Consider the following 96630-nt stretch of genomic DNA (forward strand, 5'->3'; position numbering starts at 1 on the left):
GCCACTTCGCGTACGTCGTCGAGTACGCGGTCGGTGGCGGCCTGCGCGGACTCGGCCGCCGTACGCGCGGTGTGCGCGAGGGTCAGCCGCTCGCGGGCCGTACTGCGGGCCACGGCCGCCCAGGTCAGGACGGCGTCGGCGAGGCCGGGCTCACCGGGCGCGAGATCGGGCGGCGACACCTCGACGATGTCCCCGGCGGCCTGCTGCATGCGATGCGCGTCAGCGAGCAACGCGGCGTCGCCCTCGCGTACTTCGGCCTCCGTGGCCCGGCGCCGCTCGGCGAGCCGCTTCTCGACCTCGGCGAAGCGGTGGGTGTCGAAGAGCCGGCCGAGCAGCTTGCCGCGGGCCTCGGCGTCGGCCCGCAGGAAGCGGGCGAAGTCGCCCTGGGGCAGCAGCACGACCTGGCAGAACTGCTCACGGCTCATGCCGAGCAGTTGGGTGATCTCCTCGCCGATCTCCTGATGGGAGCGGCTGAGATCCTTCCAGGTGGCCGCGGACGCTTCGTACTCGCGCAGCCAGCTCTGCGCCTTTTCGGTGGTCGTGCCCGTGCCGCGCTTCTTGGGGCGGGCCCAGGGCGGCTGCCGGGTGACCTCCAGCCGGCGCCCCGCGACGGTGAGTTCGAGGGTGATCTCGGTGCGCGTCGCGGGTGCCGCGTGGTCGCTGCGCAGGGTCAGGCCCTGGCCGCTCTGGCGGGCGCCCGGGACGGCCCCGTACAGCGCGTAGCAGACGGCGTCGAGGACGGACGTCTTGCCCGCGCCCGTCGGGCCGTGCAGCAGGAAGAGCCCCGCGGTCGACAGCTCGTCGAAGTCGACGCTCTGGGTGCCGCCGAACGGCCCGAAGGCCGTGATGTCCAGGCGGTGCAGCCTCATCGGGCCTCCTTCGGGTCCAGCGGGTCCTGTGCGTCTCGCGGCGCGTCTCGTGTGTCGTACGTACGTGGGGTCACCGGGCGACCTCCCGGGCGACCTCGTCGGCACGGACGCCGTCGAACGCGTCCCTCAGTACGGCCTGTTCGTCGGCGTCGGGGCCCGCGCCGCGCACATGGGCCACGAAGTCCTCCGCGATCTCCTGCTCGCTGCGGCCCGCGAGCCGCCGGGCGTAGGAGACGTCCGGGTCCTCGGGGGCCCGCTCCGGTTCGAAGACGAGGCTGAGCGTGTGCGGGAAGCGCTCGGTCAGCCGGGCCATGGGCTCGGCGGGGCGGACCGGGTCGGTGAGGGTCGCCTCGACCCACGCCTCCTCGTGGCGCGCCAGCCGCGGATCGGCGAGCAGGTCTTCCAGGTGCCCGCGGAGACGGGCGAGCTTCCGGGGAACGGGACAGTCGACCCGCTCCGCGCCCACGAATCCCTCCGGTCCCAGGTCCACCAGCCACATGCTCTTGCGGTGGTCGACCTCCGAGAAGGAGTACGGCAACGGGGAGCCGGAGTAGCGCACGCGCTCGGTGATGGTCTGGCTGCCGTGCAGATGTCCCAGTGCGGTGTAGTCGACGCCGTCGAAGACCCCGGCGGGTACGGCGGCCACCCCGCCGACGGTGATGTCCCGCTCGCTGTCGCTGGCCGCCCCGCCGGTGACGAAGGCGTGGGCGAGGACCACGGAACGGGTGCCCGGCGCGCGCGTGGCGAGGTCGGCGCGGACCCGGTCCATGGCGGCGGCGAGGACGGCCTCGTGCCCCGCCTTCTCGACACCGAACTCGGTCTTGACCAGGGCCGGTTCGAGATAGGGCAGTCCGTAGAAGGCCACGTCGCCGTGGTCGTCGGCGAGCAGCACCGGCGTGCCGCACGCGGAGGGCTCGGTCCGCAGATGGATGCCCGCGCGGCCGATGAGCCCGGCGCCGACACCGAGCCGGCGCGCCGAGTCGTGGTTCCCGGAGATCATCACCGTGGGCACCGCGAGGTCGGCGAGCCGGTGCAGCGCGTCGTCGAAGAGCTCGACGGCGGCCAGCGGCGGCACCGCCCGGTCGTACACGTCCCCGGACACGACCACCGCGTCGACGTCGTGCTCACGCACGGTCGCGACGAGGTGACCGATGAACCCGGCCTGGGCATCGAGCATGTTCACCCGGTGGAAGGCCCGGCCGAGATGCCAGTCGGACGTGTGCAAAATCCTCATGATCCCCGAGACTAACGGGCGGGTCGGACATCACGGGCGGCTACTCCCGTATCGGTCCGCGCTGCTCGCCTATGCGTCCCCGTACGCCTCTCCACCCAGTTCGAACCCGGCCGTCCCGGCCGTCGCATCGGCGAGCCACGCGCGGAAGGGCTCGACGTCGGTGTCCGGCAACCCGATCTCGATCGTGACGGCCTCGCCGTACCGGACGTCACGGACCTCGCGCCCGGTGGACCGTAGGTCGTTCTGTATCTTGCCGGCGCGCTGGTGGTCGACCGTGACCGTGGCCAGCCGGAAGCGTTTGCGCGTGAGTGTGCCGAGGGAGTCCAGTGCCTCGCCGACCGAGCCTCCGTACGCCCTGATCAGTCCGCCCGCGCCGAGCTTGACCCCGCCGTAGTAACGGGTGACGACGGCGACGACGTACCGCATGTCGCGGCGCAGCAGCATCTGGAGCATGGGCACGCCCGCGGTGCCGCCGGGTTCGCCGTCGTCGCTCGCCTTCTGGACGGCGGCGTCGGCTCCGATGACGTACGCGTAGCAGTTGTGCGTGGCGTCGGCGTGCTCCTTGCAGACGCCCGCAATGAACTCCTGGGCCTCCTGCTCGGTGGCCGCCGGGGCGAGGGCGCACAGGAAGCGGGAGCGGTTGACCTCGGTCTCGTGCACGCCCGCGTGGGCCACTGTGCGGTACTCGTCCTGCATCACGCCAGCGTATGCGCTCCCCGCGCGCCTACGGCACGACGGCCCCGGAGCGCGCCGCACGCTCCGGCGACCCCGGCGGCGCGACGACCCCGGCGACGCGGCGACCCCGGCGGCGCGGCGAGAGGGCGCGGACCGTCCGCACGACGGTCACGGCACGTCCGCCCGCACGGCCCGGCACGGCGCGGCACGGCACGGCGCGGCGCGGTGCGGTGCGGGCCGTCCCGGTGCGGGCCGTCCCGGTGCGGGCGACCTCGGCACTGCCCAGCCCTGCACAATCCGTCCCAGCGTGGGCGGCCTCGGCACAGCCCATCCCGACGCAGCCCCTCCCTGCACAGCCCGTCCCGGCGCGGCACAGCGCGGCCCGGCATACCCGGCATGGCCGACATGGCCCGGCGCAGGCAGCCTCGGCGCAGCCCACCCCGGCGCAGCCCGGCCCGGCATGGCCCGGCGCAGGCAGCCTCGGCGCAGCCCCTCCCGGCGCGGGCGACCTCGGCGCAGCCCGGCCCGTCGCGGCCGGCCTCGACACAGCCCCTCCCTGCACAACCCGTCCCGGCACAGCCCCTCCCGGCGCGGGCGGCCTCCGCGGTCGCGCGCCCGGCGGGCCCGAGATCGCCCGATAGGCGCCCCCGGCAGCGACGGGCCGACCTCACGGCCACCGGCTTCGCCACGCATCGCGCCCGACCGCGGCGGCGTGTCCGCCGATGGTCGCCTCCGGCGAGGGGGCGGCACCACCTCCCGGGTGTCCAAGGACCCCCGTGGAGGTGACCCCGAGCACCGCGCCATCGCCCCCGGCGACAGCACGGCGGCCCCGGGCGCCTCGCGGCCAACCCGCGTCACCTCGCGGCCAATCCGCGTCGCCCCGCAGCCGACCCCTGTCGCCGCCCCGTCTCGGTGGGGTCCTCCGGACGTTCGGACCCGGCTCAGGGGCGCGGGGTGAGGTGGTGGATACTCGCTCCTCGTTGCCCGAAGCCGGATCGCCGGCCCGACCGATCGCAGGGAGATCGCAGCATGACCGGCACCCAGGTGGACAGTTCGGACTCCGCCGAGCCCCTCGAACGGGAGCCCTCCGCAGCCGCGCCGCGCTGGCGGGCGTGGCTTCTGGAGGGACTCAGCGAGCAGTCGGCCAAGCACCCCGGCCCGCACGCCACCCCGGACGCCGAGCACCAGGGCCACAAGTGGTGGCGGGTGATGTGCCTCACCGGCGTCGACTACTTCTCCACGCTCGGCTACCAGCCGGGTATCGCGGCCCTCGCCGCCGGACTGCTCTCCCCGCTCGCGACCCTCGTCCTGATCGCGCTCACCCTGCTCGGCGCGCTCCCGGTCTACCGTCGCGTCGCCAAGGAGAGCCCGCACGGCGAGGGTTCGATCGCGATGCTGGAGCGGCTGCTGCCCTGGTGGGCCGGGAAGATCTTCGTCCTGGTGCTGCTCGGTTTCGCGGCCACCGACTTCCTGATCACGATCACCCTGTCCGGAGCGGACGCCTCCGCACACGTCGTGGAGAATCCTTTCGCTCCGCACTGGATGCACGGCGGGAACACCTGGATCACCCTCCTTCTCATAGCCGCGCTGGGCGCGGTCTTCCTGAAGGGCTTCAAGGAGGCCATCGGCATCGCGGTGGCGCTCGTGGCGACCTATCTCACCCTCAATGTCGTCGTGCTGGCCGTCTCCGCCTGGCAGGTGCTCAGCCACCCGGTCAAGATCGGCGACTGGACCGACGCGATGACGGCCGAACACTCCTCTCCGCTCGCCATGGTCGGCGTGGCGCTCCTCGTCTTCCCGAAGCTGGCGCTCGGCATGTCCGGCTTCGAGACGGGCGTGGCGGTGATGCCGCAGGTCGAGGGCGACCCGACGGACACGTACGAGAAGCCGACGGGCCGGATCCGCGAGACCCGCAGGCTGCTCACCACGGCCGCCGTCATCATGAGCGGCTTTCTGCTGCTGTCCAGCCTGGCGACGACGATCCTGATCCCGCAGGACGAGTTCAAGAGCGGCGGCTCGGCGAACGGCCGTGCCCTCGCCTACCTGGCCCACCAGCACCTGGGCGAGGCGTTCGGCACGGTCTACGACCTCTCGACCATCGCGATCCTCTGGTTCGCGGGTGCCTCCGCGCTCGCCGGTCTCCTCAACCTCGTCCCGCGCTATCTGCCGCGCTACGGCATGGCTCCCGAGTGGACGCGCGCCGTCCGCCCCCTCGTGCTCGTCTTCATGGCGGCCGCGGTCCTCATCACGCTGTGGTTCAACGCGAACGTCGACGACCAGAGCGGCGCGTACGCGACCGGTGTGCTGGTTCTGATGCTCTCCGCGTCCTTCGCCTCCGCGGTCGCCGTGCACCAGCGGGGCCACCGCGCCGCCGCGATCGGCTTCGGCGCGATCACCGCGGTCTTCGGCTACACCCTGGTCACCAACGTCATCGAACGCCCCGACGGCATCAAGATCGCGATGATCTTCATCCTGGCGATCCTGATCACCTCGTTCGCCTCGCGGGTGCGCCGCGCCTTCGAACTGCGCGCCGCCGAGGTCACGTTCGACGAGGCCGCCGCCCGTTTCGTCGACGAGGCCGCGGCGAGCGGACCGCTGCGGCTGATCGCGAACGAGCCGCACGAGCACAGCACCCGGGAGTACCGCGCCAAGGAGTACAGCCAGCGCGAGCAGACACACATCCCGGACGGCCGTCCCGTGCTGTTCCTGGAGGTGTTCGTGACCGACTCCTCGGACTTCACCGCCGACCTGACCGTGCACGGCGACGAGAAGCACGGGGTGCGCAGGCTGCGCGTCGAGGGCGCGACCGTGCCCAACACCATCGCCGCCGTCATGATGCGGCTGCGCGACCGCACCGGCCAGGTCCCGCACGCCTACTTCAACTGGACCGAGGGCAACCCCCTCAGCCACCTGGTCCGCTTCCTCGTCTTCGGCGACGGCGAGGTCGCCCCGGTCACCCGCGAAGTACTCCGGCGCGCCGAGCCGGATCCCGAGCGCAGGCCCCGGATCCACGTGGGCTAGCCCTTCCTCCGGCCCGTCGGTCCTTCTTCCTTCCCTCCCACCCCGTCAGTCCTTCTGCTTGCCCTTCTTGCCCCGCGGCACGGTCACGCCCGTCAGCAGCGCCGTGCCCGGGGCGAGCGCGTCCCAGGAGTCCCCGTGCCAGGCGAGGACCGCCGTCGCGGAGGTCGGGAACTTCGTCCGTACGTCGTCCAGCGCGTCGTCGAGACTGTCCCCTGCCAGTTCGAGCACGAGTTCCTCCAACCCGGGGTTGTGCCCGATCAGCAGCAACGTCCTGATCCGGTCGGGGACTTCGTGCAGGACCGCCAGCAACTCCGGTACCTCGGCGCCGTACAGCCGCCTCTCGAACCGTACGGGCGGCGGGGTGCCCCACTGCCGCGCCGCCAACTCCCAGGTCTGGCGGGCGCGTACGGCCGTGGAGCACAGGGCGAGGTCCGGCAGACAGTCCGACTCCGCGAGGGCGCGTCCGGCGGCCGGGGCGTCGCGACGGCCGCGCGGGGCGAGAGGCCGCTCGTGGTCGGCGACTCCCGTGGGCCATGCCGACTTGGCGTGCCGCAGGACGACGAGTCTGCGCAGCGGGCCCGCTCCGGCGCGCGCGATCACCACTGCGCCCCGATGTCACGGGTGAGTTCGAGCCCGAGGAGACGGTCCGCGTAGGCGTACGTCTCGAAGCGGGCGCCGTGCGGCACGTCGTCCGCGTGCTCGACGCGCCGCAGCACCTCCAGTACGGCGGGTACGTCGAGGTCGTCCTCCCACGCGGCGCGCAGTTCCTGGCGTACGCGCTCGGGGACGGGCTTGGACGGGCGGGTGGCCCAGGTGGCGACGGACTTGCGCCAGCGCGCGAGCGTCTCGCGGGCGCCGTCGAGGTCGGCGGCGGCGAGGTCGACGGGCTGTCGGCGCGGGGCCGCGAGCAGGACCATCCGCAGCAGCGCCGGGTCGGCCGTGCCGTGCACCGGGGCGACCTCGATGCGGATGCCCTCCACGGTGGTGGCGTCGGGCGCGAGTACATGCAGGGCCGGGCCCGCACCGCTCCGGTCGCCCTCGGCCCGGCGGATGCCGAGCGCGTCGGCGCGTGCCCGGAGCTCTGGGGGCGGGTCGGCCACCGTGACGACGGGGGTCCCACCGAGTTCCAGGGTCCTGGCGAGCACGTCAGCGACCAGGAGCACCCGTAGTGCGGACAGATCGTCCCGCTCCACGTGCGCCTCGACGCGGGTCAGGCTCCGGCGGGCAGGGACGGCGTCGATGGGCTCGCCCGTTCGGGCGTCGGTGATACGCAGCACGGAGCGAGCGTAGGCGGGCGGGAGCCCGGGCGCAGGGAGGTCGGACCCATTCCGGACACGCGGGCCTCCCCTGCCGTCCCGCGTACGAGAGGTGGGTGGCTCCACCCCGGGGTGCGGCCCACTGCACCAGGGGTTCGGGAGATCGCTCTCTCGTGGGCGCGGCCGGGGGACGGAAGGGGTGATCCCGACGGACACCAGCCCGTCGACCTCGGAGATACCCCCTCCTGGCCACAGCGCCCCACCGTGAGCGAGAATGCCGTATGCCAGAATGGGAGAATGTGACTTATGTCACTCACTAGGGGGCGCTACTCGTGGACCTGGACTTCACGGACGACCAGACGGCGCTTCGCGACACGTTGCGCACGTTCTTCGGGAAGGAGTCGTCCACCGCGGCCGTACGGGCGGCGGAGCCGCTCGGGTTCGACGCGGCGCTGTGGCGGAAGGTCGTCGACCTGGGGCTCGCCGCGATCGCCGTACCCGAGCACCTCGGTGGCGGCGGTGCCGGTTTCGTGGAACTGGCCATCGCGGCGGAGTGCCTCGGGCAGTCCCTCGCTCCGGTGCCCCTGATCGAGGCGGCGGTGGCGAACGACCTCCTCGCATCGCTGTCCGACGCGGGCTCGTCGTCCTCCGGCGCACGCGATGCCCGCCTGGAGTCCCTCACCGCGCGCGCCGTCGCGGGCGAGCTCCTGGCGACCCTGGCCCTGCGCCCGGCGACGGGCGACCTCGCGCGGCTGGTGCCGGCGGGCGCGGTGGCCGATCTCGTGGCCGTCCTGCGGGGTGACGAACTCCTCCTGCTCCGGCAACCGGACCGCGGCCCCGCCACGCCGGGCGGGGCCGTCCACAATCTCGGGGCACTTCCGCTCGCCGACTGCCCCGTCGACACGGAACACGCCCTGGTGCTGGCGCGCGGACCGGCCGCCGTCCGCGCCTATCGCCGCGCCTTGAGCCGGTGGGAACTGCTGACCGGCGCGGCGCTTTTCGGCCTCGGCTCGAAGGCCCTCGGCATCGGCGTCGACTACGTGATGCAACGCAAGGCGTTCGGTGTGCTCATCGGCACGTTCCAGACCATCCAGCACCGCCTGGCCGACAACGCGATCGCCCTCGACGGCGCCCGCCTGCTGGCCTACGAGGCGGCCTGGGCGCAGGACGAGAACCTGCCCACGGCCGACACCTCGGCGACCATGGCCTTCCTGTTCGCCGCGGAGACCGCCTTCAAGACGGCGTCGGAGGTCCTGCACTTCCACGGCGGATACGGCTACACGCTGGAGTACGACATCCAGCTCTACTTCCGGCGGGCGAAGGCCTGGTCACTCGTCGCGGGCGACTCCCGCGCGGCGTACGCGCGACTCGCGCACCACGTCTTCGGCACGGCACAGGCACAGGCACCAGCACCGGCACCGGCACCGGCTGAGAGGGCGGGCTGACGATGGACTTCCGCGAATTCGACGAACTGGCCTCGCACCGCGAGGCGGCCTGCGCCTGGGTCGAGGCCCATGTGCGACCGGAGTGGGTGGAGGAACAGCGCCGCTCCGGCACGCATCAGACGGCCGAGCTGCACACCCTGCTCGCGCGCGACGGGATCCTCGCGGCCGACTGGGCGCCCGAGTACGGCGGGAGCGGGGTCGACCCCGGCTTCGCCCGGGCCGTGTTCGACGAACTCGGCCGCAGGGGACTCGCCTGCGACGGCTGGTCCACGACCTCCATGGTGCTGCGCACCATCGAGCACGTGGGAACCGAGGAGCAGAAGCGCGAGTACCTCCCGGCCGCGCTCCGCGGCGACAGGCTGATCGCCCTGGGCTACAGCGAGCCGGACTCCGGCTCGGACGTCGCCGCGGCGAAGACCACCGCGGTCCGGGACGGCGACGAGTGGGTCATCAACGGCCAGAAGATGTTCACCAGCACCGCCCAGCTGTGCAGCCATGTCTTCGTGCTGGCCCGCACCGATCCGAACGTGCCCAAGCACAAGGGGCTGTCGATGTTCCTCGTGCCGACCGACAGCGCCGGGTACGACATCCAGCCGATCCACACGCTCGGCGGGCAGCGCACCAACGCCACGTTCTACGCCGACGTACGGGTCCCGGATTCCGCGCGCCTCGGCGGGGTCGACGGCGGGTGGGGCGTCATGCACGTGGCGCTGGTCCACGAACGCTCCGCGTCCAGCCCCGGCTCGGACGGCGGTTCCCTGGTCAGGGATCTGGCCGCCTGGGCACGCACCGCGCGACGCCCCGACGGGACGACGGTCCTCGACGACCCCCTGGCCGCCGAGCGGATCGGCAGGATGGCGGTCGACGAGGAGGTCACCCGCCTGCTCGCCCTGCGCAACCGGTGGCGCGCCCAGAAGGGCGACCTCCCCGGTGTCGAGGGGTCGATGTGGAAGCTGTTCGCCACGGAGGCCGCGCAGCGCCACTCCAGCAACATCCTCGACATCCTGGGCCCCGAGGGCGTACTGGCCCCGGACGCGGCCGGCGCCCCCGCGGGCGGCAGGTTCGAGGAGGGCTTCCGGGCGGCGGTGGTCGGCACCATCTACGGCGGGACCAGCGAGATCCTCCGGGAGATCATCGCGGAGCGCCACCTCGGACTGCCCAGGAACCGCTGACGGTACGGGGTCCTGCGGGGCGGCGGGAACCGTCGTACGGCAGGCACCCCTGACCGGCGGCGCCGAGGCTCGACCGGGCCTCGGCGTCGACGAGTCGGACTCCGGTGCGCCCGCACGGCCCCGGCCCCGGCGTCAGGCCTCGCGAGGGGCCTCGGGCGTCAGGTCGATCTCGTCCTCGGCGTGTGCGAAGAAGTCGTCGACCAGCCGATGGCACAGCGTGGCGAGCTGCTCCAGGTCGCCCGGCGACCAGTCCGCCAACGCCACCGACATGCCGCGGCAGCTCGCCTCCCGCACGCGGTCGACCGCGTCCCGGCCGGCGGGCGTGAGCTCGATGCGCTGGGCCCGGCGGTCGTTCGGGTCCGGGACGCGCGTCAGATAGCCGGTCTTCTCCAGCTGCTGCACCTGCCGGGTCACGTGGGACGCCTCGACGGACAGCAGGTTCGCCAGCTCACTGGGCCGCAGCGAGCCGGAGTCGGCGACCTGTCGCAGCAGCGCCACGGCGGCCCGGTCCAGCGGCAGCCCGGCCAGCGCCATGAGCCGCTCATGCTGACGAACCCTGCTGGTCAGATACGAGATACGGGTGAGCGCATGCTCGATCTCGGCCACGTCCGTCAACGCGGGATCGGCTGCTGTGGGCGGTGGTGTCGACATGGAACGACCCTAACGTCTACTTGCATAAGTCAAGCAATACCGATGGGGGCCGAGGGTCCTCAGGGCCACTCGGGCCCCGCTCCTCAGGAGTCGAGGTCGTCGGCGAAGTGCCGGTAGCCGTGCCGGTCCTGATGGATGTTCCAGATGGTCTCCGCGAGCGCGGCGGGGTCCTTCCTGGGGTGTCCGGGGCTGATCGCGCCGGGGATGACGAGTTGCGCGACGTGGATGCCCTCGTCGGCGAGCACGCCGTGCAACAGGTGTCCGTAGGCGCTCTCGGCGGCGAAGGCGAGGGAGGTGCCGGCCCGGTCGGGGTGGGGTACCGCGGCGGTGCCGCCGTTGACGAAGAGGATGGTGCCGCGGCCGAGGGCGCGCATGCCGGGCAGCACCTGGTGCACGGCGACGACGGGGCCGTACACCGAGAACTCGATCGGTCCCACGAGGTCGGCGGGGGTGGTCTCCAGGACCGGCCGCATGAACTCCCGCTGCGGGACCGGGCTGTACTGCATGACCTCGATGGGCCCCAGGGTCGCGGTCGCCGCGTCCAGCGCCGCTTCGAGGGCCTTCGGGTCGCGTACGTCGGCCGCGAAACCGCGCGCCGTCAGGCCCTCGCCCGCCAGATCGGCGGAGAGGGTGCGCGCCCGGTCCGTGGTGCGGGTGATGAGAGCGACGTCGAACCCCGCGCGGCCGAACCGCCGTGCTACGGCGACTCCGAGGCCGGGTCCGGCTCCGATGATGGCGATGGTGGTCATGGTCTTCCTTGGGGCCTCGGGGGTGGGGCAATCCACGAGGGGCAGCATGCCCCCGGTGGGCCCCCGCCGCTCGGCGATCTCGCGGACCTTGCCGACGACGGCGAGGTCGGCGCACAGCCCGTCCTGCTGGACCTCGGGTCCCTTGCTGCCCAGTGTCATGGTGCGCAGGGCGTACGTCCCCTCGGTCGCCACAGGGAATCACCGTGTGCCTCATGCTGTTGACCCGCTGAGCACGCATGGCAGGCCACGCGGGCCCAGGACAGTCCTCGACACCAGACCCAGGAGGCCGACCGTGTACGGCGACCCGGCAACGATCCGCAAGATCCTCACCGAACTCGGCGACACCTGGGCGATCGTGGGCCTCTCGTCCAACGAGCGGCGCGCGGCGTACGGAGTCGCCGACGTTCTCCAGCGTTACGGCAAGCGGATCGTCCCCGTGCACCCGAAGGCGGAGGCCGTTCACGGCGAGAAGGGCTACCCGTCGCTGGACGCGATCCCGTTCGACGTCGATGTCGTCGACGTCTTCGTCAACAGCGACCTCGCGGGGCCCGTGGCCGACGAAGCCGCCGCCGTCGGTGCCAAGGCCGTCTGGTTCCAGCTCGGAGTCATCGACGAGGACGCGTACGGCCGTACCCGCGCCGCCGGACTCGACATGGTCATGGACCGCTGCCCCGCCATCGAGATCCCGCGCCTCGGCTGAGCGCGTCCGCATGGCAAGCCGGTTCGGGGCAAACCCGGTTGACGGCCGGTGGTGGGCATCGGTTTGCTGCTCCGGTGTCCACACTCACCTTTCAGCAGTCGGACGACGAGGCCGGTCTCAAGGACTGGCAGTACGTCCACAATGTCATCGTGCCACCCGCCGCCATGTCGCTCGACGAGGTCCGTGAGCGGGCCGGGCGCAACCACCTGGAGGTCGCCTACCTCGGCGACGTCCTGGTGGGCTGCTCGACCGTGCGTCCGCCCAAGGACGGCGGCTCGACGGCCACGGTGATCGCCCGGGTCCTGCCCGGACACCGTCGGCAGGGGTTCGGTGAGGAGCTCTACGAGCGAGGGCTGAAGCAGGCGCGGGCGCTGGGCGCGGACGTGATCGAGACGGTCGTACTGGCGTCCAACGAGGACGGGCTGCGGTTCGCCGTGCAGCGCGGGTTCGTCGAGATCGAGCGGTATGTGCTGCCGGGCGAAACAGCCGAGTGGGTAGACCTGCGGCTGGCCTGAGCCCGGCCGGCCTCGGTCACCCCGCCCGGTCACCGCGCCCGGTCGAGGAACGCCGTCACCGTTTCGGTGAAGCGCCGGGGGTCGTCGAGCCACGGATGGTGGCCGGCCCCCGGCTGGACGATCAGCTCCCCCTCGGGGAACAGCTCCGCCACGGTGGCGGCCACGCGCGGCAGCGGGCCACTGTCGAGTTCGCCCGCGAGCAGCAGGACCGGGGCGTCCAGCGCGGCGACGGCGGCGCGGGCCACGGCAGGTTCGAACGCGCCGGCGGACGCGTACAGGTCCGCGGCCTCCTCGTTGGTCTGCTCGACCTCGGTCGCGGCGTGCGCCTGCGCGGTCGCGTCCCAGTGGCCGTAGAAGAACGGGGCGACGGCGTCCCAGTCGGCATCGGCCGTCGAGCCCGCCCAGATCCGTTCGTAGGCGTCGTACGCCGCCGCGAACCACGGCTCGGCCCTGCGCCGCGCGGCCGCCTCCCGGCGGTGCTCCTCGGTGAAGTCGACACCGAGGGCCCGGGCGCGCCCGGTGACCGAGGTGAGGGTGCGGACGCGGTCCGGATACCGGGCCGCGTACAGCAGCGCGAGGTCGCCGGCCGCCGAGTGGGCGAGGAGATCCACCCGCTCCAACCCGAGGTGCGCCCGGAAGGCCTCGACGTCGTCCACCTGCCGGTCGCAGCGGTACGTCGCCGGGTCGGCCGGGACGGCGGAGTCACCGGTCCCCCGCAGATCCAGCAGGAACAGCCGGCGGTGCCGCGACAGCCCGCCGAGATCGCCGAGACAGGCGGAGGCGCGCATGGGCCCACCGGGCAGACACAGCAGCGGCTCGCCCTGGCCCGTGACGTGGTAGGCCAGTTCGGTCCCGTCGGGGGCGGAGAAGATCGGCATTCCGTCATCCTCACGACGACGGGACGCTCGGAGCAAGCGTTTTACGCACGCCGAGGACGGTCCCCCGGACCAGAAGACGTCCAGGCCGGCCCGTACGGACCGGCCTGGACGTCCTGACCGGGTCGATCAGACGAGGTCGAACCGGTCGAGGTTCATGACCTTGTCCCACGCCGAGACGAAGTCCCTCACGAACTTCGCCTTGGCGTCATCGCCCGCGTAGACCTCGGCGAGCGCGCGCAGCTCGGAGTTCGAGCCGAAGACGAGGTCGGCTCGGGTGCCGGTCCACTTGACCTCGCCGGTGGCGTCGTCGCGGGCCTCGAAGGTGGTCGCGTCCTCGGAGGTCGGCGTCCACGTCGTGCCCAGGTCGAGCAGGTTGACGAAGAAGTCGTTGGTCAGCGTTCCGGGGGTCGCGGTGAGGACACCGTGCGCCGACTGCTGGTGGTTGGCGCCCAGGACGCGCAAGCCACCGACGAGGACCGTCAGCTCGGGAGCGCTCAGGGTCAGCAGGTTCGCGCGGTCCAGCAGCAGGTACTCGGCCGGGAGGCGGTTGCCCTTGCCGAGGTAGTTGCGGAACCCGTCGGCGATCGGCTCCAGCGCGGCGAAGGACTCCGCGTCGGTGTGCTCATCCGTCGCGTCGACGCGGCCCGGGGTGAAGGGCACCTCGACGTCGTGACCGGCGTCCTTGGCGGCCTTCTCGACGGCGGCGCTGCCGCCGAGCACGATCAGGTCGGCCAGGGAGACCTTCTTGGCACCGGTGTTGAACTCCCGCTGGATGCCCTCCAGTGTGCGCAGGACCGCCGCGAGCTGGTCGGGGTCGTTGGCCTGCCAGCCGCGCTGCGGCTCGAGGCGGATGCGCGCGCCGTTGGCGCCGCCGCGCTTGTCGCTGCCGCGGAACGTCGAGGCCGACGCCCAGGCGGTGGAGACCAGCTGCGGGACGGTCAGACCCGAGTCGAGGATCTTCGCCTTGAGGGCGGTGACGTCGTCGGCGCCGATGGCCTCGCCCTCCGCCTCCGGCAGCGGGTCCTGCCACAGCAGGGTCTCCGCCGGGACCTCCGGGCCGAGGTAGAGCGACTTCGGGCCCATGTCACGGTGGGTCAGCTTGTACCAGGCACGGGCGAAGGCGTCCGCGAACTCCGCGGGGTTCTCGTGGAAGCGGCGGGAGATCGGCTCGTAGATCGGGTCGACGCGCAGCGAGAGGTCGGTGGTGAGCATCGTGGGCAGACGCTTCTTCGACGGGTCATGCGCGTCGGGGACGGTCGCCTCGGCGTCCTTCGCCACCCACTGGTTGGCGCCCGCGGGGCTCTGGGTCAGCTCCCACTCGTAGCCGAAGAGGTTGTCGAAGAAGCCGTTGCTCCACTGGGTGGGCGTGGTGGTCCAGGTGACCTCCAGGCCGGAGGTGATGGCGTCCGCGCCCTTGCCGGTGCCGTAGGTGCTCTTCCAGCCCAGGCCCTGTGCCTCGATCGGGGCGGCCTCGGGGTCGGCGCCGACGCTCTCCGCCGGGCCCGCGCCGTGGGTCTTGCCGAAGGTGTGACCGCCCGCGATGAGGGCGACCGTCTCCTCGTCGTTCATCGCCATGCGGCGGAACGTCTCACGGATGTCGCGGGCCGCGGCGATCGGGTCCGGGTTGCCGTTGGGGCCCTCGGGGTTGACGTAGATGAGGCCCATCTGGACCGCGCCGAGCGGGTTCTCCAGCTCGCGGTCGCCGGTGTAGCGCTGGTCGTCGAGCCAGGTGGTCTCGGGGCCCCAGTACACGTCCTCCTCGGACTCCCAGACGTCCGCGCGGCCGCCGGCGAAGCCGAAGGTCTCGAAGCCCATCTGCTCCAGGGCGACGTTGCCGGTGAGGATCATGAGGTCGGCCCAGGAGAGGCTCTGGCCGTACTTCTTCTTGACCGGCCACAGCAGGCGGCGGGCCTTGTCGAGGTTGCCGTTGTCCGGCCAGCTGTTGAGGGGGGCGAAGCGCTGCTGGCCGGCGCCGGCGCCGCCGCGGCCGTCGCTGATGCGGTAGGTGCCCGCGCTGTGCCAGGCCATCCGGATCATGAACGGGCCGTAGTTGCCGAAGTCGGCCGGCCACCAGTCCTGCGAGGTGGTCAGCACCTCGGCGATGTCCTGTTTCACGGCCGCGAGGTCGAGGGTCTTGAACGCCTCGGCGTAGTCGAAGTCCTCGCCGAGGGGGTTCGCCACGGCGGGGTTCTTGGCGAGGATCTTCAGGTTGAGCCGCTCCGGCCACCACTGGCGGTTTCCGCCGCCCTGGGTCGGATGCGCGGCGCGACCGTGCGCGACGGGGCAGCCGCCTGCGCCCTCCGACTTCGCATCGGTGACGATTGCATCATGGTTCTCGGACATGGGAATCCTTCCGGACGGGGCGGATCACTGTGCTCAGGAACTGCGGGCGGTGGAACAGTCGGTCGAAACAGTCGAAACAGCCGGGGCACAGGCCCCTGGGGACGTCGTCGACGACACCGTACGACCGGCGCATGACGTAGTGGTGGCAGTCGCCGACGCGTCGCTCGAACCGGGTCGGGCTGCCGGGCTCCGGGATGCGCTCGCGACCGAAGTGGGCGAGCTCCACCCGTCTTCTGAACGTCACGTGCCTTTCCCTGCTGTTGTCCGGTCTCTTGGCTGTCGCCGGAACCGATCCTACGATGGACCCAGTCCAAGTCAATACGAGAACCAGACCCGTACGGATTCATTCGTCGGACAAGGCATGATGAGGCTGGTGAGCATGAGTGACCTGCTCGAACGACTTCGCGGACGCGGCTGGCGGATGACCGCCCAGCGCCGGGTGGTCGCCGAGGTACTCGACGGCGAGCACGTGCACCTCACCGCGGACGAGGTGCTCGCACGCGCCACCGCCCGGTTGCCGGAGATCTCCCGCGCGACCGTGTACAACACCCTCGGCGAGCTCGTTTCGCTCGGCGAGGTGATCGAGGTGGCCACCGACGGCCGCGCCAAGCGCTACGACCCGAACGCCCACCGTCCCCACCAGCACCTGGTGTGTTCGGGCTGCGGCGCCGTCCGGGACGTCCACCCCAGCGGCGATCCCCTGTCCGACCTGCCCGCCTCCGAGCGGTTCGGCTTCACCGTCTCCGGTGTCGAGGTGACCTACCGGGGCCTGTGCCCCGACTGCGGCCGCGCATAGGACGGGACCGGGCGGAGGACGGGTACCGCACACAGGGCGAGTTTCAGCCACCGCACACCGACCGGTCCCTGAGCGAACCGCGTCGAGGCCCGCCCCCCGTACCGTCACCTTCACTCCGGCTCACACCGCCTTCGCCTCCGGTTCGCCCGGCGTACGCCTGCCCTCGCTTCCATGAGGGGATGGACCACATCACGTTCCTCGTGGCGGTCGTCATCGTCACGGCGTTGGCCTTCGATTTCACGAACGGATTCCACGACACGGCGAACGCGATGGCCACGTCCATCGCCACCGGGGCACTCAAGCCGAGAACAGCGGTCCTCATCAGCGGCGTCCTGAACATCGGCGGAGCGTTCCTGTCCACCGAGGTCGCGAAGACCATCTCGGGCGGCATCGTGGACGACACCCTGGTCACCCCAGGAATGATCTTCGCCGGCCTGGTCGGGGCGATTCTCTGGAATCTGCTGACCTGGCTGCTCGGACTGCCCTCCAGTTCCTCGCACGCCCTGTTCGGCGGACTGATCGGGGCGGTGTGGGTCGGCGCGGGCGAACACGGCGTGCACGTCGACAAGGTGGTCGAGAAGGTACTGATCCCGGCCGTGGCCTCGCCGATCGTGGCGGGCGTGGCCGCGCTGCTGGCCACCTACCTCGCGTACAAGATCACCGCACGGGCCCGCCAGGACTCGGTGACCAAGGGCTTCCGGCTCGGCCAGATCGCCTCGGCCTCGCTCGTCTCCCTGGCGCACGGCACGAACGACGCCCAGAAGACGATGGGCGTCATCACGCTGACGCTGATCTCGGCGGGGGCGCTGGGCCACGACGCCGGTCCCCCGGTGTGGGTGATCGCGTCCGCCGGTCTCGCCATCGGACTGGGCACCTACCTCGGCGGCTGGCGGATCATCCGCACGATGGGCAAGGGCCTCACCGACATCCAGTCGCCCCAGGGCTTCGCGGCCGAGGCCGCCGCCACCACCGTGATCCTCACCTCCGCCCACCTGGGCTTCGCGCTCTCCACCACACAGGTCTGCTCCGGCGGCATCCTCGGCGCCGGCCTGGGCAGGCGACTGGCCGAGGTCCGCTGGGGCACCGCGGGCCGCATGGTGATCGCCTGGCTGGTCACGCTGCCCGCCGCCGCGCTGGTCGGCGGGGTCTCGGCGAGTGTGGTGAAACACGGCGGCACCTTCGGCACCGTGGTGATCGCCCTGTGCGCCGCCGCGGTCGCCGCGTTCATCGTGCTCGCCTCGCGCCGCAACCCGGTGCGTGCGGACAATGTGAACGACGCCCACGAGGTCACCGTCCGTGCCGCTGCGCCGACGACCGTCGGCACCGTCGCCTGAGCCAAGGGGAAGTCGTACGATGCATGTGGACTGGACCGCACTCGGTGAGGTCACCGCGGTGAGCATCGCCGTCACTGTCGGAGTGGTGGTCGTCTTCGCGCTCGGCGTGCTGGGCGTCTCCCAGGTCGAGGCGGCACGCGAGAAGGACGCCGGCGGCACCCACACCCTCGGCTTCGCACAGGCCGGACTGTGTTTCCTGGCCTGCGCGGCGATCGTCGCGCACGGAATTTACCTGATCGTGCCGCAGTTCCACTGAATTGAAGCCGGGGAGGCCGCGATGACGCCATTGCTGGCGGGTTTGACCGTCGATTACAGCGACCACGACGACCCGGTACTGATCCGGTCGGACGGCAGTCCGGTGGAGACCTGGCGTGAGAACTACCCGTACCACGAGCGCATGGAGCGCAAGGAGTACGAGTGGCACAAACGCCTGCAGCAGATAGAACTGCTGAAGCTGCAGAGTTGGACCAAGGCGACCGGCCGCCGTCTGGTCATCGTCTTCGAGGGGCGTGACGCGGCCGGCAAGGGCGGCACGATCAAGCGGTTCACCGAGCATCTCAATCCGCGCGGTGCCCGGGTGGTGGCGCTGGAGAAGCCGACCGAGCGCGAGCGCGGCCAGTGGTACTTCCAGCGGTACGCGGAGCATCTGCCGACCGCGGGCGAGATCGTCATGTTCGACCGGTCCTGGTACAACCGGGCCGGCGTCGAGCGGGTGATGGGCTTCTGCACGGACGACGAGTACCGCCGCTTCATGCGGCAGGCGCCCGCCTTCGAACGGATGCTCGTCGACGACGGGGTGGACCTGATCAAGTTCTGGTTCTCCGTGTCGCAGGGCGAACAGCGCACCCGTTTCACGATCCGCCAGGTCGATCCCGTACGACAGTGGAAGCTCAGCCCCATGGACCTGGCCTCCTTGGACCGCTGGGACGACTACACCGCCGCCAAGGTCGCCATGTTCCGCGAGACGGACACCGAGCAGGCCCCCTGGACCGTGGTGAAGAGCAACGACAAGAAGCGGGCGCGCGTCGAGGCGATGCGCAGCGTCCTGGCCCGCTTCTCCTACACGGACAAGGACGAGGAGGTCGTCGGCAGCCCGGACCCGAGCATCGTGGGCGCGGCGGCGAACCTGCTGGAGGCGGGCGAGGACGACACCGGCCACTGAACGCGGCGGGAATTGCCTCAGTCGTGCGGCGGGCGGTGGGTGAGGCGGTGGTCGGCCAGGTTCAGCGCCTCGTCGACCACCCTGCGCAGATGGCCGTCACCGAGTGAGTAGATGACCCGGCGGCCCTCCTTCCTGGTGTTCACCAGACCGGCGAGACGCAGCCGGGCCAGATGCTGGCTGACGGCCGGGCGCGCGGCGCCGCAGGCCTCGGTGAGCGTCGTGACATCGGCCTCTTGGCCGGTCAGCGCGTGCAGGAGGGCGAGCCGGGTGCGGTCGCCCAGGAGGGCGAGGAGTTCGGCGGCGAGCGCGAACTGTTCCTCGCCGGGGGTACGCGGATGCGCATCATGCGCAGGTGATAGGTGCATGCGTGCGCTCATACGCACATAATGGTCCCATGGGCGCCGACACGTCCACTCCCGCGCACCGGAAGGGGACCCCCGTGAGCGACCGACACGACGAGCACGGCCACGACCACACCAGCGACGGTCGCGGCCACTCCCCCGATCACGGCACGCCCCACGGCCGTGACCACGGCCACGGCCACGGTCACGGCCGTTCGGGGCACGACCGCCCGCAGCCCCATCCGCACCCGCACCCGCACCCGCACGCCCACACCCACGGCACCCCTTCCGGGCTCCTCCCCCGTCTCCGTCACCTCCTCACCCCCCACTCCCACGAGACCGGCGACAAGCTCGACTCCGCGCTGGAGTCCTCGGCGCGCGGTATGCGAGCTCTGTGGGTGTCCCTCGTCGTCCTCGGTACCACCGCCGTGGCGCAGGCGGTCGTGGTCGTGGTCTCCGGATCGGTCGCGCTGCTCGGCGACACGGTGCACAACGCCGCCGACGCGCTCACGGCCGTCCCCCTCGGCATCGCGTTCGTCCTGGGCCGGCGCGCGGCGACGCGCCGCTTCACCTACGGCTACGGCCGGGCGGAGGACCTCGCGGGCATCGTGATCGTGCTGACGATCGCCGCGTCCGGTGCCTTCGCGGCCTGGACCGCGGTCGAGCGGCTGATCGACCCGCGCCCCGTGCACCACATCCCGGTCGTCGCGGCGGCCGCGCTGATCGGCTTCCTCGGCAACGAGTGGGTCGCCCGGCACCGCATCCGGGTCGGGCGTGAGATCGGCTCGGCCGCCCTCGTCGCGGACGGCCTCCATGCCCGTACGGACGGATTCACGTCACTGGCGGTGCTGGTGGGGGCGGGCGGCGCGGCACTGGGGTGGCAACTCGCCGACCCGCTGGTGGGCCTGGCGATCACGGCCGGGATCCTGCTGGTGCTGCGCGACGCCGCCCGCGAGGTGTTCCGGCGCGTGATGGACGCCGTGGACCCGGAGTTGGTCGACTCGGCCGAACGGGCCCTGCGGGAGGTCCCCGGCGTACACGGGGTGGGCGAGCTGCGGCTGCGCTGGATCGGGCACCGGCTGCGCGCCGAGGTGGCGGTCGTGGTGGACGGCGAGGCGAGTGTGCGACAGGCGCACCGGATCGCCGTCGAGGCCGAACACGCCCTGCTGCACGCCGTACCGAAGCTCACCGCGGCCCTCGTACACGCCGATCCGGCCCCCGCGCCGGGCGAGACGGACCCGCACCTGGCGCTGGCGCATCACATGGTCGCCTGACCGGTCAGGCGATGCCCAGCCCCTCCAGCACCACCGCGTTCGGCAGTTCAGCGAACGCCTTGCCCGGTACCAGCAGCTTCCCGCGCCGCCGGCCACTGCCCACCAGGACGTACGGCAGCTCGACGACCGCCGAGTCCACCAGCACCGGCCAGTCGCCCGGCAGTCCGATCGGGGTGATGCCGCCGTACTCCATGCCGCTCTCGCCGGTGGCGGTGTCCATCGGGGCGAACGAGGCCTTGCGGGCGCCGAGTTGGCGGCGGACGACACCGTTGACGTCGACGCGGGTGGCGGAGAGGACCACGCAGGCGGCGAGCGTGGTCTCGCCGCCGCGCTTGCCCGCGACGACCACGCAGTTGGCGGACTGGTCCAGCAGTTCCTTGCCGTAGTGCTCGACGAAGGTCGCGGTGTCGGCCCACTCGGGGTCTGTGTCGACGTACACGATCTGGTCGGCGGGGACTGTGCCGCGCCAGTGGCGTACGCCGTCCGCGACCGGGCGGGTGAGCCCGTCGAGGCAGTCGGGGGCGGCCGTGGCGTGGTCGAAGTGTCCGATGGGAGCGCGCATGAGCGCACGCTAACAGCCGCTCCGGTCCGCCCGGCGGGGTGTCTCAGTGCACGAGCGGGACCGATACCGCCATGACCATCTCCACCGGCACGTCGCCCTTGTTGGCATACGTATGGGGGGTGTTGGCCTCGAAGGACACGCTCGCGCCCTCGGGGACGCGGTAGTCGGTCCCGTCGACACTGAGGGTGAGTTCGCCCGCCATGACGTGGACGAGTTCGACCGTCCCCGTGGGGTGCGGGTCCGAGGGGCTGCCGTCGCCCGGCATGAGCCGCCAGTCCCACATCTCCAGCGGTCCGGGCGCCTCGGTACCGGCGAGGAGGCGGTTGTAGCTGCCCGCGTCCGTGTGCCACAGCCGTACGGCCTGTTCGGCCGGGACGATCCGGACCTTGGGGCCCTGCTCGTAGTCGAGGAGGGTCGTGATGCTGACGCCGAGCGCGTCACCGATCTTCACGACGGTACCGATGCTGGGGTTGGTCCTGGCCTGCTCGATCTGGATGAGCATGCCGCGGCTGACTCCGGCACGGCCGGCGAGCACGTCCAGAGTGAAGCCGCGCTCGGTGCGCCAGCGCTTGACGTTGCGCGCCAGCGACTGGGTCAGCAGGTCGAGATCCGACACATTCCGTCCATGAGACTGAGTCCAATATTTTATATTACAGAGTTCAATAGAATGAACTATGCTGTGGTGCACCTGATCGTTCACTGAACTGTACTGCGAGGGGCCCGATGACGGCACAGACAGCGCTCTTCGCCCTGGCCACCAGCCTCCTGTGGGGCCTGGCCGACTTCGGCGGAGGGCTGCTGACCCGGCGTACGCCCGCGCTCACCGTGGTCGTCGTCTCGCAGTCGATCGCGGCGGCGGTGCTGGGTGCGATCGTGGTCGCGACCGGCGGCTGGAGCGCGGCGGGACCGCAGCTGTGGTTCGCGTTCGCCGCGGGACTCGTGGGACCGGTCGCGCTGCTCTCCTTCTACAAGGCGCTCGCCCTGGGCCCGATGGGCGTCGTCTCCCCACTCGGTTCCCTGGCCGTGGCCGTCCCCATCGCCGTGGGACTCTTCCTCGGGGAGCGCCCCGGGCTGACGCAGGTGGCGGGCATCGCGGTCGCCGTCGTGGGCGTCGTGCTCACCGGCGGGCCCCAGTTGAGAGGCGCCCCCGTGCAGCGGCAGGCGGTCCTGCTCACACTGATCGCCGCGCTCGGTTTCGGCACGGTGTTCGTGCTGATCGCGGAGGCGTCCTCGTCGGTGACCGGGCTGTTCCTCGCCCTGTTCGTGCAGCGCCTGACCAACGTCGCCACCGGTGGCACGGCGCTCCTCGTCTCCGTGCGGCGCGGCGCCGCCGCCCTTCCCGAGGGTGGCTTCCCCTGGCACTCCCTGCCCGCGCTCGCCTTCGTCGGCCTCGCGGACGTCGCGGCGAACGGCACGTACTCCGTAGCCGCCCAGCACGGCCCGGTCACGGTGGCAGCCGTTCTCGCCTCGCTCTATCCGGTGGTCACGGCCCTCGCCGCACGGGGCTTCCTCAGCGAACGGCTGCGCGGAATCCAGGCGGCGGGCGCGGGCCTGGCGCTGGTCGGCACGGTACTTCTGGCCACCGGCTGATCGGTACCCGATCGGCTTCAGGACGACTCGGCGTCCAGCTCCGCCAGCCGCTCCACGGTCTCCTCGTCCAGCTCCGACAGCGCGAGCAGTTGCTCCGGGGTCACCCCGTCGGGAATCGGGACCGGCGCGGGCGTCCGCAGCGGCGGCTGCCAGCCGTCGACCGCGTCCCAGCGCCGTACGACCCGGGCGGGGGCCCCCGCCACGACCGAGTGGTCCGGCACCGCGCCGCGCACCACCGCGCCGGCCGCCACCACGACGTTCCGCCCGATCCGCGCCCCCGGCAGGATCACCGCCCCGGTGCCGATCCAGCAGCCGGATCCGATCTCCACCGGCTCCATCCGGGGCCACTGCTTGCCGATGGGCACGTGCGGATCGTCGTACGAGTGGTTCGTGGACGTCACGTACACATACGGCCCGAAGTAGCAGTCGCTGCCGATCGTGACCGTCGTGTCGGCGATGACGTGGCTGCCGCGGCCGAGCACGACACCGTCGCCGACGCGCAGGATCGGGTCGGCGCCGAGGTCGAGATCGGGCATCAGACCGGCGGTGAGGGTGACCTGTTCGCCGACGATGCAGTGGGCGCCGAGGTGGATCCACGGTTCACCGAAGACGGTGCCCAGCGGGAAGGCGAGTCTGGTACCCGTTCCCATCGCGCCGAAGCGCAGCCGCCCCGGGTGCTCGGCCGTCACCGAACCCGTGCGCTGCACCCAGGCCCAGCACGCGTGGACGGCGCGCTGCGCGAGGCGGCGCCGCCATGATGAGAACACGTTCCTGTTGCTGGGCACCCGCTCACCGTACTCAGGGGGGCCTGGGCCCAGCAGAGATCACCGCTGTGATCTTCGCCCCACCGGGGCCGGGAGCGATGACATACGGTGCCGCTGTACCGCCGCCGCCGACGACAACGAGGAGACGCTGATGACGCAGCAGGCGCTGATCATGGGGATCGGCGGCAAGGAGCCGCAGGTGGACCCGGAGGCGTTCACGGCACCGACGTCCGTGGTGATCGGGGACGTCACCCTGCACGCGGGCGCGAGCGTCTGGTACGGCGCGGTCCTGCGCGCCGACTTCGGTCCGATCGTCATCGGCGCCGACAGCAACATCCAGGACAACTGCACCCTCCACGTCGACCCCGGCTTCCCGATCACGGTCGGCGAGCGCGTCTCGGTCGGCCACAACGCCGTGCTGCACGGGGCGACGGTCGAGGACGACTGCCTGATAGGCATGGGCGCCACGGTCCTCAACGGCGCGGTGATCGGCGCCGGTTCCCTGGTGGCGGCCCAGGCCCTGGTCACCCAGGGGATGCAGGTCCCGCCGGGCTCCCTGGTGGCCGGGGTCCCCGCCAAGGTCAAGCGCCCCCTGACGGAGGAGGAACGCCAGGGACTCACCCTGAACGGCACCTTCTACGTGGACCTGGCAAAGACGCACAAGGAAGCACACGGGAGCTGAAGCGCCCCTTCACGTGCGCGGGGCTGTGCTGTGCGCGTGGTTGTGCTGTGCGCGTGGTTGTGCTGTGCGCGTGGCTGTGCTCACTGTGCGGCTCCGCCGCGTGGGTGCGCCCAGCCACATACAGCCCGCACGCACCCGACAACAAAAGCTACTCGGCAGCCGCCACCGGCTCCCGCTCCCCCGTCTCGATCTCCGCCGCCGCCTTCTTCGCTTTGCGTTTCACGATCAGCATCGAGGCGAGCCCGATGAGCACGGCCACCACGAGCCCGACCCACGAGAACCGCTTCAGCCAGGACTCGGCGACGACACCCACGTAGTAGATGACCGCGGTGGTACCCCCGGCCCAGATGATCCCGCCCAGCACATTGGCGATCAGGAACTTCCAGTACGGCATCTTCAGCACACCCGCGAGCGGCCCCGCGAAGATCCGCAGCAGTGCGATGAACCGGCCGAAGAAGACGGCCCACATGCCCCACTTCTGGAAGGACCGCTCGGCGGTCGCGACGTGCCCCTCGCTGAAGTGCCTGGGGAACTTCGCTCCCAGCCAGGCCAGCAGGGGGCGCCCGCCCTTGCGGCCGATGGCGTAGCCGATGGAGTCGCCGACGATCGCGCCGATGCTGGCGCACGCCCCGAGGACGACGGGGTTGATACCCGAGTGCTGCGAGGACAGCAGCGCCGCCGAGACCAGGATGATCTCACCGGGCAACGGGATGCCCAGGCTCTCCAGGCCGATGACCAGGGCCACCAGCGCATAGATGCTGACCGCGGGCACCGTCTCGAGCCAATGCTGGACGTCCAACGCCGGTTCCTCCCGAATCGCACACTTCCCGGCGTGCGCCCGCGACGACGGGCGCACGCCGGGAAGCCTACCGCTCAGCCTCGCGCGGCGGCGTCCCACAGGTCGCACCGATGCTCCCGGTGGACGGTCGTGGTCACGCTGTTCCCGCCCCGGGAGGCGGTCCGCAGCAAGAACACCGGACCGGCTCCGCCGGGCATCTCGGGCTGCCCCTCGGCACGCGGCACCCCGCCCCTGACGAAGGACCCCCAGTACTGGATCATCTGCCGTGACAGCACCCGCTGCTCCGCGTTCAGCGGGGTGGTGAGCCCGAAGTGCTTGAAGAGGTACTGCACCTCGTTCACATGGGTCGCACCGAAGTCGAAGCTCGTGTGGAGATCGCGCAGCGAGGCGAACGGCGGCGAGGTACGGTCGGCGAACTCGTACGCGTACACGGGTCCGCGTCCGGCGAGCACCGCGTCGAGCCGCAGCGCCGGACACGCCATGAGGTAGTCGCCGAAGGCGGTGGCGTAGGCGAGGGTCGGCGACGCGTAGCCGTCGAGCGGATAGCGCTCGAGCACCCGTTCGCCCAGTTCGGTGCCCCAGGCGTCCTTCACGACCGCCGGGTACCGCTCGGCGGTGAGCGGGGTGCCGGCATGGTCGAACCGGGCGAAGGCGAACAGCCGCCCTTCGTCCTCGTTCGCCCCGTTGAGCACGGGGACCCGGGCCGCGGCCCCCTTCGCGTACGCCTCGAAGGGCTGTACCGGCAAGAAGGCGCCGCCCACGACGGGCCCCCAGTCGAATCCGCCTTGCGCGTCGAGGATCTCCGCGGACGACTTGCCGCGCAGACACGCCGCCGACAGATCGGCGCAGCCCACCTTCCGCGCGAAGGCCGCGCCGGCGGCCACGGCCGCCTCGTGGGTGCGCGCCGCGCAGTTCCCGTACGCGCCGCTCTCGACGATCCCCGCCCGGTACAGGCCCTTCGAGGTCGGCGAGGCCAGCTGGGTGCAGACCGAGCGGCCGCCCGCCGACTCGCCCGCGACGGTGACGCGGCCGGGATCACCGCCGAAACGGCCGATGTTCGCGCGCACCCAGCGCAGTGCGGCCTGTTGGTCGAGCATGCCGAAGTTGCCCGAGACCCCGTCGCGTGCCTCGCCGTCGAGTCCGGCCGTGGCGAGGAATCCCATGGCGCCGAGGCGGTAGTTGACGGTCACGACGACCGTGCCGGTCCGGCGGGCGAAGGTGTCGGGCACGATGTCCTCGCCGGCGCCCGCGGTGAGCCCGCCGCCGTGCAGCCAGACCATCACCGGCCGCCTTCCGGAGCCTTCGGGGACGTACACGTTGAGGTCGAGGCAGTCCTCGGTGTGGCTGGGCCGCTCGTAGCCGGGGTCCCAACTGGAGGTCTGCACACACCGGTTGCCGAAGCCCCGTGCGGTGCGCACTCCGCGCCAGGGTGCGACCGGCTCCGGGTCTTTCCAGCGGAGAGCGCCGACGGGCGGCTGTGCGTACGGGATGCCGAGGAACTGGCGTCCCTCGGCGGTGGCTTCGCCCCGGACCAGGCCGGCGGCGGTGCGCACGACGGTCGGGTCCTGCGCGGCGTGCGCCGGGGCCGGGGCGGCGTCGGCCGGAGTCGGGGCGGCGAGCGTGGCGGCGAGGACCGTCGCCCCCACCACCAGCGTGCGCAGACGGCCGGATCGGACGGTCCGCCCCCTGGTCACGCGCCCACCTCCACGCTGCCGCGCAGCCGCAGGTCCCGCGACGACGATCCCGCCCACACCGCGCGCCGCCCGGTGCCGAGGACCCAGTCGTGCCGCCCCGCGTCCCAGGACGACAGCGTGCGCGGGTCGAGGCGCACCGTCACCCGTCGCCGCTCCCCCGCCCGCAGCGTCAGCCGCCGGTACCCGGCCAGCACCCGTACGGCCTGGTCGAGCCGGAGATCGGGCGACGGCCCCAGGTAGACCTGCGCCACCTCGACACCGTCGCGCCGCCCGGTGTTGCGCACGGTGAAGGCGACCTCTCTTCCCCGGACCCGCAGATCCTCGTACGCGAACGAGGTGTACGAGAGTCCGTGCCCGAAGGGGAACAGCGGACGCACTCCCTGCGCGTCGTACCAGCGGTAGCCGACGTGGATCCCCTCCGAGTACTCCTCGGTGCCGTTCACGCCGGGATAGCGCTGCGGGTCGCCCGCGACCGGGTGGTGGGCGTCGTCGACCGCGAAGGACTGGGTGAGCCGGCCGCCGGGATCGCAGTCGCCGAACAGGACGGCGGCGGTGGCGGCCGCGCCCTCCTGGCCCGGGTAGTACATCTGGAGCACGGCGGCCGTGCCGTCCAGCCAGGGCATCGAGGTCGAGGACGAGGTGTTGAGGACGACGGCCGTCCGGGGGTTGGCCGCGGCGACGGCCTTGATCAGCCGCTCCTGGTTGCCGGGCAGCGCGAGTGTGCCGCGGTCCAGGCCCTCGGTGGCGTCCTCGTAGGCGAACAGGACGACGCTGTGGGCGGCGCGCGCGGCGTCCACCGCCTCGGCGACGTCCTGCGCTCGGGTCGCGCCGGTGATGCGCCGCAGCCGGAACAGCTGTCCCGTGTCGGCGCCCTGGGCGGTGATGGAGACCTGGTGCGCGCCCCGGGAGAGGTTCAGGGCCTTGCGGCGTACGGCGAGTCCGTCGGGCGCCGCGGAGACCAGACCGCCGCTGAAGTACTCGCCGTAGCCGGGCAGCGGCGGGAAGAGCTCGACGCCGTCGACGAACACCGTGGGCCGGATGCCGGAGTAGTGGATGACGAAGGTCCACTCGTCGGCGTCCGCGACGGTGAGCGTCCCCGTGTACGTCCAGGCCCCTCCGGCGGCGACGCGCTGGCCCTCGGTGTCGATGCCCGCGGTCAGCGCCCCGTCGGGGATCGCCTTGCCGAAGAGGTCCTCACCGAGCGCGTACGACACCCGGGCGCCGCCTCCCGCGCGGGAGCGGATGGCGTCGAGCGGGCTGTCGGCGTGGTCCGGGACGACGTGCGCGCTGCCGCCACCGCTGATGAACGGCAGGGAGCCGGTGGGGCCGACGACGGCGATGCTGCGGGCGGCGGCGCCGGTCAGGGGCAGTGCGTGTCGCCTGTTGCGCAGGAGCGTCGCGCCCGCCTGGGCGACTTCCCGGGCGACGGCCGCGCCCGCCTTCGGGTCGCGGGCGGGACGGGGCGGGACGCTGCCGTCGAGCAGCCCGAAGCGGTCCATCACGGCGAGGACGCGGCGTACGGCCCGGTCGACGTAGGACTCGGCCACGGCGCCGCTCTGCACGGCCGTCTTCAGGGCGGCCCCGAAGTACGTCCCGTCCGGCATCTCCATGTCGAGGCCCGCGGTGAGGGCGGTGACGGTGCTGTGGGCCGCGAACCAGTCGGTCATCACCCAGCCGCCGAAGCCCCACCGCTCGCGCAGGATGTCGGTGAGGAGCGTCTTGTTCTCACAGGCGAAGGTGCCGTTGACCTTGTTGTACGCGCCCATGACCGCTCCGGTGCGGGCGGCGACCGCCGCCTCGAAGCCACGCAGTTCGACCTCGTGCATGGTCTGCTCGTCGACCCGCACGTCGATGGAATTGCGGTCCTGCTCCTGGTTGTTCAGCGCGAAGTGCTTGACGGTCGCGATGAGGCCCTCGCCCTGGATGCCGCGGATCTCGGCCGCGACCAGGTCGCCGGCGAGCAGCGGGTCCTCGCTGAAGGTCTCGAAGTTGCGGCCCGCGTACGGGGTGCGGATGAGGTTGACCATCGGGGACAGCAGCACGTCCTGGCCGAGAGCACGGCCCTCACGCCCGATGACCTGCCCGTAGCGGCGGCCCAGGCCGGGGTCGAAGGCGGAGGCGAGAAGCACCGGGGCGGGCAGGGCGGTGGCGTGCCGGGTGACACGGACTCCGGCGGGGCCGTCGGCGAGGCGGAGCGGGGGGATGCCGAGGCGGGGTACTCCGGGTACGTACCCGGCCTGGCCGAGCGAGGCGGGGTCGGTGGCGCCGTGCAGCAGGGAGATCTTCTCGTCAAGAGTGAGTTTGACCATCAAGCCCTCTACGCGAGGGCCGGCGCCGGATCTGGACTCCGCCCGGGCGAGCGGAACGGGGCCGGCGGCGGTGGTGGCCGCCGCGGCGACCGCGATGGCGCCGCCCAGCAGACGCAGGGTCGAACGCCGGGAAAAGGTGTGGGACATGAGCCGTCACTCCTTCGGTGCGCGGGCACGTCGTCGTGAACCGCGGGTACGCGCGCCGACGACGGCGGCCGCGTTCGGCCCTTGAACACACCAGGCACGAGTCCGGACGTGACACGCCGTCACACGGCACGGGTACGGCGCGAAAACTATGACCGCAGGTGACTCGTGTCAATGAAATGAACAAGAACCGCCGACACCCCGACAACAACCGAAGGGACCGCGGCAGGGACCGAAACACGGACCACGACGGAGACCATGGCAGAGACCGCGGCTGGAACCACGGCAGGGACCGCGGCGAGGGCGGGTCATGCCGTCGCCGGGCCTCCCGCCACCACCAGTTCCGCGTTGCGGTCCCCGGCACCGCCCGCCCAGCCCTCCTGGACGCCACCCTTCATGCTCTCGGCAAGGCCGGGAGCGTTGTAGGCCACTTCCCGGTACAGGGAGGCGAGTCCCACCGCCGACAGGTCGTCGAAGTCCCGGGCGGTATGGTGCGGCGCGGCGGACTCGACCAGGGTGGTGAACAGGGACACCGTCCCGTCCCCGTTGTCGGTCAGCTCGATCAGCCGGGCGTGGTGCGGATAGTCCACGTGGGAGGCGGTGTTGACCTCCCAGAAGGAACGGGCGGGCGTCACGTGCGCGTGCGGCGTGATCCGGTTGACGTGGCTGTGCCCGTTGATCCAGGCCACCACGTTCGGGAACCGGCCGAGCAGGGCGATGACCTCCGCTCCGTCGTGGCGCGGCTCGTCCGTGCGGGCGGCGTCGGGACGGCGGGTCATGCTGGGGCTGTGGTGGTGGCTGAAGACCAGGATGTGGGCGTCGTCGGCCCCGGTGTTGCGGACGAGCCGGCCGTCCGCGTCGTAGGACCGGGAGCTGTGCGCGGCCAGGGTCCTTTCCAGCCAGCGGAGTTGGTCGCCGCCGAGTGAACCCTCGTAGTGGCCGCTGCGGTACGTCGTGTCGATGCTGATGCCGAGGACGTTCTCGGCCACCTTGAAGGAGTAGTACATCCGCTCGCCGTCCAGGTTGTCCTGGGTGTAGCCGTGGCCGACCGGACCGGCACCGGCGTGCGCGGGGTCGAGATGCGCGGCCAGATAGTCGTGCGGGGTGCACAGCCGGCGCCGCTCGTCGGCGGTCACGGTCCGCGCCGAGGCCGCGTTCCTGGTCAGGATCGCCTTGAGCACCTCGCTCTTCGGATCGTCGCCCGACCCCAGCGCCTTGGCGTAGGCGGCCGCGTCCGCGGCGGACACCGACAGCAGTTTGCGGGAGCCGACGGCGAAGTCGTTCAGCGCGGGCGACAGACAACCGCCGGGCAGATCGTCGTGGTTGCCGACCGTGGAGTACCAGGGGATGCGCAGCCCCGGGCTGGTGATCGGGCGGGTGGCCGCCTCGAGGAAGCCGGGGATCAGGGGCAGCCCGCGCCGCTTGTCCAGGTCGCGCAGGTGGGGGTCCCCGGGGTGCCAGTACAGGGGGAGACCGGAGTTCTGGGCGCCTTCGTACGCCCGCGGGTCACCGGTGTTCGGCGTGATCCGGCCACCGCTCATCACGGTCAGGAACCACTCCAGCTCGATCGCGGAGTTGTTGTCGACGTTGTCGCCGGTGGTCATCACGAAGGCGGGGCGCAGCCTGGTGTTCGGCCCTCCGCCGAGCGCGTTCACCTGCTCGACGAGCGCGACCGCCCCGGCCACCGTCAGCGCCTCCTGCGCCCGCCACGACGAGGCTCCGCGCGAGCGCAGGAACTCGGTGCGCAGCGGGTTCTGTACGTCGGCGAGATGAAGGTCGGTGAACTGTACGAAGCACGCGAGCGGGGTACGCCGGTCCTGGCGCCCGGCACCGGGCGTGGCGAGCTCCTTGCGGACGACCAGGGGCCAGCCGGGGCCCGAGACCATCCGTCGGTAGGTGCCGGTGTGGGCGCTGCCGCCGAGGCGGGCCGTCGTCTCCAGGGTGGTCAGGGCGTACGGCGCCGCCCGCGGGGCGCTGCGGGGCGGCCGCTGGGCGACGGTCCGTGCGGCGGGCTCGACGGCGGGCTGTTGGCGCTGGCGCGGCAGGAACGCCCCCGCACTGGTTCCGGCGACGCCGGCCGCTGCCGTGGCGCCCGAGGCGAGCAGAAATCGACGACGGTTGACGGCGGCGGATACAGCTTCGGTTCCGGCCATGGGGCGACCCTCCGGTGCCTCCGAGCGATTCACTTGCTGGAACCACTCAGCCAGGCCGCGGGGACACGGGCGTGGCCTCGCCGTGAACGCCTCCGGAACAGGCGGAACGCCACTTGGCCCCGGTGTTTCCGAGGGCGTCGCCCGGCCCGCGGGAGGTCCGGCGCGACGCGGACCAGGGCCTTCCGGGGCCGTTCCGCCATCGGCCCCAAAGTCCCTTGACGCGCGCCATGTTACCGATAACATCACTGAGCCTGGGAACGCTCCCAAGCCCCAAGCCTCCCCAGGCTCGAGAGCGGGACGGGGACCGGGGACGAGTGACGGCACCCCACCGCGCCCGCCCTGCACTCGCACCCCGCCCCATCGCGCCGCACCCGCATCCACACCCACACCCCGCCGTAATCGACGCCCGCCCCCGACCCGGACCGGAGAAGTCCCGATGCCGCATCTCCTGCGCGTCCCCGCGCCCCCCGCACCGCCCCTGACCGGCCACCTCCCCTTCGCCGACGCCCCGGGGGCGCCCGACCCCATCGAGGTGACCAGCCGCTACCTCACGCGCGGCGGCCGCCCCTGGTTCCCGGTCTCCGGCGAGTTCCACTACGCGCGCTACCCGGCCCGGGACTGGGAGGAGGAGCTGCTGAAGATGAAGGCGGGCGGGGTCACCGTCGTCGCCAGTTACGTCATCTGGATCCACCACGAGGAGATCGAGGGCCGCGTCCGCTTCGACGGCGACCGCGATCTGCGGCGCTTCGCCGAGTTGTGCGCCCGGCACGGTCTGGACTTCATCCCGCGCATCGGTCCCTGGTGCCACGCGGAGGTCCGCAACGGCGGCTTCCCGGACTGGCTGCTCGCCCGCACCCGCGCGCCCCGCACCGACGACCCCGCCTATCTGGAGCCCGTACGCGGCTGGTTCACGGCGATCGCGCAACAGCTGCGCGGACTGGACCGGGCGCACGGCGGTCCGATCGTCGCGATCCAGATCGAGAACGAGCTCTACGACCAGCCCGGCCACCTCCTCACCCTGAAGCGGATGGCCCAGGCGGCGGGTCTGAGCGCGCCGCTGTGGACGTCCACGGCGTGGGGCGGGGTCCGACTGCCGTCCGACGAACTGCTCCCGCTGTACGGCGGCTACACCGAGACGTTCTGGACGGAGGCGGACGGCGGCTGGCCGGACACCTGCCGCAAGCACTTCTTCTTCACCCATCAGCGCGACGACGAGGGCATCGGCGCCGACCTGCGCCCGACGACCGTACGCGGCGGCGACCCCACGCCCACGGACCGCTTTCCCTGGGCCACCTGCGAGCTCGGCGGCGGCATGGCCGTCGCCTACCACCGCAGGCCGCGCGTCGAGCCCGACGACATCGGCGCGCTCGGCCTCACCAAGATCGGCTGCGGTTCGGTCTGGCAGGGCTACTACATGTTCCACGGCGGCACGAACCCGGCGGGTGAACTCACCACGCTCCAGGAGTCCCACGCCACCGGCTACCCCAACGACCTGCCCGTCCTCACCTACGACTTCCAGGCGCCACTGGGCGAGTACGGCCAGGTCCGGCCCTCGTACCACGCACTGCGCCTCCAGCACCTGCTGCTGGCCGACTTCGGCGACCTGATCGCCCCCATGGAGTCCGTCCTGCCCGAGCGGCAGCCCGCCTCCCAGTCCGACCGGGACACCCTGCGCTGGGCCGTGCGCGGCGACGGCACCTCCGGCTTCCTCTTCGTCAACAACCACCAGCCGCACGAACCGCTGCCGGCCCACCCGGGCACGACCTTCACGGTCGACTTCCCCGACGCTCCCGCCCTGACGTTGCCGAGCGCCCCGGTCACCGTCCCGACCGGCGCGTACTTCTGCTGGCCGCTGCGTCTGGACATCGCGGGTCTGCGGCTCGACTGGGCCACCGCCCAGCCGGTGTGCCGGGTCCAGGACGACGGTCGTACGGTCCTGGTGCTGGCCGCCACCGACGGCGTTCCGGTCGAACTCGCCCTGGACGCGGGCACGGTCGCGTCCGTCGACACGCCTTCCGGGGCGGTCGACAAGGCCGACGGCCGTGTTCTGATCACCGGTCTGCGTCCCGGCACCGACGCCCTCGTCCAGGTGAGGACCGCGGACGGGAACGACGTGGGCCTGCTCGTCCTCGACGCCACCACCGCACGCACCGCCTACCGGGGCACGGCGTGGGGCGCCGAACGGCTGGTCCTCTCCCCGGACAGTGTCGTTTTCGACCAGGACGAACTCCGCGTGCACAGTTCCGCGTCGCGCCCCTCCTTCGCCGTACTGCCCACGCCCGCACGGCCGTTGACGGTGGCCGGGGCACCCCTGTCGGCGACGGCCGACGGCGTGCTCACCCGCTGGACGACCGAGGATTGGGCCGACGAGGACAGCGCGCCCGCCGCCACCCTCGTGCGCCCCGCGGGCCCGCCGCCCACGACCGCGACCGGTCCCCTGGGCCGGGCGAGCGCCCCGGCGGACGAACACTTCGCCGCCTGCGCGGCCGAGTACCACGTCAAGCTGCCGGACGACCTCCCGCACCGGCCGTCCGGCACCGTCCTGCGCGTCCACTGGACCGGCGACGTGGCCCGCGCGTACGTCGGAGACACCCTCGTCGCCGACCAGTTCTTCTCCGGACGCGTCTGGGACATCGGCCTGGACCGGCTCCCCGCGGCGGCCCCGCGCAACCGTGGGCTGCGGCTGCTGTTACTGCCCCTGGCCGCCGACGCTCCGGTGCATCTGCCCGAGCGGGCGGGCGACGTCACGGGCCGGGCGGCGGTGTGGCGCGTCGAGTGGGGGACCAGCCGCGCCTGGGCGGTCCGGGCGGGCTGACGAAGGGGAGGCGGGCCCGGCGGGCCTATCCTGTGGGCCTGCCGGGCGGATCGGGACAGACCGCCGCCGAGACGTCGGAGGATGCGCCCCCATGACCCGAGGTGCCACGGACGGCGCCGTCCCCCAGGGAACCGAGGGCCCCAAGGGACGCAGCCGGCGCAGCTTCGCGGGGGCGCGCCCGGTGATGGACGACGTCGCCCGTCTGGCCGGTGTCTCGAAACAGACGGTCTCCCGGGTGCTCAACGACAGTCCCGCGGTGCGGCCCGAGACCCGGGAGGCGGTGGTGGCCGCCATGCGCACGCTCGGCTACCGGCCGAGCCGCAGCGCGCGTTCCCTGGCCAGTGGCAGGACACGGATGCTCGGGGTGATCTCGTTCGACGCGGCGCGCTACGGGCCCGCCTCCATCCTGACCGCGATCAACTCCGCCGCCCAGGAAGCCGGTTACCTGGTCAGTTCCATCGCGCTCGACACGGCCGACCGGGACACCCTGGTACGCGCCGTGCAGACGCTCTCGGCCGAGGGGGCTGACGGCCTGCTCGCCATCGCACCGCAGCGCTGGGTGGGCAAGGCGTTGGCGGAGGCGGCGCTCGACGTACCCCTGATGGTCCTGGAGAACGACCTCGGGGACGATGCGTCCTACGTCACCGCGGACTCCCGCGACGGGGCACGCCAGGCCACCGAGCACCTGCTGAAGCTCGGCCACGGCACGGTTCACCACATCGCGGGCCCCACGGGCTGGCTGTCCGCCGAGCGCCGCCTGGAAGCCTGGCGGGACACCCTTCGGGCGGCGGGGGCCGAGGTCCCCGAACCGCTCATCGGCGACTGGAGCGCGGACTCCGGGTACGCGCTGGGCCGCCGCCTGGCCGGGCGCCCCGACGTCACGGCGGTGTTCGCCTCCAACGACCAGATGGCGCTCGGCGTGCTGCGCGCCCTGCACGAGGCCGGGCGGCACGTTCCGGACGACGTCAGCGTCGTCGGCTACGACGACATCCCCGAGGCCGCCCACATGCTGCCCCCGCTGACGACCGTGCGTACCGACTTCGCCGCGACCGGCCGACGTTCGCTTCAGCTGCTGCTGTCGCGCATCGACGGTTCGACGAAGCCCCGGATCGATCACATCGAGCCGGTCCGGCTCGTCGTACGCCGCAGCACGGGCCCCGCGCCGCGACGGCGGTGACGCAACGGGAGGCGCCGGGCGGGCCCGCCCGGCGCCGGCGGGTGTCGTTCGGATCACCCCGGGTCCGAGGCGATCCGAACGACGCCCCCTGGGCCGAGGGGACCCGCCGCCGTTCCGTCCGCCCGGCTCAGCCGTTCGGCCGCAGGGTCCAGACAACCGTCATCTCGCCGGTGACCGCGCCGTCCGCGCGCTGGATGGCGATGGCCACGGGGAACTCGGGGCGCTGACCCGCGTCGAGCTCGGCGACGACCTCCGCGGCCGGGCGGCCGAGGGTCGCGGTGGCCGTCACGGGGCCCATCGCGAGCTTCTTGTACGCGATCTCGGCGCTGACCGCGAGCGGCACGGCGCGCGACAGCTGCTCCCCGAACGCGGCGAGGACGATCGCCCCGCTCGCCGACTCGCCGAGGGTGAACATCGCCCCGGCGTGCGGCCCGCCGACGTGATTGTGGTAGTCGCTCTGGTCCGGCAGGGCCACCACGGCCTTGTCCGGCGTGGTCTCCACGAACTCGAGGTTCAGTGTCCGGGCCATCGGCACCGTGGCGGCGAGCATCTCGCCGATCGTCATCTGGTCTGCGCTCATACCCGCATGTTACCCACGAGTAGATAATCTTGACAGGCACCTACCCGGTCGATCTCCGTCGTCGCGTGTGAAGAAATCGAAAAAGTGCGCCCCGATTCCTGACCGGTACATGGCTGACGAGCTCCGGTGACCGAAACGTGTCACAGGCGCCACTAGGGTTGTGGCCCATGTGGCCAGGAGAGCAGCCGCCCGGGGGCGAGCAGAACCCGCAGGACCAGAACCCGTACCAGCAGCCGGGTTACCAGCAGCCGAATCCGTATCAGCAGCCCGGATACCAGCAGACCGGGTACCCGCAGCCGGGGCAGCAGCCGGCCCCCTACGGACCCCAGCCGGGGCAGCCCCAGTGGGGAACGCCGGCCCCCTCGGGCGCGCCCCAGCCACCGAGCGGTGGCGGAAACAGGACCAAGGTCATCGCCATCACGGCGGCCACCGCCGTGGTCGTGGCCGCCGGTGTGACGGGCTTCCTCGTCCTGGGCGGCAACAAGAAGGACGACAACGCGGGCAAGGACACGTCCACATCGCCCAGCGCGTCCGCCACCACGTCCCCCAGCGCGAGCGGAAGCGGTGACAACCCGCGCGGCACCGACGAGGAGAAGCCGACGATCGCGGGCTGGAAGGTCGTCATCAACCCCAAATGGGGCACCGCCTTCGACGTCCCCCCGGACTGGAACGTCCGCACGCCGGGCACGTTCATCGGCTTCGACGACGAGCAGAAGAACGACGGCTCCGCATACATCGGCATGTCCGCGCCCGCCTTCCTCAAGGAGCAGTGGTGCACGTCCGACGACGACAAGGACGGCCGCACGGACGACACGGCGCTGGCCGCGGCCGGCACCAAGGGGGAGAGCGGCGCCAAGGACACCGACACCATCGCCCGCGGCGACTCGGCCGCCTGGGCCTTCGGCGGCTACACGGACCAGTCGAAGGCCTCGGAGAAGCTGCTGAAGATCGGCAAGCCCCAGCCGTTCACGACTGCTTCGGGCATCAAGGGCAGCGTCGCGACGTCGTACACGGCCGGTGTCCCCAAGAAGGGCAAGTGCGACTCCGACGGCACGGCGACCTCGTTCGGCTTCAAGAACTCGGCGGGCGACTTCGTTTCCTGGTCGTTCTACGGCGCGAAGGGTGTCAGTGACGAGGTCCCGGACGCGACCGTGCGGAAGATCCTCAGCACGCTACGGCTGCACGGTACCCCGACGGGTTCCTGAGCCCACGCCATACGGGGACGGGCCGCCGGAGGCTGCCCGCTCCTCGCGCGGACGGTTTGGCAAGCGGGGACCGCGGCAGCGATAGTCGGCCGGTGATCTCCGCCGCCGACGCCTCCCGCCGCTCCCGCCGCCCCTCCTGGGCGGGCCGTAACTACACCCTGCTGACCGCCGCCGCGGTCGTCACCAACCTGGGCAGCCAGGGCGCGCTGATCGCCTCGGCGTTCGCGGTGCTCGAGACGGGCGGCGACGGAGGTGACGTGGGGCTGGTGGCGGCGGCTCGGACGCTGCCGCTGGTGCTCTTCCTGCTGATCGGCGGAGCGGTCGCGGACCGGCTGCCGCGCCATCGGGTGATGGTCGCGGCCAACGCCCTGAACTGCGTCTCGCAGGCGGTGTTCGCGGTCCTCGTCCTCGCCGGTGAGGCGCGGCTGTGGCACATGATGCTGCTGTCCGCGCTCGGCGGCACCGGGCAGGCGTTCTTCGGCCCGGCGGCCGAGGGCATGCTGATGTCCTCGGTGAGCGGGGAGCAGGCGAGCCGCGCCTTCGCCATGTTCCGGATGGCGATGCAGGGCGCCGGCCTGGGCGGCGCGGCGCTGGGCGGGGCGATGGTGGCCGTGGTCGGGCCCGGCTGGGTGCTCGCCGTGGACGCGGTGGCGTTCGCGGTCGCCGGGGCGCTGCGGTCGTTCCTCGACGTGAGTCACATACCGCCGCGCGAGCCCGGCGGCGGGCTGCTCTCCGATCTGCGCGAGGGCTGGCGGGAGTTCGTCGGACGGCCGTGGCTGTGGACGGTCGTCGCCCAGTTCTCCGTGGTGGTCGCGGTCGTCGGCGCCGCCGACGCGGTCTACGGTCCGCTGGTCGCCCGGGACAGCCTCGGCGGGCCGGGACCATGGGGGCTCGCGCTCGGCGCGTTCGGTGCCGGAACCGTCGGCGGCGCACTGCTGATGACCCGCTGGAAGCCGCGCCGCCTCCTGCTCGCGGGCACCTTCTGCGTCTTCCCGCTCGCCGCCCCGGCCGCAGCACTCGCCGTGCCGGTCCCGGTGGGTCCGCTGTGCGCCGTGATGTTCGTCAGCGGTGCGGCGATCGAGGTCTTCGGGGTGTCGTGGATGACCGCGCTGCACCAGGAGATCCCCGAGGACAAGCTCTCCCGCGTCTCGGCGTACGACTGGTTCGGCTCGATCGCGATGGTCCCGCTGGCCACCGCCCTGGCGGGCCCGGCGGAACAGGCCCTCGGACGTACGGCCGCCCTGTGGGGCTGTTCGGCGCTGGTCGTCGTGGTCACGGCAGCGGTGCTGTGCGTGCCGGACGTACGGAATCTGACCCGGCGGACCAAGGCGGTGGCCCACGGGTCGCCGGTGGCGCAGTCCGAGCTCCGGTCAGCCGATGCTGAAGGCACCGCCGGGCGGCTCGGGTGAGGGGACCGCGTCCTCGTCACGCACGGGTGCGGCGGAGCCGATGAACTCCCGCAGCGCAGCTCCGCTTTCGACGCGCGCCGGGAAGGCGTCGGCGGCCGTGCGGCGGGCGAGGACGGCCGTGTCGAGCGGGCGGTGGGAGGCCACGAGTACCGCGTTGCCGAAGCGCCGGCCCCGCAGCACACCGGGTTCGGCGATCAGGGACAGCTCCTCGAACACGGTCGCGAACGTGGCGAGTTGAGAGCGCAGGAAGGCGAAGGGCGCGGCGTCGGCGAGGTTGGCCAGATAGACGCCGTCCTCGCGCAGTACGCGCGCGGCGGCGCGCGCGTACGCCGTGGATGTCAGGTGCGCCGGGACGCGCGCGCCGCCGAAGACGTCCGCGATCACGATGTCGGCGGAGGCGGGCGCGGCGGATTCGAGCCAGCCCCGCGCGTCCGCGCCGTGCAGCGTGATGCCGGCGTCCTCGGGCAGGGGCAGGTGCTCGCGGACCAGGTCCAGCAGACCCAGGTCGGCCTCCACCACGTCCTGCCGTGAGCCGGGGCGGGTCGCCGCCACATAGCGGGGCATCGTCAGGGCTCCGCCGCCGAGGTGGAGCACGTCCAGGGGCCGTCCCGGCGCGACGACCGTGTCCAGGACGTGCCCGAGCCGTCGGGCGTACTCGAACTCCAGATGGGTCGGCTCGTCCAGATCGACGTACGACTGCGGTGCGGCGTCGACCGTGAGCAGCCAGGCCCGCTTCCTGTCCACGTCCGGCATCAGCTTGGCGGTTCCGTGGTCCACGGTCCGTGTCACGGGTATCGGCTCGTCCACGGGTCCATTGTGCCGCCCTCTGAGGAGCGGGGTCGTCGCCGCCGGACCGCGCGCGGGCCGCGGTCTCTCCGACGGCGACCGGTACGAGGCGGTGCCCGCTCCCCCCGTAGCGGGAGCGGGCACCCTCGTCCTGCCCCTCGGCCGTCAGCCCACCGAGGTCACCGTCCCCGCGCCGACCGTCCGGCCGCCCTCGCGGATCGCGAAGCCGAGCCCCGGCTCCAGCGGCACCTCGCGCCCGAGCTCGACCGTCATGGTGACGGTGTCGCCGGGCCGGGCGACCGCCCGCTCGCCGAGGTCGACGTCGCCGACCACGTCCGCGGTGCGGATGTAGAACTGCGGCCGGTACCCGGTGGAGACCGCTGTCGTACGGCCGCCCTCGCGCGTCGACAGGACGTACACCTGCGCCGTGAAACGACTACTGGGGACGACGCTGCCGGGCGCGGCGACGATGTGCCCGCGGCGGACCGCGTCGCGGGGCACCCCGCGCAGCAGCAGCGCCACGTTGTCCCCGGCCTGCGCCTCGTCCATGGGCTTGCCGAAGGTCTCCAGGCCGGTCACCACCGTGTCGACGGCCGCGCCGAGCACCTCGACGCGGTCGCCGACCCGGATCGTGCCGCGCTCGACCGCGCCGGTGACGACCGTCCCGCGCCCGGTGATCGTGAGCACGTTCTCGACCGGCAACAGGAACGGCGCGTCGAGATACCGCTCGGGCATGGGCACATAGGTGTCCACCGCGTCGAGCAGCGCGTCGATCGCCGCCGTCCAACGGGGGTCCCCCTCAAGGGCCTTGAGGCCGGACACCCGTACGACGGGCACGGACTCGCCCCCGTAGCCGTGCGCGGAGAGCAGCTCGCGGACCTCCAGCTCCACGAGGTCGGTGAGCTCCTCGTCGCCCGCGTCGGCCTTGTTCAGGGCGACGACGATGTGGTCGACGCCCACCTGCCGGGCGAGCAGCACGTGCTCGGCGGTCTGCGGCATGATCCCGTCGAGCGCGGAGACGACGAGGATCGCCCCGTCGAGCTGCGCGGCGCCGGTGACCATGTTCTTGACGTAGTCGGCGTGCCCCGGCATGTCCACGTGCGCGTAGTGGCGGGTGTCGGTCTCGTACTCGACGTGCGCGATGTTGATGGTGATGCCGCGCGCGGCCTCCTCCGGCGCCCGGTCGATCCGGTCGAACGGCACGAACGTGCCGGAGCCGCGCTCGGCGAGGACCTTGGTGATGGCGGCGGTCAGGGTGGTCTTGCCGTGGTCGACATGACCCATCGTGCCGATGTTCAGGTGCGGTTTGGTGCGGACGTATGCCGTCTTGGGCATGGCGGTACCTCGAAGCCTCTTGAGTGTCAGCGGAGCTGAGTGATGGCCCCGGCGCTCAGCGGCGCCGGGACGGGGACCCCAAGGACTTGCCGACCCTCCCCCTGCGGGGTCCGCCGGACGATCCGGGAAGGGTCAGCTTCGGGCGCCGTCGACGGCGGCCACGATGATCGGGACGGCAGCCTTCGGCGCATCCGCGACTGCGGATGCTGCGAGGAGGAAGGCGTGCCTGAACATGAGGCGATCATCGCCGACGTATCCGGCCACGTCGAATGGTTTTTCTCGCCACGGAGGCGGGAGGGGCGGGTGTTTCTGCCGGTGCGTCAGGGGCCGAAGTGTCTGTGGTCGGTGCGTCAGGGGCCGATGTTCTTGAGCGCCTCACGTACGGAGAGGGGAGCGAGCCGCCCCCGCTCCCGGGCGACGAAGGCCCGTACCGCCTCCGGATCCGTCTTCGCGTACTCGCGCAGACACCAGCCGATCGCCTTGCGGATGAAGAAGTCGGGATGCCCGGACTGCCGTACGCAGTAGGCGAAGAGCCGCTCGGTGTCGGTCGTCTCCTTGTAACGGAGCTGGTGGAGCAGGGCCGTACGGGCGACCCACAGGTCGTCGTCCTCGATCCACGCGTCCATGTCGCTCTTCAGCTTCGGATCGGCGGCCACGAGGCCTCCCACCACGTGGGAGGCGAGTGCGTCGACGGTGTCCCACCAGGAGACCGTCACGACGAGATGGCGCGTCACCGGGAGGAAACCGGAAGAGAGTTGCCTCACATGGCGGCGCAGGTAGTCGACGGCGAAATAGTGGTACTCGCGCTCCGGCAACGCCCAGCAGCGCAGGGCCACAGCGGTGCAATCGGCCTCCACAGGGGCCGCTGTTGCGAGCAGGACCGTGCGGGACAGCGCGCGGCGATCGGGCGTGGTCAGACCGAGGAAGGGGGCGACGTCCTTCATGTACGCGCGCATGGACACGGCCCGTTCCGGATCGGCCGCCGCGCCGTAGGTGGCGGTGAGCCGTTCCAGCACGATGTCCGCGAGGGAACTGTTCGGCACCTCGAACCGCGCACCCGACGTTCCGGAAGCTGTGACGCCCATGAGACGAACCATACGGCGATCACACACACGGGTCGGTTAGTGTCGCCGAATGCTCGATGCCACCACCCGCTCTGGGGGCACCGCCACAGCCGTTCCCCCGGCTCCCGTCGCTGAGCTCTCCCTCGCCGCGGAGTTCGCCGTCTCCACACCCACGGGCCTCGCCGCCCGTTGCACGAGAGTCCTGCTCTCGCCCTGGTCCCGGCTCTCCCTGCTGCTGGTGCTGCTCGCGGCGGCCGCGTCGAGCGTGCTGCTCTTCGAACCGCAGCGGCTGCTCTCCGACGGCTGGCCGCCACAGCTCAGCGGCGCCGCGGCGGCCGTGGTGTTCTCGGTGGCGTACGGGCTGTGCACGGTGGCGTTCGTGCCCCGGCCGCTGCTCAACCTCGCGGCGGGCGCGCTCTTCGGCTCGCAGCTGGGCCTCGGCACCGCGCTCGCGGGCACGGTCCTCGGCGCCGGTGTGGCGTTCGGGCTCGGCCGGGTCCTCGGGCAGGACGCGCTGCGCCCGCTGTTGCGCACCCGCTGGCTGAAGGCGGCCGACGGACAGCTCAGCCGGCACGGCTTCCGCACGATGATGATGGCCCGGCTCTTCCCCGGTGTGCCCTTCTGGGCGGCGAACTACTGCGCGGCCGTCTCCCGCATGGGCTGGCTGCCGTTCCTCCTCGCCACCGCCCTGGGATCGATCCCGAACACCGCCGCGTACGCCGTCGCGGGCGCCCGGGCCTCGGCGCCGACCTCCCCCGCCTTCCTGATCGCCATGGGCTTCATCGCGCTGCCGGCCCTGGTCGGCGCGGTGGTGGCCTGGCGCAAGCGCCACCACCTGCGCGGACACTGATCGGGCTCCGGCTCCGGCGCCGATACCGATACCGATCAGTCTCCGGCACGGCGGTTCCCGGGAGGCGGACGACCCGCGCCGTCCGGGGTTACACGGCCTCGATGACCATCGCGTTGGCGAGTCCGCCCGCCTCGCACATCGTCTGCAGGCCGTAGCGGGCTCCGCGCTCGCGCATCGCGTGCACGAGGGTGGTCGTCAGCCGGGTGCCGCTCGCGCCGAGCGGGTGGCCGAGCGCGATCGCCCCGCCGTGCACGTTGACCCGGGACAGATCCGCGCCCGTCTCCTGCTGCCAGGTCAAAACGACGCTCGCGAAGGCCTCGTTCACCTCGAAGAGGTCGATGTCGCCGAGGGTGAGTCCCGCCCTGCGGAGCACCTTCTCGGTGGCCGGGATGACGCCCGTGAGCATCAGCAGCGGGTCGGAGCCGGTGACGGCGAAGCTGTGCAGGCGGGCGAGCGGGCGCAGGCCGAGCCTGGCCGCGGTCTCGCTCGACGTGATCAGCACGGCCGACGCGCCGTCGTTGATCGGGCTCGCGTTGCCCGCCGTGACGGACCAGTCGATCTGCGGGAAGCGCTCGGCGTAGGCCGGGTCGTAGTAGGCGGGCTTCAGTCCGGCGAGCACCTCCGTGGTGGTGGCGGGCCGGACACTCTCGTCGCGCGTCACGCCCTCCAGGGGCGCGACCTCGGCGTCGAAGAGGCCGTCGGCCCAGGCCGTGGCCGCCTTCTGGTGCGAGCCCGCCGCGAAGGCGTCCATCTGCGCGCGCGACAGACCCCACTTGGCGGCGATGAGCTCGGCGCTGATGCCCTGCGGCACCAGGCCCTCGGGGAAGCGCGCCGCGATCCCGGGTCCGAAGGGATCCTCGGTGCCGCGGACGTTCGAGCCCATCGGCACACGGCTCATCGACTCCACACCGCAGGCGACGACCAGGTCGTACGCCCCCGACAGGACGCCCTGGGCCGCGAAGTGCACGGCCTGCTGGGACGAGCCGCACTGGCGGTCCACGGTGGTCGCGGGCACCGTCTCGGGGAAGCCCGCCGAGAGCGCCGCGTACCGGGTGATGTTCGCGGCCTGCTCGCCCACCTGGCTGACGGTGCCGCCGATGACGTCGTCGATCAGCGCCGGATCGACTCCGGAGCGCTCGACGAGGGTGCGCAGTGTGTGGGCGAGGAGCTCCACGGGGTGGACGTGGGCGAGGGAGCCGTTCGGCTTGCCCTTGCCGATGGGGGTGCGTACGGCTTCGACGATGACGGCGTCACGCATGGTTGTCTCCAAACTCACCGAGTTTGTTTTCCAAACCCACTAGGTGACTCAAGAGTAACTCAGTGGGTTGGACAAACCAACCCACCCTCTAGACTGGTGGCATGAAGGACGCCCGCCCCTGTTCGATCGCCGACACACTCGCTCTCGTCGGCGAGAAGTACTCCCTGTTGGTACTGCGCGAGGTGTCGCTCGGCGCCACCCGCTTCGACCAGCTCGTCCGCAACATCGGCGCACCGCGCGATGTGCTCACCGCCCGCCTGAAACGGCTCGTCGACGCGGGCGTACTGGAGAAGGTCGAGTACAGCGACCGCCCGAAGCGCTACGAGTACCGGCCCACCCGGGCCGGTCTGGAACTGGAGCCGGTGCTGCACACGCTGATGGCGTGGGGCGACCGCCATCTCCAGGAGGGCGGTTTCCGCCCCATGGTGCTGGAGCACACCTGCGGCCATGAGCTGGTCCCGCAGGTCGTGTGCCGGGAGTGCGGCGAGGTGGTCGAGCACGGCGACCTGACGGCCCACCCGCAGACCCCGGGCTGGACGGCGACGGGGCCTGCGGTGGCGTAGGGACGCGCCTGCACACCAGCTCAGGGACGGACCTGCGACGGCGCGGGCCCGGCAGAACCCCCGCAGGGGCTAATCGGTCCCCTTGTAGACGTCGAGCCGTCCGCACATCCCGAACTTGCCGTGCGCGGACGGCTGTTCGGCCCGTACCAGGGCGTCGGTGAGGTGGGAGACGTCGCCCCGCTCCAGCCGGTCGAGCTGCTCTCCCGTGGCCGCGGCGGCGGCCTCGGCACCGCGCCGCCACCGCTCGCGCCACTCGGCGAGCCGGGGCCGCACCAGCGCGGCGGCGGCCCGGTGGAACGCGGCGAGCGGCTCGGGCCCGTCCGCCGCGCGCAGCGCCCGGTAGCCCTCCAGGGCGAGGTCCCGCCGGGCCCGGGCGACCCGCTCCTGCTCCGCCTCGGGCGCGTCGGCCGGGATCGCCGTCGCGGCCGCGTACGTCTCGGGGTCGGTCAGGTACTCCGGGGGCAGGGTGAGCACGGCGTCACCCGCTTCGGGGAGGCCGTTGTTCTGCATGAGGACGGTGATGCGCAGGTCGTCCTCGTTGACCAGGCGATGGATGGTGCCGGGCGTGAACCACGCGACGCTGCCCGGTTCGAGTGGCGTGACCTCGTACCCGGACGTCGTCAGCGTCTGCACCGCTCCGCGCCCGCCGGTGACGACGTACGCCTCCGAACAGGTCAGGTGCAGATGGGGGGTGCCGCCGGAGACTCCGTCCGAGGCGGGCCAGTCGTACACGCAGAGGTGCGAGACGGCGACGGCGCCCGGCAGCCCGGTGAACACCGGGGTCTCGTGCGCGCCGCTCACCACGGGTGCTCCTCCAGGTACTTGGCGACCTCCTCGCGCTCCCAGGCCCCGTCGGCCACGACGACGCGGTAGCGGCGGGTGAGGGTGTCGCCGGGGGCGAGTTCGAGCTCTTCGAAGAAGGCGAACGAGGGGGCGACGGCGGCGAACGGATCGTTGCGCACGAACCAGTGGGCCGGGTGGGCGCCGCCCTCCCCGGTGTGGTCGTTCTCGGGACCGTGCGCGAAGACGAGCGTCGCGTGGCCGTCGGCGCCGTCGTGCTCGCCGGAGTACGCGAGCCAGGGCGCCTGCTGCCCCATCAGGCCGGGCCCTTCGGAGTCCGGCCCGATGATCCGGCCGTCCCGGAAGGCACGCGGTCCGCGCCAGAACAGGCCCGTGTAGCCGGCCATCTCCCGCCCCGCGGTGGTCGGGCTGCCGAAGCGCAGCGCCTCGTCCCGCCGGTTGGTGACCGCGGTCGTCCAGGTCAGCGCCCAGGAACCCGACGCGGGATCGACGTCGTGCACCTCGACGCGGCGCTCCTCCTCGGCCCACAGCTCACCGTCGTACGGATGCCAGGTGAGGCGCTCGGCGATGACCGCGCGGCTCCCGTCCGAGACCACCTCGTCGAAGCCGACGTGGGCCATCGACCCGACGCGCTCCGGGAGTTCGAGGTATCCCTCCCCGTGGACGTACGTGTTGCCGCCCCACAGGTTGGAGCCCGACAGGTGGGAGGCCGTCATCTGGAGGCCCTTGTGCCAGCGGTGGTCGTTGGGCCGGTAGTCCGTGACGATGTCACCGGCCAGCGTCCTGAGGGGGTGCAGATACGGCTTGGGGGCCTCCCAGGCCGCCTCGGGCCGGTAGACGTAGCTCAACAGCTCCACGCCGGTGGTCGTGTCGCTGATCGTGATGCGATCACCATGGGCGTGGACGATACGCAGCGCACCCTGCGCCGACCCGGTCATGCCGACACCTCCTGGCTCACGGTGGACGCGGACTCGCCTGCGGACGCGGCGGGCGGCGCCCAGCCCGGCGCGCCCCCGTGCAGGGCCGTGTAGAACGGGTCCCCGGGCCCGACCTCCCCCGCGCGCACGGTCATGTCCGTGAACGCCGACTTGTAGAGCGCGGTGATCAGTTCCAGACTGGTACGCCCGTCGGCGCCGCTGCTGCGCGGCCGCTCACCCGCGCGCATGCTCGCGACCAGCTCCCGCAGCTGCTCCAGATGCGAGCTGGGCACGTCCGTACCGAAGTCACGCCAGGCCGCCACGTCCTCGTCGGACACGTCGGGGGCCGGGGTGATCCGCCAGTTGTCGTTGCTGTGGCCGTAGAGGTGCGTGAGCTCGACGGTGGCGCGTTCGCAGTCGATACGGATGCGGCTCACCTCGTCCGGGCTCAGGACACTGTTGACGATCGTGGCCAGCGCGCCGCTCTCGAAGCGGACGAGGGCGGTCGAGACGTCCTCCGTCTCCACGTCGTGCACCAGACGCCCGGCCATCGCCCGCACCTCGCTCCACGGCCCCATCAGGTCCAGGAGCAGGTCCATCTGGTGGATGCCGTGCCCCATCGCGGGGCCGCCACCCTCGGTCTCCCAGCACCCGCGCCAGGGCACGGCGTAGTACTCGGCGTTGCGATACCAGGTGGTCTGGCAGTGCGCGACGAGCGGGCGGCCCATGGTCCGCTCGGCGATGAGGCGCCGCACATGCCGGGACCCCGAGCCGAACCGGTGCTGGAAGACGATGGCCGCGTACGGGCCCCCGTCCTTGCCCTCCTGCGCCTCGACGGCGTCGAAGTCGGCGAGCGTCAGGACCGGCGGCTTCTCGCACCAGACCCAGGCTCCGGCGCGCAGCGCGGCGACGGTCTGGTCGCGGTGCAGGGTCGGCGGGGTGCAGATCGCGACCAGGTCCGGCCGCTGCTCCTCCAGCATGCGGTCCAGATCGGTGTACGCGTGCGGGATGCCCGCCTCGGCGCAGAACTTCTGGACGGCGTCCTCCGCGATGTCGACCGCGGCGACGATCTCCGTCTCGCCCTCCTCGGCGAGCCGGGCGAGCGCGGGAACATGGCTCCCGCGCGCGATGGCGCCCGTACCGATGACGGCGGCCCGGATACGGCGGCCCTCGAACGGGGTCGCGGGGCGGTTGGGGGCGGACTCGGTGCTGTTACTCATGTGCGTGATCAGCGCTCCACCGGACGTGACGTCAGACGTTGGCCAACGCGTGGTGTCACCGAGACGGAACCGGTGGCAGCAAGCGCTTTCTCTCTACCTGCAACGTATGCGCCGGTCCAGCGGCAGGTCAACACCCCTGCCATCCCGTGGACAACGTTGCCCACCGGCTCGGCACAGAACCGTCACGGCCCGACCGCCGTCCGCCCACTGTCCGAGCAGTGCCCCACCGCTGTCTGCGCACGAAACCCCTGTGGCCGAGCTGCCCTTGGGGGACGCTACGCTGCCACCAACACCCGTGATCACCGCACACAGCGGCCCGGCGTGCCCGTCGCCCCTTTCCGATCAGCGCTTGGACCACCTCACTTCATGTCTTGGTTTGAATCCCTCATCCTCGGACTCGTCCAGGGGCTGACCGAGTTCCTTCCCGTCTCCTCCAGTGCGCATCTGCGCCTGACGGCGGCGTTCTCCGGCTGGGAGGACCCCGGAGCGGCCTTCACCGCGATCACCCAGCTCGGTACGGAGGCGGCGGTACTGATCTACTTCCGCAAGGATGTCGGCCGGATCCTCGCGGCGTGGTTCCGCTCGCTCACGAACAAGGAGATGCGCCGGAACCACGACGCCCAGATGGGCTGGCTGGTCATCGTCGGCTCCATACCCATCGGCGTGCTCGGCCTGACACTCAAGGACCAGATCGAGGGCCCGTTCCGCGATCTGCGGATCACCGCGACGATGCTCATCGTCATGGGCGTGGTCATCGGCATCGCCGACCGGCTCGCGGCGCGTGACGAGACCGGCGGGAAGCACCGGGCGCCCAAGCAGCGCAAGGCACTCGAGGACCTGAACGTCAAGGACGGTCTGCTGTACGGCCTCTGCCAGGCGATGGCCCTGATCCCCGGCGTCTCCCGGTCCGGCGCGACCATCAGCGGCGGCCTCTTCATGGGCTACACCCGCGCCGCGGCGGCCCGCTACTCCTTCCTCCTCGCCATGCCGGCCGTGCTCGCCTCGGGCGCCTTCGAGGTCAAGGACGCCACCGCGAACGGCCATGTGGCGTGGGGGCCGACCATCTTCGCGACGGTGATCGCGTTCGCCGTCGGTTACGCCGTCATCGCGTGGTTCATGAAGTTCATCTCGCACAAGAGCTTCATGCCGTTCGTCTGGTACCGGATCGCGCTCGGCATCGTCATCATCGCGCTGGTCTCGACCGGCGGCCTGAGCCCGCACGCGGCCGAGTCCGCGGGCTGACGCTCAACATCGGCGCCCCCTCAGCCGCCCGGGCGGTCCGTCCCGGGCAGGGCGAGCGCCCAGGGTTCCGGCTCGATCCGCGCGCCGTTGGCCACGTACGCGATCGTGCGGTACCAGCCCGCGAGGACCAGCAGTTCGAGGACCTCGGGCTCGTCGAGATGCTCCCGAAGTCCGCTCCAGGCCGCGTCGCCCACCCGGGCCGTGTCGTGCAGCTCGTCGACGGCACGGAGCAGCGCCGCCTGCCGGCCGGACCAGGCCGGATGATCGGGTCCGCCGGTCGCCGTGAGCGTCACCTGCCGCGGGGTGAGTCCGACCGTCTCCGCGTACGTCGCCATGTGGACGCCCCACTCGTACGCGCATCCGCAGCGGGCGGCGACGCGGGCGATGACGAGTTCTCGGTCGGCGTCGCTCAGGCGGCCGTGGACGAGGAGGCCCGCGCCCAGTGCCCGCATGCGTGAGGCGAGTTCCGGGTGGCGCTCCAGCACCTTGAACAGCATCAGGGGCTCACGGGCGACACCGGGCGGCATCCACCGGTGCAACGCGCGGTCGGTCTCCGGCTCGTAGGGCGGCGTGACGCCGTCGATGCGCTGCTTCATGACTCGCAGCCTTGCGCTTCCGAAATCGAAGCACAAGGGTGGGAGGTGAGCGACTCCCAGCGAGAGGTACTCACTTGGGCACGGCACCCGCGCCGGACGATGCGGCTTCCGGCATTGCGCGGCGGCGTGGACCGGGCACCGGCAGCCCGTTCGAGGGCACGGCCGCCTCGGCTCCCCGCAGCCCCCCTCAGGACGCGGACGCTCCCGCCCCCGTCAGCCCCGCATCGAACACTCCCGCACCCGGCCGCCCCGTGCGCGGCTCGGCCGGCGGTCGTCCCGTCATGGCGGCGCTGGATCTGCTCGGCCGACGCTGGACACTGCGGGTCATCTGGGAACTGCGCGGCAACGGCGCCCCGATCGGCTTCCGGGATCTCCAGCGCCGTTGCGACGGCATGTCGTCCAGCGTCCTGTCCACGCGCCTCACGGAACTCCGCGAGGCGGGCATCGCCGCGTCGACAGCGACGGCGGCGCAGCCGGCGTGGCAGCTCACCGCGCTCGGGGACGACCTGGTCACCGCGATGGGGCCGCTGCTGGACTGGTCCCGCGCCTGGGCCGAGCGGCGGTGATCGACGAGGTCTTCCGGGGCGCTCGGCTCCGGGGCCGGCGTGTCGTCGTACGGACCGACTGAGCCCGTTCGCGTCACTCCACGTCGGCCGTGACGAACCGCATACGGGATGAGTAGCCGCCCGGTAGCGCAGTGTCAGTCCTTGCCCCTAGGCTGGTGCGCATGTCCCCCGATTTAATGTCCTCTGGTTCCGTGCGGTCCGCTGCAGCGCTGAACGAGCAGATCCGCGCCTTGTGGATGCGCGCGGGCGGCTCCCTCTCCGCCCAGGAGCGCGCGGAGTACGAGCTGCTGGTCGTGAAGTGGGCGGAAGCGATACGCGGAGAGGTCGTCGAGGCCGCGTGAGACCGGGCATGGGGACCTGCACGAAGTCCGAGGGCCGATGACCGGCGCCCCTGTCGGGGCTCACCGTCCCCCGGACACCCGCAACACCGCCCCCGTCGTGTACGACGCATCGGGCGACATCAACCACGCGATCGCCGCGGCGACTTCCTCGGCCTGACCGACGCGGCGCAGCGGAATCGACGAGGCGGCGCGCTCGGCGCGACCCGGATCTCCGCTGGTGGCGTGCATCTCCGTGGCGATCATGCCGGGTGCGACCGCGTTGACGCGGATGCCGTCCGGGCCGAGTTCCTTGGCGAGGCCCACCGTCAGGGCGTCGACGGCGGCCTTGGTGGCCGCGTAGTGGACGAAGTCACCGGGGCTTCCGAGTGTGGCCGCCGCCGAGGACACATTGACGATGACGCCGCTCCCCCAGGCCGCCATGGACCGGGCGGCCCGCCGCGAACACAGCAGCGTGCCCAGCAGGTTGACGTCCACCACGCGCCGTAGATCGGCGGGGTCGGTGTCCGCGAGCCTGCCGAGCGGGCCGGTCACACCGGCGTTGTTCACCAATCCCGTCACCGGCCCGAGCCGGTCCGCGGCCGTGTCGAAGAGCCGCTCGACGTCGTCCTCGTCGGAGGTGTCCACGCGTACCGTGACGCAGCGGGCCCCCGCCGCGCGGACGACGCTCGCGGTCCACTCCGCGGCGGCGCCGTCGCGCACGTACCCCACCGCCACGTCGTGTCCGTCCGCCGCGAGACGCGCGCACGTCGCGGCACCGATCCCCCGGCTGCCGCCCGTGACGACGGTGACATGGCGTGTCATACGTGCCTCCTGGTGGCGTACCGGCAACCCGGGTCCGTAGCGAGCCCGTACTCGTCGTGGATCACTCTACGATCGAGGACGCACCGCCGGGCAAAGGGTGAAGGTCCGCCGACACACCTTCATGGACACGTCCTAGGCGACGAGGTCCGCAGCGCCGGAAGGCACGCGGAACACACGGCCTCGACGCCCCCACAGCCCGGGGGCGCCCTGCCACAGCACGGCCCCGTTCGCGCGCTCCCAGCCTGCGGTCGCCCGGGACCGCGCCCACTGGGTCAGGGCAAGCGTGACCAGCATGATCGGCGGCAGCACTTGATGGGACGCCAGGCCGATGACAATCAACCAGCAGGCCAGGACACCCGCGAATCCCGCCGTGCGCCGCAGCGACAGCCGCCGCACCGCGTCCTGTCCGTCGCGCGGTGCGGCGACGCTCTCGATCGGCGTGGCATCGTCGTAGGTGCGGCGCAGCCGGGCGGGGAGACGAAGACTCATCGGCAGCAGCACCACGGCGACGAAGACGATCGCTGTCGATCCCATCATCAGCGTCTCGAGGCGGTGAGCCGTGTCGTCCAGGGCAAGCAGCGCCGCTTCGGACGGCACCGCGCCCGCGGCCATCATCAGCGCGGAGCTCCGCTCCAGATACACCACGCGTATTAACCCGTCGCGCGCGTCACCAGCCACCGTCGTACCCCTCCCACCGCCCCGACGCCCCCACGGGCAGGCAAGATCCAACTCCGGGCTGAACGCAAGGTCAATACGCGAGAGTTCAAGAATGCGCGGTCTTGACCACCACTTGGCCGATGCGTGGTCTTGACCACCACTCGGCCGATGCGCGGTCTTGGCCCATGCGCGGTCTTGACCACCACTTCGCCGCTGCGCGGCCGAGTCGGCGAGCATCGCGCTCGACCGACCGCACCGGTTCTCCCGCCGACGCCGCTCAGCCGCCTGTGTCCCATCACGACAGGCCGGTCAACGCACCGTGTCTCGCAGGACGACAAACAGACCGCGGCTCTCGTCGCCGTTCTTCGCGCGCCAGTCGGCAACGACATGCCCGCGGGCCCCTCTGGTCGCAGGGGAATGGGCAGCCTGCGGGTCGGACCGCAGGACACGCGTCACGTCGATGGTCACGGCGCCCGCCGGCTGACTGGGCGGCCCGGCTTCCTCCTTGGTCTCCACCGCGATGGCGGTGCCGTGCTGCCGGTCCTCGACGGCTGTCGACGCGATCACGGTGGAGAAGCCGACTCCAGTGAAGTAGCTGGTGACGGAGGGGGCGGGGGTGTCGGTCTCGCTCTGCGCCTGAGGCTCGGCGCGGCCCTGGAGGAGATCGAGCAGTTGAGCCACGAGAACCGGGTCATGGGTCCCGTCGTACACCCACCGCCTTCCCAGCACCCCGTGCTCGGAGGTGCCGATGAGCGCCCGATCGGCTCCGTCGAGCGGCGCCCCGCGGTAGCTGAGCGGCACGTGGTAGGAGCGCGGTCGCTCGCCGGAGTTGTCCGTGACCACCATGAACTCGATTCCCACCTCCCCTTGCGGATCATCGAGCCGGAAACCACCGGCCTTGGTCAGGTGCGGCTCACTCGCCGTGCCGATGTACCACGGCTGCCTGGGGAGCCAGGCGGCGAGGAGCTCCAGCTTGCTCGGCGTCATCGTGGTCTTGTAGATCACAGCCATGCTTCATGAACGTCGTCCGTCGGCATGAGGTTCCTCCACGACGTGCTGCTTGACGAGTTCGTACGACCTCAGTCGGTCGGCCAACGCGTAGACGGGCGTCACCAGCATGAGTTCGTCCGCGCCCGTCAGGTCCGCCAGGTCCGTCAGGTGCTTGGCGACGGTCTCGGGTGAGCCGTGTGCCTGATGGGCACGGAAGGTCGCCAGCACCCGCGCTTCCTCCGCGGTGAACGAGTGGGCCGCTGCCTCTCCGGGCGTGGGGAAGGGGATGTCGCCCCGCCCCTTGAGGAGTCCGGCCTTGACGACATCCATCGGGCCGGCCAGCCGGGCCGCCTCCTCATCGGTCTCGGCGCATACCGTTTCCACGCAGATCAGCACACGCGGGCGCGCGCACCAGCGGGAGGGGGAGAAACGCTCGCGGTAGTGGCTGAGCGCGGCCAGGGTGTTGTCGGGACGAATGTGATGGGCGAAGGCGATCGGCAGCCCGAGTTCCGCGGCGAGCGCGGCGCCCGCCGTGCTCGAGGACAGCAGCCATGGCTCAGGAAGCGGGCCGAGTGCGACTTCGTCCACCAGGAAACGCAGAGTCGACGACACGTCGTCGCGGTACTCGTCGTCCGTTGTCGGACCGGCCCCGCGGCGCAGGGCGCGCGCCGTGGAATCGTCGAAGGTACCCGGGCCGCGGCCGATGCCCAGGTCGATCCGGCCCGCGTGCAGTGCGGACAGCGTGCCGAATTGCTCCGCCAGCATGATCGGTGCGTGGTTCGGAGCGAGAACGCCCCCGGAGCCCAGACGGATGGACGACGTCAACGCGGCCGCGTGGGCGGTCAGGACGACGGGCGGGAACGCTCCGATGGCCGGGGAATGGTGATGCTCGGCGTACCAGAGTCGCAGGTAACCGAGGTCGTCGAGGCGCCGGGCGAACTCGGCGGTGTCTCGTAACGTGTCTGCGGCTCGGGCGCCCGTCTGGACCATGGCCACTTCGAGCGCGCTGAGCGGTACGGTGATCATCCGTTCAGTATAGAAATCGCCCATCCGCACCAACTCCCGTTGCTTGCGGGGCGGAGTTATGCACCCGTTGGCGCACGCCCCTTGGCTGCGCACCCTCCGTGGCCAACACTGAGCCGATGACGCAGCGTGTGGAGCTCGCGACCGTGATGGACCGATTCGCCGTGGACGGACTCGTCACCGAGTACGCGGTGGCCGTCGACGACGGCGACTGGGAGGCGTACCGGAGGCTGTTCGCACCGGACGGACGCGCCGACTACCGTTCGGCCGGTGGTGTCGAGGGCGGCGCCGAAGAGGTCGCGGGATGGCTCGCGCAGAGCATGGAGCTCTTCCCCATGCGCCAGCATCTGATCGTGAACCGGCGGCTGCGGTTCGGGTCGCTGGACCAGGAAACGGGCGACACGGCCCGGGTCCAGGCGGACTACATCAATCCGATGCGGTTCGCGGGCCAGGACGGTGGGTCCACCGCGCCCGACTTCGTGTGCGGCGGCCGGTACGCCTTCGGACTGGTGCGTACGGACCTGGGCTGGCGCCTGCGCGAGGTCGTCGTCCAGGAGAAATGGCGCCGCGCGCCGCAGCCGGGCCGGGAACCCGCCGCCGGCTGACCGGACGCGCCGACCGCAAGCCGCCCGAGCGGCGCCCCCTGGCTGGAAAGCCCTGACGGGACGCCCTCTGTCGGAGATCGTCGCCGACGCGCACACTGGAGGTATCCCCCGGGGAGGGAGACCCTGCATGAAGAGGCCCGAGCGTTGGCCCGAGCGTTGGCTGGGCAGTGGGCCCGATCTTTGGCTCGCCTCCCCGTGGCGGCGCGCGATCGTCGCCGTACTGGCCGGCGCGCTGCCGATGCTCGCCTTCCCCGCCCCTTCGTGGTGGTGGTTCGCGTACGTCGCCCTGGTGCCCTGGATCCTGCTGGCCCGCTCGGCCCCGACGGGCAGGCGGGCCGCCTACGACGGCTGGTTCGGCGGGCTGGGTTTCATGCTGGCCGTGCACCACTGGCTGCTGCCGAGTCTGAATGTGTTCACGGTCGTCATAGCGGCACTGCTCGGGGCGCTGTGGGCGCCCTGGGGCTGGCTCGTCCGGCGGTTCCTCGGCGGGGTGCCCTCGGCGGGGCGGGTCGGGGCCGCGCTCCTCGTCCTGCCGTCGGGGTGGCTGATGGTCGAACTCGTCCGGTCCTGGCAGGGCCTCGGCGGGCCCTGGGGACTGCTCGGGTCGAGCCAGTGGCAGGTCGGGCCCGCGCTGCGGCTCGCGTCGGTCGGCGGGGTGTGGCTGCTCAGCTTCCTGGTGGTCGCCGTCAATGTGGCGGTCACCGTACTGGTCGCGGTGCGTGAGTCCCGTGTGCCCGCCGTCGCCGGACTGGTCGCGACGGCCGCCGTGACCTCGGCGACCTGGGTGTGGTCGCCACGCCCGGACGTGACGGGCCAGGTCCGGATCGCCGTCGTGCAGCCCGGGGTGATCGGCGGCGCGGACAGTGCCGAGGCACGTTTCGCACGCGAGGAGGCCCTCACCCGCACCCTCGCCGGACAGGATCCCGACCTCGTCGTCTGGGGCGAGAGCAGCGTCGGCTTCGACCTCGCGGACCGCCCCGACCTGGCGAACCGGCTCGCCGCGCTGTCCCGGCTGACCGGCGCCGACATCATGGTGAACGTCGACGCGCACCGCTCCGACCGGCCCGGGATCTACAAGAGTTCGGTCCTGGTGGGACCGCAAGGCCCGACCGGCGACCGCTACGACAAGATGCGGCTCGTCCCCTTCGGCGAGTACATACCCGCGCGTTCGCTCCTCGGCTGGGCGACCTCGGTCGGGAAAGCGGCGGGCGAGGACCGCAGGAAGGGCACCGAGCAGGTGGTGATGAACGTCGGGCACGGACTGCGCGTCGGCCCGCTGATCTGCTTCGAGACCGCCTTCCCCGACATGAGCCGCCATCTCGCCCAGGACGGCGCCGGGGTGCTCCTCGCACAGTCCTCGACCTCGACCTTCCAGCACAGCTGGGCCCCCGAGCAGCACGCCTCGCTCGCCGCGCTGAGGGCCGCCGAGACCGGCCGCCCGATGGTGCACGCGACGCTGACCGGCGTCTCCGCCGTCTACGGCCCGAGCGGCGAGCGGATCGGCTCCTGGCTCGGCACGGGCGCGAGCGCGGCGGTGGTGTACGATGTACCGCTCGCGCGCGGCGTCACCCCGTACGTCCGGTTCGGCGACTGGCCGGTGCACGCGGCGCTGCTGATCCTGGCGGCGCTGTGCGCGACGGAGGGCTTCCGGGCGTTCAGGCCCCGGCGGACCGCTCCTGGACCGCTCGTACCACCCGCTCGCACAGTTCATGAGTCGCCAGCGCGTCACGGGCGCTGAGTACCTTGCCCGCGCGCACCGCGTCGAGGAAGGCGAGCACGCCCTGCTCGATGCCGCGCTGCCGGGCCACCGGCACCCAGTCCCCGCGCCGCCGCACCGAGGGCTGCCCCTTGTGGTCGATCACCTCCGCGAGGTTGACCACCTGACGCTTGGTGTCCTGCCCCGAGACCTCGAGGATCTCCTCCGCCGAGCCGCTCAGCCGGTTCATCACGCCGAGCGCCGTGAAGCCGTCCCCGGCGAGCTGCAGCACGACATGCTGCACCAGACCGCCCTCGACCCGGGCCCGCACGGTCACGTCGTCGATCGGCCCCGGCGCCAGGAACCGCAGCGTGTCCACGACGTGGATGAAGTCGTCGAGGACCATCGTGCGCACGTCCTCGGGCAGCCCTATGCGGTTCTTCTGCATCAGGATCAGGTCGCGGGGGTGATCGGCGCACTGCGTGTACCCGGGCGCGTGACGCCGGTTGAAGCCGACGGCGAGGCTGACGTTGCGCTCCTCCGCGAGCCGCACCAGACGCTCGGAGTCGGCGAGTTCGTACGCGAGCGGCTTGTCGACGAACGTCGGTACGCCCGCTTCCAGGAGCCGCGTCACGATCTCGGGGTGCGCGACGGTGGCCGCGTGCACGAAAGCCGCGTCGAGGTTCTGGGCCAGCAGATCCGACAGGTCGGTGTGCCGCTGCTCCGGCGGCAGGTGGAGGCTGTCGCCGACCCGGGCCAGGGTCGCGGGCGTCCGCGTCTGCAGATGCAGCTCGACCCCCGGCTGGACGCCGAGCACCGGCAGGTAGGCCTTCTGCGCGATGTCGCCGAGTCCGATGCAGCCGACCTTCACGGGGGTCTCCTTCAGTTGCGACGCGGGCCTCGCCGGAAGCATACGGCCGCTGCGGCGGCCGCCGGTCGAGGATGCCGTCGAAGCTCCGCGGGAACAGCGCGGCCCGGCCGCCGCGGAAGGCGGGCAGGGGCCCGGCGACAGTCGTGGTGCGGGAAAATCCCTGGTGAACGGCCGTGCGCTCGACGAAAATGCGGGCATGACGAAGCAGCGCACCGAACCCGCCACCGACGCCGACGAACGGTCCATGCTGGAGGGCTGGCTCGACTACCACCGCGAGACCCTGGAGATGAAGTGCGCGGGCCTCGACGACGCCCAGCTCAAGACCGCCTCGGTCGAGCCCTCCGAGTTGTCCCTGCTCGGTCTGGTGCGGCACATGGCGGAGGTGGAGCGTGGCTGGTTCCGCAAGGTTCTGGTGGGCGACGATCCGGGGCCGATCTACTACAGCGAGGAGGACCGGGACGGAGAGTTCCATCTCACCGACGCGGACACCTGGGACGAGGCGTACGCCACCTGGCAGGCCGAGATCGGGATCGCCCGGCGCAACGCGGCTCGTTTCACGCTGGACGACGCCGGCGAGGGCAGGAGCAAGTTCACCGAGGACCCCATCAACCTGCGGTGGATCTACACCCACATGATCGAGGAGTACGCGCGTCACAACGGTCACGCGGATCTGATCCGGGAGCGGATCGACGGCGCCACGGGTGAGTGAGGCACGGGGATTCGGCGTCGGGTCACCTTGCGGACACCGGCGCCCTCCGCAGGAGCGGAAGGATCACCCGTGTGGGGCAACCTCCGCTTGTCAGCTCCCCAAAGCGGGCCGGACGCAGCAGAGTTGAGCGGGTGCATCGAACGACGACCGCCGCAACGCTCCTGGTCACCGTGGCCACCGCCGCGCTCTCCGGCTGTGTGACCGTCCAGCGACCGCCCGCTCCCGCCCCGCCGATCGCGCCGTCCCGGCCGTCGCCGCCGAGTCCCGACGGCAAGGCCGGGCCGCAGGTCGTGCAGGCGCCGGCGCGCGAGGCGCTGGAACTCATCGGGCCGTCCCGGAAGCCGTCACCGAGCGCTCCGGCGAGGCACCGTACGCCCGTCCCGGCGCCCGTCGCCCCGCAGGCCCCTGCGCGTCACCCGGGCGCCTATCACCCACACCCGCAGCCTCACCCCCACCCACAGCCCCATCGGCCCGCCCCCCGCACCGACGTCCCGCCCGCCGCCCCTGGTCAGCCGAGCGACACGGACGTGTGTGCCCTCGGCCGGAAATACGGAGGCTGGAAGGCGGACAGCCCGGAGGCGGTCATCTGCAAGGGGTCGTACGGGCATTGACCGCGGCCGGTGTCCGCAGGATCTAGGGGCGCTGTCTCGGCGGCCCGAGGGTCTCCCCTCCGGACCCGCCGAAGGGACCGGGCCGCTCGACGGTGCCGGGCCCCTCGACGGCGCCGGGGTCCTCCCCCGGCCCTCCGTGCGACGGGCCCGCCCCGTCGAGTCTCAGCTCCAGACGGCCGATCGCCGCGCGTACGCCGTCCCCGTAACGGTCGTTCCCGAGGGCTCCGGCCGCGCCTCGTGCGCGGCGCAGATGGCTGCGGGCGGCTTCGGAGCGGCCGAGTTTCACATAGTCGGCCGCCAGGTTCAGATGCAGCGACGGGTAGAACGCGCGCGCCGCGAGCGACCGCTGGCGCTCGGCGACGTCGCCGTCGGTGAGTTCGTCGGCCGCCGACAACGCCCGCAGGTCCCAGGCCAGTTCGTCCGCGGGGTCGTCCTGCGTGTCCGCCAGGTAGTGCGCCAGGGTGCAGCGGTGCAGGGGGTCACCGTCCTCACCGATCTCCCCCCACAGGTCCAGGAAACGCCCCCGAGCCTCCTCACGGTCGCCACCGTGGTGCAGCATGACGACCTGTCCGATCCGGGTCATCATGGCGTCCGGCGCCGCCTGCTCCTGTTGCTCCGCCACCGCGTCCTCCAGGCTCGTCGCTGTCCCTTCCGACGCTAACCGGACACACTGACAATGCCGCTCAGGCGCCCCCGGACACCACTGAGCCGCCCCGGTGACGGCCGGACCGGACGCCTCTCGGCCGGCCCGGGCCGCTTCCGGTCCCGGTCCTGGATCAGCCGAGGTTCGGAATCCGCCAGTCGATCGGCTCGTGGCCCTGCCCGGCGACCGCCTCGTTGATCTGTGTGAAGGGGCGGGAGCCGAAGAACTTCTTCGCGGAGAGCGGCGACGGGTGCGCGCCCTTCACCACGATGTGCCGCTTCTCGTCGATGAGCGGGAGCTTCTTCTGCGCGTAGTTCCCCCACAGGACGAAGACCGCCGGGTCGGGCCGGTCGGCCACGGCACGGATCACCGCGTCCGTGAACTTCTCCCAGCCCTTGCCCTTGTGCGAGTTGGCCTCACCGGAGCGCACGGTCAGCACCGCGTTCAGCAGCAGGACGCCCTGCTCGGCCCACGGCATCAGATAGCCGTTGTCCGGGATCGGGGTGCCCAGCTCCTCCTTCATCTCCTTGTAGATGTTGCGCAGCGAGGGCGGGGTCTTCACCCCCGGGCGGACCGAGAAGCACAGGCCGTGGCCCTGGCCCTCGCCGTGGTACGGGTCCTGGCCGAGGATCAGCACCTTCACCCGCTCGTACGGAGTCGCCTCCAGTGCCGCGAAGACCTCCTCGCGCGGAGGGTAGACGGGACCGGCGGCGCGCTCCTCCTCGACGAACTCGGTGAGTTCCTTGAAGTAGGGCTGCTGCAGTTCGTCACCCAGGACGCCGCGCCAGGACTCGGGCAGCATGGCGGTGTCGGTCACGTCAAGTTCCTCCGATGTGCGGTCACTTCCAGGTCTCAGAACCTACAGGCGACCACTGACATTCGGCTCCGCACCCCGTAGGACCCCGCCACCCGCCGGGTCCTGCCCGTGCCCTACCAGCTGGTCTTGCGGTGCAGCTCCCACATCATCATGATCGTCGAAGGGTCCAGGGCCTGCTCCCCGCCCGAGATCTCCTCGCTCGCCGCCACGAACTGCTTGCCCTGCCACAGCGGCAGCAGCCGTGCGTCGTCGACGAGGATCTGCTGGGCCGCCTCGAACTCCTTGACCACCGCTCCACGGTCGCTCTCACGGCGCGAGGCGGGCAGCAGGGTGTCGGTGATCCGGGGCGCCGGATAGGGCGTGCCGAGCGCGTTCTGCTCGCCCACGAAGGGCGCGATGAAGTTCTCGGCGTCCGGGAAGTCCGGGAACCAGCCGCGCCCGAACACCGGGTACTCGCCCTTGCGGTAGCCCTCCTCGTACGTCTTCCAGGGGCGCCCGTTGAGCGACACGCGGAACAGACCGGACTCCTCGAGCTGCCTCTTGATCTCCTGGAACTCAGGGGCGGTCTCGGAGCCGTAGCGGTCCGTGGTGTACCAGAGGGTGAGGGGGACGCGCTCGGTGATGCCCGCCTCCGAGAGGATCTGCCGGGCCTTGGAGGAACTGGGGTCCCCGTAGTCGTCGAAAAAGCCCGTGGTGTGACCGGTCAGGCCTGCGGGGACCATGGAGTACAGCGGGTCGACCGTGTCCTTGTAGACCTTGTGCGCGATCGCCGCACGGTCGACGACCTGGGCGATCGCCTTGCGCACCGCGAGCTTCTTGGCCCACGGATCCTTCGGGTTGAACACCAGGTAGCTGATCTCCATGCCCGCGCCCTCGACGAGCTGAAGTCCGTTGTCCGCTCCCTTGGTCCGCAGCGAGACGATGTCCTTGGAGGCCAGGCCGCGGAACGTGACGTCGATCTTCTTGTCCTTGAGGGCGTCGACCATCTGCCCCGAGTCCTGGAAGTAGCGGATCGTGACCGCGTCGTTCTTGAGCTCGGCGAAGCCCTTGTAGCGGTCGTTCCTGACGAGTTCGGCCTGCTTGCCGTCCTCGTAGGAGCGCAGGCTGTACGGCCCGGACCCGAAGACCTTGCCGTCCTTGCGCAGCGAGTGCGCGGGGTAGTCGTCGGGGTCGACGATCGACATGGCCGGGGTGGCGAGGACGAACGGGAAGGTCGCGTCCGATTTGTTCAGGTGGAAGACGAGTTCGCGCGCGTTCAGTACCTGGATCCGGTCGAGGCTGCCGAGGAGGCCGGCGGGGCCGCCGGGCACATTGATCTTCTTGATCCGGTCGATCGAGTACTTGACGGCCCGGGCGTCCAGCGTGTCACCGTCGGAGAACTTCATGTCGGCGCGCAGCTTGCAGCGGTACACGAGGTTCGAGGTGTCCGCGAACCCACAGCTCTGGGCGGCGTCGGGCTCGGGCATGGTGGCCCCGGAGGGGTAGCTCAGCAGCGTCTGGTAGATGTTGCGGAACAGTTCCCAGGAGCCGTCCCAGGAGGCGGCCGGATCCAGCGTGCTCGGGGCACTGGTGGTGCCCACGACGATCGGTCCCTTGTCGTCGGACGACGCCGAGGACAGGACGCCGCACCCGGCCACCAGGGCGATGGACGTGACCGCCGCCAGTTGCCGCAGGCATGGGTTCCGGTTGAACACGCGCACGCTCCTCGATCTGCCGTACCAAGGGTCGGCAGACCATACCGCAGCGCCACACCGGTGGATCCGTGTTCCCGGCAGGGCACTTGATCAGCGCGTTTGTGACTACGTTGTCATTTGGCTGTACGTCTTCATACGTCGACGCGAGCGCCGATTTCGTCCATCAGCGCCCGCGTCGATGCTCCGTTCGTCCCGTCTCGGGACTCCGGTCAGCCCACTCCTGCGTTCAGGAAGATGCCGCCGTCGACGACGAGCGTCTGACCGGTGACCCAGTCCGACTGCGACGAGGTGAGGAAGGCGGCGGCGCCTCCGATGTCGGAGGGCACACCGAGTCGGCCGAGCGGGTAGGCGGCGGCCGCCTCCGCCTCCCGGCCTTCGTACAGGGCCTGCGCGAACTTGGTCTTGACGACGGCGGGCGCGATCGCGTTGACCCGCACCTTGGGCGCGAACTCGTGCGCCAGCTGCACGGTCAGGTTGATCATGGCGGCCTTGCTCATGCCGTACGCGCCGATGAAGGGCGAGGGGGCGATGCCGGCGACGGACGCGATGTTGACGATCGCGCCGCCGTTCTCGCTCTGCCAGGCCTTCCAGGTCAGCTGGGCGAAGCCGAGCGCCGAGATGACGTTGGTCTCGTAGACCTTGCGTGCCACGTCCAGGTCCAGGTCGGCCATCGGGCCGAACACGGGGTTCGTACCGGCGTTGTTGACCAGGTAGTCGACGCGGCCGAAGGCCTCCATGGTGCGCTCGACGACCGTGGCCTGGTGGGCCAGGTCGTGCGCCTTGCCGGCGACGCCGATGACGCGGTCGGCACCGAGTGCCTCGACGGCCTCCTTCAGGGCGTCCTCGTTGCGGCCCGTGATGCACACGCGGTCACCGCGCGCGACGAGGGCCTCCGCGACGCCGTAGCCGATGCCGCGGCTCGCGCCCGTGATGAGCGCGACCTTGCCGGAGAGTTCGGGAAGTGTGGTCATGTCGTGCCCTCCGGCGTCAGTTGAGCGGTCCGCCGGCCACGTACAGGACCTGGCCGGAGACGAATCCGGCGGCCTCGCCGGTGAAGAAGGCGATCGCGTTGGCGATGTCGTCGGGGTTGCCGACGCGCTGCACGGGGATCTGGGTGGCGGCCGCGGCCTGGAAGTCCTCGAAGCCCATGCCCACGCGCTCGGCGGTGGCCGCCGTCATGTCGGTGGCGATGAAGCCGGGCGCGACGGCGTTGGCGGTGACGCCGAACTTGCCGAGCTCGATGGCGAGGGTCTTGGTGAGGCCCTGGAGACCGGCCTTGGCGGCGGAGTAGTTGGCCTGGCCGCGGTTGCCGAGCGCCGAGGACGACGACAGGTTGACGATCCGGCCGAACTTGGCGTCCACCATGTACTTCTGGCAGGCCTTGGCCATCAGGAAGGCGCCGCGCAGGTGCACGTTCATGACCGTGTCCCAGTCGGACGCGGCCATCTTGAACAGCAGGTTGTCGCGGAGCACGCCCGCGTTGTTCACCAGGACGGTCGGCGCACCGAGCTCCTCGGCGATCCGCGCGACCGCGGCCTCGACCTGGGCCTCGTCGGAGACGTCGCAGCCGACCGCGAGGGCCTTGCCACCGGCGGCGGTGATCTTCTCGACGGTGTCCTTGCACGCGGCCTCGTCGAGGTCGATCACCGCGACGGCGCGGCCCTCGGCGGCCAGTCGTACGGCGGTCGCGGCGCCGATGCCGCGCGCGGCACCGGTGACTACGGCGACACGCTGCTCAGTGGTGGACATTGCTGGTTCTCCTCGCCCTTGAAAAGCCCTGCGGCTTGAAATGCCCTGCGGTGGAATGTCCCGCGCTGGAATGTCCTGCGGCTCACACGGTACGCCCGTCCAGTGAGCGACCGCTTAGTACCTTCGGTAGACGTGACGCTAGAAGCCCTGGCACCCGGTGTCAACGGCACACCACGCGGGTGTGATCCATTACCTGACCAGCAACTGGAGCAACCGCTCCGTCTCCGCCTGCGGATCGGCGGTGAGTCCGGTGTGCACGGGCCCCGGCTGCACGACCGTCGAACGGGGCGCGATCAGCCAGCGAAAACGCCGCCCGGCGTCGTCACCAGCGGCCTGACCTGCAGCTTTGCCACCCGCACAGACTCCCTCGACCGCCCGCAGCGCGGCCCGTACGCCGGCCACGTCGGCCTCCGGGTCCAGGGCCAGCAGCTTGGTCTCGTCCAGATGGGTGCGCACTCCGACGAAGGACTTGGCGCGGCAGTACACCAGTACGCCCGCGTTGAAGCACTCGCCGCGCTCGACCCGCGGCACCACGCGCAGCAGCGCGTACTCGAAGACGTCCCGCTCGCTCATTTGTCCCCCTCGAAGCCCTTGATGCGTCCCTCGATCGCACCGGCCCGCGCCAGCAGCGGCTGCGCGTAGGCACGCCGCAGGGCGTCCGGCGAGTCGAAGCCGGGTTCGTCGGCCAGCCACGCGTCGGGGATCTCCGCGGTCACCTCGGCCAGCAGGTCCTCGGTCACCAGCGGTGCCAGCTCGGCCGCGGCGGAGGCGATGTCCGGACCGAAGGGCGCGAGCGCGTGGTCGGAGGCGTCGTAGGGCTTGGCCGCGGAGGTCGCCGCGCCCGGCCAGTGGTGGTGCCAGATCATGGTGGCGCCGTGGTCGATGAGCCACAGGTCGCCGTGCCACATCAGCAGATTGGGGTTGCGCCAGGAACGGTCGACGTTGTTGACCAGCGCGTCGAACCAGACGATCCGCCCGGCCTCCTCGGGGCTCACCTCGAAGGCGAGGGAGTCGAAGCCGATCGCGCCGGGGAGGAAGTCCATCCCGAGGTTCGGTCCGCCGCTCGACTTGAGCAGCTCCTGCACTTCCTGGTCCGGCTCCCCGAGCCCCAGGACCGGGTCCAGGCCGAGAGTCACCAGGCCGGGCACGCGCAGGCCGAGCCGGCGGGCGAGTTCACCGCAGACGACCTCCGCGACGAGCGTCTTGCGCCCCTGCCCCGCGCCGGTGAACTTCATGACGTACGTCCCGAGATCGTCGGCCTCGACGAGCCCCGGCAGCGAGCCGCCCTCACGCAGCGGCGTGATGTAGCGGGTCACGATGACTTCCTTGAGCATCGCCCCAGGCTACTGGGGTGGTCACAGCCGCCGGACGCGACCCGTGGGCGCCCGCGGCGGCGGTGTCCCGACCGGATCGGCGCGGCTGTCGAGGCGCTGTCGATTCGGTCAAGAACTCCTCAGCTCCTGAACAGGGCAGACGGGCGGACCGTACCTCTGTACGGATCACCATCACGTCCGTTGAAGGGAATGTCAGCATGACCAGCGAATCGCTTCACCCCGTTCCGGCCCCGGCCCGCCGCACCGTCGTGGCGGCGGTCGGCACGGCGGGACTCGCCGTCGCGCTGACCGCGTGCGGGTCGGACAACAAGTCCTCCGGCTCCACCAGCTCCACCTCCGGCTCCGGCGCGAGCAGCGGGGGTACGGGCGGGGGCGACAACGCCGCGGCGGGCAACGCGGGCGGCACGGTCCTCGCGAAGACCACCGACATCCCGGAGGGCGGCGGCAAGGTCTTCGAGGCCCAGGGCGTCGTCGTCACCCAGCCGACCCCGGGCCAGTACAAGGCCTTCTCCTCCAAGTGCACCCACCAGGGCTGTGCGGTGAAGGGCATCGCCGACAACGTGATCACCTGCCCGTGCCACAACAGCCAGTTCTCCGCGACCGACGGCAGCGTGAAGAAGGGGCCCGCGACGCAGCCGCTGGCCGCCGCCAACATCACCGTGGACGGGGACTCGATCAAGCTCGCGTGACGCGGCCGGGGCCGCGCCTCAGCGGCGCGGCCTCTCGAAGCAGGCCAGCACGTCGTCGGTCGCCGTGATCGTGGCGACCAGGGCGAGCGTGTTGCGGATCAGCGCGGGGGTGTAGTCGGAGGGCACCCCCGCGATCGCGTCCGCGGGCACCACGGCGTTGTAGCCGCGGTTCACGGCGTCGAACACGGTATTGGGGACGGCCACGTTGGCGGAGACTCCGGTCACGACGAGGGTGCGACAGCCCAGGTTGCGCAGCAGCGCGTCGACGTCGGTGCCCGCGAGGGGGGACAGGCCGTGCAGGCGACGTACGACGAAGTCCTCCTCGGCGACCTCGATCGGCGGCGCGACGCGGACCGCGGTGGTGCCCGACAGCTGTCGCACGGGCAGCCGTTCGGCCGCGCGGAACAGGCGGGCGTTGCGGTTGGCGCCCCGCCCGTCGGGCCGTCGCTCGGCGATCGCGTGGATCACCTGGACGCCGCCGCGGTGGGCACCGGCCACCAGCCGGGCGATGTTCGCGAGCGCCCCCGACGACCGGGCCTCCTTGGCGAGTTCGGGCAGTGCGCTGTCCGGGCCGACGACACCCTGCTGGCACTCCACGGTCAGCAGAACGGTCCCGTCCGGGTCGAGGAGTGTGCTGAGCTGTTCACGCGACGGCATGACTCCCCTTGTCGTCGAGGGTCGGGCGGGCGAGCGTAACGAGCATTGCGCAAGGACGGAAGACGGCCCATGCTTTTCTGACGCACAGTCAGAGGATCTCTGTCGACACAGAAGATCGACGCACCAGGTCGACATGAAAGAAGAGGTGACCGCATGACCGTCACTCAGCGCAGGGGTCGGAAGATCATGATGACCCCCGGCGAGCTGGACGAGTTCCTCACCACCCAGCGCACCTGCCGCGTCGCCACGGTGTCGAAGGACGGGGCCCCGCATGTGAGCGCGCTCTGGTTCGTCTGGGACGGCACCTCGTTGTGGCTGTACTCCGTGGTACGCAGCAAGCGCTGGACGGAGCTGAGCCGCGACCCGCGGGTCGCGGTGGTGATCGACACCGGCGAGGACTACGGGGAGCTGCGCGGCGTCGAGCTGTCCGGCGCGGTGGAGTTCGTGGGCGAGGTCCCCCGCACCGGGGAGCTGTGCGCCGAACTCGACGTCCCCGAGACCTTGTTCGCCCGCAAGAACTTCGGCCTGGAGGAAATGCCGCACGACGGCCGCCACGCGTGGGCCCGGCTGACGCCGACAGCCATCGCCTCCTGGGACTTCCGCAAGCTGCCGCCGCTCTAGAAACGGAACGGTGGGGACCCGCGAGTCGGCGGCGTCGCGACTCCGTGAGGCGGCGGCGTCGTGGGGCCACCGCAAGCCCCGGTCTCCGCAGGGCACCCGCTCCCCTGCGGGACGTCCGCAAGCTCTCCCCACCGCGAGACGCCCGCGAGCCACCACGGCAACCGGCCGCGCAGCCGCCGCCCCGCCACCGCCCAGGTCACCGCCCAGGTCACCGCCCCAGGTCGCCGCTCAGCCGACGCTCTCCCCCGCCGCCCGCAGCGCCGCGACCGCCGCTCTGATCGACGGGCGGCGGTCGGCGTCCGCGCGCCAGATCACGTAGACATGCCGCCGGACGGCCTGCCGCAGCGGCACCGTGACGACTCCGTCCGGCATCGGACGGCGCCCGAGCAACGGCGCGATGCAGACGCCGAGCCCCGCGGCGACCAGGCCGAGCTGGGTGTGCGTCTCGGCGGCGCGATGGCCGATGTGCGGCTCGACGCCCCGGGAGCGCAACGTGAACATCAGCCACTCGTGGCAGAACTCGCCCTCGCCCCAGGTGATCCACTCGTCGTCGGCGAAGTCGCCGAGGTCGACCTCCGCGCGGTCCGCGAGCCGGTGGCCGACCGGCATCGCCACGTCGGCCGGGTCGTCGAGGATCGGGGCCTTGACCAGGCCGTCGGGCAGCGGCATCGGCTTGTTGTACCAGTCGAGCACCACCGCCAGATCGAGGTCGCCCCGGATCACGCCGGCGACCCCGGCCTCGGGCTCCAGCTCGCTGGAGCGCACCCGCAGCCCGGGGTGATCGGCGCGCAGCGCGGCGAGCGCCGTGGGAAACAGCCCGCGCGCGGCGGTCGGAAAGGCGGAGAGCCGCAGCTCACCGACGACCTGACCGCGCTGGGCCTCCAGGTCGGACTGGGCGAGCTCGACCTGCGACAGGATGCGCGCGGCATGCTCGGCGAGCAGCCGCCCGGCATCCGTGAGACGCACCCCGCGCCCGTTCTTGGCGAGCAGCTGCTGCCCCACCTCGCGCTCCAGCTTGGACATCTGCTGGGAGACGGCCGACGTCGTGACGTGCAGCCCCTCGGCCGCGCCGCTCACCGAGCCGTGCCGGGCGAGGGCGTCGAGGGTGCGCAGACGCTCCAGATTCAACATGTAAGCAATGCTACGAAATACCGCTCGAAAAATCTCGCTTGTGCTACGAGATCGTCTGCCTCATCGTTACGACCATGAGCGCCGTGACCACTCCCCGAACCGACACCCCCACCGCCGCGACCCCCCGCCGTCGCACCGCCCTCGACTGGCGGATCCGCTTCGGCGCACTCTCGCTGATCTGGGGTTTCAGCTTCCTGCTCATCAAGGTCGGCACGGAGGGCTACGCGCCGTTCCAAGTCACCTTCGGACGGCTGCTGTTCGGGACGGCGGTGCTCGCGGCGGCGATGGCGGTGAAGCGGGAGCGGCTGCCGCGCGGGGCCCGCACCTGGGGTCATCTCACGGTCGCGGCCTTCCTGCTCAACGCGCTGCCGTTCTCGCTGTTCGCCTACTCCGAGCTGACGATCCCGTCCACGCTCGCGGGCATCTGCAACGCGACCTCACCCCTGTGGGGCATGGCCCTGTCCCTGGTCGCCCTCTCCGAGGACCGTCCGACCCGGCGCAGGGTCGCCGGTCTCGGCATCGGCTTTCTCGGCGTCCTGACGGTCCTCGGTGTCTGGCAGGGCTTCCACGGCCTGGACGCCACGGGCACGCTGATGGCCCTGCTGGCCTCGCTGAGCTACCCGATCGGCTGGATCTACGTCCGGCGCACCCTGGCCGGCACCGGCCACTCGCATCTGTCGATGACCGGCGCCCAACTGCTGCTCGCCACTGTCCAACTGGCCCTCGTCACCCCGCTGTTCACCGCGCTGCCGAGCCACTTCCCGGTCGTCCCGCTGCTCGCGATCGCCGCTCTGGGGGCCCTCGGCACGGGCCTGGCCATGCTCGTCCAGTACGGCATCGTCGCCGAGGTCGGCCCGACGACGGCCCAGATGGTCACGTACTTCATCCCGGTGATCGCCACCGCCGCGGGCGTCGCGATCCTCGGCGAGTCGCTGAGCTGGTCCACGCCGGTCGGCGCGGTGATCGTCCTCGCCGGCGCCGCGCTCACCCAGGCCGGGCCGCGCCGCTGACCGCGCCCTCACGGCGTACGGACCGACTCAGACGTAACCGCGTACGGACCGACTCAGACGTAACCGCATACGGACCGACTCAGACGTAACCGCATACGGACCGACTCAGACGTAACCGCATACGGACCGACTCACACGTACCCGCGTACGGGCGCCGGTCCGACGGCGGAGGCGACGGCGTCCGCCAGCGGCTCGATGTCGTCCTGGGTCAGAGTCGAGACGGTGATCCGTATCCCGGGCGGCGCGCTCATCCGGAAGCGCGCCCCGGGCGCGACCGCCCAGCCGGCGTGCAGCAACCGCGCGACCGCTCCCGTCTCGTCCGGGACGGGGATCCACACGTTCATCCCGCTGCGCCCGTACGCCTCGACGCCACGCCGCTTCAGAGCGTCGATCAGCGCGTCCCGGCGCCGCCCGTACGCCGCCGCCACGGCCGTGACGTCCACCGCGCCGTTCGCCCACAGGTGCGCGACCGCCCGTTGCAGCAGATGGCTCACCCAGCCGGGCCCCAGCCGCTGCCGCCCGTGCACCCGGTCCATGGTGACGGGGTCCCCGGTGAGGACGGCCAGCCGCAGGTCGGGGCCGTAGGCCTTGGCGACGGAGCGTACGAAGACCCAGTTGCGGCTCACCCCGGCCAGCGGGTGCAGCGGCAGGTCGACGATCCGATGCCCGTGGTCGTCCTCGACGAGCAGGACGTCCGGGTGTTCCTTCAGCACGGAACGCAGGGCACGCGCCCGTGCGGCGCCCACCGCGGCGCCGGTCGGGTTCTGCGCCCGGTCCGTGACGATCAGCGCGCGGGCACCGGCCTCCAGGGCATGGCGTACGTCGTCGGGGACCGGGCCCTCGTCGTCGACGCGTACCGCGACCGTGCGCAGCCCGAGCGCCGGGGCGAGGTCGAACACGCTGCCCCAGCCGGGATCCTCGACGGCGACGGCGTCCCCGGGCTTGAGATGAGCCGCCAGCACGCGCTCGATGGCGTCGAGCGATCCGGAGGTGACGACGACGGGCCCGTCGGGCACACCGTCCGCGTCGAGGTCGGCGCGCGCGAGTCGCTCCAGCTCCGCCTCGACGGCGGCCTCCCCGTACATCACGGGATCCCGGTCCGACCGTCCGGCCGCTGCCGCGAACGCCTCGGCGAGGGAGGGCAGCAGTGCCGGGTCGGGGTTGCCGTCGGCCACGTTCCGCACGCCCTCCGGCACCTCGACCCGGATGTAGTCGCGTCCCGTCGTGGCGGGCTTCGAGCGGATCCGGCTGCCCCGCCGCCCCGCGGTCTCGATCACCCCGCGTTCACGCAGGGTGCGATAGGCGGCGGCGACGGTGTTGGGATTCACCCCGAGCCGCTCCGCCAACTCCCGCATCGGCGGCAGCAGTTGCCCCGGTTCGAGGTCCCCGCTGCCCACCGCACGCTCGACGCTCGCGGAAATGTCCGCTGCGCGACGCCCTTCGATCCGATACTCTTCTAGCACAAAGAAGATTATGCACTAGTGCAATGGAGAACGCAATGTCGGAGACGAGCACTCAGCCCGGGACGACGCGGCCCGCCGCCTACACCCCGACCGATCGCACCGTCCCCACCCGTTCCAAGGAGCGCGCCGCGTACGACCACGAGCTGGTCCACGCGATACTCGACGAGGGGTACGTCTGCCACCTCGGCTTCGTCCGGGACGGCGCCCCGGTCGTGCTCCCCACCCTCTACGGGCGGGTCGGCGAGCGCCTCTACGTCCATGGCTCGACGGGTTCGCGCCCGCTGCGCATGACCGGTCAGGCCGACCCCGGACTGCCCGTCTGCCTGACCGTGACCCATGTCGACGCTCTGGTCCTGGCCCGCTCCGCCTTCCACCACTCGATGAACTACCGCTCCGTGGTGGTGCACGGCGTGGCCCACCAGGTGACGGACCCGGACGAGAAGCGGGAGGCCCTGAACGCGCTGGTCGACCAGGTCGTCCCGGGCCGTTCGTACGACTCACGCCCTGCCAACGCCAAGGAGCTGGCCGCCACCGCCGTGATCCGCCTCGACCTGAACGAGGTCTCCGCGAAGCTGCGCACCGGTGGCGCGAACGACGACGCGGAGGACCTCGCCCTCCCCCACTGGACCGGGATCGTCCCCCTCACCAAGGGACACGGCACCCCGATCCCCGCCGACGACCTGGCCCCCGGCATCGAGCTCCCCGACTACCTCGCGACCCTGTGACGACGGGGCAGCCGAGGCAGCCGAAGCGCCGGGTGGGGTCACCCCCCGGCGCCGCGGCCTCAGGCCTCACACCTGCCGCATCCCTCAGACGAGCGCCCGCTCCTCCTCGTGCACCCTCCGTGTGTCGCCCCGGATGCTCCGCGCCTCGGCCACCGCGAGCCCCGCGACCGAACCCAGCATCAACAGGGTGCCCGCGAGCGTCGTCATGGTCAGTCGTTCGCCGAGCAGACCGACGGCCAGCACGGCCGCGCTCACCGGCTCCAGGAGCATGATCACGGAAACGGTCGCGGACCGGACCACGGCGGCGCCCGCGAAGAACAGGGCGTAGGCCAGCGCCGTGGGGACGGCGGCGATGTAGATCAGCAGGACCAGCACATGAGCCGGTCGGGCCGTGTGCGGGACCAGTCCCTCGGCCAGGCCGAGCGGCAGCAGGCAGACGGTGGTGACGGCGAACGTCCACACCGTCGTACCGGAGCCGTCGGCGCGGCCGTCTCGTCCCCACCACCGGGTGAGCAGCGTCATCGTGGAGTATCCGGCCGCGGACACGACCGCGAGCGCGACGCCCCAGGGCCGCACCGTGGCTCCCCCGCCGCCCAGCGCCAGCACCCCGAGCCCGCCGAGCGCCCCGGCGACGGCGGCACTCCCGCCGCGCCCGAGCCGCTCCCCCAGGGTCAGTCGCGCACCCAGGGCGATGAGCACGGGTCCGGCGCCGAGGGTGACCACGGTCGCCACCGCGAGTCCGGTGGCCTCGACCGCGGCGAAGTAGGCGGTCTGGAAGACGGCGAGCCCAAGGCCCGTGACACCGATCCGCAGCGCCTTGCGGCCGAGCGGCTCCCGGGCGGCCGGTACCACCCGTCGGCGCCACCGCCGATGCCGCGGCAGGCGCACGGCGAGCAGCAGCACGAGTCCGCCCGCGCAGCGCCAGAAGGAGAGGGCGATCGGCCCCATGTCACTGGTCCGGTAGACCAGTGACGCGGCCGCGCCCGCGGTGCCCCAGGCGGCACCGGCGACGATCAGATAGAGGAGGCCTCGCCCGAGGGGCAGGCCGGAAGCAGTATGCGACACGTGTTTCTCTCCGCGGATACGCGCGGCCGCGCACAAGGCAGCCGCGCAGAAGTTCGGGAAGGACCACGTCGCAGCCCGTGCCGAGCGGGCAGGGGCGTACGGGAAGGTCCTCGGACTTCTTCTGCGGGCAGCGCCGTGCCACCCGGCACCACGCCGGGTGGGAACTCCGCGGGGCCCGCCTCAGGCGGCCGGAGGCGGCAGAACGAGCGTCGAAGGCATGATCAGCACCTTAGACGGCGGTCCCGTGGGCCGACAACTCCCTTTCGGCGCCGCTCCCGCCGCTCGCGACCGGCCCGTCCGAGGGCTTCGAGGGCGCCGACGACTGTGCGATGAACGCTCCGACCAGCACCACCGCACCGCCGACGATCTGCGGCGCCGAGAGATGCTCGCCGAGCAGGACCCAGGCGAGCACCGTCGCGATGACCGCCTCCAGGCAGGCCACGACGCCCGCGACCTGCGGGGAGAGCCTGCGCACGGAGAGCACTCCGGTGACGTAGGCGACGACGGTCGCGATCAGCACGATCCAGCCGAGCAGCAGGGAGGCGGCGACGGAGGTGCCGTTCATGTCCGCGCTGCCCCCGAGCAGCGACCAGTCCATGGTCCAGGGACGTGCGACGACCGTCAGCACGACGGTGCCGACGAGCAGGCCGTACGCGATGACGCCGAGGGGGTCCGGTGCCTCCTCGCCCGCGTCGCTGCCCTGGTCGGACAGGACGAAGTAACCGACCTGGCAGCAGGCCGCGCCCAGCGCGAGCAGCAGCCCGACGACGTCGAAGCTCAGTCCGGACCACACCTGGACGACACAGGCGAGCCCGCCGACCGCGAGGACGACCCCGAGCGCCGCGGCGCGGGTCACGGGCCGGCGCTGCACGAACCGCACCCAGCCGAGGACGAGCGCCGGCGCCAGGTACTCGACGAGCAGTGCGACACCGACGGGGATGCGGGAGATCGCGGCGAAGTAGCAGGCCTGGACGCCCGCCACGGCGAGCAGCCCGAACCCGACGAGCAGAGCGGGACGCCGCCGTACGAGAGCGCGATGGCGCACGGCCAGCGGCAGCATCACCAGCGCGGCGCCCGCGACCCGCAGCCACACCACGTGGAGCGGGTCGAGCCCTGCCTCGATCAGCGGCTTCGCCGCGACACCCGATCCGCCGAAGGCGACCGCCGACGCGAGCGCGAGGCCCAGCCCGACGCCCTTCCCACGGTTGTCCGGACTGCCCTGAGAGGTATGCACCGGCACATGATGACAGGCGAAGACATGAGCGTCACCCCCAATGGCACCTGTCTCAATGACTGGACTGGCAGCCCGGGTCACCACCGCCGACGTACGTCTCGAAGTCGAGGCGGAACTCGCACGCGAACTCGTCCTCGACGTCGAAGGCGTTCTCGATGCGCAGAAGCAGCGTCTGGGCGTCCACGCCGGCCCGCCGCAGGACCTCGACGGCCCGCGACTGCGGATCGGTGACGATCGAGGCGAGCAGATCGAGACAGCGGGCCCGTTCGTCACCTCGTCGTTCGGCACGCTCGCACGCGCTCTCCATGGCTCCGGCCGCCACCGGCGACCAGCCCGCCTCGGCCGCGACCCGCGACCAGTCCGCCTTGGCGACGACCGGAACCGCCCCCGAGTCCTCGACGCCGCGCTGCCAGCGCAGTCCGTAGCCGATGCTGCGCTGCACGAGATAGCCGAGCAGCCGGGCGACCTGCGGGGCGCCGTCGAAGACGGCGCGCACCTGGGGGTCGGCCTCCAGCAGTGAGTGCAGCAGATGGGCGGTGTCGATCTGCCGGTCGCCGTCCCGCAGCGCCCGCCTGCGTGCGCCGGAGACCACCGACGCCAGCTCGGCACCGAGCCTGGCATCGAGTTCCGTGCGGTGGGAGCCGCTCTCGGCGGCCGGTTGCTGGGGGATACGCGGTGGCACAACCCCTACCCCATCAGTCCCGGCGACCCGGGTCATCCTCGGTGGGCAGCATCTTCACGTCCCACACAGGGTGGGCTTCCGCGAGTGCGTTCTCCTCCCTACGGATGACTTCGCACCGTTTCTCCCCCAGGTTCTCCCCCCAGGGCGCGCGCCGCCTTGCTTCGCGCCCCGTGCGCAACCGCTCCGCTTCGGCTCTCGTCCCTCAGTGGCATGGAGAGCAGGTGCTGGCTGGTGACTCTCCCCGCGGTCGACGGCAGGCAGTACGTGTACCGGGTCTATGCCCCCGAGGATGCGCCGCTCGCCGACCTGTTCTGGGAAGCGTGGCACTGCCACGACGAGGGGCCCTTCCCGCGCGCGTGGGACCTGTTCGACGCGGCGGTGATACGCCAGGTGGGCTGAGTTCACAATTCCTGACGGTTCATCAGTATTGAATGTTCCGAGGGCTGCGGCTACGTTCCGCGACACCGTAGCTGCGCCGTGCGCAGCGCCTGACACGAAGGGGTGGTCGCATGGCCGAAGTCAGCGCGGAAGCACGCATCGAGGCGCCTACCGAGAAGGTCTGGGCGCAGCTCACGGACTTCTCCTCGTACGGCGAGTGGAACTCGACCCACACCAGCTTCCCCAAGGGCGGCCCCGCCTCACTCGAGGTCGGCGGCACCTTCCAGGAGAACATGAAGCTCATGGGGTTCCCGGCCGAGGTCGAGTGGACCATCGAGGAACTGGAGCCCGCCCGCACCCTGGCCATCCGCGGCAAGGGTCCGATGGCGGTGACCGTCGCCACCCGCTACACCCTGACCCCCGACGGCGACGCCACCTCGGTGCGGATCGACGGGGAGTTCACCGGCGCGGCCGTCTCGCTGATGGCGGGCAAGCTCAAGGACTCGGCGACGGCCGCTCTCAACGAATCGCTGCGCAAGCTGGCCGGACTGGTGACCTGAGTCCCCCACCTGGCCGGGGACCCGCGCCCAGCCCCCGTACATGGACAGGCGCCCCGCGGAAACACTTCCACGGGGCGCCGTCGGATACCACAGCATGCCCGTCAGTCCTCGTCGGCGAGGATCAGGTACAGCTTCTTGCGGGCTTCGTTGATGACCGCCAGCGCCTTGTCGCGCTGGTCCTTGCTGCCGGTCTTCCAGACCTGGCCGAAGGCCTCCATGAGACCGAAGCCGGCCTGCCGGATCTCGTGCAGCGTCTCCCAGTCGACCCCGCGCCCGGCCTCTTCCCACGGCGCCTCGGGGCCCGCCTCGGCCGCTTCGCGGCCTTCGTCGGTGAGCGAGAACAGCTTCTTGCCGCCCTCGGCCGCGCTGGCGATGAGGCCCTCGTCCTCCAGCAACTGGAGGGTCGGGTAGACCGAACCCGGGCTGGGCTTCCATGCCCCGCCGCTACGCTCGGCGATCTCCTGGATCATCTCGTAGCCGTGCATGGGCCGGTCCTTGAGAAGGGCCAGGATCGACGCACGCACGTCACCGCGCCGCGCCCTGCCACCCGGACCGCCCCGGCCGCCGCGCCGGCCACCCCAGGGGCCCGGCCCGAAGCCGAACCCGGGGCCGCCGGGGCCACCGCCCGGACCACCCGGCCCGAAGGGCCCGAAAGCCCCGCGCCGCCCTTCGAAGCGGCCACGGTCACGCGGACCGGGGCCACCGTGTCGGCCATGTCCACGTTCGAATCCAAATTCCTGTCCTTGGGGACGCATCGCCCTCACTCCATTCGTTCGTTGATCGGTCGCGATGCGTCAACGATATATCGGAATAGCTCGCCTGACAAGGCTCGGGAGTCCGGGCAGGTCAGGGGGCCGGACGGCCACGATCGGTCCAGCTCCACGGAATTGGCCTTGTCCCGCGGTCCACGCGGGCCGCTAGCGTCGGGGCATGCGGATTCGAATCGTCGACGCCTTCACCGACCGTCCCTTCACGGGCAACCCGGCCGGGGTCCTCCTTCTCGACCACGACACCTTCCCCGAGGACAGCCGGCTCCAGAGCGTCGCCCTGGAGGTCAACCACGCGGAGACGGCGTTCGCGCACCGCCTCCCCGAGGGCGGCGACGCCGACTGGGCGCTGCGCTGGTTCACCCCCGTCGCCGAAGTCGCGATGTGCGGGCACGCGACCCTCGCCACCGCACACGTCCTGCGCACCACGGGCGCCCACACGGGACCGGTGCGGTTCGCCACGCTCAGCGGCGTACTCGTCGCCACGCCCCACGAGGACGGTTCCCTGACGCTGGACTTCCCCACCGCTCCGCTCACCCCGGTCGAGGTCCCGGACGGCGTCGCCGAGGCCCTGGGCGCCGAGCCGCTCACGACCTTCGACACCGGCCCGAACACCGGCGACCTGCTGATCGAGGTCGCCGACGAGAAGACGGTCCGGGGACTCACCCCCGATCACAGCGCCCTCGCCCGGTACTCCGAGCGCGGCATCATCGCGACCGCCCGCGCCGAAGACCCCTCCCAGGGCTACGACTTCGTCTCGCGCTGCTTCTTCCCGAACATCGGCATCGACGAGGACCCGGTCACCGGCAGCGCCCACACCGCCCTCGCGCCCTACTGGTCCGAGCGCCTCGGCCGCCCCGGCCTCACCGGCCTGCAGGCCTCCCCGCGCTCCGGCCTCGTCCGCACCGAGCTGCGCGGCGACCGTACGCTCCTCACCGGCCACGCGGTCACGGTCATCGAAGGCGAGCTCCTCACGTAGCGGCGCACGAAAAAAGCCGTACAAAAAAGGGGCGTACGAGACCTTCGTACGCCCCTTTCGGACCCGCTCACGCCGCTGCTCAGGCGGTCGGCAGCCAGCCCACCTTCCCCGCCAGCAGCGCGTATCCCACGAACGCCCCGATGTCGAGCAGCGAGTGCGCCACCACGAGCGGTCCGACCCGGCCCCACCGCCGGTACAGGTAGACGAAGACCACGCCCATCGCCATGTTCCCGATGAAGCCGCCGATGCCCTGATAGAGGTGGTACGAGCCGCGCAGCACCGCGCTCGCCACCAGCGCGGTCCCCGGCGTCCAGCCCAGCTGCCCGAGCCGGCGCAGCAGGTACCCGACGACGATGACCTCCTCCAGTACGGCGTTCTGCACGGCCGACAGGATCAGGACCGGGTACTTCCACCACACGTCGGGCAGCGCTTCCGGCACCACGGTCAGGTTGGCGCCGAACCCCCGGGCCGCCAGGTAGAAGGCGATGCCCGTGCTACCGATCACCGCCGCGATCGCGGCCCCCCGCCCGAGGTCGGGCCAGGGCCGCGTACGGTCGAACCCGATCACACGCAGTCCCTTGCCCTCCCTCATCAGGAAGTGCGCGACCAGGGCGACCGGGACCAGGGCCGACGCGATGCCGAACAGCTGCCAGGCCAGATCGAGCCAGGGGCGACCCGGCGCGGCCGAAGCGTTGAGGGTGGCCGCCTGGTCCTTGAGACCCCCCGGTTTGGTGACCGACCCGACAAAGCTGATCAGCGCGGACACTCCGCTCGCCCCGAGCGACAGGCCCAGGACGAGCAAAGTCTCGTCCCGGAAAATCCGTCGCGTCAGCCGCTCCTCGGGAAAGGAATCGGCCACCGACCCCGCCTCCACCTGCACTCCCGCCTCCAGTTGAGTAATCCCGCCGCATCCCCATCTTCGCCCCGCTAGGGTCTCGAAAGAAGTTGCGAAGATCGTGCGCGACAGGCCGTCGGGTGGACGGACGCCGTACCGGCGTACCTCCCCCTCGCCTTCTGCCTCACAGCCGTTTCTACGGCTTTCTCGCGACTCCGGCTCATCCAGGGAGGGCACCACCGTCATGGGACGTCACAGCTTGCCCGATGCGTACGGGGCGGGCGCGGCCGACCCCCGTCCACGCGCACGCCGCCGTACGGTGGCCATCGCGACGGTGTTGGTGCTCACGGTCGCCGCGGGCACGGCGGTCGCGGTCCGCGGTGGTCTGCTCTCCTTCGGCTCGTCCTGCCGGGACAACGCCGTACCCCTCAAGATCGCCGCGTCCCCGGACATGGCGCCCGCCCTCAGGGCCGTCGCCGAACACGCCCGCGACCACAACATCACCTCCGACGGCCACTGCATCGCCGTGACCGTGACGGCCCGCGAGTCGTACAAGGTCGCCGAGGCATTGAGGTCGGACAACAAGTCCGACGTACAGGCGTGGGTGCCGGACTCCGCCCTGTGGGTGGACCGGGTCAGTGGTGAGAGCAACGCGACCCGGGTGACCGCGGCGGGCAGCGTCGCCTCCTCGCCGGTCGGCGTCGCGATGGTCCCGTCGGCCGCGAAGTCGCTGGGGTGGCCCGAGAAGACCTACACATGGACCGAGTTGGCGGGCGCCGCGCTGCGGGACGACCGGCTGAGGCTCGGTGCGGCCGACCCGGTGCGCAGCGCGGCCGGCCTGCTCGCGCTGACCCAGCTCGATACCGCCGCGGCCACCATCAAGGGAGGTGACACCCAGGCGGCGGCCATGGCGAAGACGCTCTCCCAGCGCACGTCCGACAGCGACAGCCAGGCCCTGGACACCCTGCCCCGCGACTCCTCCGGCCCCGAGCAGGGCAATCCGCAGCGCAACCAGGCGCTGATCCTCTCCGAGCAGTCGGCGTTCGCGTACAACTCCTCGGCCCGCGGCGGCGCCGGACTCGACCTCTTCTATCCCAAGGACGGGTCACCGCGGCTCGACTACCCGTTCACCCTGGTCGACGAGTCACGGCTGAACACCGACACGAGCCGTGCCGCCCTTCGGTTCATGACGCTGCTCGGCGAGTCGGACGGGCAGCGGATCCTGGAGCGGTACGGGTTCCGCACGGACGACGAGAAGGTATCGCCCGCGCTGGTCACCAAGGCCGGGGGTCGCGCCCCGCAGCCGTTCGCTCATGCCGCGCTCGAACCCACCCCGGCGAAGGCGGTCGACGAGGCACTCGGCACGTGGACGATCACCGTGCAGAGCGCCCGGATCACCACGGTCGTCGACGCCTCCGCGTCCATGGCGCAGCCGGTGCCGGGCACCGGCCAGTCCCGTATGGACGTCACCAGGGCGTCTCTGCTGCAGGCCCTCGCGACCTTCACCTCGCAGGACGAGGTCGGGCTGTGGAAGTTCTCCACCCGCCTGGACGGCGACCGCGACTACCGGGTGCTCGTGCCCACGGAACGCCTGGGCGACCGCAAGGGCAACGGCACCCAGCGGGACAGGCTGTCGGCGGCGTTCAGCTCCCTGTCTCCCGTCCCGAACGGCGCGACGGGCCTGTACGACACCACGCTCGCCGCGTACAAGGCGGCCACCTCCTCCTATGTCAAGGGGAAGTTCAACGCGCTGGTGCTGCTGACCGACGGCGTCAACCAGGACCCGGGAAGCATCTCGCGCTCCGCCCTCGTCACCCAACTGCGGAAGCTCGCCGACCCACAGCGCCCGGTGCCGCTCATCGCCATCGCCGTGGGCCCGGACGCCGACAAGGCGGAGGTCCAGGAGATCGCCAAGGCGACCGGCGGCTCCGGCCAGCAGGTCAACGACCCCGCGCAGATCCACTCGGTGATCCTCAGGGCGATCGTGGCGGCGGGCAACCAGAGCCAAGGCTGACACCCCGAGAAAAGCCACCACCACAGCCCACCCGGGCAGCGACACACGCCACCCGGCCCGGGGCGCAGCGTCACACCCCGCCGGACCCGGCGCACCGACGCAGGCGGCCCCGCCCGGGCCACCAAAACAGCCCACCCGACCCAGGGACACTCCCCGGGGCCATCCCGGCCCAGGAACCCCCACACAGGCCATCCGCCCCGACCACGGCCCGGCGACCATGTCACCAGCGGCCTGGCCGGGGACCACCACTCGGGCCGCACTCCGCCCCCTGAACACCCACCACGAGCAGCCCACCACGAGCGGCCCATCCCCAGAGACACCGCCGCAGGCAGACCGCCCCGATCAGCCCAGCGGTACCGGCTCCGGCAGGCCCACCGGCCAGGTGTGCACGGGCTCACCGAGGTGCATCAGCTCGCCGTAGCGCCGGGTGGTCGCGGCGAGCGCGGCATCCCTCGCGAGGCCCTTCTCCAGCGCCTGGTGGAAGGTGGCAGCCTGCCAGGTAGCCCCGTTGGCACGCAGCCGGCACCGGTCCTCGATCACCCCCAGGTAGTAGTCCCGGTCGGCCGGCTCGACGCCCCACGCGTCCAGCCCCGCCGCGGCGAGCGGCAGCAGCTCGTCACGGACCAGGTGCACGGCCTCGACCTGCGCGGTGGTCCCCCCGTACCGTCCCCGCCGCGGCCACTCCAGACGCGCGTCGATGCCATGGCGGCAGGCCGCGTCGAAGTTGGCCGCCGCGGACTCGAACGACAGCCGTGTCCACACGGGCCGCGCCTCCTCGGCGAGCGCACGCACGACCCCGTAGTAGAACGCCGCGTTGGCGACGACATCGGCGACGGTGGGACCGGCGGGCAGCACCCGGTTCTCGACGCGCAGGTGCGGGACTCCGTCGGCGACGTCGTACACGGGCCGGTTCCAGCGGTAGACCGTACCGTTGTGCAGCACGAGCTCGGCGAGCCTGGGAATGCCTCCGGCGTCGAGGACCGCGAGCGGGTCCTCCTCGTCGCTGATGGGCAGCAGAGGCGGGAAGAAGCGCAGGTTCTCCTCGAAGAGGTCGTACGCCGAGGAGATCCACCGCTCGCCGAACCAGGTGCGCGGACGCACCCCCTGCGCCTGGAGCTCGGGCGGGCGGGTGTCGGTGGACTGCTGGAACAGCGGCGGCCGCGACTCGCGCCACAGCTCACGGCCGAACAGGAAGGGCGAGTTGGCACCGATCGCGACCTGCACGGCGGCAACGGCCTGCGCCGCGTTCCACACGTCCGCGAAGCGCGCCGGAGTGACCTGGAGGTGCAACTGCACGGAGGTGCAGGCGGCCTCGGGCGCGATGGACTTCGACGTACAGACGAGGCGCTCCACGCCGTCGATGTCGAGCACGAAGTCCTCGCCACGGGCGGCCACGATCTGATCGTTGAGCAGGGTGTAGCGATCGACGTCCGACAGGTTCGAGGAGACCAGGTCGTCACGGTCGAGCGTCGGCAGAATCCCGATCATCATGATTCCCGCGTCGAGTTCGCCGGCCTTTCGATGGGCATATGCGAGCGAGGTGTGCAGCTCCTCGGCGAGCCGGTCGAATACCCGGCCGTCCAATCGGTGTGGGGCTATGTTGACTTCCAGGTTGAACATGGCAAGTTCTGTTTGAAAATCTCGGCTCGCAATCCTTTCGAGTACTTGCGCATTCATCATCCTGGGCATGCCGTCGGGTCCGGCGAGATTCAGTTCGATCTCCAGACCCATGAGATTCTTCGGGCGATCGAACCGCTTCTCCTCCAGCAGCCGCGCCAGCCCCGTCAGACACTGCCGGAGCTTGCCTCGGTAGTGCTGACGATCGGACAGGTCGTACGACCCCGCCACGACCTTCTCTCCCATCGAAGCGTCCCTCCTCGAATGGGCAGGCCGATCCTCCGGCCCCTGCCGTCCCGGAGGATGATGCCCAGGCAACACGATCGATAACGCCCTGTACGGCCTCGTCGACCGCTACCCTGGTACCCGTTGTCCGGAGGCACATTCACGGGGCATGAACCAGAGCGCGGTTTCAGCCTGACATGATCTCGTGAAAAACGCCGACGAGAATCGGCCGACCGCTCCGGCAAAGCAATCCGAGGTCACCGACGGGCCCCGACACAGAATCGGGATGAACCTCTCTTTTCGTCGACCGAATATCGCCTTGCTCTTCATATTCAGGACGGCTAGACGAAACACCATCTGAACACGTGTCGTATAAACTCCGCAAACGAGGCGGAGAGTTGGCGCTCGCGGTCCCAGGTCCTGTCGTCGAGGTGACATGCGGCAGGCGACATCCTGTCGGCAGATCCAGACCCCTCGCTCCTCCGACCCCGAGAGCTGACAGCGCCGTCCGCCCCCGCCCTCGCGCCACTGTGCCTGTCGAATGAGAGGCGACCCACCATGCCGCTGCATGTCCCCCCGGCTCCCTCGCCCGCCCTGCGCACCGTCCTCACGGCACTCGGTTCCCCCACCGCAGTCCGCGAGGCCCGCACCCCGTCCCTACGCATGGCCCAGGGACCCGTCACCCCCGAACTCCCTTTGCCCGTACACGTTCTGGACCGCATCTCACCGGCCGGCGCCTCCACCACCCGGCTCGCCGGATGGCGCTTCCTGATCCGCTGCGGCGAACGGTCGGTGGCCGCGGCCGACACCATGCTCACTCCCGACGGCTGGGCCTTCTCGCACTTCTTCGAAGGCCCCTACATCGCCTCCACCGAGCGCGCCCTGCGTCACGCCGAGAACATGAGCCAGCCGTACCAGCCTCGGCTGCTGTCCGTTCCCGAGCTCTACATGCTCACCCTCTGGCTGCACGGCGACTGCGCCGCGGACGGCGCCACCGGGCACCCGGCCGCCACCGATCTCCTGGTGCCGCTGGCACCCGCGCCGCCCGGTATCGCCGCGCATCGCCCGCACCGCGTCGCCGAACTCCTCCCGGTCCTCACGCACCGGCTCACCTCCGCCCCACTGCTGAGCTCACCCGCGTAGTCACTCCCCCGGAGAAGCACACCAGGCGCATCGCCCCGTGCCCCGCTACCGTTGTCCCGGTCGCGGGGCACGCTGCCGCCCGAACCCGTCCGCTCGTTCGGGCCCCACAGTGCTCGTACGAGGGAGAACGCCCCCTCCACCCCGACCGGACTAGCCCCATCCGGCCACCGCGAACCCCCCGAAGGGACCGTGCAGTTGGACTGAACCGTCCGCACGGGTGACGCGTCTCCAACCTGTGAGGAGCGCTGCTGCCAAATCCCTGCGGATTGACGCCCGTAGGGCAACACTGGGTTCCACACACACGCCACCGGGGGGGCGGCCATGAGCACTTCAAGCCGCGGGAAAGACACCACAGCCACCACTCATCTCTCATCCCAGCGAAAGATCCCATCCATGTGCCAGCACCAGCCACCGTGTCCGACAGCCGAATCAGCCGACCGGGAGTCCGCCCGCCTCGTGGCGCACCACCCGGAGCAGGGATGGAGCCTGCTGTGCAACGGCGTGCTGCTCTTCGAGGACACCGGTGAGCTCCTGCCCGACGGCCAGATCATCGCCCCGCACCGCCCCCAGGGCAGCGAGCACGTGATGACGGCCGCCTGAGCCGCACAACCGGGTGGCGGTGACCGTCACCCAGACATGGAGAGGGGCCGGCCCGGAGACGTGATCTCCGAACCGGCCCCGACGCGTATCCGAGGGTGACTACTCTTCGTAAGCGTCCAGCGGCGGGCAGGAACAGACCAGGTTCCGGTCGCCGTACGCCTGGTCGATGCGGCGCACCGGCGGCCAGTACTTGTCCGCGGCCGAGACACCGGCCGGGAAGACCGCCTCCTCGCGGGTGTACGCGTGCTCCCACTCGCCGCCGAGCGCGGCGGCGGTGTGCGGCGCGTTCCGCAGCGGGTTGTCCTCCGCCGCCCAGACGCCCGAACCGACCTTGTCGATCTCCGCACGAATGGCGATCATCGCGTCGCAGAACCGGTCGAGCTCGATCAGGTCCTCGGACTCGGTGGGCTCGATCATCAGCGTGCCGGCCACCGGGAAGGACATCGTCGGCGCGTGGAAGCCGTAGTCGATGAGCCGCTTGGCGATGTCGTCGACGCTGACGCCGGTCGCCTTGGTCAGCGGACGCAGATCGATGATGCACTCGTGCGCGACGAGCCCGCCGGGGCCGGTGTAGAGCACCGGGAAGTGCGGCTCCAGGCGCTTGGCGATGTAGTTCGCGGACAGCACCGCCACCTGCGTGGCCCGCTTGAGGCCCTCACCGCCCATGAGACGGACGTACGCCCAGGAGATGGGCAGAATGCCCGCCGAGCCCCAGGGAGCGGCGGAGATCGGCCCCACGCCGGTCTCGGGACCGGCCGCGGGCTGCAGCGGGTGGTTCGGCAGGTACGGCGCCAGGTGCGCGCGTACGCCGACCGGGCCCACGCCCGGACCGCCGCCGCCGTGCGGGATGCAGAACGTCTTGTGCAGGTTCAGGTGGGAGACGTCACCGCCGAAGTGGCCCGGCTTGGCGAGGCCCACCAGCGCGTTGAGGTTGGCGCCGTCGACGTACACCTGCCCGCCCGCCTCGTGCACCTGCGCGCAGATGTCGGCGACGTGCTCCTCGAACACACCGTGCGTCGAGGGGTACGTGATCATCAGCACCGCGAGCTCGTCGCGGTGCCGCTCGATCTTCGCGCGCAGGTCCTCGACGTCGATCTCGCCGTCCTCGGCGGTCTTCACGACGACGACCTTCATGCCGGCCATCACGGCGCTCGCGGCGTTCGTGCCGTGCGCGGAGGACGGGATCAGGCAGACCGTGCGCTGGTCGTCTCCGTTGGCCCGGTGGTAGCCGCGTACGGCCAGCAGCCCGGCCAGCTCGCCCTGGGAGCCCGCGTTCGGCTGGAGCGACACCTTGTCGTACCCGGTGACCTCGGCGAGCCGCTCCTCCAGCTCCTGGATGAGGGTGAGATAGCCCTGCGCCTGCTCGGCGGGCACGAAGGGGTGCAGCTGGCCGAACTCGGGCCAGGTGACCGGCTCCATCTCGGTGGTCGCGTTGAGCTTCATGGTGCAGGAGCCCAGCGGGATCATGCCGCGGTCGAGCGCGTAGTCGCGGTCGGACAGCTTGCGCAGGTAGCGCAGCATCGCGGTCTCGGAGCGGTACTGGTGGAAGACCGGGTGCGTGAGGTAGTCGTCGGTGCGCAGCAGCGCCGCGGGCAGCGTGTCCTCGGCGACGGCGTCCAGGGCCTCGATGTCACCGTCCACGCCGAACGCTGACCAGACGGCGCCCACCTGCTGGCGGGCGGTGGTCTCGTCGCAGGCGATCGACACGTGGTCGGCGTCGACGAGGTGGAGGTTGACGCCTCCGTTGCGCGCGCCCGCCACGACCTCGGCGGCCCGGCCCGGCACCCGCGCGGTCAGCGTGTCGAAGTAGGAACCGTGCACGACCTCGACCCCGCCGGCCGTCAGACCCGCGGCGAGGATCGTGGCGTACCGGTGCGTACGCCGCGCGATGGTCCGCAGGCCCTCGGGACCGTGATAGACGGCGTACATGCCGGCCATCACCGCGAGCAGCACCTGCGCCGTGCAGATGTTGCTGGTCGCCTTCTCGCGGCGGATGTGCTGCTCCCGCGTCTGCAGGGCGAGCCGGTACGCCTTGTGTCCGTCGGCGTCCACGGAGACGCCCACCAGCCGGCCGGGCAGGCTGCGCGCGAACTTCTCACGCACCGCCATGTATCCGGCGTGCGGACCGCCGAAGCCCATCGGCACGCCGAAGCGCTGGGTCGTACCGATCGCGATGTCGGCGCCGAGCTCACCGGGAGAGGCGAGCAGCGTGAGGGCGAGCAGGTCGGCGGCGACCGTGACGACCGCGCCGAGCTCGTGCGCCTGCTCGATGACGGGCTTCAGGTCGCGTACGGCACCGGAGGCGCCCGGGTACTGGATCAGCACACCGTTGATCTCACGCCCGGCGATCTCGGCCGGGATGCCCTCGCCCAGATCGGCGACGACGACCTCGACGCCGGTCGGCTCCGCGCGGGTCTCGATGACGGCGACGGTCTGCGGCAGGGTGTCCGCGTCGATCAGGAAGAGGCCGTTCTTGTTCTTGCCCATGCGCCGGGACAGCGCCATCGCCTCGGCGGCGGCGGTGCCCTCGTCGAGCAGCGAGGCGCCCGAGGTGGGCAGCCCGGTCAGCTCGGCGACGACGGTCTGGAAGTTCAGCAGCGCTTCGAGCCGCCCCTGGGAGATCTCCGGCTGGTACGGCGTGTACGCGGTGTACCAGGCCGGGTTCTCCATGACGTTGCGCAGGATCACCGGCGGCGTGAACGTCCCGTAGTAGCCGAGGCCGATCATCGAATCGAGCACCTGGTTGCGGTCCGCGAGGGAGCGCAGTTCGGCCAGTACCTCGGCCTCGGTGCGCGCGCCCGGCAGCTCCAGCGCCTCGGCGTTCTTGATGACGTCCGGCACCGCGGCGGCCGTCAGCTCGTCGAGCGAGCCGTACCCGACCTGCGCGAGCATCTTGGCCCGCGCCTCGGAATCGGGCCCGATGTGGCGCTGCTCGAAGGGGATTCCCTGTTCGAGCTCGGAGAGCGGAATGCGATGGGCGGTCATTGCGGAGGCCTCCTGGTCTGACACGACCTTCGAGGGGCACCACGGCGTGGGTGCCCCGACGGCCTCCCCCTCTGTCATCTCAACCTGAGAGCTTCACCGGCCCGCCCGCCCGCTGCGACCCGGCTTTCACCGTCGGTGAGGGCGGAGGCCTTCGACACCCGCCCTGCTTTCCAGAGTGACCTCGTCCGTGCGGTACGTGTGCCTGAGAGATTCCGGGGAGGATTTGCTCCTTCGGCGCCTCCGATGAAGTCTGGAGGACTCTCCCGCACGGGGTCAGCAGCCGCTTGCCAGCCTACCAGCGAGGACAACGCACGAGCTTTCGAGTGGCCACCATCACGAATGTGCTCTTTTGTAGTGCTTACGGATGAGTTGCTAGCGAGTGGAGGGACCGTGCAGACCGACATCGATCCGCGCAACCTGATCGGCCGCAAGGCGCTCGACCGCAACGGCGCCAAGATCGGCACGGTCGACGAGGTCTATCTCGACGACGCGACCGGCGTCCCGGAGTGGGCCGCCATACGGACGGGCCTGTTCAGCAGGGACGCCTTCGTCCCCCTGGAGCCCAGCGAAGTCGTCGAGGGCACGCTGCGTGTCCCCTTCGACCGTGCCCTGATCAAGGACGCCCCCGACTTCGGCGTGGGCCGCCACCTCTCCCCCGAACAGGAACTCCAGCTCTACCACCACTACGGCCTGGACGTGACACCCCCGCCCCCACCCCCGGACCGCGACTTCGGCCGCCTGGCAGGCACGGACGAGGGTTGACTTCCCGGACGGGACCCAGCTGACGCGCCCCGAAAGGGGCGCAGGGAACCGCGCGACCAGCCACATTCCGCCCGCGGCGCCGATCCGACTTCACCCCCCACGGCGATCGCACACGGCCTCCCTCACCAACGGCAACGGATCAGCCAACTCCAACGCAACATCATCCGTACGAAACGTCCGCACACGCCCCGGCTCGGAGTAAGGCGTCTCGAACCGCACGGTCACCCTCCCGAGCCCACTCCCCTGCACCCACCCGTGCCCGTACTCCGCATGCCGCACGTCATGCCCCGCAGGCCACCGCCGCTCGGCAGGCGGCGCCTGCACGGCGGCCACTTCCTCCGCCCCCTCCTCGTCCGGATGCTCCAGCACCGCCGACTCCCCCGCGGCGGCCTCCGCCTCCGCTTGCGCCTGAGCCTGGGCCTGGGCGAACAGGTCCTCCTGCGTGTAGTCGGCGAGCCCCGAGACGCCGACCCCCAGCAGCCGCACGCCCCCGGTCGTGTCCACCGCCTCCAGAAGCCGCGCGGCAGCCTCCCGTACGACGCCGGGGTCGTCCGTCGGCCCTCGCAGCGTCTCGGACCGGGTCAGCGTCGAGAAGTCGTACCTCCGCACCTTGAGCACGATGGTCCGCCCGGACAGCCCCGCGTCCCGCAACCGCCGCACACACCGGTCGGCGAGCCGCTGCACCTCCAGGCCGACCCGCATCCGGTCGTGGATGTCCACGTCGTACGTGTCCTCCACCGACACGGACTTCGTCTCCCGCTCGGCCACCACGGGCCGCTCGTCGTGCGCCAGCGCCATCGCGTACAGCGCGTGCCCGTGCGCCTTCCCCACCAGCCGTACGAGTTCGTCCTCGCCCGCCTCGGCGATCTCGTCGACCGTGGTGATCCCGGCCCGGCGCAGATGGTCCCCGGTCGCGGGCCCGACACCCGGCAGCGTCCGTACCGACATCGGCCCCAGCAGCGCGCGCTCCGTCCCGGGTTCTATGACCACGAGACCGTCGGGCTTCGCCTGCTCCGAAGCGATCTTGGCGAGCATCTTGGACGCGGCGAGCCCCACCGAACCCGTCAGCCCCGTGACGGCCCGGATGTCCGCGCGCAGCTTCGCCCCGGCCAGGCGCGCGGAAGCCTCGTCCCAGGCCGCTTCCCCTGCCTCCAGATCGACGAACGCCTCGTCCAGGCTCAGTGGCTCCACCAGCGGCGACAGCGCCCCCAGCAGCCCCATCACCTGCTCGCTGACCTCCCGGTAGAGCGTGAAGCGGGGCACTAGATACGCGGCGTTCGGCGCCAGCCGCCGTGCCTGGGCCATGGGCATCGCCGAGTGCACCCCGAAGACCCGTGCCTCGTACGAGGCCGTCGCGACGACTCCGCGGGGTCCGAGCCCGCCCACCACGACGGCCTTCCCGCGCAGGCTCGGCTTGGCTGCCTGCTCCGCCGAGGCGAAGAAGGCATCCATGTCGAGATGCAGGATCGTAGGCGCGGTTCTCACATGTCCGATGCTGCCCTACGCCACTGACAATGCCTCTGCGGACCTCAGACGGCCCGATTGCGCCGGCGCGCCAGCTCGTCCGTCGGGTTGTGCCCGACGAGCGTCTCGCCCGTGTCCACGCGCTCCCCGTGCAACTGGGAGAGCGCGCTCTCGACGTCCCGCCACACCACGCCCACGGCGATCCCGAAGACACCCTGACCGCCCTGCAACAGGGCGTGGACCTCGTCGGGCGAGGAGCATTCGTAGACGGTCGCGCCGTCACTCATCAGGGTCATCCGCTCCAGGTCCCGGAAGCCGCGTTCCCTGAGGTGCTGGACCGTGGTGCGGATGTTCTGCAACGACACTCCCGTGTCGAGGAACCGCTTCACGATCTTCAGGACGACGACATCCCGGAAGCTGTAGAGCCGCTGGGTCCCCGACCCGTAGGCGGGCCGCACGCTCGGTTCGACCAGACCTGTCCTGGCCCAGTAGTCCAACTGCCGGTAGGTGATGCCCGCGGCGGCACACGCCGTAGGACCGCGGTAGCCGATCTCCTCGGCGGCCGCCCCACCCTCACCGGACTCACCAGACACTGCTGTCGGCCGCCGCGGAACGTGATCGGCCGCGCTGCCGTGAAGCGGGTACGGGCCGCTCTCCCCCAGACTTCGTCCGGGGGCACCCCCAGCCGTACCGTCGCCGCTGCTTCTCACGCCGACCTCCGTCCTTGACCTGCCCTCTCGACGGTAGGCAGTCACCGGGGGTGCGTCAACGATCGCCACACTCGGCACGCCGAGTGATAATCACCCTAGGAGTGGTTTCCCGTGTCCCACCGCGGGGAAAGGCTAGCCGAATGCTCTCGGAGCGGGCCGCAGCGCGCCACACGGGCCACGGGCAATTGCCGCCCCGGAGTCCTGCGATCCAGCGGGCTTGCCCGGTCCATCGGCTTGCCGGAGGGTGGACGCCACGGCCTGCTCCCGAGCCCGGGCGTCCGACCGCCCACCCGCGGGCGATCGGTCCCGTCACCGCTTGAACGGTCCCCTCACCGCTTGACCGGTCGCCTCACTGGTTGACCGGTTCTCTCATTGGCTGTTGGTCCCGAAGTCCTCGGGCGAGATCTGGTCGAGGAACTCGCGGAACTTCTCCACCTCGTCCTCCTGCTCGTCCGGGATCGCGATGCCGGCGTCGTCGAGCACACCGTCACTGCCGTAGATCGGCGTTCCGGTACGCAGCGCCAGCGCTATGGCGTCGGACGGGCGGGCACTGACCTCGACCCCACTGGCGAACACCAGCTCCGCGTAGAAGACCCCCTCACGCAGATCAGTGATGCGCACCTCGGTGAGCTCCTGGCCGACGGCTTCCAGCACGTCCTTGAACAGGTCGTGGGTCAGCGGTCGCGCGGGGGCCATGCCCTGCTGGGCGAAGGCGATCGCCGTCGCCTCCCCCGGTCCGATCCAGATGGGGAGGTAGCGGTCGCCTCCCACTTCACGCAGGAGCACGATCGGTTGGTTGGAGGGCATTTCGACCCGGACACCTACGACATCGAGCTCGTTCACACAGCAACCCTAGGCCGTGCCCGGGACGTTTGGGTAGTCGGGCACAGAACGGGGGGCCGATCCGGCCGCCCACCGGGCACTTCGGGTCAGTGCAGCCGGACGCCCAGCGCGGTCTGCACCAGCGCCGCGTGCAGCTTCACCGTGAGCCCCGCCAGCTCCTTCGTACGGGCCTCGGCGTGCGCCCTGGTCTGCGGATTGCGGTGGCGCCGCAAAGGGGCCACCACCTGGTCCACGAGCCCCGCGTCACGTTCGGCCGCGGCCTTCATCGCGCGCAGATGGCGCGGCTCGATCCCGAACCGCCCGAGCTCGACGACGAGCGCGGCGACCGTCACCGCCTCAGCGTCATATGCCCCGTCCGGAAGCGGGGCGAGGAGTCCGTACGACTCCCATTCCTGAAGCTCCTGCTCACCGATCTCGGCGGCGGCCAGCAGCTCGGCACGGCCCACCCGGGCCGCTGGGGGTGCCTCGGGCTCCCCGAAGAGGTCACCGAGCCCACCGAACGGCTCCCCGTCGCCGGAGTCGCGCTGCCGCCCCACGGACGGCAACCGCACCGGCTCCCCGCGCTCCAAAGCGTCGAGATACTCGCGGATCACCTTCAACGGCAGATAGTGGTCCCGCTGCATCCGCAGCACGTGACCGAGGCGCTCGACGTCCGCCTGGCTGAACTTGCGATACCCCGAGGGGGTCCGCTGCGGCTCGATGAGCCCCTCCGACTCCAGGAACCGGATCTTGGAGATCGTGACTTCGGGGAACTCGTCGCGCAGCGTGTTCAGCACCGAGCCGATGCTCATCAGCCCACTGTCCGCTGCGGCGGTACCGCTCCCGGCACCGCCGCTCGGTGATCGAAGCATGGACCTTCCTGAGGGTCCCCCCGGACGGAGTCCGGGGGAGGGTCAGATGCCTCGCTGGCTCGCGTAGAAGACCAGCCGGTACTTGCCGATCTGCACCTCGTCACCGTTCGACAGCGGGACCGAGTCGATTCGCTCCCGGTTGACGTACGTACCGTTCAGGCTGCCCACGTCGGCGACCGTGAACGAGCCGTCCGCGGCTCGACGGAACTCCACATGACGACGCGACACGGTCACGTCGTCCAGGAAGATGTCGCTCTGCGGATGACGCCCGGCCGTGGTCAGGTCACCGTCCAGCAGGAAGCGGCTGCCCGAGTTCGGACCGCGGCGCACCACCAGGAGCGCCGAGCCGAGCGGCAGCGCGTCGACGGCCGCCTGCGCCTCCGGAGAGAGCGTCGGCATCTGCGTCTGGCCGGTGACCTCGGCATCGTAGGCCTCGATGCCCGAGATGGAGATCGTGGACGTGGTCTCGGACGGACGCTCCGGGACCGCACCGGGTCGCAGCGGCGCACCGCAGTTGGAGCAGAAGCGGCTGTTCTCCGCGTTGCGGTTACCGCACCTCGTACACACCAGGGCCGACATGGACGGATCCTCCTGCCGCGGCTGCCCCCCAGGGGCATGGGACGCGTACGGGTCGGAGGCGAACCCTCCACCCGCACTTGAGGCTGACGGTTCCCCGAAACCTATGCGTCCGGACTGGGCAGGGTCAACAGACGGCGCGCCCTGACCACCGGGAATGTCACCGACCTGGTCCCGGAACAGCGGGCGGTCGCCGCTCTGGCCCTCCGCGTCTCCTTGGCGTGGTGCACGGTGTCGGGCAGTCGCGTTGTCACTGCCCTCTCCTCGTGCGCTCTTGCCGAACAACTTCGCAAACAACTTCACGGGCGATTCCCCTTGACCGAAACAGACCCGCCCGTGGGGCAGGACGAACACTGATTGAACACACCGGTCGACCCGGACATCCTCACAACGTCCGTATCCACCAGACAGTTTCCACCACGCACCACCCATTCGGTGCGCCGACCCCCCGCAACCTCATGCCCTCGCCGGACGACGCCCATGCACCCCCGGTTCACTGGGAGGACGACCGAGCGTAGTCAGGCTGCTTCGCAGCCCGCAAGGCATCCACAATGATCTTCGTCGCACGCTCCACCGTGACGGTGGCCTGCTCCTTCTCGAGAGTCTGCACCACACCTCCGGGGATGTTGAGCGCCGGCTCAAGGTCCTGCGGCTTACCGATGACCTTGAAACGATAGGGCTGGGTGATCTTGTTCCCGTCGACGCTCACGCCCTTGCCGGAGTCGGCCAGATAGGTGCTGGCGACGACCCGCACACCGTTCACCTGGATCGCCTCCGCACCGGCGGCGCGCAGCTCCTGGATCGCGTCAAGCAGCATGTCCGCCTTGACCGTCCCCTTCGTGTCGTTGATCGTCAGCGTGATGCCGGGTCCCTGCGCCGCCACCGTGCCCGCCAGAATGCCGAGTTGTTTCTCCTTCTCGGCAGTCTGCTTGCGGGCCTCCGCGGCCTGGTTCGAGCTGTTCTCCAGCTCGGTGCGCTGATCTTCGAGACCCTGCTTCTCGTCTTCTAGACGCTGCGTACGGTTGTCGAGTTCATCGAGGATGCGTACGAGATCTTCTTGACGTGCGCCGCGCAGGGCGCTGCCGCTGTCACTGTTGGAGGCCACCTGGACGGCCAGACCGAAGCCGAGGCCGAACAGAAGCAGGGCGACGATGAGTTGCGCGCGCGTGACCCGCGGCGGCCACAACCCCTTCACCAGCCGCTGCCGGCCGGTCAGCGACGGCTCGTCCTTCTCGTCGAGCTGCTCGGGCCCCGAACTCTCTGCAGCCGCGGCCGGGACCTCTTCGGGAAGCTCCCTGCGCAGCCGGTTCTCGGGTGTCTCGCCTTCGTTGCTCATCTGCCTCACGCCCGGAAAACGTGCCGGCGGATCGCCGCGGCGTTGGAGAAGATGCGGATGCCGAGGACGACCACGACGCCGGTGGAGAGTTGGGCGCCCACGCCCAACTTGTCACCCAGGAAGACGATCAGTGCGGCCACGACCACGTTCGACAGGAAGGAGACCACGAAGACCTTGTCGTCGAAGATGCCGTCGAGCATCGCCCGCAGCCCTCCGAAGACGGCGTCCAGCGCCGCCACGACGGCGATCGGAAGGTAAGGCTCGACGACCGCCGGAACCTCGGGCCGGACCAACAATCCAGCCACGACTCCCACGACGAGGCCCAGTACGGCGATCACGATGTGCCCTTCTCTGTGCTCGGCTGTGCTGTACGTACGATCACACTCGGTGCGGCGGACAACTGGACGTCCTTTTCGACGGAAATGGCGGTCCGGATGCCGTAGTTCTCCTGCAGGGCGTTCAGATACAGGCCGTCGGCACTGTTCTGGAACCTGGTGCTGAGCCGCTCGCCGTCCCCCACCGCCAGCACCGTGTAGGGCGGCACCAGCGGCTTGTTGTCGACCAGTATCGCGTCACCCGCTGCCCTGATCGCCGACAGTGCCGTCAGCCGCTGCCCGTTGATCGAGACGGCCTCCGCGCCGGACTCCCAGAGCCCGTTGACGACCCGCTGCATGTCACGGTCCCGGACGCGCCCGGTGTCGGAGAACCCGCTGGTCTCACGAGGATTGCCGTCGCCGCCCTCGGTGGCTTCCTTGGCGTCGTCCACGACGAGCTTCACACCGGGGCCGTGGACGGCGACGGCACCCGACAGGACGCCCACGAGGTCGGCCTGACCGCTGCCACCCTGTTTCTTCAACGCCTCGTTCTGCCGGGCGCTCACATCGTCGCGCAGGGTGTCGACGCCGCTCTCGAGCTTGTCCGCGGCCGCGGTCTCTCGCTCGACGCGGTCGATGAGCTCCTGGCGCTCCTTGGCGACGACCGGGGCGGCGAGCCGCGCGTTCGCCGCGCCCACGGTCACCACCAGGGCCGCGAGGACGAGACCGGCCGCGAGGCCCAGCTTCGCCCGCACGGTCTTCGGCATGCCGCCGGCACCCTCGGTCTGCCTACGGGCGGCCGCCTCCGCGTATCCGTCGTCGAGGCTGTGATCCATGACGTTGGTGAGCAGCGACATGGAGGCGTCCGGGCGCGTGGGGCGCGGAGGTGTGCTCCGAATGGGGGGCTGCTGCGGCATGCCGCACATCGTCGCACGTCGCGGGCGCTACCTCCGAATGGCCCCACCGGCGTGCCGGACAGGCCCCTTTGGGGGCACTTGTCCGGCACGCGCGTGTGTTGTCCGTTTCAGCGCCCTGCGCTGTCCACGACGGCGGCCCACTCGTCGAGCAGGGCCTCCGCGGACGCGTCGTCAGGCCCCTCCGCCCACAGATGCGTCACCGCCTCGGCGGGGTCGGGAAGCACCATCACCCAGCGCCCGTCCGTCTCCACGACCCGTACGCCGTCGGTCGTGTCCACGAACCGGTCCCCGGCCGCCTCCACGACCCGGCGCATCACCAGGCCCTTGACGGCCCAAGGAGTGGCCAGGTCACGCTTGAGGACATGCGCCCGCGGAATCCGCGCGTCGATCTGGCTCAGCGTGAGCTGTGTCCGCGCCACCAGCCCGATCAGTCGTACGAAAGCCGCCGCGCCGTCGAAGACGCTGCTGAACTCCGGAATGATGAATCCGCCGCGCCCGTCACCGCCGAAGATCGTCGACTCCTCGCGTCCGACCCTCGTCAGATCGTCCGGAGACGTCGTCGTCCACTCCACCTGCGTCCCGTGGTACGCCGCCACCTGCTCGGCGATCCGCGTGGTGGTCACCGGCAGCGCCACCCGCCCACTGCGCCGCTCCGCGGCCACCAGGTCGAGCATGACGAGCAGGGCCCGGTCGTCCTCGACGATCCGTCCCTTCTCGTCGACGAGCGAGAGCCGCTCGCCCACCGGGTCGAAACGCACCCCGAACGCGGCCCGCGCGGACGCGACGATCTCGCCCAGCCGCACCAGACCGGCCCGCCGCGTGTCCGCCGTCTCCGTGGGCCTGGATTCGTCGAGACCGGGATTGATGGTCAGGGAGTCCACGCCGAGCTTGCCCAACAGACTGGGCAACACCAGCCCGGCACTGCCGTTCGAGGCGTCCACGACCACCTTCAGACCGGATTCGGTGATACCGGTGGTGTCGACATTCCTGAGCAGTGATCCGGTGTACGAGTCGAAGACGCTGGCGGGGAAGTGCAGATCCCCGATCTCCCCCGGGAACGCACGCCGGTACTCCTGCCGCGCGAAGACCCGGTCGAGCTTGCGCTGCCCCCCTTGCGACAGGTCGGCACCCTGTCCGTCGAAGAACATGATGTCGACGGAGTCCGGCACCCCGGGCGTCGTACGGATCATGATCCCGCCCGCACTGCCCCTGGCGGTCTGCTGACGAGCCACTGGCAGCGGTACGTTCTCCAGATCGCGTACGTCGATGGCGCTGGCCTGCAGCGCCGAGATGACCGCCCGCTTCAGCGCACGGGCGCCTCGGGAGTGGTCGCGGGCCGTGGTGACGGTGGAGCCCTTCTTGAGCGTCGTCGCATATGCGCCCGCGAGGCGCACGGCGAGCTCCGGAGTGATCTCCACGTTCAGGATTCCGGTGACACCACGGGCGCCGAAAAGATGCGCCTGGCCGCGCGACTCCCAGATCACCGAGGTGTTGACGAAGGCGCCGGCCTCGATGGTCTTGAACGGATAGACGCGTACGTTGCCCTGGATGATCGATTCTTCACCGACGAGGCATTCGTCGCCGATGACAGCGCCGTCCTCGATCCTCGCGGCCCGCATGATGTCGGTGTTCTTCCCGATCACGCAGCCCCGCAAATTGCTGTGCTGACCGATGTACACGTTGTCGTGGACGACGGCCCTGTGCAGAAAGGCCCCGCTCTTGACGACGACGTTGGAGCCGACGACGGTGTGCTCACGGATTTCGGCGTCCGCTTCGACCTTGGCGTAGTCGCCGATGTAGAGCGGGCCGCGCAGTACGGCGTCGGGGTGCACTTCGGCGCCCTCGGCGACCCATACGCCCGGGGAGATCTCGAAACCGTCGATCTCGACGTCGACCTTGCCCTCGAGGACGTCGGCCTGCGCTTTCACATAGCTCTCGTGGGTGCCGACGTCCTCCCAGTAGCCCTCGGCGATATAGCCGAAGACCGGCTTGCCCTCCTTCATCAGCTGAGGGAAGACATCGCCGGACCAGTCGACCGAGACATCGGCCTCGACGTAGTCGAAGACTTCGGGCTCCATCACGTAGATACCCGTGTTGACGGTGTCGGAGAAGACTTGGCCCCAGGTGGGTTTCTCCAGGAAGCGCTCGACCTTGCCCTCTTCGTCCACGATGGTGATGCCGAATTCAAGGGGGTTCGGCACACGCGTCAGACAGACGGTGACCATCGCACCCTTTTCCTTGTGGAAATTGATGAGGTCGGTGAGATCGAAGTCGGTCAGGGCGTCACCGGAGATCACCAGGAAAGTGTCGTCCTTCAACGCCTCCTCGGCGTTCTTGACGCTCCCGGCGGTACCGAGTGGCTTCTCCTCATTGGCATAGGTGAGCTCCATACCGAGCTCCTCGCCGTCACCGAAGTAGTTCTTGACCAATGAGGCCAAGAACTGGACAGTAACGACGGTCTCGTTGAGCCCATGCCTTTTGAGCAGCCGCAGCACGTGCTCCATGATCGGGCGGTTCACCACCGGCAGGAGCGGCTTGGGCATGCTTGAGGTCATGGGACGAAGGCGTGTGCCTTCGCCTCCGGCCATCACGACGGCCTTCATGTCGGAAGCGTCCTCCTTGAAGAGACGACGGTCTAGCCGACTTCACCCGTCCTGATTGTCCCGCAGTTTTCGAGTGCGGGCCATCCGGGCACTTCAGCTGCCCTATCGGGCCGAGCTCAATCGGCCATGGTGTCCGCCCTGAGAAGCCGGCGGACCTGGACCACGTAGAGGACTCCTGCCCACCAATAGAGGGTTGTACCCCACCCGGCGAACGCCCATCCGAAAATCGCGGCGAGTGACGCGAGCCATCCGCTTCCGTCGCTGAGCAGCAACAGAGGGAAGGCGTACATCAGGTTGAAGGTGGCCGCCTTCCCGAGGAAGTTCACCTGCAGTGGCGGATAGCCGTGACGCCGGAGGACTGCCACGACCACCAGCAGAACCAGCTCGCGCGCCAGAAGCACAGCCGTCAACCACAGCGGCAGAATCTCCCGCCAGGTGAGCCCCACAAGAGTGGACAGAATGTAGAGCCGGTCCGCCGCGGGATCGAGCAGCCGGCCGAGGCTGCTGATTTGATTCCAGCGCCGCGCGAGCTTCCCGTCGAGATAGTCGCTGACGCCGCTCAACATGAGCACGAGCAGCGCCCAGCCGTCACTCTTGGGACCGCCGAACTCGGGCCGGAGGATCAGCCACAGGAAGACGGGTACGCCGACGAGGCGCGCCATGCTGAGGATGTTCGGGATGGTGAGGACCCGGTCCGTCTGGACGCGGGTCTCCTGGACCTCCACCCGGGGGCCTCCTGTGGGAAACGAGCCAACGATGCCCCCTGACCTTACCCGCAGCGCTCGCGTCGAGGTGCGGAGGGGTGGCCGGAGCCACCGCGAAAACAGACCTGGCCCT

General features: G+C 71.2%; 95 protein-coding genes and 1 riboswitch (1 of these 96 only partly in view). Of the genes, 36 read left to right on the top strand and 59 right to left on the bottom strand.

Going from position 1 to position 96630, the window contains the following annotated elements; translation table 11 throughout:
• From AQJ27_RS37485 to AQJ27_RS37495, 3 genes are all read right to left on the bottom strand, one after another.
• Positions 1-869: the beginning of an AAA family ATPase gene (locus AQJ27_RS37485; RefSeq protein ID WP_067378914.1), read on the bottom strand. 2134 nt of this gene lie to the left of the window's left edge; 869 of the gene's 3003 nt are visible here — the first part of the coding sequence; its start codon is at positions 867-869; its stop codon lies beyond the left edge, outside the window.
• Between the two features lie 70 nt (positions 870-939).
• A complete protein-coding gene (locus tag AQJ27_RS37490; protein ID WP_067378916.1) occupies positions 940-2103 on the bottom strand; it encodes an exonuclease SbcCD subunit D in 1164 nt (387 codons plus the stop codon).
• Between the two features lie 69 nt (positions 2104-2172).
• On the bottom strand, positions 2173-2799 hold the full coding sequence (locus AQJ27_RS37495; protein WP_067378919.1) for a YigZ family protein: 627 nt from the start codon (positions 2797-2799) through the stop codon (positions 2173-2175).
• Positions 2800-3807: 1008 nt separating this feature from the next.
• Between AQJ27_RS37495 and AQJ27_RS37500 the strand changes: the two genes are divergently transcribed.
• Entirely contained in the window at positions 3808-5799 is a 1992-nt protein-coding gene (locus tag AQJ27_RS37500) for an APC family permease (RefSeq protein ID WP_201264394.1), read from the top strand.
• 45 nt (positions 5800-5844) lie between these two features.
• Here the strand turns inward: AQJ27_RS37500 and AQJ27_RS37505 are convergent, their stop codons facing one another.
• Both AQJ27_RS37505 and AQJ27_RS37510 read right to left on the bottom strand, forming a co-directional pair.
• Positions 5845-6399 (bottom strand): SixA phosphatase family protein, encoded by a 555-nt coding sequence (locus tag AQJ27_RS37505; RefSeq protein ID WP_067379152.1) that lies wholly within the window; start codon positions 6397-6399, stop codon positions 5845-5847.
• The gene (locus AQJ27_RS37510; protein WP_067378921.1) at positions 6396-7076 is read right to left on the bottom strand and encodes a hypothetical protein; all 681 of its coding nucleotides are present in this window, start codon (positions 7074-7076) and stop codon (positions 6396-6398) included. Before AQJ27_RS37510 ends, AQJ27_RS37505 begins: the two co-directional genes overlap by 4 nt.
• A gap of 311 nt (positions 7077-7387) precedes the next feature.
• Here AQJ27_RS37510 and AQJ27_RS37515 point away from each other — a divergent pair, with 311 nt between their 5' ends.
• Positions 7388-8500, top strand: a complete 1113-nt coding sequence (locus AQJ27_RS37515; protein ID WP_067378924.1) for an acyl-CoA dehydrogenase family protein — start codon at positions 7388-7390, stop codon at positions 8498-8500.
• A gap of 2 nt (positions 8501-8502) precedes the next feature.
• Complete coding sequence (locus tag AQJ27_RS37520; RefSeq protein ID WP_067378928.1) at positions 8503-9672, top strand: acyl-CoA dehydrogenase family protein; 1170 nt, start codon at positions 8503-8505, stop codon at positions 9670-9672.
• A 132-nt stretch (positions 9673-9804) separates the two neighbouring features.
• Here AQJ27_RS37520 and AQJ27_RS37525 read toward each other — a convergent pair whose 3' ends face one another.
• Together AQJ27_RS37525 and AQJ27_RS37530 are read right to left on the bottom strand one after the other, a co-directional pair.
• Complete coding sequence (locus AQJ27_RS37525; RefSeq protein ID WP_067378931.1) at positions 9805-10323, bottom strand: MarR family winged helix-turn-helix transcriptional regulator; 519 nt, start codon at positions 10321-10323, stop codon at positions 9805-9807.
• Between the two features lie 83 nt (positions 10324-10406).
• Positions 10407-11072 (bottom strand): SDR family NAD(P)-dependent oxidoreductase, encoded by a 666-nt coding sequence (locus tag AQJ27_RS37530; RefSeq protein WP_067379156.1) that lies wholly within the window; start codon positions 11070-11072, stop codon positions 10407-10409.
• Positions 11073-11364: 292 nt separating this feature from the next.
• Here AQJ27_RS37530 and AQJ27_RS37535 point away from each other — a divergent pair, with 292 nt between their 5' ends.
• Entirely contained in the window at positions 11365-11772 is a 408-nt protein-coding gene (locus AQJ27_RS37535) for a CoA-binding protein (protein ID WP_067378935.1), read from the top strand.
• Between the two features lie 74 nt (positions 11773-11846).
• Positions 11847-12287, top strand: a complete 441-nt coding sequence (locus AQJ27_RS37540) for a GNAT family N-acetyltransferase (RefSeq protein WP_067378938.1) — start codon at positions 11847-11849, stop codon at positions 12285-12287.
• Positions 12288-12316: 29 nt separating this feature from the next.
• Here AQJ27_RS37540 and AQJ27_RS37545 read toward each other — a convergent pair whose 3' ends face one another.
• From AQJ27_RS37545 to AQJ27_RS60940, 3 genes are all read right to left on the bottom strand, one after another.
• A complete protein-coding gene (locus tag AQJ27_RS37545; RefSeq protein ID WP_067378941.1) occupies positions 12317-13165 on the bottom strand; it encodes an alpha/beta fold hydrolase in 849 nt (282 codons plus the stop codon).
• Between the two features lie 126 nt (positions 13166-13291).
• The gene (katG, locus tag AQJ27_RS37550; protein WP_067378944.1) at positions 13292-15508 is read right to left on the bottom strand and encodes a catalase/peroxidase HPI; all 2217 of its coding nucleotides are present in this window, start codon (positions 15506-15508) and stop codon (positions 13292-13294) included.
• A complete protein-coding gene (locus tag AQJ27_RS60940; RefSeq protein ID WP_425275255.1) occupies positions 15492-15752 on the bottom strand; it encodes a hypothetical protein in 261 nt (86 codons plus the stop codon). The genes katG and AQJ27_RS60940 overlap by 17 nt, the downstream gene beginning before the upstream one ends.
• A 135-nt stretch (positions 15753-15887) precedes the next feature.
• Between AQJ27_RS60940 and AQJ27_RS37560 the strand changes: the two genes are divergently transcribed.
• The 4 genes from AQJ27_RS37560 (at position 15888) to ppk2 (ending at position 18800) form a co-directional block, all read left to right on the top strand.
• Positions 15888-16304, top strand: coding sequence for a Fur family transcriptional regulator (locus tag AQJ27_RS37560; RefSeq protein ID WP_067379159.1), 417 nt, complete (start codon positions 15888-15890; stop codon positions 16302-16304).
• A 179-nt stretch (positions 16305-16483) separates the two neighbouring features.
• Complete coding sequence (locus AQJ27_RS37565) at positions 16484-17638, top strand: inorganic phosphate transporter (RefSeq protein WP_067378948.1); 1155 nt, start codon at positions 16484-16486, stop codon at positions 17636-17638.
• A 19-nt stretch (positions 17639-17657) separates the two neighbouring features.
• Entirely contained in the window at positions 17658-17894 is a 237-nt protein-coding gene (locus tag AQJ27_RS37570) for a hypothetical protein (protein WP_067378951.1), read from the top strand.
• A gap of 21 nt (positions 17895-17915) precedes the next feature.
• A complete protein-coding gene (gene ppk2, locus AQJ27_RS37575; RefSeq protein WP_067378954.1) occupies positions 17916-18800 on the top strand; it encodes a polyphosphate kinase 2 in 885 nt (294 codons plus the stop codon).
• Between the two features lie 17 nt (positions 18801-18817).
• On the opposite strand, the gene AQJ27_RS37580 is transcribed toward ppk2, so the two are convergent.
• Positions 18818-19177 carry an ArsR/SmtB family transcription factor gene (locus tag AQJ27_RS37580; RefSeq protein WP_067378956.1) on the bottom strand — a complete coding sequence of 120 codons (360 nt, stop codon included), beginning with the start codon at positions 19175-19177 and terminating at the stop codon, positions 18818-18820.
• 62 nt (positions 19178-19239) lie between these two features.
• On the opposite strand from AQJ27_RS37580, the gene AQJ27_RS37585 reads away from it, so the two are divergent.
• Positions 19240-20415 (top strand): cation diffusion facilitator family transporter, encoded by a 1176-nt coding sequence (locus tag AQJ27_RS37585; protein ID WP_067379162.1) that lies wholly within the window; start codon positions 19240-19242, stop codon positions 20413-20415.
• 4 nt (positions 20416-20419) lie between these two features.
• On the opposite strand, the gene AQJ27_RS37590 is transcribed toward AQJ27_RS37585, so the two are convergent.
• A complete protein-coding gene (locus tag AQJ27_RS37590; protein WP_067378957.1) occupies positions 20420-20977 on the bottom strand; it encodes a YbaK/EbsC family protein in 558 nt (185 codons plus the stop codon).
• A gap of 43 nt (positions 20978-21020) precedes the next feature.
• Positions 21021-21593, bottom strand: coding sequence for a helix-turn-helix domain-containing protein (locus AQJ27_RS37595; RefSeq protein WP_067378960.1), 573 nt, complete (start codon positions 21591-21593; stop codon positions 21021-21023).
• 107 nt (positions 21594-21700) lie between these two features.
• Between AQJ27_RS37595 and AQJ27_RS37600 the strand changes: the two genes are divergently transcribed.
• On the top strand, positions 21701-22567 hold the full coding sequence (locus AQJ27_RS37600; RefSeq protein ID WP_067378962.1) for a DMT family transporter: 867 nt from the start codon (positions 21701-21703) through the stop codon (positions 22565-22567).
• 17 nt (positions 22568-22584) lie between these two features.
• On the opposite strand, the gene AQJ27_RS37605 is transcribed toward AQJ27_RS37600, so the two are convergent.
• Complete coding sequence (locus AQJ27_RS37605; RefSeq protein ID WP_067378965.1) at positions 22585-23352, bottom strand: acyltransferase; 768 nt, start codon at positions 23350-23352, stop codon at positions 22585-22587.
• A gap of 130 nt (positions 23353-23482) precedes the next feature.
• On the opposite strand from AQJ27_RS37605, the gene AQJ27_RS37610 reads away from it, so the two are divergent.
• Complete coding sequence (locus AQJ27_RS37610) at positions 23483-24013, top strand: gamma carbonic anhydrase family protein (protein WP_067378967.1); 531 nt, start codon at positions 23483-23485, stop codon at positions 24011-24013.
• Positions 24014-24161: 148 nt separating this feature from the next.
• On the opposite strand, the gene AQJ27_RS37615 is transcribed toward AQJ27_RS37610, so the two are convergent.
• From AQJ27_RS37615 to AQJ27_RS37630, 4 genes are all read right to left on the bottom strand, one after another.
• Positions 24162-24812, bottom strand: a complete 651-nt coding sequence (locus tag AQJ27_RS37615) for a DedA family protein (protein ID WP_067378970.1) — start codon at positions 24810-24812, stop codon at positions 24162-24164.
• Positions 24813-24886: 74 nt separating this feature from the next.
• Complete coding sequence (locus AQJ27_RS37620) at positions 24887-26506, bottom strand: carboxylesterase/lipase family protein (protein WP_235613710.1); 1620 nt, start codon at positions 26504-26506, stop codon at positions 24887-24889.
• Positions 26503-28962: a beta-glucosidase family protein gene (locus AQJ27_RS37625; protein ID WP_067378973.1), complete on the bottom strand. Its 2460-nt coding sequence runs from the start codon at positions 28960-28962 to the stop codon at positions 26503-26505. Before AQJ27_RS37625 ends, AQJ27_RS37620 begins: the two co-directional genes overlap by 4 nt.
• A 305-nt stretch (positions 28963-29267) precedes the next feature.
• Positions 29268-31112 (bottom strand): TIGR03767 family metallophosphoesterase, encoded by a 1845-nt coding sequence (locus AQJ27_RS37630; RefSeq protein WP_067378976.1) that lies wholly within the window; start codon positions 31110-31112, stop codon positions 29268-29270.
• Positions 31113-31548: 436 nt separating this feature from the next.
• Here AQJ27_RS37630 and AQJ27_RS37635 point away from each other — a divergent pair, with 436 nt between their 5' ends.
• Entirely contained in the window at positions 31549-33927 is a 2379-nt protein-coding gene (locus AQJ27_RS37635; protein WP_067378979.1) for a beta-galactosidase, read from the top strand.
• Positions 33928-34018: 91 nt separating this feature from the next.
• A complete protein-coding gene (locus tag AQJ27_RS37640) occupies positions 34019-35104 on the top strand; it encodes a LacI family DNA-binding transcriptional regulator (protein WP_067378982.1) in 1086 nt (361 codons plus the stop codon).
• Positions 35105-35231: 127 nt separating this feature from the next.
• Here the strand turns inward: AQJ27_RS37640 and AQJ27_RS37645 are convergent, their stop codons facing one another.
• Entirely contained in the window at positions 35232-35684 is a 453-nt protein-coding gene (locus AQJ27_RS37645; protein WP_179436649.1) for a DUF4442 domain-containing protein, read from the bottom strand.
• 167 nt (positions 35685-35851) lie between these two features.
• On the opposite strand from AQJ27_RS37645, the gene AQJ27_RS37650 reads away from it, so the two are divergent.
• Together AQJ27_RS37650 and AQJ27_RS37655 are read left to right on the top strand one after the other, a co-directional pair.
• Positions 35852-36889, top strand: a complete 1038-nt coding sequence (locus AQJ27_RS37650) for a DUF8017 domain-containing protein (protein ID WP_067378985.1) — start codon at positions 35852-35854, stop codon at positions 36887-36889.
• Positions 36890-36984: 95 nt separating this feature from the next.
• On the top strand, positions 36985-38298 hold the full coding sequence (locus tag AQJ27_RS37655) for an MFS transporter (RefSeq protein WP_107120709.1): 1314 nt from the start codon (positions 36985-36987) through the stop codon (positions 38296-38298).
• On the opposite strand, the gene AQJ27_RS37660 is transcribed toward AQJ27_RS37655, so the two are convergent.
• The 3 genes from AQJ27_RS37660 to AQJ27_RS37670 all read right to left on the bottom strand — a co-directional run bounded on the left by AQJ27_RS37660 (position 38260) and on the right by AQJ27_RS37670 (position 41504).
• On the bottom strand, positions 38260-39105 hold the full coding sequence (locus tag AQJ27_RS37660; RefSeq protein ID WP_096240192.1) for a spermidine synthase: 846 nt from the start codon (positions 39103-39105) through the stop codon (positions 38260-38262). The genes AQJ27_RS37655 and AQJ27_RS37660 overlap by 39 nt on opposite strands.
• Before the next feature lie 144 nt (positions 39106-39249).
• Positions 39250-40419, bottom strand: coding sequence for an elongation factor Tu (gene tuf, locus AQJ27_RS37665; RefSeq protein ID WP_067378990.1), 1170 nt, complete (start codon positions 40417-40419; stop codon positions 39250-39252).
• A 350-nt stretch (positions 40420-40769) separates the two neighbouring features.
• Positions 40770-41504 (bottom strand): DNA alkylation repair protein, encoded by a 735-nt coding sequence (locus tag AQJ27_RS37670; RefSeq protein ID WP_067378993.1) that lies wholly within the window; start codon positions 41502-41504, stop codon positions 40770-40772.
• Positions 41505-41553: 49 nt separating this feature from the next.
• Between AQJ27_RS37670 and AQJ27_RS37675 the strand changes: the two genes are divergently transcribed.
• Positions 41554-42333 (top strand): TVP38/TMEM64 family protein, encoded by a 780-nt coding sequence (locus AQJ27_RS37675; protein WP_067378995.1) that lies wholly within the window; start codon positions 41554-41556, stop codon positions 42331-42333.
• A gap of 88 nt (positions 42334-42421) precedes the next feature.
• Here AQJ27_RS37675 and AQJ27_RS37680 read toward each other — a convergent pair whose 3' ends face one another.
• On the bottom strand, positions 42422-43591 hold the full coding sequence (locus AQJ27_RS37680; RefSeq protein ID WP_067378997.1) for a thiolase family protein: 1170 nt from the start codon (positions 43589-43591) through the stop codon (positions 42422-42424).
• A 101-nt stretch (positions 43592-43692) separates the two neighbouring features.
• On the opposite strand from AQJ27_RS37680, the gene AQJ27_RS37685 reads away from it, so the two are divergent.
• Positions 43693-44154, top strand: coding sequence for a winged helix-turn-helix transcriptional regulator (locus AQJ27_RS37685; protein ID WP_067378999.1), 462 nt, complete (start codon positions 43693-43695; stop codon positions 44152-44154).
• A 69-nt stretch (positions 44155-44223) separates the two neighbouring features.
• Here AQJ27_RS37685 and AQJ27_RS37690 read toward each other — a convergent pair whose 3' ends face one another.
• The 3 genes from AQJ27_RS37690 to AQJ27_RS37700 are packed head-to-tail and all read right to left on the bottom strand — an operon-like array spanning position 44224 to position 47092.
• The gene (locus AQJ27_RS37690) at positions 44224-44955 is read right to left on the bottom strand and encodes a cupin domain-containing protein (protein WP_235613709.1); all 732 of its coding nucleotides are present in this window, start codon (positions 44953-44955) and stop codon (positions 44224-44226) included.
• The gene (locus tag AQJ27_RS37695) at positions 44952-45893 is read right to left on the bottom strand and encodes a DUF6807 domain-containing protein (protein WP_067379003.1); all 942 of its coding nucleotides are present in this window, start codon (positions 45891-45893) and stop codon (positions 44952-44954) included. The genes AQJ27_RS37690 and AQJ27_RS37695 overlap by 4 nt, the downstream gene beginning before the upstream one ends.
• Positions 45890-47092 (bottom strand): Gfo/Idh/MocA family protein, encoded by a 1203-nt coding sequence (locus tag AQJ27_RS37700; protein ID WP_067379006.1) that lies wholly within the window; start codon positions 47090-47092, stop codon positions 45890-45892. The genes AQJ27_RS37695 and AQJ27_RS37700 overlap by 4 nt, the downstream gene beginning before the upstream one ends.
• 366 nt (positions 47093-47458) lie before the next feature.
• On the opposite strand from AQJ27_RS37700, the gene AQJ27_RS37705 reads away from it, so the two are divergent.
• Positions 47459-48334 carry an undecaprenyl-diphosphate phosphatase gene (locus AQJ27_RS37705; RefSeq protein WP_060897179.1) on the top strand — a complete coding sequence of 292 codons (876 nt, stop codon included), beginning with the start codon at positions 47459-47461 and terminating at the stop codon, positions 48332-48334.
• Between the two features lie 20 nt (positions 48335-48354).
• Here the strand turns inward: AQJ27_RS37705 and AQJ27_RS37710 are convergent, their stop codons facing one another.
• A complete protein-coding gene (locus AQJ27_RS37710) occupies positions 48355-48930 on the bottom strand; it encodes a carboxymuconolactone decarboxylase family protein (RefSeq protein ID WP_067379008.1) in 576 nt (191 codons plus the stop codon).
• Positions 48931-49004: 74 nt separating this feature from the next.
• Between AQJ27_RS37710 and AQJ27_RS60945 the strand changes: the two genes are divergently transcribed.
• The gene (locus AQJ27_RS60945) at positions 49005-49496 is read left to right on the top strand and encodes a winged helix-turn-helix transcriptional regulator (RefSeq protein WP_425275256.1); all 492 of its coding nucleotides are present in this window, start codon (positions 49005-49007) and stop codon (positions 49494-49496) included.
• Positions 49497-49657: 161 nt separating this feature from the next.
• Positions 49658-49837 carry a hypothetical protein gene (locus AQJ27_RS37720; protein WP_075032584.1) on the top strand — a complete coding sequence of 60 codons (180 nt, stop codon included), beginning with the start codon at positions 49658-49660 and terminating at the stop codon, positions 49835-49837.
• A 60-nt stretch (positions 49838-49897) separates the two neighbouring features.
• Here the strand turns inward: AQJ27_RS37720 and AQJ27_RS37725 are convergent, their stop codons facing one another.
• The 4 genes from AQJ27_RS37725 to AQJ27_RS37740 all read right to left on the bottom strand — a co-directional run bounded on the left by AQJ27_RS37725 (position 49898) and on the right by AQJ27_RS37740 (position 53311).
• Positions 49898-50638, bottom strand: a complete 741-nt coding sequence (locus tag AQJ27_RS37725; RefSeq protein WP_067379018.1) for an SDR family NAD(P)-dependent oxidoreductase — start codon at positions 50636-50638, stop codon at positions 49898-49900.
• Between the two features lie 132 nt (positions 50639-50770).
• Positions 50771-51316, bottom strand: coding sequence for a hypothetical protein (locus tag AQJ27_RS37730; protein WP_159064493.1), 546 nt, complete (start codon positions 51314-51316; stop codon positions 50771-50773).
• 288 nt (positions 51317-51604) lie between these two features.
• A complete protein-coding gene (locus AQJ27_RS37735) occupies positions 51605-52306 on the bottom strand; it encodes a maltokinase N-terminal cap-like domain-containing protein (protein ID WP_067379020.1) in 702 nt (233 codons plus the stop codon).
• A gap of 3 nt (positions 52307-52309) precedes the next feature.
• On the bottom strand, positions 52310-53311 hold the full coding sequence (locus AQJ27_RS37740; RefSeq protein WP_067379023.1) for an LLM class flavin-dependent oxidoreductase: 1002 nt from the start codon (positions 53309-53311) through the stop codon (positions 52310-52312).
• A 116-nt stretch (positions 53312-53427) separates the two neighbouring features.
• On the opposite strand from AQJ27_RS37740, the gene AQJ27_RS37745 reads away from it, so the two are divergent.
• Both AQJ27_RS37745 and lnt read left to right on the top strand, forming a co-directional pair.
• The gene (locus AQJ27_RS37745; RefSeq protein WP_067379026.1) at positions 53428-53913 is read left to right on the top strand and encodes a nuclear transport factor 2 family protein; all 486 of its coding nucleotides are present in this window, start codon (positions 53428-53430) and stop codon (positions 53911-53913) included.
• Between the two features lie 127 nt (positions 53914-54040).
• Positions 54041-55651, top strand: a complete 1611-nt coding sequence (gene lnt, locus AQJ27_RS37750; protein WP_067379029.1) for an apolipoprotein N-acyltransferase — start codon at positions 54041-54043, stop codon at positions 55649-55651.
• On the opposite strand, the gene AQJ27_RS37755 is transcribed toward lnt, so the two are convergent.
• Positions 55569-56480: a Gfo/Idh/MocA family protein gene (locus AQJ27_RS37755; RefSeq protein ID WP_067379033.1), complete on the bottom strand. Its 912-nt coding sequence runs from the start codon at positions 56478-56480 to the stop codon at positions 55569-55571. The two genes, lnt and AQJ27_RS37755, sit on opposite strands and share 83 nt — an antisense overlap.
• A 196-nt stretch (positions 56481-56676) precedes the next feature.
• Between AQJ27_RS37755 and AQJ27_RS37760 the strand changes: the two genes are divergently transcribed.
• Complete coding sequence (locus AQJ27_RS37760) at positions 56677-57189, top strand: DinB family protein (RefSeq protein WP_067379171.1); 513 nt, start codon at positions 56677-56679, stop codon at positions 57187-57189.
• 131 nt (positions 57190-57320) lie between these two features.
• A complete protein-coding gene (locus tag AQJ27_RS53005) occupies positions 57321-57800 on the top strand; it encodes a hypothetical protein (RefSeq protein WP_079065534.1) in 480 nt (159 codons plus the stop codon).
• Between the two features lie 22 nt (positions 57801-57822).
• Here AQJ27_RS53005 and AQJ27_RS37765 read toward each other — a convergent pair whose 3' ends face one another.
• From AQJ27_RS37765 to AQJ27_RS37795, 7 genes are all read right to left on the bottom strand, one after another.
• Positions 57823-58422, bottom strand: a complete 600-nt coding sequence (locus AQJ27_RS37765) for a tetratricopeptide repeat protein (protein ID WP_067379037.1) — start codon at positions 58420-58422, stop codon at positions 57823-57825.
• A 154-nt stretch (positions 58423-58576) separates the two neighbouring features.
• Complete coding sequence (locus AQJ27_RS37770; protein ID WP_067379039.1) at positions 58577-59260, bottom strand: uracil-DNA glycosylase; 684 nt, start codon at positions 59258-59260, stop codon at positions 58577-58579.
• Positions 59261-59373: 113 nt separating this feature from the next.
• The gene (locus AQJ27_RS37775; RefSeq protein ID WP_067379044.1) at positions 59374-60954 is read right to left on the bottom strand and encodes an ABC transporter substrate-binding protein; all 1581 of its coding nucleotides are present in this window, start codon (positions 60952-60954) and stop codon (positions 59374-59376) included.
• A 209-nt stretch (positions 60955-61163) separates the two neighbouring features.
• Entirely contained in the window at positions 61164-61925 is a 762-nt protein-coding gene (locus AQJ27_RS37780) for an SDR family oxidoreductase (RefSeq protein ID WP_067379045.1), read from the bottom strand.
• Between the two features lie 16 nt (positions 61926-61941).
• Positions 61942-62703, bottom strand: coding sequence for a 3-oxoacyl-ACP reductase FabG (fabG, locus tag AQJ27_RS37785; RefSeq protein ID WP_054229082.1), 762 nt, complete (start codon positions 62701-62703; stop codon positions 61942-61944).
• Positions 62704-62892: 189 nt separating this feature from the next.
• On the bottom strand, positions 62893-63276 hold the full coding sequence (locus tag AQJ27_RS37790; protein WP_067379047.1) for a DUF3037 domain-containing protein: 384 nt from the start codon (positions 63274-63276) through the stop codon (positions 62893-62895).
• On the bottom strand, positions 63273-64037 hold the full coding sequence (locus AQJ27_RS37795) for a HipA family kinase (RefSeq protein WP_067379052.1): 765 nt from the start codon (positions 64035-64037) through the stop codon (positions 63273-63275). The genes AQJ27_RS37790 and AQJ27_RS37795 overlap by 4 nt, the downstream gene beginning before the upstream one ends.
• A 197-nt stretch (positions 64038-64234) precedes the next feature.
• On the opposite strand from AQJ27_RS37795, the gene AQJ27_RS37800 reads away from it, so the two are divergent.
• Positions 64235-64726: a Rieske (2Fe-2S) protein gene (locus AQJ27_RS37800; RefSeq protein WP_067379053.1), complete on the top strand. Its 492-nt coding sequence runs from the start codon at positions 64235-64237 to the stop codon at positions 64724-64726.
• A gap of 18 nt (positions 64727-64744) precedes the next feature.
• On the opposite strand, the gene AQJ27_RS37805 is transcribed toward AQJ27_RS37800, so the two are convergent.
• On the bottom strand, positions 64745-65383 hold the full coding sequence (locus AQJ27_RS37805) for a cysteine hydrolase family protein (RefSeq protein WP_067379054.1): 639 nt from the start codon (positions 65381-65383) through the stop codon (positions 64745-64747).
• 153 nt (positions 65384-65536) lie between these two features.
• Between AQJ27_RS37805 and AQJ27_RS37810 the strand changes: the two genes are divergently transcribed.
• Positions 65537-66004 carry a pyridoxamine 5'-phosphate oxidase family protein gene (locus tag AQJ27_RS37810; protein ID WP_067379055.1) on the top strand — a complete coding sequence of 156 codons (468 nt, stop codon included), beginning with the start codon at positions 65537-65539 and terminating at the stop codon, positions 66002-66004.
• A gap of 228 nt (positions 66005-66232) precedes the next feature.
• Here AQJ27_RS37810 and AQJ27_RS37815 read toward each other — a convergent pair whose 3' ends face one another.
• Complete coding sequence (locus tag AQJ27_RS37815; RefSeq protein WP_067379056.1) at positions 66233-67135, bottom strand: LysR family transcriptional regulator; 903 nt, start codon at positions 67133-67135, stop codon at positions 66233-66235.
• 74 nt (positions 67136-67209) lie between these two features.
• On the opposite strand from AQJ27_RS37815, the gene AQJ27_RS37820 reads away from it, so the two are divergent.
• Positions 67210-68145 carry a DMT family transporter gene (locus tag AQJ27_RS37820; protein ID WP_235613708.1) on the top strand — a complete coding sequence of 312 codons (936 nt, stop codon included), beginning with the start codon at positions 67210-67212 and terminating at the stop codon, positions 68143-68145.
• A 131-nt stretch (positions 68146-68276) separates the two neighbouring features.
• Here the strand turns inward: AQJ27_RS37820 and AQJ27_RS37825 are convergent, their stop codons facing one another.
• Positions 68277-69608 carry an aminotransferase class I/II-fold pyridoxal phosphate-dependent enzyme gene (locus tag AQJ27_RS37825; RefSeq protein ID WP_067379060.1) on the bottom strand — a complete coding sequence of 444 codons (1332 nt, stop codon included), beginning with the start codon at positions 69606-69608 and terminating at the stop codon, positions 68277-68279.
• Between the two features lie 35 nt (positions 69609-69643).
• Between AQJ27_RS37825 and AQJ27_RS37830 the strand changes: the two genes are divergently transcribed.
• Positions 69644-70333 carry a pyridoxamine 5'-phosphate oxidase family protein gene (locus AQJ27_RS37830; RefSeq protein WP_067379062.1) on the top strand — a complete coding sequence of 230 codons (690 nt, stop codon included), beginning with the start codon at positions 69644-69646 and terminating at the stop codon, positions 70331-70333.
• A gap of 84 nt (positions 70334-70417) precedes the next feature.
• On the opposite strand, the gene AQJ27_RS37835 is transcribed toward AQJ27_RS37830, so the two are convergent.
• The 3 genes from AQJ27_RS37835 to AQJ27_RS37845 all read right to left on the bottom strand — a co-directional run bounded on the left by AQJ27_RS37835 (position 70418) and on the right by AQJ27_RS37845 (position 73314).
• Positions 70418-71398, bottom strand: a complete 981-nt coding sequence (locus tag AQJ27_RS37835) for a DMT family transporter (RefSeq protein WP_067379065.1) — start codon at positions 71396-71398, stop codon at positions 70418-70420.
• A gap of 229 nt (positions 71399-71627) precedes the next feature.
• On the bottom strand, positions 71628-72638 hold the full coding sequence (locus AQJ27_RS37840; RefSeq protein ID WP_067379067.1) for an EamA family transporter: 1011 nt from the start codon (positions 72636-72638) through the stop codon (positions 71628-71630).
• A gap of 46 nt (positions 72639-72684) precedes the next feature.
• Positions 72685-73314 (bottom strand): Clp protease N-terminal domain-containing protein, encoded by a 630-nt coding sequence (locus AQJ27_RS37845; protein WP_235613707.1) that lies wholly within the window; start codon positions 73312-73314, stop codon positions 72685-72687.
• A 210-nt stretch (positions 73315-73524) separates the two neighbouring features.
• Between AQJ27_RS37845 and AQJ27_RS57540 the strand changes: the two genes are divergently transcribed.
• Entirely contained in the window at positions 73525-73713 is a 189-nt protein-coding gene (locus AQJ27_RS57540; RefSeq protein WP_201264393.1) for a hypothetical protein, read from the top strand.
• Between the two features lie 110 nt (positions 73714-73823).
• A complete protein-coding gene (locus AQJ27_RS37850; RefSeq protein ID WP_067379071.1) occupies positions 73824-74252 on the top strand; it encodes a type II toxin-antitoxin system Rv0910 family toxin in 429 nt (142 codons plus the stop codon).
• Between the two features lie 101 nt (positions 74253-74353).
• Here AQJ27_RS37850 and AQJ27_RS53010 read toward each other — a convergent pair whose 3' ends face one another.
• Positions 74354-75007 carry a PadR family transcriptional regulator gene (locus AQJ27_RS53010; RefSeq protein ID WP_079065537.1) on the bottom strand — a complete coding sequence of 218 codons (654 nt, stop codon included), beginning with the start codon at positions 75005-75007 and terminating at the stop codon, positions 74354-74356.
• 175 nt (positions 75008-75182) lie between these two features.
• Between AQJ27_RS53010 and AQJ27_RS37860 the strand changes: the two genes are divergently transcribed.
• Positions 75183-75998, top strand: a complete 816-nt coding sequence (locus AQJ27_RS37860) for a PhzF family phenazine biosynthesis protein (protein WP_067379074.1) — start codon at positions 75183-75185, stop codon at positions 75996-75998.
• Positions 75999-76077: 79 nt separating this feature from the next.
• Here the strand turns inward: AQJ27_RS37860 and AQJ27_RS37865 are convergent, their stop codons facing one another.
• Positions 76078-76878 (bottom strand): CPBP family intramembrane glutamic endopeptidase, encoded by an 801-nt coding sequence (locus AQJ27_RS37865; protein WP_067379079.1) that lies wholly within the window; start codon positions 76876-76878, stop codon positions 76078-76080.
• A gap of 199 nt (positions 76879-77077) precedes the next feature.
• Between AQJ27_RS37865 and AQJ27_RS37870 the strand changes: the two genes are divergently transcribed.
• Positions 77078-78847: a substrate-binding and VWA domain-containing protein gene (locus tag AQJ27_RS37870; RefSeq protein ID WP_067379081.1), complete on the top strand. Its 1770-nt coding sequence runs from the start codon at positions 77078-77080 to the stop codon at positions 78845-78847.
• 342 nt (positions 78848-79189) lie between these two features.
• Here the strand turns inward: AQJ27_RS37870 and AQJ27_RS37875 are convergent, their stop codons facing one another.
• On the bottom strand, positions 79190-80710 hold the full coding sequence (locus AQJ27_RS37875; RefSeq protein WP_067379083.1) for a glutamate-cysteine ligase family protein: 1521 nt from the start codon (positions 80708-80710) through the stop codon (positions 79190-79192).
• Between the two features lie 537 nt (positions 80711-81247).
• On the opposite strand from AQJ27_RS37875, the gene AQJ27_RS37880 reads away from it, so the two are divergent.
• Entirely contained in the window at positions 81248-81832 is a 585-nt protein-coding gene (locus AQJ27_RS37880) for a hypothetical protein (protein ID WP_067379085.1), read from the top strand.
• Positions 81833-82225: 393 nt separating this feature from the next.
• On the top strand, positions 82226-82432 hold the full coding sequence (locus AQJ27_RS37885) for a DUF5999 family protein (RefSeq protein ID WP_054229126.1): 207 nt from the start codon (positions 82226-82228) through the stop codon (positions 82430-82432).
• 99 nt (positions 82433-82531) lie between these two features.
• Here the strand turns inward: AQJ27_RS37885 and gcvP are convergent, their stop codons facing one another.
• Positions 82532-85417 carry an aminomethyl-transferring glycine dehydrogenase gene (gene gcvP / locus AQJ27_RS37890; protein ID WP_067379087.1) on the bottom strand — a complete coding sequence of 962 codons (2886 nt, stop codon included), beginning with the start codon at positions 85415-85417 and terminating at the stop codon, positions 82532-82534.
• 180 nt (positions 85418-85597) lie between these two features.
• A riboswitch (glycine riboswitch) is annotated at positions 85598-85693 on the bottom strand.
• Between the two features lie 114 nt (positions 85694-85807).
• Between gcvP and AQJ27_RS37895 the strand changes: the two genes are divergently transcribed.
• The gene (locus tag AQJ27_RS37895; protein WP_054229128.1) at positions 85808-86179 is read left to right on the top strand and encodes a PRC-barrel domain-containing protein; all 372 of its coding nucleotides are present in this window, start codon (positions 85808-85810) and stop codon (positions 86177-86179) included.
• Between the two features lie 90 nt (positions 86180-86269).
• On the opposite strand, the gene AQJ27_RS37900 is transcribed toward AQJ27_RS37895, so the two are convergent.
• From AQJ27_RS37900 to clsA, 10 genes are all read right to left on the bottom strand, one after another.
• On the bottom strand, positions 86270-87664 hold the full coding sequence (locus AQJ27_RS37900; protein ID WP_067379089.1) for a DNA polymerase IV: 1395 nt from the start codon (positions 87662-87664) through the stop codon (positions 86270-86272).
• 44 nt (positions 87665-87708) lie between these two features.
• Positions 87709-88353 (bottom strand): MerR family transcriptional regulator, encoded by a 645-nt coding sequence (locus AQJ27_RS37905; RefSeq protein ID WP_079065538.1) that lies wholly within the window; start codon positions 88351-88353, stop codon positions 87709-87711.
• Between the two features lie 369 nt (positions 88354-88722).
• Positions 88723-89196, bottom strand: coding sequence for a bifunctional nuclease family protein (locus AQJ27_RS37910; RefSeq protein ID WP_006123076.1), 474 nt, complete (start codon positions 89194-89196; stop codon positions 88723-88725).
• 86 nt (positions 89197-89282) lie between these two features.
• The gene (gene ftsR, locus AQJ27_RS37915; protein ID WP_067379092.1) at positions 89283-90047 is read right to left on the bottom strand and encodes a transcriptional regulator FtsR; all 765 of its coding nucleotides are present in this window, start codon (positions 90045-90047) and stop codon (positions 89283-89285) included.
• 42 nt (positions 90048-90089) lie between these two features.
• Positions 90090-91055 carry an FHA domain-containing protein gene (locus tag AQJ27_RS53015; RefSeq protein WP_079065539.1) on the bottom strand — a complete coding sequence of 322 codons (966 nt, stop codon included), beginning with the start codon at positions 91053-91055 and terminating at the stop codon, positions 90090-90092.
• Positions 91056-91116: 61 nt separating this feature from the next.
• The gene (locus tag AQJ27_RS37925; RefSeq protein WP_067379096.1) at positions 91117-91959 is read right to left on the bottom strand and encodes a DUF881 domain-containing protein; all 843 of its coding nucleotides are present in this window, start codon (positions 91957-91959) and stop codon (positions 91117-91119) included.
• Positions 91960-91964: 5 nt separating this feature from the next.
• Positions 91965-92297 carry a small basic family protein gene (locus AQJ27_RS37930; protein ID WP_003988855.1) on the bottom strand — a complete coding sequence of 111 codons (333 nt, stop codon included), beginning with the start codon at positions 92295-92297 and terminating at the stop codon, positions 91965-91967.
• Positions 92294-93190 (bottom strand): DUF881 domain-containing protein, encoded by an 897-nt coding sequence (locus AQJ27_RS37935; protein ID WP_235613706.1) that lies wholly within the window; start codon positions 93188-93190, stop codon positions 92294-92296. The genes AQJ27_RS37930 and AQJ27_RS37935 overlap by 4 nt, the downstream gene beginning before the upstream one ends.
• Before the next feature lie 107 nt (positions 93191-93297).
• A complete protein-coding gene (locus AQJ27_RS37940; RefSeq protein ID WP_054229134.1) occupies positions 93298-95793 on the bottom strand; it encodes a mannose-1-phosphate guanyltransferase in 2496 nt (831 codons plus the stop codon).
• Between the two features lie 116 nt (positions 95794-95909).
• Positions 95910-96518: a cardiolipin synthase ClsA gene (gene clsA, locus AQJ27_RS37945; protein WP_067379101.1), complete on the bottom strand. Its 609-nt coding sequence runs from the start codon at positions 96516-96518 to the stop codon at positions 95910-95912.
• Between the last annotated feature and the right edge of the window lie 112 nt (positions 96519-96630).

It is taken from the genome of Streptomyces olivochromogenes (assembly GCF_001514115.1).
GTDB classification, from domain to species: Bacteria; Actinomycetota; Actinomycetes; order Streptomycetales; family Streptomycetaceae; genus Streptomyces; species Streptomyces olivochromogenes.

Bases quoted from the DNA above. Each gene is read 5' to 3' on its own strand.
- AQJ27_RS37490 (WP_067378916.1), bottom strand. From the start codon at position 2,103: ATGAGGATTTTGCACACGTCCGACTGGCATCTCGGCCGGGCCTTCCAC.
- AQJ27_RS37495 (WP_067378919.1), bottom strand. From the start codon at position 2,799: ATGCAGGACGAGTACCGCACAGTGGCCCACGCGGGCGTGCACGAGACC.
- AQJ27_RS37500 (WP_201264394.1), top strand. From the start codon at position 3,808: ATGACCGGCACCCAGGTGGACAGTTCGGACTCCGCCGAGCCCCTCGAA.
- AQJ27_RS37520 (WP_067378928.1), top strand. From the start codon at position 8,503: ATGGACTTCCGCGAATTCGACGAACTGGCCTCGCACCGCGAGGCGGCC.
- AQJ27_RS37525 (WP_067378931.1), bottom strand. From the start codon at position 10,323: ATGTCGACACCACCGCCCACAGCAGCCGATCCCGCGTTGACGGACGTG.
- AQJ27_RS37530 (WP_067379156.1), bottom strand. From the start codon at position 11,072: ATGACCACCATCGCCATCATCGGAGCCGGACCCGGCCTCGGAGTCGCC.
- AQJ27_RS37545 (WP_067378941.1), bottom strand. From the start codon at position 13,165: ATGCCGATCTTCTCCGCCCCCGACGGGACCGAACTGGCCTACCACGTC.
- katG (WP_067378944.1), bottom strand. From the start codon at position 15,508: ATGTCCGAGAACCATGATGCAATCGTCACCGATGCGAAGTCGGAGGGC.
- AQJ27_RS37560 (WP_067379159.1), top strand. From the start codon at position 15,888: ATGAGTGACCTGCTCGAACGACTTCGCGGACGCGGCTGGCGGATGACC.
- AQJ27_RS37565 (WP_067378948.1), top strand. From the start codon at position 16,484: ATGGACCACATCACGTTCCTCGTGGCGGTCGTCATCGTCACGGCGTTG.
- AQJ27_RS37570 (WP_067378951.1), top strand. From the start codon at position 17,658: ATGCATGTGGACTGGACCGCACTCGGTGAGGTCACCGCGGTGAGCATC.
- ppk2 (WP_067378954.1), top strand. From the start codon at position 17,916: ATGACGCCATTGCTGGCGGGTTTGACCGTCGATTACAGCGACCACGAC.
- AQJ27_RS37580 (WP_067378956.1), bottom strand. From the start codon at position 19,177: ATGAGCGCACGCATGCACCTATCACCTGCGCATGATGCGCATCCGCGT.
- AQJ27_RS37590 (WP_067378957.1), bottom strand. From the start codon at position 20,977: ATGCGCGCTCCCATCGGACACTTCGACCACGCCACGGCCGCCCCCGAC.
- AQJ27_RS37600 (WP_067378962.1), top strand. From the start codon at position 21,701: ATGACGGCACAGACAGCGCTCTTCGCCCTGGCCACCAGCCTCCTGTGG.
- AQJ27_RS37610 (WP_067378967.1), top strand. From the start codon at position 23,483: ATGACGCAGCAGGCGCTGATCATGGGGATCGGCGGCAAGGAGCCGCAG.
- AQJ27_RS37625 (WP_067378973.1), bottom strand. From the start codon at position 28,962: ATGTCCCACACCTTTTCCCGGCGTTCGACCCTGCGTCTGCTGGGCGGC.
- AQJ27_RS37630 (WP_067378976.1), bottom strand. From the start codon at position 31,112: ATGGCCGGAACCGAAGCTGTATCCGCCGCCGTCAACCGTCGTCGATTT.
- AQJ27_RS37635 (WP_067378979.1), top strand. From the start codon at position 31,549: ATGCCGCATCTCCTGCGCGTCCCCGCGCCCCCCGCACCGCCCCTGACC.
- AQJ27_RS37640 (WP_067378982.1), top strand. From the start codon at position 34,019: ATGACCCGAGGTGCCACGGACGGCGCCGTCCCCCAGGGAACCGAGGGC.
- AQJ27_RS37645 (WP_179436649.1), bottom strand. From the start codon at position 35,684: ATGAGCGCAGACCAGATGACGATCGGCGAGATGCTCGCCGCCACGGTG.
- AQJ27_RS37650 (WP_067378985.1), top strand. From the start codon at position 35,852: ATGTGGCCAGGAGAGCAGCCGCCCGGGGGCGAGCAGAACCCGCAGGAC.
- tuf (WP_067378990.1), bottom strand. From the start codon at position 40,419: ATGCCCAAGACGGCATACGTCCGCACCAAACCGCACCTGAACATCGGC.
- AQJ27_RS37670 (WP_067378993.1), bottom strand. From the start codon at position 41,504: ATGGGCGTCACAGCTTCCGGAACGTCGGGTGCGCGGTTCGAGGTGCCG.
- AQJ27_RS37675 (WP_067378995.1), top strand. From the start codon at position 41,554: ATGCTCGATGCCACCACCCGCTCTGGGGGCACCGCCACAGCCGTTCCC.
- AQJ27_RS37680 (WP_067378997.1), bottom strand. From the start codon at position 43,591: ATGCGTGACGCCGTCATCGTCGAAGCCGTACGCACCCCCATCGGCAAG.
- AQJ27_RS37685 (WP_067378999.1), top strand. From the start codon at position 43,693: ATGAAGGACGCCCGCCCCTGTTCGATCGCCGACACACTCGCTCTCGTC.
- AQJ27_RS37695 (WP_067379003.1), bottom strand. From the start codon at position 45,893: ATGACCGGGTCGGCGCAGGGTGCGCTGCGTATCGTCCACGCCCATGGT.
- AQJ27_RS37700 (WP_067379006.1), bottom strand. From the start codon at position 47,092: ATGAGTAACAGCACCGAGTCCGCCCCCAACCGCCCCGCGACCCCGTTC.
- AQJ27_RS37705 (WP_060897179.1), top strand. From the start codon at position 47,459: ATGTCTTGGTTTGAATCCCTCATCCTCGGACTCGTCCAGGGGCTGACC.
- AQJ27_RS37710 (WP_067379008.1), bottom strand. From the start codon at position 48,930: ATGAAGCAGCGCATCGACGGCGTCACGCCGCCCTACGAGCCGGAGACC.
- AQJ27_RS37720 (WP_075032584.1), top strand. From the start codon at position 49,658: ATGTCCCCCGATTTAATGTCCTCTGGTTCCGTGCGGTCCGCTGCAGCG.
- AQJ27_RS37725 (WP_067379018.1), bottom strand. From the start codon at position 50,638: ATGACACGCCATGTCACCGTCGTCACGGGCGGCAGCCGGGGGATCGGT.
- AQJ27_RS37735 (WP_067379020.1), bottom strand. From the start codon at position 52,306: ATGGCTGTGATCTACAAGACCACGATGACGCCGAGCAAGCTGGAGCTC.
- AQJ27_RS37740 (WP_067379023.1), bottom strand. From the start codon at position 53,311: ATGATCACCGTACCGCTCAGCGCGCTCGAAGTGGCCATGGTCCAGACG.
- AQJ27_RS37745 (WP_067379026.1), top strand. From the start codon at position 53,428: ATGACGCAGCGTGTGGAGCTCGCGACCGTGATGGACCGATTCGCCGTG.
- lnt (WP_067379029.1), top strand. From the start codon at position 54,041: ATGAAGAGGCCCGAGCGTTGGCCCGAGCGTTGGCTGGGCAGTGGGCCC.
- AQJ27_RS37760 (WP_067379171.1), top strand. From the start codon at position 56,677: ATGACGAAGCAGCGCACCGAACCCGCCACCGACGCCGACGAACGGTCC.
- AQJ27_RS37780 (WP_067379045.1), bottom strand. From the start codon at position 61,925: ATGACCACACTTCCCGAACTCTCCGGCAAGGTCGCGCTCATCACGGGC.
- fabG (WP_054229082.1), bottom strand. From the start codon at position 62,703: ATGTCCACCACTGAGCAGCGTGTCGCCGTAGTCACCGGTGCCGCGCGC.
- AQJ27_RS37790 (WP_067379047.1), bottom strand. From the start codon at position 63,276: ATGAGCGAGCGGGACGTCTTCGAGTACGCGCTGCTGCGCGTGGTGCCG.
- AQJ27_RS37795 (WP_067379052.1), bottom strand. From the start codon at position 64,037: ATGCTCAAGGAAGTCATCGTGACCCGCTACATCACGCCGCTGCGTGAG.
- AQJ27_RS37800 (WP_067379053.1), top strand. From the start codon at position 64,235: ATGACCAGCGAATCGCTTCACCCCGTTCCGGCCCCGGCCCGCCGCACC.
- AQJ27_RS37805 (WP_067379054.1), bottom strand. From the start codon at position 65,383: ATGCCGTCGCGTGAACAGCTCAGCACACTCCTCGACCCGGACGGGACC.
- AQJ27_RS37810 (WP_067379055.1), top strand. From the start codon at position 65,537: ATGACCGTCACTCAGCGCAGGGGTCGGAAGATCATGATGACCCCCGGC.
- AQJ27_RS37815 (WP_067379056.1), bottom strand. From the start codon at position 67,135: ATGTTGAATCTGGAGCGTCTGCGCACCCTCGACGCCCTCGCCCGGCAC.
- AQJ27_RS37820 (WP_235613708.1), top strand. From the start codon at position 67,210: ATGAGCGCCGTGACCACTCCCCGAACCGACACCCCCACCGCCGCGACC.
- AQJ27_RS37830 (WP_067379062.1), top strand. From the start codon at position 69,644: ATGTCGGAGACGAGCACTCAGCCCGGGACGACGCGGCCCGCCGCCTAC.
- AQJ27_RS57540 (WP_201264393.1), top strand. From the start codon at position 73,525: ATGGAGAGCAGGTGCTGGCTGGTGACTCTCCCCGCGGTCGACGGCAGG.
- AQJ27_RS37850 (WP_067379071.1), top strand. From the start codon at position 73,824: ATGGCCGAAGTCAGCGCGGAAGCACGCATCGAGGCGCCTACCGAGAAG.
- AQJ27_RS53010 (WP_079065537.1), bottom strand. From the start codon at position 75,007: ATGCGTCCCCAAGGACAGGAATTTGGATTCGAACGTGGACATGGCCGA.
- AQJ27_RS37860 (WP_067379074.1), top strand. From the start codon at position 75,183: ATGCGGATTCGAATCGTCGACGCCTTCACCGACCGTCCCTTCACGGGC.
- AQJ27_RS37870 (WP_067379081.1), top strand. From the start codon at position 77,078: ATGGGACGTCACAGCTTGCCCGATGCGTACGGGGCGGGCGCGGCCGAC.
- AQJ27_RS37875 (WP_067379083.1), bottom strand. From the start codon at position 80,710: ATGGGAGAGAAGGTCGTGGCGGGGTCGTACGACCTGTCCGATCGTCAG.
- AQJ27_RS37880 (WP_067379085.1), top strand. From the start codon at position 81,248: ATGCCGCTGCATGTCCCCCCGGCTCCCTCGCCCGCCCTGCGCACCGTC.
- AQJ27_RS37885 (WP_054229126.1), top strand. From the start codon at position 82,226: ATGTGCCAGCACCAGCCACCGTGTCCGACAGCCGAATCAGCCGACCGG.
- gcvP (WP_067379087.1), bottom strand. From the start codon at position 85,417: ATGACCGCCCATCGCATTCCGCTCTCCGAGCTCGAACAGGGAATCCCC.
- ftsR (WP_067379092.1), bottom strand. From the start codon at position 90,047: ATGCTTCGATCACCGAGCGGCGGTGCCGGGAGCGGTACCGCCGCAGCG.
- AQJ27_RS53015 (WP_079065539.1), bottom strand. From the start codon at position 91,055: ATGGGTGGTGCGTGGTGGAAACTGTCTGGTGGATACGGACGTTGTGAG.
- AQJ27_RS37925 (WP_067379096.1), bottom strand. From the start codon at position 91,959: ATGAGCAACGAAGGCGAGACACCCGAGAACCGGCTGCGCAGGGAGCTT.
- AQJ27_RS37935 (WP_235613706.1), bottom strand. From the start codon at position 93,190: ATGCCGCAGCAGCCCCCCATTCGGAGCACACCTCCGCGCCCCACGCGC.
- AQJ27_RS37940 (WP_054229134.1), bottom strand. From the start codon at position 95,793: ATGAAGGCCGTCGTGATGGCCGGAGGCGAAGGCACACGCCTTCGTCCC.